This window comes from Achromobacter sp. SD115, assembly GCF_017355315.1.
Taxonomy (GTDB): Bacteria; Pseudomonadota; Gammaproteobacteria; order Burkholderiales; family Burkholderiaceae_B; genus Achromobacter; species Achromobacter xylosoxidans_B.
This window is the reverse complement of sequence record NZ_JADIJM010000012.1, coordinates 110644-199735: the sequence shown is the minus strand read 5'-3', so window position 1 is coordinate 199735 and position 89092 is coordinate 110644. Positions and strand designations below refer to the sequence as shown.

Annotated in this window: 86 protein-coding genes (1 of these 86 cut by a window edge); 46 read left to right on the top strand and 40 right to left on the bottom strand. The window is 65.4% G+C overall.

The window, feature by feature from the left end; translation table 11 throughout:
- The 24 genes from tatB to IPU70_RS18410 form a co-directional block, all read right to left on the bottom strand.
- Positions 1-398 (bottom strand): Sec-independent protein translocase protein TatB (tatB, locus tag IPU70_RS18525; RefSeq protein ID WP_207469217.1); only part of this gene is annotated, 398 nt, incomplete at its 3' end.
- 71 nt (positions 399-469) lie between these two features.
- A complete protein-coding gene (gene tatA / locus IPU70_RS18520) occupies positions 470-697 on the bottom strand; it encodes a Sec-independent protein translocase subunit TatA (RefSeq protein WP_013390942.1) in 228 nt (75 codons plus the stop codon).
- Positions 698-711: 14 nt separating this feature from the next.
- The gene (locus IPU70_RS18515) at positions 712-1080 is read right to left on the bottom strand and encodes a histidine triad nucleotide-binding protein (RefSeq protein ID WP_013390943.1); all 369 of its coding nucleotides are present in this window, start codon (positions 1078-1080) and stop codon (positions 712-714) included.
- 17 nt (positions 1081-1097) lie between these two features.
- Positions 1098-1448 (bottom strand): phosphoribosyl-ATP diphosphatase, encoded by a 351-nt coding sequence (locus IPU70_RS18510; protein ID WP_013390944.1) that lies wholly within the window; start codon positions 1446-1448, stop codon positions 1098-1100.
- Positions 1445-1849: a phosphoribosyl-AMP cyclohydrolase gene (gene hisI, locus IPU70_RS18505; protein ID WP_041652068.1), complete on the bottom strand. Its 405-nt coding sequence runs from the start codon at positions 1847-1849 to the stop codon at positions 1445-1447. The genes IPU70_RS18510 and hisI overlap by 4 nt, the downstream gene beginning before the upstream one ends.
- A 134-nt stretch (positions 1850-1983) precedes the next feature.
- Positions 1984-2802 carry an imidazole glycerol phosphate synthase subunit HisF gene (gene hisF, locus IPU70_RS18500; RefSeq protein ID WP_207469216.1) on the bottom strand — a complete coding sequence of 273 codons (819 nt, stop codon included), beginning with the start codon at positions 2800-2802 and terminating at the stop codon, positions 1984-1986.
- On the bottom strand, positions 2799-3539 hold the full coding sequence (gene hisA, locus IPU70_RS18495; RefSeq protein ID WP_006224535.1) for a 1-(5-phosphoribosyl)-5-[(5-phosphoribosylamino)methylideneamino]imidazole-4-carboxamide isomerase: 741 nt from the start codon (positions 3537-3539) through the stop codon (positions 2799-2801). The genes hisF and hisA overlap by 4 nt, the downstream gene beginning before the upstream one ends.
- Positions 3540-3595: 56 nt before the next feature.
- Positions 3596-4291, bottom strand: coding sequence for an imidazole glycerol phosphate synthase subunit HisH (hisH, locus tag IPU70_RS18490; protein WP_207469214.1), 696 nt, complete (start codon positions 4289-4291; stop codon positions 3596-3598).
- A gap of 34 nt (positions 4292-4325) precedes the next feature.
- Positions 4326-4913 carry an imidazoleglycerol-phosphate dehydratase HisB gene (hisB, locus tag IPU70_RS18485; RefSeq protein ID WP_013390948.1) on the bottom strand — a complete coding sequence of 196 codons (588 nt, stop codon included), beginning with the start codon at positions 4911-4913 and terminating at the stop codon, positions 4326-4328.
- A 1-nt stretch (position 4914) separates the two neighbouring features.
- Entirely contained in the window at positions 4915-6054 is a 1140-nt protein-coding gene (gene hisC / locus IPU70_RS18480; protein WP_242702571.1) for a histidinol-phosphate transaminase, read from the bottom strand.
- Positions 6051-7355 (bottom strand): histidinol dehydrogenase, encoded by a 1305-nt coding sequence (gene hisD, locus IPU70_RS18475; protein ID WP_059376795.1) that lies wholly within the window; start codon positions 7353-7355, stop codon positions 6051-6053. The genes hisC and hisD overlap by 4 nt, the downstream gene beginning before the upstream one ends.
- A gap of 53 nt (positions 7356-7408) precedes the next feature.
- Complete coding sequence (hisG, locus tag IPU70_RS18470; RefSeq protein WP_207469212.1) at positions 7409-8089, bottom strand: ATP phosphoribosyltransferase; 681 nt, start codon at positions 8087-8089, stop codon at positions 7409-7411.
- A complete protein-coding gene (gene murA / locus IPU70_RS18465) occupies positions 8086-9354 on the bottom strand; it encodes a UDP-N-acetylglucosamine 1-carboxyvinyltransferase (RefSeq protein WP_207469211.1) in 1269 nt (422 codons plus the stop codon). The genes hisG and murA overlap by 4 nt, the downstream gene beginning before the upstream one ends.
- Positions 9354-9599, bottom strand: a complete 246-nt coding sequence (locus IPU70_RS18460; RefSeq protein WP_013390953.1) for a BolA family protein — start codon at positions 9597-9599, stop codon at positions 9354-9356. Before IPU70_RS18460 ends, murA begins: the two co-directional genes overlap by 1 nt.
- A 5-nt stretch (positions 9600-9604) precedes the next feature.
- On the bottom strand, positions 9605-10417 hold the full coding sequence (locus tag IPU70_RS18455) for an ABC transporter permease (protein ID WP_013390954.1): 813 nt from the start codon (positions 10415-10417) through the stop codon (positions 9605-9607).
- Complete coding sequence (locus IPU70_RS18450) at positions 10414-11226, bottom strand: ABC transporter ATP-binding protein (protein WP_013390955.1); 813 nt, start codon at positions 11224-11226, stop codon at positions 10414-10416. The genes IPU70_RS18455 and IPU70_RS18450 overlap by 4 nt, the downstream gene beginning before the upstream one ends.
- A 169-nt stretch (positions 11227-11395) precedes the next feature.
- On the bottom strand, positions 11396-12025 hold the full coding sequence (locus IPU70_RS18445) for a phospholipid-binding protein MlaC (RefSeq protein WP_207469210.1): 630 nt from the start codon (positions 12023-12025) through the stop codon (positions 11396-11398).
- Positions 12026-12064: 39 nt separating this feature from the next.
- Positions 12065-12883, bottom strand: a complete 819-nt coding sequence (locus IPU70_RS18440) for a VacJ family lipoprotein (protein WP_207469209.1) — start codon at positions 12881-12883, stop codon at positions 12065-12067.
- Between the two features lie 81 nt (positions 12884-12964).
- Entirely contained in the window at positions 12965-13462 is a 498-nt protein-coding gene (gene mlaD / locus IPU70_RS18435; RefSeq protein ID WP_013390958.1) for an outer membrane lipid asymmetry maintenance protein MlaD, read from the bottom strand.
- Positions 13463-13474: 12 nt separating this feature from the next.
- Positions 13475-14263, bottom strand: coding sequence for a lipid asymmetry maintenance ABC transporter permease subunit MlaE (gene mlaE, locus IPU70_RS18430; RefSeq protein ID WP_054455483.1), 789 nt, complete (start codon positions 14261-14263; stop codon positions 13475-13477).
- Positions 14260-15096 (bottom strand): ABC transporter ATP-binding protein, encoded by an 837-nt coding sequence (locus tag IPU70_RS18425; RefSeq protein ID WP_207469208.1) that lies wholly within the window; start codon positions 15094-15096, stop codon positions 14260-14262. Before IPU70_RS18425 ends, mlaE begins: the two co-directional genes overlap by 4 nt.
- Before the next feature lie 242 nt (positions 15097-15338).
- Positions 15339-16400, bottom strand: coding sequence for a nitronate monooxygenase family protein (locus IPU70_RS18420; RefSeq protein ID WP_207469207.1), 1062 nt, complete (start codon positions 16398-16400; stop codon positions 15339-15341).
- A 17-nt stretch (positions 16401-16417) separates the two neighbouring features.
- Positions 16418-17395, bottom strand: coding sequence for a tripartite tricarboxylate transporter substrate binding protein (locus IPU70_RS18415; protein ID WP_207469206.1), 978 nt, complete (start codon positions 17393-17395; stop codon positions 16418-16420).
- A gap of 25 nt (positions 17396-17420) precedes the next feature.
- Complete coding sequence (locus IPU70_RS18410; RefSeq protein ID WP_207469205.1) at positions 17421-18647, bottom strand: YbfB/YjiJ family MFS transporter; 1227 nt, start codon at positions 18645-18647, stop codon at positions 17421-17423.
- Between the two features lie 65 nt (positions 18648-18712).
- Here IPU70_RS18410 and IPU70_RS18405 point away from each other — a divergent pair, with 65 nt between their 5' ends.
- Entirely contained in the window at positions 18713-19585 is an 873-nt protein-coding gene (locus IPU70_RS18405) for a LysR family transcriptional regulator (protein WP_207469204.1), read from the top strand.
- A 21-nt stretch (positions 19586-19606) separates the two neighbouring features.
- On the opposite strand, the gene IPU70_RS18400 is transcribed toward IPU70_RS18405, so the two are convergent.
- The 4 genes from IPU70_RS18400 to IPU70_RS18385 form a co-directional block, all read right to left on the bottom strand.
- Positions 19607-20245, bottom strand: a complete 639-nt coding sequence (locus tag IPU70_RS18400; RefSeq protein ID WP_013390965.1) for an OmpW family protein — start codon at positions 20243-20245, stop codon at positions 19607-19609.
- 194 nt (positions 20246-20439) lie between these two features.
- A complete protein-coding gene (locus tag IPU70_RS18395) occupies positions 20440-21906 on the bottom strand; it encodes a glutamate synthase subunit beta (protein WP_013390966.1) in 1467 nt (488 codons plus the stop codon).
- A gap of 8 nt (positions 21907-21914) precedes the next feature.
- Positions 21915-26654, bottom strand: coding sequence for a glutamate synthase-related protein (locus IPU70_RS18390; protein ID WP_207469202.1), 4740 nt, complete (start codon positions 26652-26654; stop codon positions 21915-21917).
- Between the two features lie 368 nt (positions 26655-27022).
- The gene (locus IPU70_RS18385) at positions 27023-27784 is read right to left on the bottom strand and encodes a hypothetical protein (RefSeq protein ID WP_013390968.1); all 762 of its coding nucleotides are present in this window, start codon (positions 27782-27784) and stop codon (positions 27023-27025) included.
- A 233-nt stretch (positions 27785-28017) separates the two neighbouring features.
- Here IPU70_RS18385 and fghA point away from each other — a divergent pair, with 233 nt between their 5' ends.
- The 3 genes from fghA to rpoH all read left to right on the top strand — a co-directional run bounded on the left by fghA (position 28018) and on the right by rpoH (position 30785).
- On the top strand, positions 28018-28884 hold the full coding sequence (fghA, locus tag IPU70_RS18380; protein WP_207469201.1) for an S-formylglutathione hydrolase: 867 nt from the start codon (positions 28018-28020) through the stop codon (positions 28882-28884).
- Between the two features lie 93 nt (positions 28885-28977).
- Entirely contained in the window at positions 28978-29667 is a 690-nt protein-coding gene (locus IPU70_RS18375) for a hypothetical protein (protein WP_207469200.1), read from the top strand.
- 233 nt (positions 29668-29900) lie between these two features.
- Entirely contained in the window at positions 29901-30785 is an 885-nt protein-coding gene (gene rpoH / locus IPU70_RS18370) for an RNA polymerase sigma factor RpoH (protein WP_173144569.1), read from the top strand.
- Positions 30786-31116: 331 nt separating this feature from the next.
- Here the strand turns inward: rpoH and cpdA are convergent, their stop codons facing one another.
- Positions 31117-31956, bottom strand: a complete 840-nt coding sequence (cpdA, locus tag IPU70_RS18365) for a 3',5'-cyclic-AMP phosphodiesterase (RefSeq protein WP_207469199.1) — start codon at positions 31954-31956, stop codon at positions 31117-31119.
- A gap of 186 nt (positions 31957-32142) precedes the next feature.
- Between cpdA and IPU70_RS18360 the strand changes: the two genes are divergently transcribed.
- Positions 32143-34881 (top strand): cation:proton antiporter, encoded by a 2739-nt coding sequence (locus tag IPU70_RS18360; protein ID WP_207469198.1) that lies wholly within the window; start codon positions 32143-32145, stop codon positions 34879-34881.
- Between the two features lie 42 nt (positions 34882-34923).
- Here the strand turns inward: IPU70_RS18360 and IPU70_RS18355 are convergent, their stop codons facing one another.
- A complete protein-coding gene (locus IPU70_RS18355; RefSeq protein WP_207469197.1) occupies positions 34924-35736 on the bottom strand; it encodes an NUDIX hydrolase family protein in 813 nt (270 codons plus the stop codon).
- A gap of 289 nt (positions 35737-36025) precedes the next feature.
- Here IPU70_RS18355 and coxB point away from each other — a divergent pair, with 289 nt between their 5' ends.
- From coxB to IPU70_RS18335, 5 genes are all read left to right on the top strand, one after another.
- On the top strand, positions 36026-37183 hold the full coding sequence (coxB, locus tag IPU70_RS18350) for a cytochrome c oxidase subunit II (RefSeq protein WP_041652075.1): 1158 nt from the start codon (positions 36026-36028) through the stop codon (positions 37181-37183).
- Between the two features lie 104 nt (positions 37184-37287).
- Positions 37288-38895, top strand: coding sequence for a cytochrome c oxidase subunit I (ctaD, locus tag IPU70_RS18345; protein WP_173144564.1), 1608 nt, complete (start codon positions 37288-37290; stop codon positions 38893-38895).
- Between the two features lie 31 nt (positions 38896-38926).
- Positions 38927-39052: a cytochrome oxidase small assembly protein gene (locus tag IPU70_RS32825; protein ID WP_013390977.1), complete on the top strand. Its 126-nt coding sequence runs from the start codon at positions 38927-38929 to the stop codon at positions 39050-39052.
- Between the two features lie 9 nt (positions 39053-39061).
- Entirely contained in the window at positions 39062-39286 is a 225-nt protein-coding gene (locus IPU70_RS18340) for a DUF2970 domain-containing protein (RefSeq protein WP_013390978.1), read from the top strand.
- Between the two features lie 38 nt (positions 39287-39324).
- Complete coding sequence (locus IPU70_RS18335) at positions 39325-40200, top strand: cytochrome c oxidase subunit 3 (RefSeq protein WP_013390979.1); 876 nt, start codon at positions 39325-39327, stop codon at positions 40198-40200.
- 104 nt (positions 40201-40304) lie between these two features.
- On the opposite strand, the gene IPU70_RS18330 is transcribed toward IPU70_RS18335, so the two are convergent.
- Complete coding sequence (locus tag IPU70_RS18330; RefSeq protein WP_006224570.1) at positions 40305-40505, bottom strand: twin transmembrane helix small protein; 201 nt, start codon at positions 40503-40505, stop codon at positions 40305-40307.
- Positions 40506-40544: 39 nt separating this feature from the next.
- Between IPU70_RS18330 and IPU70_RS18325 the strand changes: the two genes are divergently transcribed.
- From IPU70_RS18325 to IPU70_RS18305, 5 genes are all read left to right on the top strand, one after another.
- Entirely contained in the window at positions 40545-41351 is an 807-nt protein-coding gene (locus IPU70_RS18325; RefSeq protein WP_207469196.1) for an SURF1 family protein, read from the top strand.
- A gap of 93 nt (positions 41352-41444) precedes the next feature.
- On the top strand, positions 41445-42026 hold the full coding sequence (locus tag IPU70_RS18320) for a hypothetical protein (protein ID WP_242702580.1): 582 nt from the start codon (positions 41445-41447) through the stop codon (positions 42024-42026).
- 169 nt (positions 42027-42195) lie between these two features.
- Positions 42196-43230: a COX15/CtaA family protein gene (locus IPU70_RS18315; RefSeq protein ID WP_207469236.1), complete on the top strand. Its 1035-nt coding sequence runs from the start codon at positions 42196-42198 to the stop codon at positions 43228-43230.
- 13 nt (positions 43231-43243) lie between these two features.
- Positions 43244-44137 carry a heme o synthase gene (gene cyoE / locus IPU70_RS18310; protein ID WP_207469193.1) on the top strand — a complete coding sequence of 298 codons (894 nt, stop codon included), beginning with the start codon at positions 43244-43246 and terminating at the stop codon, positions 44135-44137.
- A gap of 17 nt (positions 44138-44154) precedes the next feature.
- The gene (locus IPU70_RS18305; RefSeq protein ID WP_207469192.1) at positions 44155-44760 is read left to right on the top strand and encodes an SCO family protein; all 606 of its coding nucleotides are present in this window, start codon (positions 44155-44157) and stop codon (positions 44758-44760) included.
- Positions 44761-44795: 35 nt separating this feature from the next.
- Here IPU70_RS18305 and IPU70_RS18300 read toward each other — a convergent pair whose 3' ends face one another.
- The gene (locus IPU70_RS18300; protein WP_207469191.1) at positions 44796-45014 is read right to left on the bottom strand and encodes a DUF3717 domain-containing protein; all 219 of its coding nucleotides are present in this window, start codon (positions 45012-45014) and stop codon (positions 44796-44798) included.
- 131 nt (positions 45015-45145) lie between these two features.
- Between IPU70_RS18300 and IPU70_RS18295 the strand changes: the two genes are divergently transcribed.
- The 6 genes from IPU70_RS18295 (at position 45146) to IPU70_RS18270 (ending at position 51971) form a co-directional block, all read left to right on the top strand.
- Entirely contained in the window at positions 45146-45811 is a 666-nt protein-coding gene (locus IPU70_RS18295) for a glycine zipper 2TM domain-containing protein (protein ID WP_207469190.1), read from the top strand.
- 44 nt (positions 45812-45855) lie between these two features.
- Positions 45856-46623 carry a PhaM family polyhydroxyalkanoate granule multifunctional regulatory protein gene (locus IPU70_RS18290; RefSeq protein WP_207469189.1) on the top strand — a complete coding sequence of 256 codons (768 nt, stop codon included), beginning with the start codon at positions 45856-45858 and terminating at the stop codon, positions 46621-46623.
- Between the two features lie 75 nt (positions 46624-46698).
- Positions 46699-48072 (top strand): bifunctional UDP-N-acetylglucosamine diphosphorylase/glucosamine-1-phosphate N-acetyltransferase GlmU, encoded by a 1374-nt coding sequence (gene glmU, locus IPU70_RS18285; RefSeq protein ID WP_207469187.1) that lies wholly within the window; start codon positions 46699-46701, stop codon positions 48070-48072.
- A complete protein-coding gene (locus IPU70_RS18280; RefSeq protein ID WP_207469185.1) occupies positions 48045-49457 on the top strand; it encodes an MFS transporter in 1413 nt (470 codons plus the stop codon). The genes glmU and IPU70_RS18280 overlap by 28 nt, the downstream gene beginning before the upstream one ends.
- A 136-nt stretch (positions 49458-49593) precedes the next feature.
- Positions 49594-50916 (top strand): UDP-glucose/GDP-mannose dehydrogenase family protein, encoded by a 1323-nt coding sequence (locus tag IPU70_RS18275; RefSeq protein WP_207469183.1) that lies wholly within the window; start codon positions 49594-49596, stop codon positions 50914-50916.
- Entirely contained in the window at positions 50913-51971 is a 1059-nt protein-coding gene (locus tag IPU70_RS18270) for a glycosyltransferase family 4 protein (RefSeq protein WP_207469181.1), read from the top strand. The genes IPU70_RS18275 and IPU70_RS18270 overlap by 4 nt, the downstream gene beginning before the upstream one ends.
- A 12-nt stretch (positions 51972-51983) precedes the next feature.
- Here IPU70_RS18270 and IPU70_RS18265 read toward each other — a convergent pair whose 3' ends face one another.
- Positions 51984-52472: an Lrp/AsnC family transcriptional regulator gene (locus IPU70_RS18265; protein WP_207469179.1), complete on the bottom strand. Its 489-nt coding sequence runs from the start codon at positions 52470-52472 to the stop codon at positions 51984-51986.
- Positions 52473-52624: 152 nt separating this feature from the next.
- Between IPU70_RS18265 and glmS the strand changes: the two genes are divergently transcribed.
- The 13 genes from glmS (at position 52625) to IPU70_RS18200 (ending at position 71804) form a co-directional block, all read left to right on the top strand.
- Positions 52625-54457 (top strand): glutamine--fructose-6-phosphate transaminase (isomerizing), encoded by a 1833-nt coding sequence (gene glmS, locus IPU70_RS18260; protein WP_013390993.1) that lies wholly within the window; start codon positions 52625-52627, stop codon positions 54455-54457.
- A gap of 579 nt (positions 54458-55036) precedes the next feature.
- Positions 55037-56296, top strand: a complete 1260-nt coding sequence (locus IPU70_RS18255; RefSeq protein ID WP_207469177.1) for a nucleotide sugar dehydrogenase — start codon at positions 55037-55039, stop codon at positions 56294-56296.
- Between the two features lie 39 nt (positions 56297-56335).
- The gene (locus tag IPU70_RS18250) at positions 56336-58816 is read left to right on the top strand and encodes a hypothetical protein (protein ID WP_207469175.1); all 2481 of its coding nucleotides are present in this window, start codon (positions 56336-56338) and stop codon (positions 58814-58816) included.
- A complete protein-coding gene (locus IPU70_RS18245; protein WP_207469172.1) occupies positions 58813-60867 on the top strand; it encodes a glycosyltransferase in 2055 nt (684 codons plus the stop codon). The genes IPU70_RS18250 and IPU70_RS18245 overlap by 4 nt, the downstream gene beginning before the upstream one ends.
- A gap of 41 nt (positions 60868-60908) precedes the next feature.
- Positions 60909-62063, top strand: a complete 1155-nt coding sequence (locus IPU70_RS18240) for a polysaccharide biosynthesis/export family protein (RefSeq protein ID WP_207469170.1) — start codon at positions 60909-60911, stop codon at positions 62061-62063.
- Positions 62064-62070: 7 nt separating this feature from the next.
- Positions 62071-63411, top strand: coding sequence for an ABC transporter permease (locus IPU70_RS18235; RefSeq protein ID WP_207469168.1), 1341 nt, complete (start codon positions 62071-62073; stop codon positions 63409-63411).
- 9 nt (positions 63412-63420) lie between these two features.
- The gene (locus tag IPU70_RS18230; protein WP_207469166.1) at positions 63421-64137 is read left to right on the top strand and encodes an ATPase; all 717 of its coding nucleotides are present in this window, start codon (positions 63421-63423) and stop codon (positions 64135-64137) included.
- A complete protein-coding gene (locus tag IPU70_RS18225) occupies positions 64115-65290 on the top strand; it encodes a sugar ABC transporter (RefSeq protein ID WP_207469164.1) in 1176 nt (391 codons plus the stop codon). Before IPU70_RS18230 ends, IPU70_RS18225 begins: the two co-directional genes overlap by 23 nt.
- Complete coding sequence (locus IPU70_RS18220) at positions 65283-67187, top strand: tetratricopeptide repeat protein (protein WP_207469163.1); 1905 nt, start codon at positions 65283-65285, stop codon at positions 67185-67187. The genes IPU70_RS18225 and IPU70_RS18220 overlap by 8 nt, the downstream gene beginning before the upstream one ends.
- Before the next feature lie 12 nt (positions 67188-67199).
- Positions 67200-68411, top strand: a complete 1212-nt coding sequence (locus IPU70_RS18215) for a polysaccharide lyase family 1 protein (RefSeq protein WP_207469162.1) — start codon at positions 67200-67202, stop codon at positions 68409-68411.
- Positions 68395-68634 carry a helix-turn-helix domain-containing protein gene (locus IPU70_RS32820; RefSeq protein WP_371818993.1) on the top strand — a complete coding sequence of 80 codons (240 nt, stop codon included), beginning with the start codon at positions 68395-68397 and terminating at the stop codon, positions 68632-68634. The genes IPU70_RS18215 and IPU70_RS32820 overlap by 17 nt, the downstream gene beginning before the upstream one ends.
- A gap of 4 nt (positions 68635-68638) precedes the next feature.
- On the top strand, positions 68639-69991 hold the full coding sequence (locus IPU70_RS18205; RefSeq protein WP_207469160.1) for a type II toxin-antitoxin system HipA family toxin: 1353 nt from the start codon (positions 68639-68641) through the stop codon (positions 69989-69991).
- Between the two features lie 655 nt (positions 69992-70646).
- The gene (locus IPU70_RS18200) at positions 70647-71804 is read left to right on the top strand and encodes a porin (protein ID WP_207469159.1); all 1158 of its coding nucleotides are present in this window, start codon (positions 70647-70649) and stop codon (positions 71802-71804) included.
- Positions 71805-71904: 100 nt separating this feature from the next.
- Here the strand turns inward: IPU70_RS18200 and IPU70_RS18195 are convergent, their stop codons facing one another.
- The gene (locus tag IPU70_RS18195; protein ID WP_207469158.1) at positions 71905-72597 is read right to left on the bottom strand and encodes a heavy metal response regulator transcription factor; all 693 of its coding nucleotides are present in this window, start codon (positions 72595-72597) and stop codon (positions 71905-71907) included.
- A 20-nt stretch (positions 72598-72617) separates the two neighbouring features.
- Here IPU70_RS18195 and IPU70_RS32995 point away from each other — a divergent pair, with 20 nt between their 5' ends.
- A complete protein-coding gene (locus IPU70_RS32995; RefSeq protein WP_256439245.1) occupies positions 72618-72752 on the top strand; it encodes a hypothetical protein in 135 nt (44 codons plus the stop codon).
- 76 nt (positions 72753-72828) lie between these two features.
- Here IPU70_RS32995 and IPU70_RS18190 read toward each other — a convergent pair whose 3' ends face one another.
- Entirely contained in the window at positions 72829-73710 is an 882-nt protein-coding gene (locus IPU70_RS18190) for a LysR family transcriptional regulator (protein ID WP_242702570.1), read from the bottom strand.
- A 175-nt stretch (positions 73711-73885) separates the two neighbouring features.
- Between IPU70_RS18190 and IPU70_RS18185 the strand changes: the two genes are divergently transcribed.
- From IPU70_RS18185 to IPU70_RS18165, 5 genes are read left to right on the top strand one after another with little or no spacing between them, the layout of a single operon-like run.
- On the top strand, positions 73886-74902 hold the full coding sequence (locus tag IPU70_RS18185) for a tripartite tricarboxylate transporter substrate binding protein (protein WP_242702569.1): 1017 nt from the start codon (positions 73886-73888) through the stop codon (positions 74900-74902).
- On the top strand, positions 74902-76356 hold the full coding sequence (locus IPU70_RS18180) for a sulfatase-like hydrolase/transferase (protein WP_207469233.1): 1455 nt from the start codon (positions 74902-74904) through the stop codon (positions 76354-76356). The genes IPU70_RS18185 and IPU70_RS18180 overlap by 1 nt, the downstream gene beginning before the upstream one ends.
- A gap of 9 nt (positions 76357-76365) precedes the next feature.
- Complete coding sequence (locus tag IPU70_RS18175) at positions 76366-77154, top strand: cytochrome b561 domain-containing protein (RefSeq protein WP_242702568.1); 789 nt, start codon at positions 76366-76368, stop codon at positions 77152-77154.
- Positions 77151-78080 carry an SMP-30/gluconolactonase/LRE family protein gene (locus IPU70_RS18170; RefSeq protein WP_207469156.1) on the top strand — a complete coding sequence of 310 codons (930 nt, stop codon included), beginning with the start codon at positions 77151-77153 and terminating at the stop codon, positions 78078-78080. Before IPU70_RS18175 ends, IPU70_RS18170 begins: the two co-directional genes overlap by 4 nt.
- Positions 78077-79012: a YncE family protein gene (locus IPU70_RS18165; RefSeq protein ID WP_207469154.1), complete on the top strand. Its 936-nt coding sequence runs from the start codon at positions 78077-78079 to the stop codon at positions 79010-79012. Before IPU70_RS18170 ends, IPU70_RS18165 begins: the two co-directional genes overlap by 4 nt.
- Positions 79013-79032: 20 nt before the next feature.
- Here the strand turns inward: IPU70_RS18165 and IPU70_RS18160 are convergent, their stop codons facing one another.
- Together IPU70_RS18160 and IPU70_RS18155 are read right to left on the bottom strand one after the other, a co-directional pair.
- Positions 79033-79527 carry an Ohr family peroxiredoxin gene (locus IPU70_RS18160; protein WP_242702567.1) on the bottom strand — a complete coding sequence of 165 codons (495 nt, stop codon included), beginning with the start codon at positions 79525-79527 and terminating at the stop codon, positions 79033-79035.
- Positions 79528-79659: 132 nt separating this feature from the next.
- Positions 79660-80409: a Crp/Fnr family transcriptional regulator gene (locus IPU70_RS18155; RefSeq protein ID WP_242702566.1), complete on the bottom strand. Its 750-nt coding sequence runs from the start codon at positions 80407-80409 to the stop codon at positions 79660-79662.
- 141 nt (positions 80410-80550) lie between these two features.
- Here IPU70_RS18155 and IPU70_RS18150 point away from each other — a divergent pair, with 141 nt between their 5' ends.
- The 6 genes from IPU70_RS18150 (at position 80551) to IPU70_RS18125 (ending at position 85928) form a co-directional block, all read left to right on the top strand.
- Complete coding sequence (locus tag IPU70_RS18150) at positions 80551-81774, top strand: ABC transporter substrate-binding protein (RefSeq protein WP_371818985.1); 1224 nt, start codon at positions 80551-80553, stop codon at positions 81772-81774.
- 5 nt (positions 81775-81779) lie between these two features.
- Positions 81780-82694 (top strand): 3-keto-5-aminohexanoate cleavage protein, encoded by a 915-nt coding sequence (locus tag IPU70_RS18145; RefSeq protein ID WP_207469152.1) that lies wholly within the window; start codon positions 81780-81782, stop codon positions 82692-82694.
- A 12-nt stretch (positions 82695-82706) separates the two neighbouring features.
- Entirely contained in the window at positions 82707-83483 is a 777-nt protein-coding gene (locus tag IPU70_RS18140) for an SDR family oxidoreductase (RefSeq protein WP_207469150.1), read from the top strand.
- A 169-nt stretch (positions 83484-83652) separates the two neighbouring features.
- Positions 83653-84636, top strand: a complete 984-nt coding sequence (locus IPU70_RS18135) for a TerC family protein (protein WP_207469148.1) — start codon at positions 83653-83655, stop codon at positions 84634-84636.
- Positions 84637-84659: 23 nt separating this feature from the next.
- On the top strand, positions 84660-85079 hold the full coding sequence (locus IPU70_RS18130; RefSeq protein ID WP_207469146.1) for a universal stress protein: 420 nt from the start codon (positions 84660-84662) through the stop codon (positions 85077-85079).
- A gap of 69 nt (positions 85080-85148) precedes the next feature.
- Positions 85149-85928: a fused MFS/spermidine synthase gene (locus IPU70_RS18125; RefSeq protein ID WP_242702565.1), complete on the top strand. Its 780-nt coding sequence runs from the start codon at positions 85149-85151 to the stop codon at positions 85926-85928.
- Positions 85929-85932: 4 nt separating this feature from the next.
- Here IPU70_RS18125 and IPU70_RS18120 read toward each other — a convergent pair whose 3' ends face one another.
- The 3 genes in view from IPU70_RS18120 to IPU70_RS18110 are tightly spaced (at most 7 nt apart) and all read right to left on the bottom strand, a layout consistent with a single transcriptional unit that may run on beyond the window.
- Positions 85933-87714, bottom strand: coding sequence for an acyl-CoA dehydrogenase (locus IPU70_RS18120; protein ID WP_207469144.1), 1782 nt, complete (start codon positions 87712-87714; stop codon positions 85933-85935).
- Between the two features lie 7 nt (positions 87715-87721).
- Complete coding sequence (locus IPU70_RS18115; protein WP_207469142.1) at positions 87722-88348, bottom strand: flavin reductase family protein; 627 nt, start codon at positions 88346-88348, stop codon at positions 87722-87724.
- Positions 88349-89092, bottom strand: partial view of a CaiB/BaiF CoA-transferase family protein gene (locus IPU70_RS18110; RefSeq protein ID WP_207469140.1) — the 3' portion only. The gene runs 318 nt beyond the window's last position; the window shows 744 of its 1062 coding nt (coding positions 319-1062); its start codon lies beyond the right edge, outside the window; it ends in the stop codon at positions 88349-88351.

The following is an 89092-nucleotide window of genomic DNA, read 5'->3' as shown; positions in this document are numbered from 1 at the left end:
TCCAGGCTGTGGTTCTGGCCGGGGGGCGGCGCGATGCTGCGCTCGGGCTCGGCAGGCGTGTCGCCGGCGGCGGCCGGTTCGGCCTTGATGCTGGCTTCGCGCGCGACCTCGTCGAGTTCGGCGCGGAACTGCTGCACGGGTTCCTGCAGCGAGGCCTGGGTTTCGTTCAGCGACTGTTGCACGCCCTGGGCGGCATCTTCCATTTCGCTCTTGAACTTGCGCAGTTCGTCGAGCTCGATTTCGCGCTGGATATCGGATTTCACGTCATTGACGTAACGCTGCGCGCGCCCGAGCAGGTGGCCGACGGTGCGGGCAACCTTGGGCAGGCGTTCGGGGCCGATGACGATCAGGGCGATGACGCCGATCACCATCAGTTCAGTGAAGCTGACATCAAACATTCGACGGCCGCTCGGGAGTGGATGCAATAAGGGCCGGCCTTTTCAGGACGGCCCGGGAGCCGAGCAGGCGCTCAGGAGTTGGATTTTTCCTTGGCCTGCACGTCGATGGTGTCGCCGGAGACGCGCTGCTGCGCGATCGGTTCGGCCGGCTTGTCGCCGTTGGCGTCCTTCATGCCTTCCTTGAAGCCCTTGACCGCGCCGCCCAGGTCCGAGCCGATGTTGCGCAGCTTCTTGGTGCCGAAAATCAGCGCCACGATGACCAGGACGACCAACCAATGCCAGATGCTGAAACTACCCATGATGTTTCTCCGAATTACGCGTTGGGGGCCACGCGCCCTTTCCAGGGTCGCGAACCGCCGATGATGTGGAAATGCAGATGCGGGACTTCCTGGCCGCCTTCGACGCCAGAATTGATCATGATGCGAAACCCGCCATCAGGGCCCGGACGGCAACCGTTTTCAGCGGCTAACCGCGGCGCTAATGACATCATTCTACCCAACCATTCTGCGTCCTCCCCCTTAATATCCTGCATGGATGTGACATGACGTCGAGGGATCAGCAATAAATGTACCGGCGCGGCCGGATTGATGTCGTGGAACGCAACAAAGTCCTCGTCTTCGTAGACTTTCTTGGACGGGATGTCGCCAGCGGCGATCTTGCAGAAGAGACAGTTGTCGCTCATTTTTCCGGGTTCCGTGGTCAGTCTTGCGGGCGGCTCGCCTTTTCCGCCAGGCCGGACAGGCCTTCGCGGCGGGCCAGTTCGGCCAGTACGTCTTCGGGCCGTAGCTTGAAATGCGTCAGGGCCACCAGGCAATGGAACCACAGGTCGGCGGTTTCGCTGACGATGCGGTCGGGCACGCCGTCCTTGGCGGCCATGACCAGTTCGGTGGCTTCCTCGCCGATCTTCTTGAGAAAGGCGTCGGGGCCCTTGGCCAGCAGCTTGGCGGAGTAGGAGGCTTGGGGATCGCCGCCGTTCTCGGGGCGGCGGGTTTCCAGGGTATCGGCGATGCGCGCCAGGATTTCTGCGGCGCTTGCGGCTTGAGCGGTCATTTGTAGATCAGTTCGGGGTCTTTCAGGACGGGGTCCACCGTGGTCCAGGAGGCCTGGTCGGACTGGCCTTCCAGGCGGCGGTAGAAGCAGCTGGCGCGCCCGGTGTGGCAGGCGATGCCGCCCTGCTGGTGGATCTTGAGCAGGATCACGTCGCCGTCGCAGTCCAGGCGCAGTTCGTGCACTTCCTGGGCGTGGCCGGATTCCTCGCCCTTGCGCCACAGGCGCTGGCGGGAACGCGACCAGTAGACGGCGCGCCCGGTGGCGGCCGTTTCGGCGAGCGATTCGCGGTTCATCCAGGCCACCATCATGATCTGGCCGTTTTCGGCGTCTTGCGCGATGGCGGGTATCAGGCCGTTTTCGTCGAAGACGACATCGGCCATCCAGGCGGGTTCGTTGCTCATCTCATTCATCCATTGTCCTCGCGCGGCAGCTTGCGGACCGCCACAGTCGCGTGGGGACTCATAATCTTACGGCAATACCTTGTTGCACGCCTGAGAGGGGCATCCCGGAGTGCCGCAGGCGCTCCGGGGGCGCGTCACACCCTTACAGGGATGCCGAGGCTCGCCATGAAGCGCTTGCACTCGCCCACGGTGTGCTGGCCGAAGTGGAAGATGCTGGCGGCCAGGACCGCGCTGGCGCGGCCGGTGGTGACGCCGTCGGCCAGATGCTGCAGGTTGCCCACGCCGCCCGAGGCGATGACGGGCACCGGCACGGCGTCCGAGACGGCGCGCGTGAGTTCCAGGTCGAAGCCGGACTTGGTGCCGTCGCGGTCCATGCTGGTCAGCAGGATTTCGCCGGCGCCGTAGGCGGCCATGCGGCGCGCCCAGGCCACGGCGTCCAGCCCGGTGGCCTTGCGGCCGCCGTGGGTGAAGACTTCCCAGCGGGCGGGTTCGCCGGCGGCCGACACGCGGCGCGCGTCGATCGCCACCACCACGCATTGCGAGCCGTGGTAGTCCGAGGCTGCGCGCACCAGTTCCGGATTGGCCACGGCGGCGCTGTTGATGCTGATCTTGTCGGCGCCGGCATTCAGCAGGCGCTGGATGTCGGAGACCTGGCGCACGCCGCCGCCCACCGTCAGCGGAATGAAGACCTGCGAGGCCACCTGCTCGATGATGGGCAGGATCAGGTCGCGGCCGTCGCTGGTGGCGGTGATGTCGAGGAAGGTGAGTTCGTCGGCGCCCTGCTCGTTGTAGCGGCGGGCGATCTCGACGGGGTCGCCTGCGTCGAGCAGGTTGACGAAGTTCACGCCCTTGACGACGCGGCCCGCGGTGACGTCAAGGCAGGGGATGATGCGGCGGGTCAGCGCGCTCTGTGCGGGCGCGCCGGCCCCGGGGGTGCTGCTGGAGGTGGTCATTTTGCCAGTTCGTCGGCGCGCGCCTGCGCTGCCTGGAAGTCGAGCGTGCCTTCGTAGATGCTGCGGCCCAGGATGGCGCCTTCGACACCCTCTTCCTCGACGGCGCACAGGGCTTCGATGTCCTGGATGCCGGCGATGCCGCCCGATGCGTAGACCGGGATGCGCACGTGCTGGGCCAGGCGGACCGTGGCTTCGACGTTGACGCCGGACAGCATGCCGTCGCGGCCGATGTCGGTGTAGATGATGGCTTCGCAGCCGTAGTCCTCGAACTTCTTGGCCAGGTCGAGCACGTCGTGGCGGGTCAGCTTGCTCCAGCCGTCGGTGGCGATCTTGCCGTCGCGGGCATCCAGGCCGACGATGATCTGGCCTGGGAAGGCGCCGCAGGCGTCCTGCAGGAAGCCGGGGTTCTTGACCGCGGCGGTGCCGATGATCACGTAGGAGATGCCGGCGTCAAGGTAGCGCTCGATGGTGTCGAGGTCGCGGATGCCGCCGCCGATCTGCACGGGGATGTCGTCGCCGACAGCGTCCAGGATCGCCTTGATGGGGGCTTCGTTCTTGGGTTTGCCGGCGACGGCGCCGTTCAGGTCGACCAGATGCAGGCGGCGCGCGCCTTGGTCGAGCCAACGTGTGGCCATGGCGGCGGGGTCTTCAGAGAACACCGTTGCATCGTCCAGGTCACCCTGGCGCAGGCGCACGCAGCGCCCGTCTTTGAGATCGATGGCGGGGATCAGCAGCATGGTGGGCAGCGAATAAATATAGGGGTTGAAAGGGCTGGCGGGCGTGGGCTTGGAGCCTACGGCTGCCAGTCTACAAAATTGCGATACAGGCGCAAACCGTGCTCGGCGCTCTTTTCGGGGTGAAACTGCACCGCGAAAATGTTAGCCGCCGCCACCGCGCAGGTAAAGGCGAGGCCATACTCGGTTTCACCAACAGTCAGGTCCGGATCTTCCGGATCGGCGTAGTAGCTATGGACGAAATAGAAGTGTGTGTCGTCCGGAATGCCGGCCCAGATAGGATGAGAGCGCGTCTGGCGCACTTTGTTCCATCCCATGTGCGGAACCTTGAGGCGTTCGGGGCGGGTGTCGGCCAGGCCGGCGGCGCCGGTGTCGGCCAGGCAGGCGTCGTCATCGCTGACGGGGGCCGCAAAGCCGGGACCCGAGAAGCGGCGCACCACGCCGGGGAACAGTCCCAGGCAGGCGGTGCCGCCTTCCTCGCTGGAATCGAACAGCATCTGTTCGCCTACGCACACGCCCAGCAGGGGCTTCTCGCGCGCGGCGCGCACGACGGCCTCGCGCAGGCCGGATTCGTTCAGGGTACGCATGCAGTCGGCCATGGCGCCCTGGCCGGGAAACACGACGCGGTCGGCCGCGGCGATCTCCTGGGGCTGGCTGCAGATGCGGATGTCGGCATCGGGGGCGGCGTATTTCAGGGCGCGGGCGACGGAATGGAAATTGCCCATTCCGTAGTCGACGATGGCGATAGTGGTCACTTCTTTCTGCCTGCTGCGGGGTGGAGGGCGGACGTTACAGCACGCCCTTGGTGGAGGGCACGACGTCGCCCATGCGGGGATCGACTTCCATGGCCATGCGCAGGGCGCGGCCACAGGCCTTGAAGACCGTTTCCGCCTGGTGGTGGGCATTGACGCCGCGCAGGTTGTCGATGTGCAGCGTGATCAGGGCATGGTTGACCAGGCCCTGGAAGAATTCGCGGGTCAGGTCCACGTCGAAGTCGCCGATGCGGGCGCGCGTGAAGGGAATGTGATATTCCAGGCCGGGACGGCCCGAGAAATCCACCACCACGCGCGACAGCGCTTCATCCAGCGGCACGTAGGCGTGGCCGTAGCGGCGCAGGCCGGCCTTGGTGCCGACCGCCTTGGCGATGGCCATGCCCAGGGTGATGCCCACGTCTTCGACGGTGTGGTGCGCGTCGATATGCAGGTCGCCTTCCGCCTTGATGTCGAGGTCGATCAGGCCGTGGCGCGCGATCTGGTCCAGCATGTGGTCCAGGAACGGCACGCCGGTGTCGATCGTCTGCTTGCCGGTGCCGTCGATATTGACGGCCACGCGGATGCGGGTTTCGTTGGTGTTGCGGGTGATCTCAGCGGTACGCATGTTAAGCACTCAAAATCTCTTGCAGGGCGGATAGCAAGGCGGCGTTTTCAGCCGGGGCGCCCACCGAGATGCGCAGGCAGTTGGCCAGTAGCGGATGGGCGTTGGAGAAGTTGCGAATCAATATTTTGCGCGTTTTCAGGGCAAGATGCACGGCGTTGCCGTCCAGCTTGCCGGAAAAGCGGGCAAGAACGAAGTTTCCGGCGGAAGGGAATACCCGCACCCCGGGCAACTGGGCCAGCGCGGCGGCCAGCGGCTCGCGGTCCGCGCGCAGGCGGGCGGCCTGTTCGTCCAGCACCGGCTTGTGGCGCAGCACGGCCGACAGCGTGGCCTGGGTCAGCACGTCCAGGTTGTAGGGCGGGCGGACCTTGTTCAGTTCCGCGATCCAGGCGGGGTGTCCGGCCAGGTAGCCGAAGCGCAGGCCGGCCAGGCCGATCTTGGACACCGTGCGCATGACGACCACGTTGGGCGCGTCCAGCACCTGTGGCATCCAGGTGCGGTCGGCGAAGGGCTGGTAGGCCTCGTCCAGCACGACCAGGCCGGGGGCGGCGGCGATGATGGCCGCTACGTCCTCGTCGGACCAGAGGCCGCCGGTGGGATTGTTGGGCACGGCCAGGAACACCACCTTGGGCTGGTGTTCGCGGATGGCGGCCAGCATGGCCGGCAAATCCAGGGTCAGGTCGGCCGTCAGCGGCACGCCGACGAAGCGGGCGTGGTCGAAGCGCGCGGCCATGTCGAAGTAGACGAACGACGGCCAGGGCGACAGCACCGCGTCGCCGGGGTTGCAGCAGGCCTGCACCACGATGTGGATGAGTTCGTCCGAGCCGTTGCCGAACAGCACGTCCGCGGCGTCCGGCACGCCGAAGGCCGTTTTCACGGCCTCTTGCAGCGCAGACAGGTCGGCTGCGGGATAGCGGTTCAGTGGCGTGTCGCGCACGGCGCGGGCGATGTCTTCGCGCGCCGCCTCGGGCAGCTCGTAGGGGCATTCCATGGCGTCGAGCTTGATGCAGCCCTCCGCGTTGGCCACGGGATAGGCGGCCAGTTCGCGGATGTCCGCCCGGACCGTGCCGGCAATGCGGCCGGCAACGCTTGCCGCGGGAGCCGCGCTTGCGGGGTTGCCTTCGGAGCGGTCCGGCAGGCTCATGGCTGGTCGATCCGGTACTGGGCGCTGGCGGCGTGCGCCTGCAGGCCCTCGCCCAGCGCCAGTTCGGCGGCGATGCGGCCCAGCTTCTGGGCGCCCTGATGCGAAACCTGGATCAGGCTGGAACGTTTCTGGAAGTCATAGACGCCCAGCGGCGACGAAAAACGGGCCGTGCGCGAGGTCGGCAGCACGTGGTTGGGGCCGGCGCAGTAGTCGCCCAGGGATTCGGAGCTGAAGCGGCCCATGAAGATGGCGCCGGCGTGGCGGATCTGCGCGGTCCATTTCTCGGGCTGTTCGGTGGAGATCTCGAGGTGCTCGGGTGCGATGTCGTTGGCGATGCGGCAGGCTTCTTCGAGGTCCTGGACCAGGATCAGCGCGCCGCGGTTGGCCAGGCTGACGCGCAGGATGTCGGCGCGCGGCATGGTGGGCAGCAGGCGTTCGATCGAGGCCTGCACTTCTTCGATGAAGGCGGCGTCCGGACACAGCAGGATGGATTGCGCGAGTTCGTCGTGTTCGGCCTGCGAGAACAGGTCCATGGCGATCCAGTCGGCCGGCGTCTTGCCGTCGCAGATCACCAGGATTTCGCTGGGGCCGGCGATCATGTCGATGCCGACCACGCCGAACACGCGGCGCTTGGCGGCGGCGACGTAGGCGTTGCCCGGGCCGACGATCTTGTCGACGGCCGGCACGGTGGCGGTGCCGTAGGCCAGCGCGCCCACGGCTTGTGCGCCGCCGATGGCGAAGACGCGGTCCACGCCGGCGATGGCCGCGGCGGCCAGCACGATGGGGTTGCGCACGCCGTCGGGCGTGGGCGTGACCATGACCAGCTCCTGCACGCCCGCGACCTTGGCCGGGATGGCGTTCATCAGCACCGAGGACGGATAGGCGGCCTTGCCGCCTGGCACATACAGGCCCACGCGGTCCAGCGGGGTGACCTGCTGGCCCAGCATGGTGCCGTCGGCGTCGGTGTAGGTCCAGGTCTCGGCGCGCTGGCGCTCGTGGTAGCTGCGCACGCGGTCGGCGGCGGCTTCCAGCGCGTTGCGTTGGGCGGCCGGCAGTGCGGCCAGGGCCGCATGCCAGTCCGCCTTGGGGATCTCCAGCGTCTGGGCCGATGCGCCGGGCATGCGGTCAAAACGCTGCGTGTATTCCACCAGCGCGGCATCGCCGCGGGCGCGCACGTCGGCCAGGATGCCGGCTGCGGCGCGGTCGATGGATTCATCCTCGGTGGCCTCGAAGGCCAGCAGCGTGGACAGGGCGGATTTGAATCCGGGATCGCGGGAGTCGAGACGATTGATCAGGGCCATGGCGTCATGCAGCAAGCAGGTAACGGCCGCCGCGGCGTCGCGGCGGGCGAGGGTCAGGCGTTACGGGAGGCGGCTCTCTCGAAGGCGTCCAGCAGCGGTTGCAGGCGGGCGCCGCGGGTCTTCAGCGCGGCCTGGTTGACGATCAGGCGCGAGGAAATCGGCATGATGTCTTCCACCGCGACCAGGTCGTTGGCGCGCAAGGTGCCGCCGGTGGACACCAGGTCCACGATGCAGTCGGCCAGGCCCACCAGCGGCGCCAGTTCCATCGAACCATACAGCTTGATGATGTCCACGTACACACCCTTGGCCGCGAAGTGTTCACGGGCTGACTGCACGTACTTGGTGGCCACGCGCAAGCGCGCGCCCTGGTGGACGGCGCCTTCGTAGTCGAAGCCCTTGCGCACGGCCACGGCCAGGCGGCACTTGGCGATGTTCAGGTCGATGGGTTGATACAGGCCGCCGGGCTGTTCCTTGGCATGCTCGATGAGCACGTCCTTGCCCGCGATGCCGAGGTCGGCCGCGCCGTATTGCACGTAGGTGGGCACGTCCGAGGCGCGCACGATGATCAGGCGCAGGCCGGGATCGCTGGTGGGCAGGATCAGCTTGCGCGAGCTTTCGGGGTTCTCGGGGACTTCAATGCCGGCCTCGGCCAGCAGGGGCATGGTTTCTTCGAAGATGCGCCCTTTGGACAGGGCCAGGGTCAGGGGGGTGACGGTGGTGGGGGCATCGTTCATGCCTGTTCCTTGCCGGTAACGCGTTGGATGTTCGCGCCCAGGGCGCGCAATTTGACTTCCATCTGGTCGTAGCCGCGGTCCAGGTGGTAGATGCGGTCGACCAGGGTTTCGCCTTCAGCCGCGAGGCCGGCGATGACCAGGCTGGCCGAGGCGCGCAGGTCGGTGGCCATGACGGTGGCGCCCGACAGCTTCGGCACGCCGCGCACGATGGCGGTGTGGCCGTCGATGTCGACGTCCGCGCCCATGCGGCGCAATTCCTGCACGTGCATGTAGCGGTTTTCGAAGATGGTCTCGACGATGACCGAGGTGCCTTCGGCCACGGTGTTCAGCGCCATGACCTGGGCCTGCATGTCGGTGGCGAAGCCGGGGTACTCCAGCGTGCGGAAGCCCACGGCGCGGGGGCGCGAGGACATGGCGCAGCGGATCCAGTCGGGGCCGGTCTCGATGGTGAGGCCGGCCTCGGCCAGTTTGCCCAGGGTGGCGCCGAGGATGTCCGCGTCCGTGTTGCGCAGGACGATGTCGCCGCCCGCCGCGCCGACCGCGCACAGGAAGGTGCCGGCTTCGATGCGGTCGGAGATGACGCGGTGTTCGGCGCCGTGCAGGCGGTCCACGCCGTCGATCACGATGCGGCTGGTGCCGTGGCCCTGGATGCGCGCGCCCATCTTGATGAGCAGTTCTGCCAGGTCCACCACTTCGGGTTCGCAGGCGGCGTTTTCCAGCACGGTCCGGCCTTCGGCCAGCACCGCGGCCATCAGCAGGTTCTCGGTGCCGGTGACGGTGACCATGTCGGTGCGCACCGAGGCGCCCTTCAGGCGCTTGGCGCGCGCCACCACGAAGCCGTGTTCGATGCTGATTTCCGCGCCCAGGGCGGCCAGGCCCTTGATGTGCTGGTCCACCGGACGCTGGCCGATGCTGCAGCCGCCAGGCAGGCTGACGCGGGCTTCGCCGAAGCGCGCCAGCAGCGGACCCAGCACCAGGATGGAGGCCCGCATGGTCTTGACCAGTTCGTAGGGGGCTTCCAGCTTGTCGACCTGGTTGGCCTGCAGCGTGACCGTTCCGTCCGCGTCACGCTCGGCGCGCATGCCCATGCGGCCCAGCAGGCGCAGCATGGTGGCCGTGTCGTTCAGGTGCGGCACGTTGCTGAGGGTCAGCGCGTCGGCGGTCAGCAGGCCGGCGCACAGGATGGGCAGGGCCGAGTTCTTGGCGCCGGAGATGGAGATTTCGCCGTGCAGGCGCGAACCTCCGGTGATGCGTAGCTTGTCCATTACTTGCCTGCTTGCTGGTATTCGGCGGGCGTCAGGGTGCGCATGGACAGCGCATGGATCTCGGCCTTCATGCGGTCGCCGAGCGCGGCATAGACCAGTTGATGGCGTTGGATCAGGCGCTTGCCTTCGAAGGCGGTGCTGACGATGACGGCGTCGAAATGCGAGCCGTCGCCTTGCACGTCGAGGTGTTCACAGGGCAGGCCGTCCGCGATGTATTGGCGGACTTGCGCGGGAGTGGGAAGCATGGACGTCAGTTCCTGAGTTTGTAGCCGCTGGCCAGTAGCCGCAGCGCATAGAGCGATAGCGCGAGGAACACCCCCGTCACCACGGCCAGGCTGCGCCAGGGGGAGACGTCCGACACCGAGAAGAATCCGTAACGGAAGCCGTCGATGGTGTAGAAGATGGGGTTCCAGTGGGACACGCTCTGCCAGAAGGCGGGGAGCGTATGGATGGAATAGAACACGCCGGACAGGAAGGTGGCCGGCATGATGAGGAAATTCTGGAAGGCCGCGAGCTGGTCGAATTTTTCGGACCAGAGGCCGGCAATCAGGCCCAGCACGCCCATGATGCCGCAGGCCAGCACGGCGAAGACGGCCAGCCACAGCGGGTGCGCCGGGATCAGCGACACGAAGAACAGCGCCACCACCCATACGCACAGCCCGACCGCCAGGCCGCGCACGATCGCCGCCAGCACATAGGCCGCGAAGATGTCGCGGTGCGACAGCGGCGGCAGCAGCATGAAGACCAGGTTGCCCGTGATGCGGCTCTGGATGAGCGATGACGAGGGGTTGGCGAAGGCGTTTTGCAGCATGCTCATCATCATGAGCCCGGGAATCAGGAACGCCGTGTAGGGCACGCTGCCGTACACCATGACGCGCCCTTCCAGCACATGGGCGAAGACCAGCAGGTACAGCAGCGCGGTGATGACCGGGGCGGCGATGGTCTGGAAGCTGACCTTCCAGAAGCGCAGCAATTCCTTGCGCAGCAAGGTCGGGAAGCCGGAGCCCGCATCCAGGCGGGGCTGCACCAGCGGCTGGCTGGCGGTCGCGGCGGGCTGGGTCATGACGAGATCTCTTCGGGTTGCAGGGCGGGCGCGGGTTGCTCGTCGCCGGCGTGCATGATGCGCACGAAGGCGTCTTCCAGGTCGACGCCGCCGACGCGGGCCATCAGGGCCTGGGTGGTGTCCAGCGCCACGATGCGGCCGCGCTTGAGCATGGCGATGCGGCCGCACAGGGCTTCCGCTTCTTCCAGGTAGTGGGTGGTCAACATGATGGTGTGGCCGGCCTTGTTCAGGCGCGAGATGAATTCCCACAACGTGCGCCGCAGGTCCACGTCCACGCCGGCAGTGGGTTCATCCAGCACGATCACCGGCGGGCGGTGCACCAGCGCCTGGGCCACCAGCACGCGGCGCTTCATGCCGCCGGACAGCGCCCGCATATTGGAGTTGGCCTTGTCGGCCAGCCCCAGGTTGAACAGGATTTCGTCGATCCAGTCGTCGTTCTTGCGCAGGCCGAAATAGCCGGACTGGATGCGCAGGGTCTCGCGCACCGTGAAGAACGGGTCATAGACCAGCTCTTGGGGCACGACGCCCAGGGCGCGCCGTGCCGACTTGTAGTCGGCCACGACGTCGTATCCACAGACCGTGGCGCGGCCCGAACTGGCGTGCGCCAGGCCGGCCAGGATCGAAATCAGTGTGGTCTTGCCGGCGCCATTGGGGCCGAGCAGGCCGAAGAACTCGCCGTGTTCAATATTCAGGCTGACATTATCCAGCGCCTGGAAGCCGGCGGCGGGCGCGCGCCCGAGCAGCTTCTGCCAGCCGCGCTGGCGCGGGGAGTAGACCTTGGAGACGTTTTCTAGACTGACGGCGGACATGACGGGGAGAAATGGCCCGGAAAGAGCGAATTGATCATTATATAAGCGCGTCGCTGCGGGCCGGGTCGGTACCCCTGGCATCTCGCCGGGTATCCGATTGGTCTGTCCCTAAAACAATCGGCCCGGCGGGCCACAAGGGCGCGCCGGGCCGCGATAGCCGCAAGGCCGGTCATTGATTGCGCTGGTTCAGCGCCTGGATCAGTCCGTCGATGCCGTCGCGATTGATCTGCTGCGCGAACTGGTTGCGGTAGTTCTCGATCAGCCAGATGCCTTCGACGTTCATGTCGTAGATCTTCCAGCCCTGGGGCGTCTTTTCCAGGCGGTAGTCGACGCCGGTGGGCTGGCCGTTGGCCTGGCTGATCAGCGTGCGCACGACCACGTCGTCGGCCTTGGGATCGCCGCGGAATGGCAGCGCGGTGACGTTGGTGCTGGAGGTGACGCGGGTCAGCGCGCCGCTGTAGGTGCGCACCAGGGTGCCGCGGAAGGCTTCGGCCAGGGCTTTCTTCTGCGCATCGGTGGCTTGGCGCCAGTAGCGGCCGGCGGCCAGCCGGGTCGTCTTCTGGAAGTTGACGTACGGCAGGATGTGCTCGTTGACGACCTGGTTGATGCGGGCGGTGTTGCCCGCCTTGACGGTGCCGTCGGCCTTCAGCACGTCCAGGGCCTCATTGGCCGTGGCCAGCACGAACTGGTCGGGAGAACCGTTGGGGTCGGGTTTGGCCTGCGCGCCAGCGGTCAGGCCCAGGGCCAGGAGGCCCGTGAACGCCAGACGCTGCAGCAGGGAAACAAAAGAAACTCGCATCAAAACTCCTTACTTGTACTGAGGGCGCAACGCGGCGGCTTACTTGGCCGCAGGTTGTGCCGCGGGTTGCGTCGTGGGCTGTGCCGCCGGCTGCGCGACGGGGGCGGCATCGTCCTCGTCGTCTTCGTAGTTGGGCAGCGTGGACTCGTCGTCCACCTTCTGGCCCAGCACCATGGCTGCGCGGCGTTGCAGGTAGGCGTCACGCACGAAGCTGTAGGGATCGAGCGCGACGCGGTCGATGGTGTCGGTGGCGCTCAGCAGGCTGGCGCGCGTATCGACCACGCGCAGGCCCCACAGCGAGTTGCGCAGGCGGACGTTGTCGATGGCGTCCACACCCATGTAGCCGTAGGTCGTGCCAGCGTAGTCGCCGATCAGGCCGGCGCCGTCGCGCACCGACGACGAGCCGAAGAACGGCAGCACCAGGTACGGGCCCTGGCTGAAGCCCCACACGCCCAGCGTCGTGCCGAAGTCGTTCGGGATGCGGCGCGCGCCGTTGGCCGAGGCGACGTCGAAGCAGCCGCCCACGCCCATGGTGGTGTTGAACAGGAAGCGGCCCAGCGTGTTGACGAAGTCGTGGCCGCGGCCTTGCAGGAAGCTGTTGGTGCCGGACCAGAGGTCGCCGACGTTGCTGAAGATGTTGTGCACGCAGCTGCGCACCGGCTGCGGCGTGACGAAGGTATAGGCCTGCGCCACCGGCTTGAAGACGGCGCGGTCGACCGTGTCGTTGAACTTGTAGACGCCCCGGTTGAAGCCTTCCCAGGGGTCGCGCGGATCCGGGTTCTGCGGCGCTGCGCAGCCTGCCATGAGCGCGCCCGCGGCGGCGACGGTGGCAATCCTGCTAATAGCTTTCTTGTTCATGATCAGGACATCCCTATCAACGATTCTTATGATATTGCGTACTGTGGACGCGCTGCTGTTACCGCGTCTGTCGCATTGTCTTTAATTTGGCGTTTTCGCGGCGGGTTCCGGCGCGTTCGAGCCTTGCTTCTCCGCCGACCCGTACAGGAACTGGCTGATCAGTTGTTCAAGCACCACGGCGCTTTGCGTGTAGCGGATCTTGCCGCCGTCGGCAAAGTTTTCCTCTTCGCTGCCCGCGCTCAGGCCCAGGTATTGTTCGCCCAGCAGACCCGACGTCAGGATGGACGCCGAAGTGTCCTTGGGGAACTGGTAGGCCGTTTCCAGGTTGACCGAGACGACCGCCTGGAACGTCTTGTCATCGAACGAGATGCCGGCAACCCGGCCCACGACGACCCCCGCGCTCTTGACGGGCGCGCGCACCTTGAGGCCGCCTACGTTATCGAAGTTGGCCGTCAGCGTATAGGTCGGGGCGAAAGAAAAGGTGCTCAAGTTGCCGGCGCGCAACGCCAGGAACGCCAGCGCGACCGCGCCCAGCAATACAAACAGGCCTACCCAGAAGTCGGTTTTTTCGCGAGACATGATCGATCCGTATCAATTTCCAAACATCAAGGCGGTGAGCAGGAAGTCCAGCCCAAGTACCGCCAGGGAGCCCACCACCACGGTGCGCGTGGTCGCGCGGGCAACGCCTTCAGGGGTGGGCTTGGCCTGCCAGCCCTCGTAGAGCGCGACCAGCGTCACCGTGACGCCGAAGACCAGGCTCTTGATGACGCCGTTGGCCACGTCTTTCCAGACGTCGACGCCGTTCTGCATTTGCGACCAGAACGCGCCGGCGTCCACGCCGATCAGCAGCACGCCCACGACCCAGCCGCCCAGGATGCCCACCATGGAGAACACCGCCGCCAGAATGGGCATGGCGATGATGCCGCCCCACAGGCGCGGCACCAGCACGCGGCGTATGGGGTCGACCGCCATGACTTCCATGGCCGCCAGTTGTTCGCCGGCTTTCATCAGGCCGATTTCGGCGGTGAGCGAAGTGCCCGCGCGGCCCGCGAACAGCAGCGCCGTGACCACGGGCCCCAGTTCCCGCACCAGCGACAGGGCCACCAGCAGGCCCAGCGCTTCTTCTGAGCCGTAGCGGTTCAGCGTGTAATAGCCCTGCAGCCCCAGCACGAAGCCCACGAACATGCCGGACACGGCGATGATCAGCAGCGAGTAATTGCCGATGAAGTGGACCTGCTGCGACACCAGCCGCGGGCGCGACAGCGCAATGCCGCTGCGCGCCAGCATGGCGCCGAAGAACCGGGTGAAGTAGCCGATGCCGGAAACGCGGTTGCGCACCCAGCCGCCCAGTGCGCCGATGGCGTTGTTGGATCCGCTCATGCGCGGCGCCCCTCTTGTTGCGAAAGCCACTTCTTGAAAGCGGGCGTCTCGGGGTATTGGAACGCGACCGGGCCGTCGGGCTCCCCTTTGAGGAACTGCTGCACGTAGGGGTCCTGCGACGCCGACAGCATTTCAGGGGTGCCGGCGGCGGCAAGCTTGCCCTGCCCGACCAGGTACACCTGGTCGGCGATGGCAAACGATTCGTGGACGTCGTGCGTGATCAGCACCGAGGCGCAGCCGAGGCGGTCGGCCAGGCTGCGGATCAGGCGGGCGGTAATGCCCAGCGAGATCGGGTCCAGCCCGGCAAACGGTTCGTCGTACAGAATGAGTTCGGGTTCCAGCACCACGGCGCGGGCCAGCGCCACGCGCCGGGCCATGCCGCCGGAGATCTCGGCCACCTTCAGGTGCGCGGCCGCGCGCAGGCCGACGGCGTCGAGCTTGTCCAGCACGCGCCCGGTGACTTCCGGCTCCGCCAGCTTGGTGTGTTCGCGCAGCGGGAAAGCCACGTTCTCGAACACGTTCAGGTCAGTGAAAAGCGCGCCCTGCTGAAATAGCACGCCCATGCGCGTGCGCAGCGATTGCCGTTCGGCGCGGCTGACGTGGGCCATGTCCTGGCCGAAGGCCAGCACCCGGCCGCGCTGCGCGGTGAGTTGGCCGGTGGCCGCGCGCAACAGCGTGGTCTTGCCCGAACCCGAGCCGCCCATGATGGCGACCACCTGGCCGGCGCGTACGTCCATGGAGATATCGCGCAAGACGGTGAAATCACCATAGCCTAGCGCCACGTCTTCCAGGCGCAGGGCGAATTCCGTGGTCTTGCTTGTTTGAGCGGACATGGGCAACGAAAGGGTGTTTCGGCGGCGGAGCTTGCCCTGCTGTCCGGTAGGCGCATCCGGCAATACTTGGAGCCGGCGCGGCTAAGACAGGCGGCGTCGGGAAGCGCCCTGTTACTCATATGCCGGGGCGAGGCAGGGCCTGGGCTCCCGGCGGCGAGGCGCCATTGTAGCCCGACGCTTTGTAATCACAACGCGGGAGCCCGCTAGTGGAACAGTGTTTTCGTTTCAGGGAACAATACGGGTCAGCGCCGCGCCTGCGCCGCCGCAGTCTCCCGAGCCAGCCGCGCGACTAGGTCGGCGGTGGTCTCGCGCCGAGCGAGCGGCGCGCCCTGGCCGGCCCACAGGGACAGCACGTCGGTGTCGCCGGCCTTGCCGCCCGCCGTGCGCATGGGGCGCGTCAGCGCGTTCTGCAGGGGATACGGCAGGATGTCGGCCGCGATGGCGTCGGCCTCGCGCATGAAGGCATTTTCGATGCCGCGGGCGGGCCGTCCGGAAAACGCCCGGGTCACCCGGGATTGTTCTGCCCGGGAGGCGGGCAGGAGCGCCTTGTAGGCCTCATTGATGCCGGACTCCTGGGTGGTCAGGAAGGCCGTCCCCATTTGGGCCAGGTCGGCGCCCAGCGCGATCGCGGCGGCAATGCCGCGGCCGTCCATGATGCCGCCAGACGCAATAACAGGGACCGATACTGCATCGGCCACCTGGGGCACCAGCGCCATGGTGCCGATCAGCGACTCCTCGAAACCGTCCAGGAAGGTGCCGCGGTGACCGCCCGCTTCGGCGCCCTGTGCCACGATGGCGTCCACGCCATCCTGTTCCAGCGCGACCGCTTCGCGCACGGTGGTCGCGGTGCCCACGGTCAGGATGCCCAGCTCTCGGCAGCGCGCGATGGCCGCGGCCGGCATGCGGCCGAAGGTGAAGCTGAAGACGGCCGGACGCGCGCGCAGGATGGCCTCGATCTGTTGCGGCAGCGGATCGACCTGCGGGCCAGGGGCGGCGGGCGCCGGGAGGCCCAACTGCTGGTGATAGCGCGCCATCAGGGCCAGCATGCGGTTGGCGTCGCCGCGCATGGGCTCTTCCGGTACGGAGGCGAACAGATTGATGGCGAACGGCAGCAGCGTGCGTGCGCGGATGTCGCGCGCCGCCGCCTCGATCTGCTCGGGACTCATATAGGCCGCCCCGAGCGAACCCAGGACTCCCGCCTTCGATGATTCGGATACCAGCTCCACCGTCGTGGCGCCGCCGGCCATGGGGGCCTGGACGATGGGATGGTGCAGCTTGAGCAGATCAATCAGACGGGCAGCCATGGAAGTCTCCTGGAAGGTTACTGAAGCTGGATGTTCCCAGCCTTGATGACGTGGGCCCACTTCTCGGTTTCGCTCTTGATGAAGGCGCCGAATTCCTCGGGCGTGCCGCCGCCGGCCTGGCTGCCGGTGTCGGCAATGGCCTTCTGCACGTCCGGTTCCTTCAGGATGCGGTTGAACTCGGCGTTGAGCTTGGCGATGATGGGCGCGGGCGTGCCGGCGGGGGCGACGATGCCCTGCCAGTTGTAGGACTCGAAGCCGGGCAGGCCCGATTCGGCCATGGTGGGCACGTCGGGCAGCACGGCCAGCCGCTTGGCGGACGTGACGGCGATGGGGTGGATCTTGGCGCCCTGGATCGCGGGCAGCGCGGAATAGCCCATTTCGAACATCATCGAGATATGGCCGCCCATCAGGTCGGTCGCGGCCAGGCTGCCGCCCTTGTAGGGCACGTGGACGATGTCGATCTTGGCCTGTTCGCGGAACATTTCGCCGGACAGGTGGTGAGCGCCGCCCACGCCGGACGAGCCGAAGGACAGCTTGCCGGGCTGCTTCTTGGCCAGCGCGATCAGGTCCGCCAGGGTCTTCACCGGCAGCTCGTTGTTCACGCTCAATACCAGCGGGCTGTTTTCGATCAGGATGATCGGGGCCAGATCTTTCTGCGGGTTGTACGGCATGTCCTTCATCAGCGTCGGGTTGACCGCCATGGGCGCCAGGTTGCCCGTGCCGATGGTGTAGCCGTCCGGCGCGGCGCGCGCGATCAGGTTGGTGCCGACCACGCCGCCCGCGCCCGCCTTGTTCTCGACCACGATGGGCTGGCCCAGCGAATCGCCCAGCTTGCGCGCCAGGAGGCGCACCCGGGTGTCGGCGAAGCCGCCCGGCGCATAGGGCACGATCATGGTGATGGGCTTGGCCGGCCAGTCGGCGGTCTGGGCCTGGGCGGCGCCGCTGAAGGCGGCGGTGACGGCCAGGGCGGCAATAAGGGGACGCAATGCTTTCATACAGATGACTCCTGGTTTTGTTTTTTTAATGTGAACGGGCCCGCGGGCCGATCGCATTATGCCCAGCGCCAGCGTCATCTGTCGTGATCTTTCCCAAACGCCATGCGGATAGCGCTAGCAGCGCCGCGCTGGCCGCGAGTACTTGCGGCAGGCCGGCGCCCCAGTGCGCCGCCCAGGACGCTAGCAGCGGTCCCAGGATCTGGCCCGCGGCGAACGCCGCGGTCATGAGAGCCGCCGCGCGCGGCGCCGAGGCGCCGGCCGAACGCCTGGCGGCCATCATGCCCGCCTGCGTGATCACCATGAAGGTGCCGCCCACCAGCAGCGCAGCCTGGATCACGGCGGCAATGTGATGCCACAACGCCACGGCCACCATGCCCAGCGCCATCAAGGCCTGGGCGGCGCGCCAGACCTGCACGCTGTCGCGGCCCCGGGCCAGGCGTGGAACCAGCAGGCAGGACACGGCCGCCGCCAAGCCGAACAGGGGCCAGGCCCAGCCGAAAATGGCCGGGTCGGGAATGATCTCCTTGGCCATCGCCGGCAGAAAGGTGGCCGGAATGATGTAGCCCACGCCGAAGACGCCGTAGTGCAGCGCCAGCCGCGGAATGTCGCGCGGCAGCCGGACGGCGGACGCCGCGCTCGCCGTCGATGTAGCGGCCGCTACTGAAGGGCGGCGCAAGCCCGGCCAGGCGATGGCGGACAGCGTCAGCGCCAGGCCGCCCAGGGCCATCCAGACCGTGTCGGCGCGCGCGTTCCAGGCCGCCAATGCCAGGCAAGCTAATCCCGTCAGTGCGATGCCCGCGCCTACGCCGGCAAAGGTCACGGCGGAGGCGTCCGCTTCGCGCGGGTCGCCCGCGGGCACCGCCCGCCACGCCGCCACGCAGATGAAGGCGCTGGCGCTGGCGTAGCCGGCGGCCAGGCGCAGCGCGCACCAGACCGCCATGCCGTGCCAGAGCGGCATGGCCAGGGTCAGCAGCGCCACCGCCAGCAGGCTGGCCGCCAGCGTGCCGCGCAGCCGGCGGATAGGCCAGACCACGGCGGCCAGCGCGCCCAGCAGGTAGCCCGCGTAGTTGGCCGAGGCCAGCCAGCCGCCCTGCGCCAGCGACAGGCCGTCCTCCTGCGCCATCAGGGGCCAGACCGGCGTGAAGGCGAACCGGCCTATCCCCATGGCGGCGGCCAGGGCCAGCGCCGCCGGCCAAGCCAGGGAAGCGGCGCTGCGTGACGCGGAGACGGAAGGGTAAATGGGCGTTGACATAGCCCCTACTCTACGGCTGTACTAATATCTTTAGTAGTGAATAATTAAGATAGCGAGTTCTCAAAATGAGAAACTTGGATTTGGATGCGCTGCAGATCTTCAAGGCGGTCGCCGACCAGGGCGGCGTGGCGCGCGCCGCCGCACACCTGAATCGTGTGCAATCCAATGTGTCGACGCGCCTGAAGCAGTTGGAGGCCTCGCTGCAGGCGCCGCTGTTCCGGCGGCAGAACCGCCGGCTGGTGCTGTCGGACCAGGGCCGCGTGCTGCTGTCCTACGCCGACCGCCTGCTGCGCCTGGCGGATGAAGCCCAGGCGGCGGTTCGTGACGGTTCCCCGCAAGGCGTGCTGCGCATCGGCACCATGGAAAGCACCGCGGCCGCGCGCCTGCCGCCCATCCTGGCGGCCTATCACGCGGCCTGGCCGCAGGTGCGGATCGAACTGGTGACCGGCACCTCGGCGGCGCTGGCGAACAAGGTGCGCAACTACGAGATCGAGGCCGCGTTCGTAGCCCAGCCCTTTCCGGCGGAGGGCCTGGCGGCGCTGGATGCGTTCAAGGAAGAGCTGGCGCTGATTTCGCCGCTAGCCTGGGATCCGATCGACAGTCCCAGGGATCTGGGCGACCGCAGCGTCATTGCCTTCGCGTCGGGATGCTCGTACCGGCGCATCCTGGAATCATGGTTGAACCAGGAAGGCGTAGCGCCTGGCAAGGTGATGGAGTTCGCTTCGTACCACGCCATCGTCGCCTGCGTGGCCGCAGGCTCGGGCGTGGCCATCGTGCCGCGCTCGGTGCTGGCGGTGCTGGGAGCGGAGCACACGGTGCGCGTCGGCGCCCTGTCCGGCTCGCATGGCCGGGCCCTGACCCAGCTGGTTTGGCGCGCCGACGACGATACGCCGGCGTTGCAGGCCCTGCGGCACAAGCTGGAGGCGCCGCAAGGCTGAGGCAGGTCGCGCTCTGCCTGTTTAGAAGCGGTAGCCGACGCCGATGGTCGCGACCCACGGGTCGATGCGCGCGGTGCCGATGTGCTGGCCGTCCAGCTTCACCTTGGAGCGGATGTCGATGTAGCGGATATCCGCATTCATGAACCAGCGCTCGTTGATCTTGAAGTCCGCGCCCAGTTGCGCCGCCACGCCCCAGGAGTCGCCCAGCTTCAGGTTCGAGCCCTTCAGCGCGCCTTCCGCCTTGGTGTCGAAGAAGTGGGTGTAGTTGATGCCCACGCCGATGTAGGGCTGGATCATGCTGTCGGGCAGGATGTGCCATTGCAGGCTCAGCGTCGGCGGCAATTGCTTGGTCGAGCCGATCTTGCCCAGGCCGCTGCCGCTGACGTCATGCTGGAATGGCCAAGCGCCCAGCAATTCGATGCCGATGTTGCGCGTGGCCATGTAGGTCAGCGTGAAGCTCGGGCGCACGTTGTTGTTCACGTCCAGCCCGACGCTGCCATTGAGCACGGTGCCGTTGTTGGACGAGGGGCGGACCTGCGTGACGCCGACCTTGAACAGCACGTCGCCCGCTTCGTGGGCGTGCGCGGGGGCGGCGAGCGTGCCAGCGGCGATCAGGCCGGCGATGGCGGTGGCGCGGATACGGCCGTTCAGCGAAAACATTCTCTTCTCCGATCTTTCCATTGGGTGAGACAACAGGTTCTCAAACCTGGCGTCCGGCCCGCTTGATGTGTGTCAAATCGTGAAAAGACCGCAATCGAAAAGTGGTTATGTTGCAACACGCCGGCGTGCAGACAAAAAAATCGCCGCCGGCGCAAAGCGCTCGGCGGCGATCTGGTCAAGCCTGATCGTGGCGATCAGCGCGGCAGTTCGCTGCTGCCCATGAGGTAGGCGTCCACCGAGCGCGCGCACTGGCGCCCTTCGCGGATGGCCCAGACCACCAGGGACTGGCCGCGACGCATGTCGCCGGCGGTGAAGACCTTTTCGACGTTGGTGCGGTAGTCGTCGGTATTGGCGCGCACGTTGCCGCGCGCATCGCGGTCAACGCCAAAGGCGTCCAGCACCGTCTGCACGGGCGACACGAAGCCCATGGCCAGCAGCACCAGGTCGGCCTTGATCTCGAACTCTGAGCCCTCGACCTCGCGCATCTTCATCTGGCCGGTGGCTTCGTCCTTGAACCATTCGACGCGCGCGCCGACCAGCTTCTCGACCTTGCCGTTGCTGCCCTGGAGCAGCTTGGTGGTCACGGACCAGTCGCGCTCGCAGCCTTCCTCGTGCGAGGAGGAGGTGCGCATCTTGAGCGGCCAGTAAGGCCAGGTCATGGTCTTGTTTTCGCTTTCCGGCGGCTGGGGCATCAGCTCGAACTGCGTGACCGAGGCCGCGCCGTGGCGGTTGCTGGTGCCGACGCAGTCAGAACCCGTGTCGCCGCCGCCGATCACCACCACGTGCTTGCCCTTGGCCAGCGTCTGGTTGGTGAGGCGATCGCCTGCGACCGCCTTGTTCTGCTGGCGCAGGAAGTCCATGGCGTAATACACGCCCGACAGCTCGCGACCGGGTACCGGCAGGTCGCGCGGGGTTTCAGATCCGCCGCTCATCACCACCGCGTCGAACTCGGCCAATAGCGAGTCCGGCGTGCGCACCGTCAGGCCGTCGGCCACGGGATCGCTGGGGTTGCCGATGTAGGTCGACGGCGCGAACTCCACGCCTTCGGCTTCCATCTGCGAGATGCGGCGGTCGATCTGGTGCTTTTCCAGCTTGAAGTCGGGGATGCCGTAGCGCAGCAGGCCGCCGATGCGGTCGCTCTTTTCGAACAGCGTCACCGAGTGGCCGGCGCGCGCCAGTTGCTGCGCGCAGGCCATGCCGGCGGGGCCGGAGCCCACCACGGCGACCTTCTTGCCGGTCTTGCGCGCCGGCACCTGCGGCGACACCCAGCCTTCGGCCCAGCCCTTGTCGATGATGGCGTGCTCGATGGACTTGATGCCGACAGCGTCGCTGTTGATGTTCAAGGTACAGGCGGCTTCACACGGCGCCGGGCAGATGCGGCCGGTGAACTCGGGGAAGTTGTTGGTGGAGTGCAGCACGTCCAGTGCGCGCTTCCAGTCCTGGCGGTACACCAGGTCATTCCAGTCCGGGATGATGTTGTTGACCGGGCAGCCGTTGTTGCAGAACGGGATGCCGCAGTCCATGCAGCGCGCCGCCTGCTGCTTGGCCTGGTCGTCGCTCAGGTGCAGCACGAATTCGCGCCAGTTCTTCAGCCGCTTCTGCGGGGCCTCGGAGGCCTCCTGCAGACGCTGAAATTCCATAAAGCCGGTTATCTTTCCCATGGTATCCCTCACGCAGCCAGTTGTTGCGGGTTGGCTGCACGCCACATTTCACCCAATGCGCGGCGGTAGTCCGTCGGCATGATTTTCACGAATTTGCCGCGCGAGGCTTCCCAGTCGCCCAGGATTTCGCGGGCGCGGAAGCTGCCGGTGTAGCGGAAGTGGTCTTCCACCAGGCGGCGCAGAATGGTTTCGTCCGTTTCGCGTTCGCCGCCGCGCTGCGCGCTGTGCCAGACGTCGATGTTGTTCTGGGCGAGCTGTTCCGCGTGCGGCACGATGCTTTCCAGTTCGACCATGGACAGGTTGGCGCGCTGCTTGAGCGTGCGTTCCGGATCCCACACATAAGCCACGCCGCCCGACATGCCGGCCGCGAAGTTGCGGCCGGTGGCGCCCAGCACCACGACGGTGCCGCCGGTCATGTATTCGCAGCCATGGTCGCCGGTGCCTTCGACGACGGTGGCCGCGCCCGAGTTGCGCACCGCGAAGCGTTCGCCGGCCACGCCGTTGAAGAACGCCTCGCCCGCCAGCGCGCCGTACAGCACGGTATTGCCGGCGATGATGTGGTCGGGGCCGAAGCCGCGGAAGTCGTTGGGCGAGCGCACGATGATGCGGCCGCCGGACAGGCCCTTGCCGACGTAGTCGTTGCCTTCGCCCACCAGGTCCATCGTGATGCCGTGCGCCAGGAAGGCGCCGAAGCTCTGGCCGGCGGTGCCGTTGCACTGGATGTGGATGGTGTCGTCCGGCAGGCCCTCATGGCCGTAGCGCGAAGCCACCGCGCCCGACAGCATGGCGCCGATGGTGCGGTTGCGGTTGCGCACCGGGACGATGAACGAAACCTTTTCGCCGCGTTCCAGCGCGGGCTTGCTGCGCTCGATCAGCTGGTGGTCCAGCGCGCCGGCCAGGCCGTGGTCCTGCTCTTCGGTCTGGCGCACGTCGGCGTCGGACTGGGTTTGATGGAATACGCGGGCGAAGTCCAGGCCCTGGGCCTTCCAGTGCTCCACTCCCGAGCGCATGTCCAGCAGGTCGGCGCGGCCGATCAGGTCGTCGAACTTGCGGATGCCCAATTGGGCCATGATTTCGCGGACTTCTTCGGCGATGAAGAAGAAGAAGTTCACGACGTGCTCGGGCTTGCCCTGGAATTTCTTGCGCAGGACCGGGTCTTGCGTGGCCACGCCCACCGGGCAGGTGTTCAGGTGGCACTTGCGCATCATGATGCAGCCTTCCACGACCAGCGGCGCGGTCGCGAAGCCGAATTCGTCGGCGCCCAACAGCGCGCCGATGACGACGTCGCGGCCAGTCTTCATCTGGCCGTCGGCCTGCACGCGGATGCGGCTGCGCAGGCGGTTGAGCACCAGCGTCTGCTGCGTTTCGGCCAGGCCCAGTTCCCAGGGCGTGCCGACGTGCTTGATGGACGACACCGGGGACGCGCCCGTGCCGCCGTCATGGCCGGCGATCACGACGTGGTCGGCCTTGGCCTTGGCCACGCCCGCGGCCACCGTGCCCACGCCCACTTCGGACACCAGCTTGACCGACACCGAGGCCTTGGAATTGACGTTCTTCAGGTCGTGGATCAGCTGGGCCAGGTCTTCGATCGAGTAAATGTCGTGGTGCGGCGGGGGCGAGATCAGGCCCACGCCCGGCACCGAGTAGCGCAGCTTGGCGATGTATTCGGACACCTTGTGGCCGGGCAGCTGGCCGCCTTCGCCGGGCTTGGCGCCCTGCGCCATCTTGATCTGGATCTGGTCGGCCGACGACAGGTATTCGGCGGTCACGCCGAAACGGCCCGAGGCCACTTGCTTGATCTTCGAGCGCAGCGAGTCGCCCTTTTTCAGTTCGACGTCGGCTTCGATGCGGTCCGTGCCCAGCACTGAGGCCAGCGTGTCGCCGTCCTTGATGGTGCTCTTGCCTTCGCGCATTTCGGCGCGGTAGCGCAGTTCGTCCTCGCCGCCTTCGCCGGTGTTGGACTTGCCGCCGATGCGGTTCATGGCCACGGCCAGCACCGAGTGCGCCTCGGTGGAGATCGAGCCCAGCGACATGGCGCCGGTGGCGAAGCGCTTGACGATGTCCTTGGCGGATTCGACGTCGTCCAGCGGAATGGCCCGCGACGGATCGAAGCGGAACTCGAACAGGCCGCGCAGGGTCATGTGGCGACGGCTCTGGTCGTTGATGATCTGCGCGTACTCCTTGTACGTGCGGTAGTTGTTGGCGCGCGAAGCATGCTGCAGCTTGGCGATGGAGTCCGGCGTCCACATGTGCTCTTCGCCGCGCACGCGGTAGGCATACTCGCCACCCGCGTCCAGGTCGTTGGCCAGGACCGGATCGGTGCTGAAGGCGGCGCGGTGCTGGCGCAGCGCTTCCTCGGCCACCTGGAAGATGCCGATGCCTTCGATGTTGGAGGCGGTGCCGGTGAAGTACTTGTTCACCAGGGCGGTCTGCAGGCCCACGGCTTCGAAGATCTGCGCGCCGGTGTAGGACATGTAGGTGGAAATGCCCATCTTGGACATGACCTTGTTCAGGCCCTTGCCAATGGCCTTGATGAAGTTCTTGACCGCCTTTTCGGGGTCGTTCATCTTGCCCAGCGATTCCAGCGCCAGGTAGGGATGGATGGCTTCGGCGCCGTAGCCGCCCAGCAGCGCGAAGTGGTGCACTTCGCGCGCCGAGCCGGTTTCCACCACCAGGCCGGTGTTGGTGCGCAGGCCGGCGCGGATCAGGTGCTGGTGGACCGCGGAGGTCGCCAGCAGCGCGGGGATGGCCACGCGCTCGCTGTCGACCAGGCGGTCGGACACGATCAGGATGTTGTAGCCGCTGCGTACTGCGTCCACGGCGCGCGCGCACAGCGCAGCCACGCGGGCTTCGATGCCCTCGGGGCCCCAAGCGGCGGGATAGGTGATGTCCAGCTCAAAGCTGCGGAACTTCTTGCCCGTGACCTGCTCGATGTCGCGGATCTGCGCCATGGCGGCGAAGTCCAGCACCGGCTGGGACACTTCCAGGCGCAGCGGCGGATTGACGTTGTTGATGTCCAGCAGGTTCGGCTTGGGGCCGATGAAGGACACCAGCGACATCACCAGCTGTTCGCGGATGGGGTCGATCGGCGGATTGGTGACCTGCGCGAACAATTGGCGGAAGTAGTTGTAGAACGGCTTGGCGCGGTCGGACAGCACGGCCAGCGGGGCGTCGTTGCCCATCGAGCCGATGACTTCCTCGCCCGACGAGGCCATGGGTTCGAGGATGAACTTGTAGTCTTCCTGGGTCCAGCCGAAGGCTTGCTGGCGGTCCAGCAGCGACACCGACGACTGCGTGGCGACGGCGGCCTGGCGCGGCGCCGGCAGCGATTCCAGCTTGATCTGCAGGCGTTCGATCCACTGGCGGTAGGGCCGGTTGTTGGCCAGCTGCAGCTTGATCTCGGCGTCGTCGATGATGCGGCCCTGTTCCAGGTCGATCAGGAACATCTTGCCCGGCTGCAGGCGCCACTTCTTGACGATGCGGTTTTCGGGGATGGACAGCGTGCCGGCTTCGGACGCCAGGATGACCATGTCGTCATCGGTGACCAGGTAGCGGGCCGGACGCAGGCCGTTGCGGTCCAAGGTGGCGCCGATCTGGCGGCCGTCGGTGAACGCGACTGCGGCGGGGCCGTCCCACGGCTCCATCATGGCGGCGTGGTACTCGTAGAAAGCGCGGCGGCTTTCGTCCATCTGCGTGTGCTGCTCCCAGGCTTCCGGGATCATCATCATCATGGCGTGGGCCAGCGAGTAGCCCGAATTCACCAGCAGTTCCAGGCAGTTGTCGAACGTGGCGGTGTCGGACTGGCCTTCGTAGACGATGGGGTACAGCTTCTTCAGGTCGTCGCCCAGCACGGCCGACTGCATCATGCCTTCGCGGGCGCGCAGCCAGTTGAAGTTGCCCTTGACCGTGTTGATTTCGCCGTTGTGGGCGATCATGCGGTACGGGTGGGCCAGCGGCCAGGCCGGGAAGGTGTTGGTCGAGAAGCGCTGGTGTACCAGCGCCAGGGCGGACACCGTGCGGGTATCGGCCAGGTCGCGGTAGTAGCGGCCGACCTGGTCGGCCAGCAGCAGGCCCTTGTAGACCACGGTGCGCACCGAGGCCGAAGGCACGAAGTATTCCTTGCCGTGCGCCAGATGCATGTTCTGGATGGCGTGGCTGGCGGTCTTGCGGATCACGTACAGCTTGCGCTCCAGCGCGTCCGGCACCATTACGTCGGCGCCGCGGCCGATGAACAGCTGGCGGATCACGGGTTCGCAGGCGCGCACGGTGGGCGACATGGGCATGTCCACGTCCACCGGCACGTCGCGCCAGCCCAGGACGACCTGGCCCTCGGCGCGCACGGAGCGTTCCAGTTCCTGTTCGCAGGCCAGGCGCGAGGCGGTTTCCTTGGGCAGGAACACCATGGCCACGCCATACTCGCCGGGAGGCGGCAGCGTGATGCCTTGATGGCCGAGTTCGTCGCGGTAGAGCGTGTCGGGGATCTGGATCAGGATGCCGGCGCCGTCGCCCATCAGCTTGTCTGCGCCGACCGCGCCGCGGTGGTCCAGGTTTTCCAGGATCTTCAGGCCCTGCTGGATGATGGCGTGGCTTTTCTTGCCCTTGATGTGGGCCACGAAACCGACGCCGCAGGCGTCATGTTCGTTCTTGGGGTTGTACAGACCCTGGGCGGCAGGCAGCCCGATGCGGCTGGCATCGATGGGGGTCGCCTTGGGCGGGGGACAGGAGTCGATCGGGGTAATTTGGGGCATGGCGCGCTCCGCAGTGGGCCTGCGTCGTAATGTTGCAGTGCAGGAGACGGACAATACCCCCGCTATGAGTAGGGTGCAATAGGAATAAATAGGGTATGTCCCCATTTATATATAAGGCTTGTCATTCGCGGTTAATTAGGTGACGCATCAAGAGCCGCGCCATGCGGGGCTTGCCAGAGGGGTGTGCACCAGGAGGGTGCCTCCCCATCTGGCAAATAGCCATTTTTCGGTTTATGTGTCCCCAATTTAATGGGAAATTTTGCAGGTATGAAGCGATGCTTGGCGTTGCGGAAATGCAAATGCATCCGCCGGCCTGCGCTGCCGCGGCCGGAAAAAATGAAGAACCCGCCATTCAGGCGGGTCCGCAATCAGGAAGAGGTCGACGTAGGCGTCGTGGTGGGAGGCGCGGAACTCGACTCGGCGTCGGACGATGCGGCGGCTGGTTTCTTGCGCGGACGTCCGCGCTGCCCCGGGGCGACCCGGCGGCTGGCCGTATGAGCCAGGCTGGCGATGAAAGCGGGACCGCCCAGCGCCCATTGTCCGGAGACCGCCTGGTCGATACGCTGCGTTTCCTCGCGCGACAGGCCGTCCTGCAAGCGCTTGCGGTAATTGGCCTGGCGGTCGAACGGGGTATTGCCACAGGCCCAATAGTCCGCGTGATCCGACTGCCACTGCGCTGGAGCCGCGGTGGTGTTGCCGGTATGGCTGGCGGCGGAGGACCAGGGCCAGGAATCCGGATCCTGCGATGCGCCGCTGCGCACCGGATAGGTTTCCAGCCAGACCAGGGATGGCAGCACCCAGGCGCCCGGCTCCAGCAAGGCCGAGCGGTAGCGGCCCGCGAAGACCCGGCCGCCGCGCAGACGCGCCGCCAGGTTGCGGCCCAGCGTTTGCATGAGGCGTGGCAGGCCTTCCTCGTCCGCGGGCGTGGCCAGCAGCAGGATGCGGTCGTTGGCCAGCAGCCAGCCGTGAACCGAGACGCGGTGGCGTTGGGCGGACTCGCCCAGCCACGTGGCCAGTTGGTTCAGGATGTCGGCCGGCGCGGGTTGCGACGGCGCCGCCAGCGGCTGGATGAAGTTGGCCTGCACCAGTTGGGGCAGCCCAGGGGCGTACAGACGGGGCAGACGGGCCATAGTGTCAGGACTTGCGTATCTGGAAGAACGGGTTGTCTTCGCTCACGGTATATAAATAGTGCCACGGTGGGCGCTGGTCAAGTCCCGTGATCATGTCGGGGCAGGAAATCGCTTTTTTTTCTGTCGTTCGTACCCCATAAAGCCCAGGTTAACATTCGGCGACGGAACGTCGCACCGTGGGTATCCCCTAATCCGCGGGCGTTTTTTCCGACCCCTACGACCGGAGGAAAGCAATGGCAGTCGCCCTGGAACTCATTTCGCAGCATCGCTGCTTCGGCGGCTGGCAGCGCTATTACCGCCACGAGTCCGCGGAGATCGGCCTGCCCATGCGCTTCTCCGTCTACGTGCCGCCGCAGGCAGAGCAAGGTCCAGTGCCGGTGCTGTTCTACCTGGCCGGCCTGACCTGCACGGAAGAAACCTTCATGATCAAGGCAGGCGCGCAGCGCCTGGCCGCGGAGCTGGGCGTCATGCTGGTCGCTCCGGACACCAGCCCGCGCGGCGCCAACGTGCCTGGCGAGGAAGAAAGCTGGGACCTGGGTACCGGCGCGGGCTTCTACGTGGATGCCACCACGCCCGCCTGGCGCGGCCACTACCGCATGTACAGCTACGTGACGCAGGAACTGCACGGCATCGTCACGGGCGAGGCGCTGCCCGGCGACGCCTCGCGCACCGGCATCTTCGGCCATTCCATGGGCGGCCATGGCGCACTGGTGCTGGCGCTGCGCAACCCCGGCAAGTTCCGTTCGGTGTCGGCGTTCGCGCCTATCGCCGCGCCCAGCCAGTGTCCCTGGGGCAAGAAGGCGTTCGGCGCCTACCTGGGCGACAAGTCCGAGGACTGGGCCGCCTACGACGCGTCCGCGTTGATGCGCGGCGCGGCCAACCCGTTCCCCGCCGGCATCCTGATCGATCAGGGCGAGTCGGATCAGTTCCTGGCCGAACAGTTGTATCCCGAGGTATTCGAGGCGGCTTGCGCCGCCGCTGGACAGCCGCTGGACCTGCGGCGCCACCCGGGCTACGACCACGGCTACTACTTCATCTCGACCTTCATCGAGGATCACATCCGGTTTCACGTCGAGCGGCTTGGAAAACCGGCGCCCTGAGGGGGCGCTTCTATACTGGCGAGCCTGCCGCCGCAGGCTTATATCGCGCCCCGGGGCGCCGCCTGCGGTCTGTGCTCAATAGGAACGCCTGATTTGATCAACGGAATCGCTCCCTTCGTCTGGATACTGCTGGGCGCCGTCGTCGTCCTGCTGCCGGGCATCGTCATGCTGCTGGGCCGCGGCGGCCCGCGCGACGAGCGTGGCCGCAAGGTGTTCCAGTTCCGGCCGGTGCGGCGCTTGTTCGGTCTGATGCTGGTGCTGCTGGGCTGCGTGTCCGGCCTGCTGGCGCTGTCGCTGGTGCAGTTCTTCCGCCTGACGGCCGACGAGCCGGTGGCGCGCATCGAAGTCCGCCAGGTGGCCGACGGCCAGTTCCAGGTCAACGCCAGCGCGCCCGGCACCGGGAGCAAGCAGTACGTGCTCTACGGCGACCAGTGGCAGATCGACGCGCGGGTGGTGCGCTGGCGCCTGCCGGCGCTGATGGCCGGCGTGCCGCCGCTATACCGGCTGGAACGCTTGTCCGGCCGCTATAGCGACGCGGCGCGGGAGGCCTCGGCCACGCGCTCGGTGCACGCGCTGGACGACTGGCCGGCGCCTGATCTGGCGTCGCTGAAGAAGAATTTCCCGAACTGGTTCCCGTTCGTCGATGTCCAATTCGGTAGCGGCGCGTATATGCCGATGTTCGACGGCGCGCGTTACCAAGTGCTGATGGATCCGCGCGGGGCGCTGTTCGTGCGGCCCGACGGCGAGGCCACGGCCGAAGGCCTGAAGCGCCTGGGCTGGTAGCGGTGCTTCCGCACCGCGTCCGCTGAGCGGGCTGGCTGCTCCCCTGGAAGGCGTGTCGCCCTTGGCGTGTCACGGCAGGGTGGCGGTGGCCCCCGCTCCATAAAAAATAAACGGGGACATATTTAGACCAAGGAAACTTTGACGCGCCGCAATAGTCGAATTAGCACTCCCAATACTAGAGTGCTAACATCGAATCCATGTCGTTACCCCTTCGCCATCCGGAGACCCCCGCTATGAAGCAACCCAGTACCTCGTTGGCCGCTTCCGGCAACGCCCTGGCGTTGGCCATTGCCAATCCGGGCGCACTTGGCACGATCGACGCTTATATCTCCTCGGTCAACCGCCTGCCGGTCCTGTCCGCGGAACGTGAAACCGAGCTTGGCCGCCGCCTGCGCGACCAGGAAGACCTGGGCGCCGCGCGCGAACTGATTCTGTCGCACCTGCGCCTGGTGGTGTCGGTGGCCCGTCAGTACCTGGGCTATGGCCTGCCGCATGCCGATCTCATCCAGGAAGGCAACGTCGGCCTGATGAAGGCCGTCAAGCGTTTCGACCCCGAGCGCGGCGTGCGCCTGGTGTCGTTCGCCGTGCACTGGATCAAGGCCGAAATCCACGAATACATCATCCGCAACTGGCGCCTGGTGAAGGTTGCAACCACCAAGGCCCAGCGCAAGCTGTTCTTCAATCTGCGCAGCATGCGTCCCGACGGCCAGACGCTGGATCCGGATCAGGTCGACCACATCGCGCGCGAACTGAACGTGCGCCGCGAAGACGTCAGCGAAATGGAAGTGCGCCTGTCCGGCCGCGATATGTCGCTGGAAAACCAGGACGACGACGATGACAGCTACGCGCCCATCGCCTACCTGTCCGACGAAGGCCGCCAGGAACCCACCCGGGTGCTGGAACGTGCCGCGCGCGACCAGCTGCAAAGCGCCGGCCTGACCGACGCGCTGCAGGCGCTGGACCCGCGTTCGCGCCGCATCGTCGAGGCCCGCTGGCTGCAGGATGACGGCGGCGCCACGCTGCACGAACTGGCGCAGGAGTTCGGCGTGTCGGCCGAGCGCATCCGTCAGATCGAAGCGGCTGCGCTGAAAAAGATGCGCGGCAATCTCGCGTCCTGAGCCTGCTTGAGCCACACAAAGGGCCGCTGACCGCGGCCCTTTTGCTTTTCCGGCGGACCTGCAACCGCGCATGAATAAATTGATACAAATTCGGGCGGAAATTTTGCGCGGCGCAAGAAACTTAATGAGGATCGCCCCGCCTAACTTCATGTAGACCGCGAACTTCGGTTAGCAGTCTTGTCATCCGTCTCGGCTTCTCCTCTTTCCCCTCCCCTATGAGACGGATGCTTGCGGGGCACCATGCATAGCTGGTGCCCCGTTTTTTATGCGCGTCCGGTATGGGGCCGCAGGCCGAGGCCGTGGCGGACACGGTGTGTCGCCGGAAGAATGCCTAGGCCGCCTGGGCGTTGTCGGCAGCCATCTTGGCCCCGTGCCACAGCGCGTCCTGCACGCGCCGCACGCCTGTGGCCATCGAACCGTCCTGGTATAGCTTGATCCAGCGGTAGCCGGGCGCCATGTTGTCCACCACGTGCTTGCCGTCGCGGATGCTGAACTGAAAGCAGGTCGACGGCGTGGCCAGCATGCGCAGGTTGTGGCGGCGGCGGTCGAACTCGTGATGCACATGGCCCCACAGCAGCACGCGGACCTGCGGCCAGCGCGTCAGCAGCTTGAAGAGCGCCTGCGGGTTGTCGATCATCATCGAATCGTGCCAGTGGCTGTCGATCTGCATGGGATTGTGATGCATGGCGATCAGCGTGTGGCGGCCCGGCGTCTCGGCCAGCGCGGCTTCCAGCAGGTCGAGCTGGCTCGCGGGCAGATGGCCGGCGTTGGAGCCGGGCACGGTAGTGTCCAGCGCGACCACGCGCCAGGCGCCCACGTCGGTCACCGGAACCGACCATTGCGGCAATTCCTGGCGCATCACGGCCGGCAGGTCATGGTTGCCCGGCAGGCAGCGGATGCTGGCCTGCGCCAGGGCGGGCGCCTCGGACAGGACGCGCGCCAGCCGGCGATAGGCCGCGGCCTCGCCGTCCTGGGACATGTCGCCGGTGGCCAGCAGCAGATCGGGATGCTTGCCGTCCGCTTCGATCTGACGCAGTACCGCGCGCAGGCTGGCGTCCGTGTTGACGCCCAGCATCGAGGTTTCGGGCTCGCCGAACAGATGGCTGTCGGTCAGCTGGACCAGCATGGCGGGCGCATCGTCGCGCCGGGTCAGGGAATGGATCCGGGCCAAGTGCCGCTCCTGCAAAGTTCTTGTGCGATTCCACATTACCCAAAAAACACGGCGCGACGCGTATCGCTTGTCCGCATTGGGGTAACGAAACGTGCATTCTCCACGATTCCAGACAGTTTCCGGCCCGGTCGCGGGGGAAAAAGCCGCTATTCTTGTGGAACTTCACATAAGCTCCACCCAAAGAACATGGATGTAGGTTTTCTCGTATTCGGCCTGGCAGGCTTGCTGACGCTGGTCTGTTTCATGCCGCCTTTGGCGGGCCGACTCAAGCTGCCCTACTCGGTGCTGCTGGCCATCGTCGGCTGTCTGCTCGGCATCATCGTGCACGTGCACGGCTGGGCGCCCAGCTGGATCGGCGACTTCCTGGACTCGCTGGAACGCTTCGAGATTTCGTCCGAAACCTTCCTGATGGTGTTCCTGCCGGTGCTCCTGTTCGAGACCGCGCTGTCCATGAACGTGCGGCGCCTGATGGACGACATCGGCCCCATCCTCATGATGGCCATCGTGGCCGTGGTGGTCTGCACCGTGGTGGTCGGGGTGACGCTGGACGCCATTTCGCCCTATGGCCTGGTGGTCTGCCTGTTGCTGGGCGCCATCGTCGCCACCACCGATCCCGTGGCGGTGGTGGGCATCTTCCGCGAAGTGGGCGCGCCCAAGCGCCTGACTACCCTGGTCGAAGGCGAAAGCCTGTTCAACGACGCGGCCTCGATCGCCTTGTACTCGGTGCTGCTGGCCGTCCTGGGCGGCCACGGCGAACTCACCGCCAGCGGCATCTTCAACGACTTCATCGTGCACTTCATCGGCGGCGGCGTGGCCGGCTTCGCCATGGGCCGGCTGGCCTGCTTCCTGTTCGCCTGGCTGCGCGGCTTTCCCACCGCGGAAATCACGCTGACGCTGACGCTGGCCTATCTGTCCTTCTTCATTTCCGAGCACTACCTGAACGTGTCGGGCGTGGTCGCCACCGTGATCGCCGGCCTGGTGGTCGGGTCCACCGGCCGCACGCGCATGTCGCCCACCACCTTCGAGTATCTGTCCAGCGCCTGGGAACAGTTCGGGTTCTGGGCCAACTCGCTGATTTTCCTGTTCGCGGCCATGCTGATTCCCAAGCTGATGGCGGCCGCCGACTGGCAGGAACTGGCGCTGGTGGCGGTGGTGTTCGTGGCCACGCTGGTGGCGCGCGCCATCGTCGTCTTCGGCCTGCTGCCCCTGCTGGGGCTGACCCGGCTGGGAACCAAGGTCAGCAACCCCTACAAGGTGGTCATGCTGTGGGGCGGCCTGCGCGGCGCCGTGTCGCTGGCGCTGGCGCTGGCCGTGACCGAGCAGACCGGCGTGGCCGAAGAGGCGCGCCAGTTTATCGCGGTGGCCACCACCAGCTACGTGCTGCTGACCTTGTTCATCAACGGCATCAGCCTGCGTCCGCTGATCCGCATGCTGGGCCTGAACCAGCTGTCGCCGGTGGAGCGCACCATCCGCAACCAGGCCCTGGCGGTGGCGTTGGAAGACCTGCAGGGCAAGACCGAAGAGGTCGCCAAGACCGAGCACATCGGCACCGAGGTCCGCGACCGCATCCGTGCCGTGTTCGATGCCAGCCTGACCAGCGTGCACGACGGCCAGGTCAGCCAGATGACCGACGACCAGCGCGTGTCGGTAGGCCTGGCCATCGTGGCCCAGCGCGAAGAGGAAATGTTCTTCGACATCCTGAAGGCGCAGATCGTGGACTGGCGCATGGCCGAAACCCTGCTGGCGCGGGCGGAACGGCTGGAGGACGCGATCCGGCTGGGCGGCATCCCCGGCTTCGAGCGCGCCATTGTTGCCGACGTGCGCTATTCCACCGGTTTCCGCCTGGCCCTGCGCCTGCACTACCTGTTCGGCTTCCAGGGCTGGCTGGCGCGCGAACTGGGCCAGCGCTTCGCCAACCTGATGAGCAAGCGGTCGGTGGCGCAACGCCTGATCGCCTTCGCGCGCGAACAGATCACGCCGCTGCTGGGCGAGGAAGCCACCCAGCGCATCGTGTCCCTGCACCAGCGCCGCCTGGACCTGATCGAAAACGCCATGCAGGCCCTGAACCTGCAATACCCGTCCTATGCGCAGTGGCTGCAGGAAAGCTACCTGGGCCGCGTGGCCCGCGAAATGGAACGCATCCGCTACCGCGACATGCTGGAGCAGTTCCTGATCAGCGGCGAGGTGTACGCGGACCTGATGGCGCAGTTGAAGAGCCGCTGGGCCCACATCGACAAGCATCCGCCGTTGGACATCGAAATGAGCGCGGCAGAATTGATCAAGCGCGTGCCGCTGTTCGAAGGCCTGTCCGCGGATTCCTTGCGGGCCATCAGCAAGCTGCTCAAGCCGCGCCTGGCGCTGCCGGACCAGCGCGTGCTGACCAAGGGCCGTCACGGCGAAGAGATGTGTTTCGTGGCATCGGGTGCCGTGGCCGTGCATCTGCCCGACAACACCATGATCGAACTGGGCAGCGGCGAATTCTTCGGCGAACTCGGCCTGCTGGGCGAACAGCAACTGATGCCGGAGGTGACCTCGCTGGGCTACAGCAAGCTGTTGATGCTGTCCTCGCGCGATTTTCACGCCCTGCTGGCGCGTGACGAGCATCTGCGCGAACGCATCCAGGTCGTGGCCAAGCAGCGCCTGCGCGCGATCGAAGTGTGGAAGCAGTTTTCGCAAGCCAATGCGGCGCCCGCGCCGGTCCCTGCGCCGGTGTCGGCGCCGACGCCAGCGCAGGCCGCCGAGGCCGCGGAAGCGGCGGGCGCTGCGTCGGGTTCCGAGGTGCTTGCGGCCCGCGAGGCCCGGGAAGCGGACGCGCCGGCCGCAAGCGATGTCCGGGACAACCCTGCGGATAGTCCCGCAGACAACCCGGTGGACAAGCCCGCGAACACCCCGCCTTTGGGCGAGCCGGGCATCGTTCCGCGTTAGCGCTGGACCCCGTGGATGCCGGCGCATCCGCAGGATGGGGGGCTAGGCCGGGATATCGCCTGCCGCGCGGCGCTGCATGATGTCTTCGATGATCACCAGCGCCGCTTCCAGCGTGAATTCGCCTTCCGCGACCTGATGCACGGCCGTAGCCGCGTCGATGGTGGCGATTTCCATGACTTCGCCGTCCCGGTTGGCCGGGCGGACATCCGCCGCGAGCACGCAGGTGCTGGTCAGGACATCCTCCACCTGATAGCCCTCGGGCAGGCGGCGATGGATGCGCAGGATCGTGCGCAGGGGCGAGCGCCGCGTCAAGTCGGGCTCGTCCAGTCCCGCTTCTTCGCCGCATTCGCGCACCAGCGCCAGCTCCAGGTCTTCGCGGCTGCCGGCCAGTCCGCCGACCAAGGTGTCCCACATACCGGGATCGGTGGACTTGCTGAGCGCGCGGCGCGCGACCCACAGGCGGCCATCCGGCGTCCACGCGTTCAGGTGCACAGCCTTGGTAAGCAGGCCCAGCGGCCGTACCGCCGCGCGTTCGATTACGCCCAGCGGTTCGTCGCCATCCAGAACGTCCAGCAATTCGTCGCGCCAGCCGCGCAGGCAGTTGGCTTGGCGCAACAGTTGCGCGGCCTGTTCGAGCACGCTGTTCAGGTCTGCGCCGGGTTGCAGGTCCGTCCCGATGCGCAAGGTTTCACCGTCCGCCGCGATGCCGGGTGCGCCACGCAACGCGTCGCATGCCGCATGCGTGGCCCAGCCGCAGCGACGCCCCGCTATATATAAAGCGCGCGCGCCTTCAGGGGCGGGCTCTTGCGCGCGGGCGCGCAGGTCGGCGTACAAGTCGGACAACTGCTTGGGCATCGTGGGACCGTGTTGATGATGTTGCCGACGATTTTATGCCACCCTGTTTTACGGCGTGCGGTCAAGGGGCGCGGCCAGATGGGGGCGGGGCCGATGAATTCAAGGGCGCTAACTTACATCTGTTTGCGCGTCCGCTATAATCCGCCAGTTTCTTTGTGATTTCGAGTGGGAACGACAGGGGCCGCTCTATCTCCCTGCCACGCCCTACCATCTAATAATTGCGCGTTGCCCGGTTCCGGCGACTTCCGCCACTAGCGAACGGACCTTCGCGCCGTGTTTCGAGGTAAGCATGAAGAAGTGGAGAGGGATACTGGGGGCTTGTGCGATGCTGATTGGCAGCGTGGCAGGTGCTCAGGTGCAAGACATGCCCGGCGGCCCGAAGGTCAATCAGCTCAACCTGCATGAAGGTGTCACGGCGATCTCGCGCGACATCATGTGGTTGCATTGGATGTTGCTCACGATCTGTATCGTGATCTTCATCGGCGTCTTCGGAGTGATGTTCTACTCCATCTGGGCGCACCGCAAATCCAGGGGCCACAAGGCCGCGACCTTCCATGAGCATCTGGGCGTGGAAGTTGCCTGGACCGTCATCCCGTTCATCATCGTCATCGCCATGGCGTTGCCCGCCACCAAGACGGTGGTCGCGATGAAAGACACCTCCAGCGCCGACCTCACCGTGAAGGTCACCGGCTATCAATGGAAGTGGGGCTACGAATACCTCGATGGCTCGGCCACCGGTATCAAGTTCCTCTCCACGCTGTCCACGCCGCGCGCGCAGATCGAGAACCGCGAGCCCAAGGGCGAGTTCTACCTGATGGAAGTGGACAACCACCTGGTCGTCCCCGCGAACAAGAAAGTTCGTATCGTGCTGACCGCGGCCGACGTCATCCACTCCTGGATGATTCCCGACTTCGGCGTGAAGCAAGACGCCATTCCGGGCTTCCTGCGGGACACCTGGTTCAATGCCGACAAGCCCGGTATCTACCGCGGCCAGTGCGCGGAACTGTGCGGCAAGGATCACGCGTTCATGCCCATCGTCGTGGAAGTCATGGCGCAAGCCGACTACGATAAGTGGGTTGAAGACCAAAAGAAGAAGATGGCGGCAAACGCCGACGATCCCAATAAAGAGTGGACGGAAGCCGAACTGGTTGCCCGCGGCGAAAAGGTTTTCGCGGCAAATTGCGTGGCCTGTCACCAGGCCAACGGCAAGGGCATCCCGGGCAGTTTCCCTCCGCTCGACGGAGACAAGGTTGTTCTGGGCCCGAAGGCGGAACAGATCAACACCGTGCTGAAGGGCAAGCCCGGCACCGCGATGGCGGCATTCGGCGGGCAGCTCAACGATGTCGAGATCGCAGCGGTCATCAGCTATACGCGCCATGCCTGGAGCAATGCAGGCAAGGGGCAGGACCCGACGGTTCTACCGAAGGACGTGGCGGCTGCGCGCTGATTGCGCGCGCCGGGTCACACCCTCGCAGAACCGGTTCCGTTTAGTTAGAGATACCCTGCCGGCCCCGTGAATCGGGCCCGGCACTCAGCAGGAAGGAGTCCATCATGAGCAGCGTCACTGTAGACCACGTGTCGCCGGGCCACGGCCACGGTCACGATGACCACCACCACGCCATCCCCACCGGTTGGCGCCGCTGGCTTTTCGCCACGAACCACAAAGACATCGGGACGATGTATCTCATCTTCTCGTTCGTCATGCTGCTGGAAGGCGGGACGCTGGCACTGCTGCTGCGCACCGAGCTCTTCGAGCCGGGCCTGCAGTTCTTCCGCCCCGAACTCTTCAACCAGTTCACCACCATGCACGGCCTCGTCATGGTGTTCGGCGCAGTCATGCCGGCCTTCGTGGGCTTCGCCAACTGGATGATCCCGATGCAGATCGGCGCCTCCGACATGGCGTTCGCCCGCATGAACAACTTCAGCTTCTGGCTGCTGCCGGTGGCCGCGATCATGCTGACGGCGTCGTTCTTCGTGCCTGGCGGCGCCACCGCGGCCGGCTGGACGCTGTACGCGCCCCTGTCGCTGCAGATGGGCCCGGGCATGGACTTGGCGATCTTCGCGCTGCACATCATGGGCGCCTCGTCCATCATGGGCGCGATCAACATCATCGTCACCATCCTGAACATGCGCGCGCCTGGCCTCACGCTGATGAAGATGCCGCTGTTCTGCTGGACCTGGCTGATCACCGCCTTTCTGCTGCTGGCCGTGATGCCGGTGCTGGCCGCCGCCATCACCATGGTGCTGACCGACCGCCATTTCGGCACGGGCTTCTTCAACGCAGCCGCTGGCGGCGACCCGGTCCTGTACCAGCACGTGTTCTGGTTCTTCGGGCACCCCGAGGTCTACATCATGATCTTGCCGGCGTTCGGCATCGTGTCGGCCATCGTACCCGCGTTCGCCCGCAAGAAGCTGTTCGGCTACGCCTCGATGGTCTACGCCACCGCATCCATCGCCGTGCTGTCCTTCATCGTGTGGGCGCACCACATGTTCACCACCGGCATGCCGGTGACGGGCCAGCTCTACTTCATGTACGCCACCATGCTCATCTCCATCCCGACCGGGGTGAAGGTGTTCAACTGGGTCGCCACGATGTGGCGCGGCTCCATGACGTTCGAGACGCCCATGCTGTTCTCGATCGGCTTCATCTTCGTGTTCACCATGGGCGGCTTCACCGGGCTGATCCTGTCGGTGGCCCCGATCGACATCCAGGTCCACGATACCTATTACGTGGTCGCGCACTTCCACTACGTGCTGGTGGCGGGTTCGCTGTTCGCCCTGTTCGCCGGCGCTTACTACTGGGTGCCCAAGTGGACGGGCCGCATGTACAGCGAAAAGCTGGGCAAGCTGCACTTCTGGTCGACGCTGATCTCGTTCAACGTCACCTTCTTCCCGATGCACTTCCTGGGCCTGGCAGGCATGCCGCGCCGCTATGCCGACTACGCCGGCCAGTTCACGACCTTCCACCAGATGGCCACCATTGGCGCGTTCTGGTTCGGCCTGTCGCAGCTGATCTTCCTGTGGGCGATGGTGCGTTGCTACCGTGGCAAGGGCGACGTCGCCTCGGCCAAGCCGTGGGAAGGCGCCGAAGGCCTGGAATGGACCGTGCCCTCGCCCGCTCCGTTCCACACCTTCGAAACCCCGCCCGAAGTGAAGTGAATCGGCCTTTCATGTTTCAGGTAGCACAGCAATGACACCCGAGCAGCGCCGCCGCAACAAGATCGCAGGTCTGGTCCTGCTGGCTTTCGTCATCGCCGTGTTTGCCTGGACCGTGTTGCGCGGCTCGGCGCTGTTGTCCGGCGTCGCTGTCAGCTAGGCGCAGGCCATGAGCGACGACCTGCGCGAAACCTCCCAGCGCAAGCTGAGTTTCCTTCAGACCATGAAGGCGGTGGCGTGGGGGTTTTTCGGGGTGCGCAAGGGTGCGGGCCACCGGGAAGACGTCGCCAAGCTCAACCCGGTCCATGTGATCGTGGCGGGGCTGCTGGCAGCGGCCATCTTCGTTACTGTGCTGGTATTAATTGTGCGTTGGGCCGTTTCCAGCCTGACTTGAATCACTTAATTCTATAAATCTGTACCAGGGAGAAAGCCATGAGTGCAAGCCACTCGGTTCAAGGTAAAGAGGCACCGTACTACTTCGTGCCCGCCGATTCGGGTCATCCCGTGCGTACGGCTGTGGCGCTGCTGTTCATGGGCCTGAGCGCCGCGGCCTGGATCAACGGCGTCAGCTGGGCCAAATGGACCCTGCTGGGGGGCTTCATCGGCCTGATCGTGGTGCTGTACTACTGGTTTGGCGACGCCATCCACGAATCCGAGATCGGCCTGAACAGCAAGCGCATCGACGGTTCCTACCGTTGGGGCATGAGCTGGTTCATTTTCTCGGAAGTCATGTTCTTCGCGGCGTTCTTCGGCGCCCTCTGGTACACGCGCACCATCACCACGCCCTGGCTGGGCGACATGGATCACCGCCTGATGCTGTGGCCCGACTTCCAGGCCGTGTGGCCGAACTTCGGTCCTGCCGGCGTGGTCGAGCACTTCCAGACCGTCGGCCCCTTCTGGCTGCCCACCATCAACACCGCGCTGTTGCTGAGCTCCGGCGTCACGCTGACCATCGCCCACCACGCGCTGCGCGAGAACCATCGTGGCAAGACCATCTTCTGGCTGCTGGCCACGGTCGTGCTGGGCTTCCTCTTCGTGACCTGTCAGGCTTACGAATACCACCATGCCTACACCGAGCTGAACCTGAAGTTCAATTCGGGCGCCTACGGTTCGCTGTTCTACATGCTGACGGGCTTCCACGGCTTCCACGTGCTGCTGGGCGCCACCATGTTGACGGTCATTCTGGTTCGCCTGATCCGCGGCCATTTCACGGCCGATCATCACTTCGGTTTCGAAGGCGCCGCCTGGTATTGGCACTTCGTGGACGTGGTGTGGCTGGGCCTGTACCTGTTCGTGTACTGGTTCTGACCGCCACGCGGAACAAATGAAACGCGCCAGTTCTTGTGTGAGAACTGGCGCGTTTTACTCATCTGCGATCGTCATGCATATCCGGGAACCCGCGTCCCGGATGCCTATCTAAGGCCTGTGCTCTCGATCCAGCCCATGTGGTGGGCGAACAGCACGAACAGGAACAGGGCCACCGATAAGCCGATGCGCACCGTCAGCGCGTTGACCGTGCGGCTGGTGGTTCCCTTGTCCCGCATCAGGTAGACCAGGGCCGATGCCAGGCTGGCCAGAATCCCGATGAAGGCCAGGACGACGAAAACGCGCATGGTGGTCTCCGGACGAATCAGAGTAGTTAGTGTAGATATATGGCCCGACCGCATTCAACCCGATACACGGTAGCCGCCTTGCTGTTGCTGGGCGTCGCCGTGATCATCCTGGCATCGCTGGGGCAATGGCAATTGCGCCGCGGCGATGAGCGACGCGCCATTCTGGCCGCTATCGAAGCAGGCCGCAAGCAAGCGCCGCTGCCCTTGACCCCGGCTACCGACCCCGCCCAGATGACCGCCTGGCGCTCGGCACAGGCCTCCGGGGTCTGGCTGCCGCAATTCAGTGTACTGCTGGACAACCGCAACCACGACGGCAAGCCTGGCTACTGGCTGGCCACGCCGCTGCTGCTGGACGCCGATGCGCGCCGCGCCGTGCTGGTGTTGCGCGGCTGGATTCCGCGCGTCATGGGGACCCAGGGGCAAGGCCCCGCGCAGCCGCCGCTGCCGGCCACGCCTTCGGGGCCGCAGACGGTGACGGGCGAGCTTTCGCCGCGCGTGCCGCGCCTGTTCGAGATCTGGACGCTGGGCGGGGCGGAACAGTCCGCCTTGCCGGCGTCGCTGCCGGCGGCGGATGGCGTCTTGCCCCAGGTGCAGAACCTGCCGTTGGACGCATACGCCAAATCCACCGGCCTGGCCCTGCTGCCCACGGTGCTGTCGCAATCCGCCGGCAATGCGGACGATGGCCTGGTGCGGGACTGGCCGCAGCCGTCCGTGGACTTCCAGCAGAACACGTCCTATGCCGTACAGTGGTTTGCTTTTGCCTCGATTGCCGCCGTTGCATGGTTGGTGGTGCTGGGGGGCGCCGTCCGGCGCATGCGGCGCGCGCAGAACGCGCCCGGGGCCTGACCGGGGCGCCAACTCTTAACCCGCAAGACGACGACAGGATACATAGTGGCTCGCGATCTTTCCTCTACCAAGCCCGCACGCAAGCGCTCCTTGATGCCGATGCTGCTGGTGTTCCTGTGCTCGCTGGCGCCTATCGTCGCGGCGATCGTGGTGTACATGAATCCGCAGTGGTGGCCCGATGAGTCCAGCAACTACGGCACGCTGCTCAGCCCGCAGCGGCCCATGCCCGTGGCCGAGGAATTGCGCCTGACGACGCTGGACGGCAAACCCTTCGATCTGCAGAGCCTGAAGGGCAAGTGGCTGCTGGTGGCCGCCGATGGCGGCGCCTGCCCCGAAAGCTGCGCCCGCAAGCTCTTCATTGCACGCAACAGCCACGCCAGCCAGGGCAAGAACGTCGACCGGCTGGCGCGCGTCTGGTTCATCACTGACGATGCTCCGGTGCCGGACAAGGTGCTGGAAGCCTACAAGGGCACGGTCATGGTGCGCGCCAATCCCGACCAATTGGCGCGGTTCCTGCTGGCGCGCGATACTGCCGCCGGCCAGCCCGGGCTGGAGGCGCCGATCTGGGTGATCGATCCGCTGGGCAATCTGATGATGCAGTACCCTGCCGAGGCCGATGGCGTGAAGGTGCGCAAGGACATCAGCAAGCTGGTATACAGCTCAAGAATAGGTTGATGGGCCCACCCCCGAAGCGCTTGCGGCGCTTCGCCTTCAAAGGGGGGCCCACCGAGGGGGGCCGCGCATGGACCGGCAAAGCCGGATCCCTGGCGGCCCGGATCGGGGCGCATAGTTTTATTGCGTCGTGCGCATTGCGCGCGGCGCCGCAGAGTGGATGTTTATGGAAATCGAACGCATCAAAGCGCGTTATCGCAAGCTGGTCTTCTTTACCTGGTTCCTGACGCTGGACCTGATCATGTTCGGCGCCTTCGTGCGGCTGACGGACTCGGGACTGGGCTGTCCCGACTGGCCTGGCTGCTACGGCAGCGTGACCCCGCTGGGCGCGATGGGCGACATCCACGAAGCATCGCAGGCCATGCCGTTCGGCCCGGTCACGCTATCCAAGGCCTGGATCGAAATGATCCACCGCTATGTCGGCACCATCCTGGGCATGCTGATCATCGGCATCGTCTACATGGCGTGGCGCTACCGGAGCCAATTGGGCCGTTCGCCCAAGCTGGCCGTCGTGACCCTGATTGCGGTTTGCGTGCAGGGCGCGTTCGGCGCCTGGACCGTGACGCACAAGCTGATGCCCGTGGTCGTGACCGCGCACCTGGTGTTCGGCCTGTCGGTGCTGGCGCTGATGACCTGGCTGTCCGCGCGCGAGCGCCCGCATCTGGCCATATCCGCGGCGGCCACGCGCTGGAAGCCCTGGGTGACCGGAGGCTTCGTCCTGCTGCTGGTGCAGGTGACGCTGGGCGGCTGGGTCAGCACCAATTACGCCGCGCTGGCCTGCATGGACTTTCCCATGTGCCACGGGGCCTGGGTGCCGGAAATGGACTTCCATGGCGGCTATTCGATCATCCGGGCGCTGGGCGAACTACCGTCGGGCGAGATGATTTCCCAGCCGGCGCTGACCGCGATCCACTGGGTCCACCGCAACTTCGCCTTCGTGGTATTCCTGTACCTGGGCATGCTGGCCTGGCGCTTGCGCGCCGAGCCCGGCCTGCGCGGCCCGGCCACGCTGATGCTGGCGCTGCTGGGCGCGCAGCTGCTGACCGGCCTGACCACGATCTTTTTCCAGTGGCCGCTGTTGATCGCGGTGCTGCACAATGGAGGCGCCGCCGGCCTGACCCTGGCCGCGGTGGTTTTGATGGTGCGTTTGTCCACAGCTGGACGCGTGCCCGCCTGGGGCTACGGCCCCAATTCGGTGCGCGTTTAAAATAGGGCCCACTATGACCAGTATTGCCGCTCCTCAGCCCGGATTGTTCCGCCAGTATTTCGTCCTCACCAAGCCGCGCGTGACGCAGCTGGCGGTGTTTTGCGCCGTGATCGGCATGTTCCTGGCGGCGCCGGGCATTCCGGATATGCGCCGGGTGCTGTTCGGCACCCTGGGCATCTGGCTGCTGGCCGCGGCCGCCTTCGCCATCAATTGCCTGATCGAACAGGAAATCGATGCGCGCATGTTGCGCACCGCGCGCCGCGGCACGGCGCGCGGCACGATTTCGTCGTTCCAGGTGCTGAGCATGTCCGGCCTGCTGGGCGGCGCCGGCATGCTCGTGCTGTATCACATGGTCAACCCGCTGACCATGTGGCTGACCTTCGCCACCTTCGTGGGCTACGCGGTCATCTACACCGTCATCCTCAAGCCGCGCACGCCGCAGAACATTGTCATCGGCGGCCTGTCGGGCGCCATGCCCCCCGCCCTGGGCTGGGCCACCGTGGCGGACTCGGTGCCGGCCGAGGCCTGGATCCTGGTGCTGATCATCTTCATCTGGACGCCGCCGCACTTCTGGGCGCTGGCGCTCTACCGCAACCACGACTACGCCAAGTCCGGCCTGCCCATGCTGCCGGTCACGCACGGCAACCAGTTCACGCGCCTGCACATCCTGTTGTATAGCGTGGCGCTGGTCGCCACCACGCTGCTGCCCTACGCCATCCGCATGAGCGGCGAACTTTACCTGGTGTCGGCGCTGGCGCTGGGCGGCATGTTCGTTTCCTACGCCTGGCGGCTGTACCGCGCCTACAGCGACGAGCTGGCGCGCAGCATGTTCCGTTTTTCCATACTCTACCTGGCGCTGCTGTTCGGCGCCCTGCTGGTGGACCACTGGGTCGGCCTGCTGCGCTGACCCCCTGGAGATTGTTGATGTCCATGTTTTCCGCCAGCCGCCGGCTGGTCCTGCGCGTGAGCGCCGCCGCCGCTTTCACCATCGCCCTGGCCGCTTGCGGCGACAACGCGCCCGTGTTCAAGGGCAGCGACATCAGCGGCACCCAGTTGGGCCGCGGCATGGAGCTGGTCGATTACAACGGCAAGACGCGCCAGTTGAGCGATTTCGCCGGCAAGGTGGTGGTCGTGTTCTTCGGCTTCACGCAGTGTCCGGACGTGTGCCCGACCTCGCTCGCCGAATTGACCGAAGTCATGAAGAAGCTGGGCCCGGACGCCGATCGCGTGCAGGTGCTGCTGATCACGGTGGACCCCGAGCGCGACACGCCTGACGTCCTTAAGCAGTACGTCACCGCCTTCGATCCGCGCTTTCTCGGGCTGACCGGCACGCCGGACCAGGTCAAGAAGGCCGCCGCGTCCTTCAAGGCCTATTACGCCAAGGCGCCCACCAAGGACGGCAGCTACACCATGGACCACACGGCCGCGTTCTACCTGCTGGACGGCAAGGGCGAATCGCGCGTGCTGGCCAACAACAATATCGGGGTGGAAGCCCTGACGCAGGACATCAAGGCCCTGATCAAGGGTTGATCAGGCAGGGGCCGCTCAGGCGGCAGCGGCCAGGCTTACCTGCCGGCCGCGGCCCAGCCTGCCAGCGCGGCACGGGCTTTGTCGCTCAGTTCGGCGGCGGGGATCTCGCGCTGGTGCGCCATGATCATCAGCGCGTAAGGCGTGGCCAGCGCGGCAGCCTCGGGGCACAGGCGGGATTCTTCGCCCACTGACGGCGAAATATTGCGCCAGTAGTTGATGGCCTGTTCGAGCTGGGGCAGGGTGATGGGATCCATCCGGCTATTGTCCACGAATGGGCAACGCTGTCCACCAGCGCAGATCCTGCAAAGAAGCGTCACCATCGCAACACGCCGAAACCGCGCCAGGGTGCTATACCACTGCCGGTTAGTAACGATGGAGCATCGTCATGAATACTTCCGCCAAAATCGAAAATGCGCGCCGCGCCATCCATCCCCTGGTTGCCGCGGCCGCGATCGCCATCATCGTCATGTGTACGGTGGGCGTGGCTGCCGTGATGGGCTGGCTGCCCTCGCCTTCGGCCAATCCGCATGCGGACGAGCCGGTGGCCGAGGCCGGCCCGGAAGGCGCCAACCTGGCGCCCGCACCGCAGGCCGCCGTGCCGCCCGCGCCGACCCAGCAAGGGGCCCAGGCGTCCGCCGCGCCGCGTTCCCAGGCTCAGACCCAGGCGCCTGCACCAGCCCAGCGCCCCGCGCCGCAAGCCTGCGCGACTTGCGGCGTGGTGGAGTCGGTCCGACAGGTGCAGGTACCCGTCAAGGACAATAGCGACCACCTCATCGGCACCATCGGCGGTGGCGTGGTCGGCGGCGTCGTGGGCAACCAGTTCGGCGGCGGCAGCGGCAAGACGGCCCTGACCGTGCTGGGCGCCGTGGGCGGCGCTTTGGCAGGCCGTGAAGTTGAGCGTAATATCAGACAGCAACAAACGGTGACGCACTATGAACTCACGGTGCGCATGAACGACGGCAGCACGCGCCAGTTCCGCAGCGCGCAGCCGTTCGCCTTTGCGTCAGGCGATCATGTGCGCGTGGAGAACAATCAGCTGCTGCGCGGATGATCCCGCCTGCCGGCGACCATCATCTGTCTTAGGGGAGACCAGGAATGAGCGACCAACACACCAACCCGTTCGTTCTGCCCGGCATGGGCCAGCATTCCGACCTGTCGGGCAACCCGCTGCTGGCCAGCATGGAAATGATGCGCCAGGCCTGGGCGGGCCTGACCGGACCTGGAGGCCTGGCCAGCAGCCTGCCCATGGCTCCCCCGATGAACCTGGAAGACCTGGATCGCCGGATCGCGGAATTGCGTTCCGTGGAAAACTGGCTGCGCATGAACCTGTCCATGCTGTCCAGCACGATCCAGGGCATGGAAGTCCAGCGCTCCACCATCAGCACGCTGCGCGCCTTCGTGGACAGTGCCGCCAACCTGGACATGGGCGCCTTCAAGGACAGCGGCGCGGCTTCGCCGCTGGAAGTGGTGCTGGGCCTGAAGCCCGGGCCTAAATCCGCGGCCAAGGCGACGGCAGCAGGCCCTGCCGCCGAAGGCGGCAAGGCCAAGGGCGAAGAGGCCGCAGGACAGCAGCAAACCGCCGCGCCGGGCATGAGCGAGCAGATGGGCGCTGCGGCGCAATCGGCTTCCAAGGCCTGGTGGGATCTGCTGCAGCAGCAGTTCAACCAGATCGCCGCCGCCACCGCGGCCTCCATGCCGGCGGCGCCAGCCGCTTCCGGCGTCGATGCCGCGGCCAAGGCCGAGCCCAAGGCTGGCGAGTCCAAGGCCGCGGCCGCGCCCGCAGCCAAGGCGTCCAAACCCGCGGCCCGCAAGTCTGCGGCGCCTCGCAAGGCCGCCAAGAAAACCGGACCGGACGCCAGCTAGCGGCGGTCCTCTCTTTAAATCGTCGGGCGAGACGGCCGCAAGGCCTCCCGGTCGCCACTCAACATACTGGAACCTATGCTTAACGTAGTAATTCTTGCCGCCGGACTGGGTAAACGCATGCAGTCCGATCTCCCCAAAGTGCTGCACACGCTGGCTGGCAAACCGATGCTGGGCCACGTGCTGGACAGCGCGCGCCAACTCAAGCCGGCGCGCATCATCGTGGTGGTCGGCCATGGCGCGGACCGCGTCAAGCAGGCTTACGCAGGCCAGGACGACCTGCACTTCGTGCTGCAGCAGCCGCAGCAAGGCACCGGCCATGCCGTGCAGCAAGCGGTGCCGCTGCTGCTCGAAGGCGATGGCAAGGATGACGTGACCCTGGTGCTGTACGGCGATGTGCCGCTGGTGCAGCCTGAAACCCTGCAGCGTCTGCTGGAAGCGCGCGGCGCTGGCGCAGCCGTGCTGACCGAGGTGCTGGCGGATTCCACCGGCTACGGCCGCATCGTGCGCGACGCCAGCGGCAACGTGTGCCGCATCGTCGAACACAAGGACGCCTCGGACGCCGAACGCGAGATCCGGGAAGTGAACACCGGCATCCTCACGGCGCCGACCGCGAAGCTCAAGGACTGGCTGTCCCGCATCGACAACAACAACGCCCAGGGCGAGTACTACCTGACCGACGTGGTCGGCCTGGCGGTGGTCGACGGCGTGCCGGTGGGCGCGGCCCAGCCGGGCGCGTCCTGGGAAACGCTGGGCGTGAACAGCCGTGTGCAGCAAGCCGAACTGGAGCGCCGCTGGCAGGCCGAGCAGGCCCGCCGCCAGCTGGAAGCCGGCGTCACGCTGGCCGACCCGGCGCGCTTTGACGTGCGCGGCTCGCTCACCTGCGGACGCGACGTGTTCATTGACGTGGGCTGCGTGTTCGAAGGCCAGGTATCGCTGGCCGACGGCGTGCGGGTGGGCCCGCATTGCGTGCTGCGCGACGTCAGCGTCGGTGCCGGCACGCATATCGAGGCCTACAGCCATCTGCAACAGGCGCAGGTTGGCAGCGACGCGCGCGTCGGTCCCTACGCGCGCCTGCGTCCTGGCGCCGAACTCGGCGACCGCAGCCATGTCGGCAACTTCGTCGAGATCAAGAAGAGCGTGCTGGGCGCGGACAGCAAGGCCAACCACCTGGCCTACATCGGCGACGCCGACATTGGCGCCCGCGTGAACGTGGGCGCGGGCACCATCACCTGCAACTATGACGGCGTGAACAAGCATCGCACCGTCATCGAGGACGACGCCTTCATCGGCTCCGACACGCAGCTGGTGGCGCCGGTACGCGTCGGCCGCGGCGCCACGCTGGGCGCGGGCACCACCCTGACCCGCGATGCGCCGGCCGAGAAACTGACGGTGTCGCGCGCCAAGCAGGTCACCGTCGACGGATGGCAGCGCCCGGTCAAGAAGTCGTGACGGGGCAGAGCGAGCAGGCGCCCGCAAGCGGCGCCAAGCCCGCCCCGCCCGACGGTCTGCCTACGCCGCGCCGCTATTGGGCAGCGGCAACAGTGATGACAGGCATCAGCCTGTCAGTCCTGGACACCACCATCGCCAACGTGGCGTTGCCCACGATCGCCGTCGACCTCAACGCGTCGCCGGCCCAGGCGGTCTGGATCGTGAACGCCTACAACCTGGCGGTGGTGATGTTGCTGCTGCCCTTGTCGGCGCTGGCCGAGCGCATCGGCTTTCGCCGCATGTTCACCTTCGGCCTGATGCTGTTCACCCTGGCCTCGCTGGGCTGCGCCCTGGCCGGCACGCTCTGGCAGCTGACGGCGGCGCGCGTGTTCCAGGGCATAGGCGCGGCTTCGCTCATGTGCATGTTCGGCGGGCTGGTGCGCAACATCTATCCGCTCAAGCTGCTGGGACGCGGGATCAGCATCAACGCCACCACGGTGGCCATCATGTCGGTGCTGGGGCCGACCATAGGCTCCGCCATCCTGTCGGTGGCGCCCTGGCCCTGGATCTTCGCCGTCAACCTGCCGATCTGCGCGCTGGCGATGCTGGGTCTGCGCCATCTGCCGGAAGTGCCGCGCAACGACGTGAAGCTGGACTGGTTCAGCGCCTTGCTGTGCATGCTGACCCTGGGGGTCTTCATTTCGGGCGTGGACATGATGGGCATGGACCTGCTGCGCGGCATCGGCCTGGTGGCGATCGCCACGGTCATCGGCTTCGTGCTGGTGCGCCGCGTCGGCAAGCAGCCTGCGCCGCTGGTGCCCGTGGACCTGCTGCGCATCCGCCCGCTGGCCTTCGCGGTGGGCGCCTCGGCCTGCACCTTTGCGGCGCAGATGGCGTCCTATGTGTCCCTGCCGTTCTATTTCCAGCAGGTGCTGGGCCGGCCCTATCTGGAAGTAGGCATGCTGATGGGCGCCTGGCCCGTGGGCACCGCCATCATCGCCCCGCTGGCGGGCCGGCTGTCCGACCGCTATTCGGCCGCCACGCTCAGCGGCATAGGCGCGGCCGCCATGGTGGTCGGCATGCTGTGGCTGGCGGCGCTGCCGGCCACGGTCTCGAACTGGCCCATCGTGGCCGGCATGTTCGTGGCGGGAATGGGCTTCGGCTTCTTCCAGACGCCCAACAACCGCGCCTTGCTGTCGGCCGCGCCCCGCTCGCGCAGCGGCGCGGCGGGCGGCCTGCAAGCCACCACCCGGGTGTTCGGCCAGAGTTTCGGCACGGCGCTGGTTGCCATCGCGTTCAGCATCAGCCTGGCCCATGGCCCCGGCCTGGCCCTGGTGCTGGGCACCATCTGCGCCGCGCTGGCGGTAGTGGTCAATACGGTCCGCTTCAGCAAGCTGCGGGCCTGACGGCCACGTTCCGTGGCCCGTGCGGCGTCCCTTGCTGGCGCCGGCGGGCCCGGTCCTTCGGCCGCTTCTATAATGGCGGCCGGCGCTGGATGTCTTCATCCGGCGCAACGATTACCTATTTTGAAGGCGTTCAGGCATGAAGATCACGGTCGTGGGTACCGGTTACGTGGGGTTGGTGTCGGGGGCGTGCCTGGCCGACATGGGCAACGACGTCATGTGTCTGGACGTGGACGCGGCGAAGATCGCCCTGCTGCGCCAGGGCGGCATCCCCATCTACGAACCCGGTCTTGAAGACCTGGTGCGCCGCAACGTGCAGGCGGGCCGGCTGCATTTCACCGATGACGTCGCGCAAAGCGTGGCCTTCGGCGACGTGCAGTTCATCGCCGTGGGCACCCCGCCCGGCGAAGACGGCTCCGCCGACCTGAAGTACGTGCTGGCCGCCGCCCAGAACATCGCGCGCCACATGACGGCGCGCAAGCTGATCGTGGACAAGTCCACCGTTCCCGTCGGCACGGCCGACAAGGTGCGGGACGTGGTGACGCGCGAATTGGCTGCGCGCGGCGTGGATATCCCCTTCAGCGTGGCGTCCAATCCCGAATTCCTGAAGGAAGGCGCCGCCATCAACGACTTCATGAGCCCGGACCGGGTCGTGGTCGGCGCGGACGACGACTACACCGTCGGCGTCATGCGCCGCATCTACGAACCCTTCCAGCGCACCCATGACCGCCTGATGGTGATGGACGTGCGCTCGGCCGAGCTGACCAAATACGCCGCCAACGCCATGCTGGCCACGCGCATTTCCTTCATGAACGAAATGGCGAATCTGGCCGAAGCGCTGGGCGCGGACATCGAACAAGTGCGCCGCGGCATCGGCGCCGATCCGCGCATCGGCTACCACTTCCTGTATCCCGGCGCGGGCTACGGCGGTTCCTGCTTCCCCAAGGACGTGCAGGCATTGGTCAACACCGCCGCCGAGAACGCCCTGCCCATGCGCGTCATCGAGGCCGCCGAGGCCGCGAATCACGCGCAGAAGTTCCGCCTGTCCGAAAAAGTGGTCGCACGTTTTGGCGAAGACCTGAAGGGCCGCAAGATTGCGCTGTGGGGCCTGTCTTTCAAGCCCAACACCGACGACATGCGCGAAGCGCCCAGCCTGACCGTCATCGCCGAACTGACGCGCCGTGGCGCCGAAGTGCGCGCGTACGACCCCGTGGCCATGCACGAGGCCGGCCGCGTCCTGGCCGGCAAGCCCGGCATCAGCTTCGCCACCGACATGTACGACGCGCTGGACGGCGCCGACGCGCTTCTGATCGCGACCGAATGGAAGGTCTTCCGCGCGCCCGACTTCGACCGCGTCAAGGCTCTGCTCAAGACGCCGCTCATCATCGACGGCCGCAACCTCTACACGCCCGCCGACGTGCGTGGCCTGGGCTTCGAATATTCGGGTATCGGCCGCGCATGAAGATCCTGCAGCTGAACTTCGAGAAGGGCTGGCGCGGCGGCGAACGGCAGACGCTGTATTGCATGCGCGCGTTCCGCAAGGCCGGCCACGACGTCGAAGTGATGTGCCGCGAAGGCGCGCCCTTGGCCGAGCGCGCGCGCCAGGAGGGCTTCGTGGCCCACACCTGCCGCAACGTGCCTGGGCAGCTGGCTTTCCTGGCCGGCGCCGGCCGCTACGACATCGTCCACGCCCAGACCGCCAACACCATCACCTGGGCGGTGTTGACCAAATGGCTGCACCGCCGTCCGGTGGTCTTTTCCCGCCGCACGTCCTTCGTGGTCAAGCCCGGCGACGAATGGAAGACCGGCTTCAAATGGCGTCACGCGGACCTGTTCGTGGCGATCAGCGAGATGGCCGCCGGCGAGCCGCGCCGCCTGGGGATCGAACCCGTCATCATCCGCAGCGCTGTCGAGCCGCACCAGATCAACGCTGAAAACGTCGCCAATCTGGTGCGCGAATTCGACCTGACCGGCAAGAAGGTCATGGCGACGTCCGCCGCGCTGATCCGCGACAAGGATCCGGTCACTCTGGTGCGCGCCGTGGGCGAACTGGCCAAGACGCGCCGCGACTTCGTATTCCTGCACTTCGGCGCGGGCGGCGACCGCGAGCAGCAGGCCCGGGACGAGGCGCGCAAGCTCGGCATCGAGGACGTCTATCGCTTTGCGGGCTTTCGCAAGGGCGTGGAGGATTTCTACAGCATCCTCGACGTATTCGTCATGAGCTCCGAGGAAGAGGCCCTGGGCAGCAGCGTGCTGGACGCCTTCCTGCAACGCGTGCCGGTGGTGTCCACCGATGCCGGCGGCCTGAAGGAAAGCCTGGCCGACGGGCGCGGCGTGCTGTGCGCCGTGGGCGATTTTCAGGCCATGGCCCAAGGCATGGCCCGCTGCCTGGACGACGCGGCCTTCCGCCAGGAAGTCACCGAACGTGCCTACGAATACGTGCGCAACGAGCACGACGTGCAGAAAATGGGCAACCGCTACCTGGCGCAGTTCGAGCGCCTGATCGCCCGCCGCTGACCCTCGCGCGCGTCAGGCGCGCACGTCGATCCGGGTCTCGAACTTGGCGCGATGCACCGAGAAGAACGTGCGCACATTGCGCACGTTGGCCTGCGCGGTGAAGGCCCGGTGCACCAGCGCGTGATAGGCCGGCATGTCCTTCACCTGCGCGATCACCACGAAATCCGGCCCGGGCGACACCCGGTAGCACTGCAGCACGGCGGGTTCGGTCAGCATGCTCTGCTCGAACGCGTCCAGGCTTTCCGCCGCCTGCACGTCCAGCGTGATCTCGACGATGGCAGTCAGCGTGCTGCCCAGCTTTTCCGCCGCCAGGATCGCCACCTGCCTGTCTATCACCCCTTCATCGACCAGCCGTCGCACCCGCCGCAGGCAGGTCGGGGGCGAGGCATGCACCCGCTGCGCCAGGTCCTGGTTGGTCAATGAGCTGTCTTGTTGTAACTGTTCAAGAATGCGCCGGTCCAGATCATCCAGCTCTGGCAGGGGAATCTGTGCGTTTTGCATTGATAATTTCAAAAATATGGCTTGGAAGAAATATTATTTAATCACATTCATGTAAGGGAATTAACTTCCATTTCTTGTTCCATAAAGAAATCAAATTTCTTGCGGGGACGAGCACAATGCGTCGGTACACGAACTTACCGGAGCACTCTCCTATGTGCGGCATTGTTGGCGCCGTCGCCCAGCGCGACATCACCCCGATCCTCGTTGAAGGCCTCAAGCGCCTTGAATACCGCGGCTACGACTCTTGCGGCGTCGCCGTCTACGCCGACGGCCATCTGCGCCGCACGCGCAGCACGCAACGCGTGGCCGAATTGGCCGAGCAGGTCGCGCAGGACAAGGTGCAGGGTTTCACCGGCATCGCCCATACCCGCTGGGCCACCCACGGCGTGCCGGCCACGCACAACGCCCATCCGCACTTCTCGCGCCTGGGCAACGACGAGCCGCGCATCGCCCTGGTCCACAATGGCATCATCGAGAACCACGACGAACTGCGCGCCGAGCTGCAGGCCGTGGGCTACGTCTTCGAAAGCCAGACCGACACCGAAGTGATCGCGCACCTGGTCAACCACCTGTACGCCGGCGACCTGTTCGAAGCCGTGCAGAATGCCGTGCGCCGCCTGCATGGCGCTTACGCCATCGCCGTGTTCTGCCGCGACGAGCCGCACCGCGTGGTCGGCGCGCGCCAAGGCTCGCCGCTGGTCGTGGGCGTGGGCCAGAACGAGAACTTCCTGGCTTCCGACGCGCTGGCCTTGGCCGGCACCACCGACCAGATCATCTACCTGGAAGACGGCGACGTCGTCGACCTGCAACTCTCGCGCGTCTGGATCGTGGACGCCAACGGCAAGAACGTGGACCGCGAAGTCCACACCGTGCACGTGCATACCGGCGCGGCCGAACTCGGCCCCTACCGCCACTACATGCAGAAGGAAATCTTCGAACAGCCGCGCGCTGTCGGCGACACGCTGCAAGACATCGAATCCATTACGCCCGAACTGTTCGGCGACCAGGCCTACAAGATCTTCAAGGACATCGACTCCCTGCTGATCCTGGCCTGCGGCACCAGCTACTACGCCGGCCTGACCGCCAAGTACTGGATCGAATCCGTCGCCAAGATCCCCGTGGCGGTGGAAATCGCCAGCGAATACCGCTACCGCGACAGCGTGCCCAACCCGCGCTCGCTGGTGGTCACCATCTCGCAGTCCGGCGAAACCGCCGACACCCTGGCCGCGCTCAAGCACGCCCGTTCGCTGGGCATGGAAAACACGCTGACCATCTGCAACGTGTCCACCAGCGCCATGGTGCGCGAGTGCAAGCTGTCGTACATCACGCGCGCCGGCGTCGAGATCGGCGTGGCTTCCACCAAGGCCTTCACCACCCAGCTGACGGCCCTGTTCCTGCTGACGCTGACCTTGGCCCAGGTGCGCGGCCACCTCACCGAAGAGCAGGAAGCCGAGCACCTGAAGGCGCTGCGCCACCTGCCCGTGGCCATCGGTTCGGTGCTGGCCCTGGAGCCGCAGATCATGGCCTGGGCCGATCGCTTCGCCTCCAAGGAAAACGCCCTGTTCCTTGGCCGCGGCATGCACTATCCGATTGCCCTGGAAGGCGCGCTCAAGCTCAAGGAAATCAGCTACATCCACGCCGAAGCCTACCCGGCCGGCGAACTCAAGCACGGCCCGCTGGCCCTGGTGACCGAGCACATGCCCGTCGTCACCATCGCGCCCAAGGACGAGCTGCTGGAAAAGCTGAAGTCCAACATGCAGGAAGTGCGCGCCCGCGGCGGCGAGTTGTACGTCTTCGCCGACGCCGACAGCAAGATCCAGAGCGCCGAGGGCATGCACGTGATCCGCATGCCCGAGAACTACGGCAAGCTCTCGCCCATCCTGCACACCATCCCGCTGCAACTGCTGTCGTATCACACGGCATGCGCGCGGGGCACGGACGTGGACAAGCCGCGTAATCTGGCCAAGAGCGTGACGGTGGAGTAAAGCCGCCTGCAATTGAGCAAAAAGCCCACCGCGTGCGGTGGGCTTTTTTCATTTGCGGGGCCGCGTGTGCGAATACTTACTATGGCGGTAGCGGGAGTCAGGCTTTGTTATGTCTGAATAATGACTGTATCCAGGCTGTTTTGGAATATGACATGCCCCTGGGTCATTAATAAATAACTCCTTGTGGCTATTATGTTTTTTCATTTTGGTTAAACCGGACCAAGAAAAACTCTTTTATATATTTGCTAACAATCTCAAGATCGGCCTATGTTGCGGTCCATGTAATGAATGTAATTGTTTGAGGGATTTCCCTGGGTTTATTGCGGCGAATCTGATTTATTTCAACAGCGATAAAAATATTTAGAAAGAAATTCGCTGTCTACGCCCCGTACGATTCGTTGGCTCGTCGTTTGGCACGTCTAAACACGTATCGAGCTGTAAACATTCTTAAGCAATACGCCCGCCCGAACCGGGGCAAACATATTCGATTCCGCATCGATTTCCTGTCCCCCGGGCGTCAATTTCTAGTGTCCACGACACGACGAAACAGTGAGGTCCCCCGTGGTAAAGAGAATCGCAGTGTGTGGCCTTGGATATGTCGGCCTGCCCGTAGCCGTCGCATTTTCCAAGCGCTTTGATGTCATTGGCTTTGATGTGGACAAGCGCAGAATCGCACGGCTGAAAGAGGGTGATGACTGGACCGGCGAGATCGAACGCGACGTGTTGCTAGCCTCTCCCATGCAGTTCACCGATCAGGTATCGGAGCTGGAAAACTGCGATTTCTTCGTAGTGGCCGTTCCGACCCCCGTGGACGAAAAGAACAACCCGGATTTTTCGCTGCTGGTGCGTGCCTGCCGTTCGATCGGCCCCGTGCTGCGTCCCGGTTGCATTGTCGTTTTCGAATCCACCGTCCATCCCGGCGCCACCGAGGAAATCTGCGGACCGGAACTGGAGAAAATCTCCGGCCTGCGCTGCGGCGTCGATTTCAAGCTGGGCTACAGCCCCGAGCGGATCAATCCGGGCGACCGTGAGCATCCGCTGGAGAAGATCGTCAAGATCGTGTCCGGCCAGGACGAGGAATCGCTGGAAATCATTGCCGGCGTCTACGAGAAGATCATCGACGCGGGCGTGCACCGCGCCTCCTCCATCAAGGTCGCCGAGGCGGCCAAGGTGCTGGAGAACACGCAGCGCGACATCAACATCGCGCTGATGAACGAAATGTCGAAGATCTGCGACCTGGTCGGCATCCGCACCTCGGAAGTACTGGCGGCCGCGGGCACCAAGTGGAACTTCCTCAAGTTCTCGCCCGGCCTGGTGGGCGGCCACTGCATCGGCGTCGATCCGTACTACCTGACCTCCAAGGCGCAAGAACTGGGCTACCACCCCGAGGTCATCCTGTCGGGCCGCCGCATCAATGACGGCATGGCCAGCCACGTCGCCTCGCGCGTGGTCCAGACGCTGGCCCGCAATGGCCGTCTCAATGCCACGACCCGCGTCGGCATCCTGGGCATGACGTTCAAGGAAAACGTGCCCGACATCCGCAACTCCAAGGTGGTCGATCTTTACAACGCCCTGGGCGCCTACGGCATCACCCCGGTTGCGTGCGACCCGATGGTCGATCCGGAGCAGATGGAGCACGAGTACGGCATCAAGCTCGTGGAACGCGACCAGTTTCGTGACATGGACGTGCTGATCCTGGCGGTGCCGCATCGCGAAACCATGGACTCCATCTGGGACGACATGCCGGCTCTGGTCAAGAGCGGCGGCATGGTGTGCGACCTGAAGTCCGTGCTGGACAGCAAACGGCTTCAGTCCGACCTCCTGTACTGGACTCTTTAAGTTCAGGCTCACTATCGATCACTAGAGGAGAGCCTTCGAATGGCTGCTTTTACCACCGCTCCGATTGGAACCTGCCGCATCCATACGCCGCTGCGCGATGCCGTGGGCCGCTACCCGATCAAGCTGCAACTCGGGCGCAACTACGGTTTCGTGCACACCAGCGCCGAGGCGCTGCAGCAGGCGCGATTCATGTTCGGCCAGGGGGACATCCCTGCCGACGTCCAGCGCGTGATCTTCCGGCCTTCGAATGGCGAACAGGCGCGCAAAGGCGCCCACAAGCCGGCTGACCTCTACGTGGTCGAACTGTCCTCGCGCAAGCTGCTGGCCATAGACGGCTACCCCATCCAGTCCAACTACCTGGTGCGCTACTTCAGCGAGTTCTTCGCCGACCGCACGCGCACCCGGATGTTCTGGTCCATGGCCCACGCCGACCGCCTGGCCGAGCGGCGCGCGCTGCTGGATCAAGACCCGGTCTTCAAGGGGCTCACGCCGGATGACCGCGACCTGCTCGCCCGCATCGTCAAGCGCGATCAGACGGACGAGGAAATCGAGCAGGAAATGAACCAACTGGTCGAGTTGCTGGGCCGCGACAAGGTGGTGTTCGTCACCCACGTCAATGCCCTGACGCCGGACAATGCGCCCATCGAACAGCGCCAGCAGCTGATCGCCGCGGTGACGGCCAGCGCGCAGCGCATCGGCGTGCCTTGCTACGACCCGACGCCGCTGATGAACAAGATCGGCCAGGGCGACGCGATGGAAAATGGCGGACTCGACTTGACTCATTACACGCCGGCCTTTGCCGAACGCCTGTGCGCCGAGTGGTTCAAGACTTACATGCGTCCGCGCATGGATGCTTCGACGACGCAGCCTTCCGCGCCCAAGCTTGCCGCCGACGAAAGCGCGGACCGCATCGAAAAGCTCTGGGACTCGGGACAACTGCGCGAAGCCTCGCGCCGTGTGCGCGAAGTGCTGCGCCGCCACCCCGGTTTGCCCGAACACACGCTGCTGTTTGCGCGCATCCAGGAAGAACTGGGCGACTACGAAGGCTCGCTGGCGCTGCTGGGCAGTGCCGACGGCGCGGTCGCTTCCGGCAGCAAGGCCGAGCAGATCCTGATGCGCAACCAGTTCAAGCTGGGGCGCCATGAGGTGGCGTACTCGCTCGCCGCCGGCCTGTTGGGCGATGAGATCGAAACCCCGGAAATCGTGCGCATCGCGGCATTTTCCGCTGGACACCTGGGCTATGTGGACGAGGCCCTGGGCAACTGGAAGCAGTTGTTCCGCATTTCTTCCCCGCAAGACGCGGTAGCGGTGGAAGCCGCCGACACGGTGCTCGCGCTGCTGCAGGCCAGTGGCGACATGGAAGCCGCCATACGCTGGGTCACCGAGGTCCGCGCGGCCATGCCCACTTACGGCCGCGGCTTTGCGATGCTGTGGCGCGACCGCCTGCTGGCTGGCGACCGCGTCGGACTGCGCAACCTGGCGTCCGAATCGCCCGCACTCAATGACATCCAGGTTCTGGAACTCGTCAAGGAAGCGTCTTGGCGCGGCTGCATCATGGCAGCGGCCACGCTCGCGGTCTCGTGCAAGCTGGCAAACAGCGAGCAGGAGGATATCGTTTCCTGGCTGAAGTCGCAGTCGCAGGCATGGGCCGGCGAAGGCGATCGTGCCCTGGAGGAAGGGCGTCTGCGCGACGCGGCGGAGCGCATCTGCGCCCACCGCCTGCTCACGCCGGATGCGCTGGCCGGCGTGCGCGCACAGCGTGCATTCGAACGCGCAATGCGGCTGGGCGTGCGCGCCGCGCTGGTGGCGGGCAATCACAAGGAGGTCATCGATCTGACGGATATCGCGCTGGACACCCAGATCGATTTCCCCGAACTGCACGCCATGCGCGGCCGCGCGGCTGACGCATTGGGAGACAAGCAGACCGCTATGCGGCACCTCGAGCAGGCCGCGGCAGGCGATGCCGCCCCGTTCAGCACGAAGCTGCATTTTGCGCGCGTGGCCTTCAATGGCGGCTGGTACGGCGAAGCCATCGACGCCTACAAGACGGTGCTGGGCCACGAGGGCGCCGACCAGGGCGCCCGGGACGAGGCCGAGCGTCAGCTTGGCAGGCTCGGACCGCGCGCCATCCGGGGCGCCCGCGAGATCCTGTCCGCCGGCGATCACCAGGCTGCCTGGAACCTGCTGGACCGCGTGGCGCAGTCGTGGCCCGCAATGACGGAAGTCGATCATGAGAAGCGGCGCATCCTCGCCGTGCTGTACGCGGAATCGCGCGCGCTGGATCCGGCGAGCACGACCGAGCGTCTGGCCCTGGGCGAGCGCATCGTGAAGCTGGTGCCCGATGATCCCATCGGCCTGCGCCTGGCCGCGGTGGGCGCCATGCGCCTGCACCGCTTCGAACAGGCTTTGCCCTACTGGCGCAAGCTGCAGGAACGCTCTGAAAATCCGGCGCAGTTCGATCACTACATTCAGCGCTGCCAGGTTTGGATCGAGAAAATCAACCGGAGGAAGGCCGCATGAATCCGCCATTGACTAGCGAGCTAGCGGAGGCTGCGTCCGACCTTAAGTCGGTGCAAGCCCAATTGGAAGAGATCGTCACGGCGTCGGTGCGGGTTCAAGTGGCCCAGGAAAACCTGGCCCGCGCTCAGGCGCTGGCGGGCGACCACGTGGCAGACCCCAAAGTCCGTTTCCTGCTGCTCAGGCTGAAGGAGTCGGCGGGCCTGAATGAAGGCATGGCCCAGCAGTGGGCCACGCTGCTGGAAGAGTGCCCGGACGACTTCCTGATTGTCCGCTACTGCGCGACCCGGCTGGTGAAGGAACGGAAGATCGATGAGGCGTTGTCCCTGGTCGATCGCCATCTGCCGCCGTCGACGCAGAACCCGGACCGCTTGTTCTCGCGTGCCAAGCTGCTTAGCGACATCCGCGCGCATGAGCAGTCCGACGCGCTGTTCCGCCGCTTGATATTGGAGAACACCGATCGCAACATGCGCGTCGAGTTCGCCAAGCGCCTGCGCAAGCGCGGCCTGCTGGCCGACGCGTTCGACGCCATCGCGCCCGTCATGAAGCACCTGACGCCCGGCAGCAAGGCGGCGGAACTGGCCAACGAGCTGGCCAGTGACTACGCCTTCTATCAGCACTTCGAGTCCGAAGAGGGACTGATCGGCAAGGACGTCAGGATCGTGTCGATGAAGCATGCGATCCTGCACTTCCGTGACCGCCAGATCGTCGAGCAGTCGGCGGAGAAGCCGGTGTCGGTGGCGCTCGTGACGGGCAGCCTCGGGCCCGGCGGCGCCGAGCGCCAGCTGACGCGGCTTGCGGGCGAACTGACCCGCCTGGCGGAGTCTCCCGAGCGCCGGCCGGCCGATGTCGTCATGATGCCGAAGAAAGTCGAAGTCATGGTGAAGCAGCACACCGAACCCGCGGGCTCCACCAAGAAACAGGGATTGGACTTTTTCCTGCCCGTGCTGGTGAAGGCGCAGATCCAGGTCACGGAAATCAACAAGCTGCCGGCGGTCTCGGTCGCGCATCAAGCCGTTCCCGAGGGCAGCCTGAGCCGTCTGCTGGAACAATTGCCACCTCCGGTGCACTACGGCGTCACGCGGCTTGCGCCGGTGCTGCGGGCCAACCCGTTCGATGTGGTGAGCTTGTGGCAAGACGGCACCTGCCTGTTCGGCGCGCTGGCTGCGCTGCTGGCTGGCGCGCCGACCATACACCTGGTCTTCCGCGGGCTGCCGCCCAACATCCGCAAGGACCGCTTCCGCGAAGAATATCCCGAGCTGTACCAGGCCCTGGCCCAGGTCCCCGGCGTGGTATTCGTGAGCAATAGCTGCAAGGCCGCGGAAGCCTACGCGGAATGGCTGGGTATCCCGATCACGCGTTTCCACATTCTGTACAACGGCGTGCCGGATCTGGCGACCGACGCGTCGGCGACGGACGAGGAAAAGTGGAAGGCTTTCCACGAAAGCACCACCGATGCCACGGAGACCATCGGCGGCGTGTTCCGCCTGGAGCCCGACAAGCGGCCGCAGCTGTGGATCAAGTTGGCGGCGATGTACCTGAAGGACAGGCCGCAGGCGCGCTTCGTCATCGTGGGCGACGGACGTCTGCGCGAGAACATCGAGGCGCTGGCCGAAGAGCTGAACGTGACGGACAGGCTATTGCTGGTCGGCCTTTCCAACCACGTGGGCTATTGGTATTCGCAAATGGACGCCAGCGTCCTGCTGTCGCGCTACGAAGGCCTGCCCAACGTGCTGATCGAAGCCCAGCTGGTGGGCGTGCCCGTGATCTCGACGCCCGCGGGCGGCGCCGGCGAGTGCTTTGTGGAGAACGAGACCGGCCACCTGCTCAGCTGCGTCGATCACCCGGATCTGCACGAGGCATGCGAGAAGGTCGCCTCCATGGTGGACCAGGTGCGCGACAACGAGCAATTGAGGGAGCACAGCCGCCACCGGGCGCAGAAGCTGTTCTCGCTCGATGCCATGCTGACCAAGTTCATGGGCTTGTGCATGCCCGTGGTGTCCGAGAACGACGAACGCATGGATATCGAGCCCATGCGCCTGATGCAAGCCTGATTGGTCTTCATCCAATCAAGCTGCTGAAACGAAAGGATCTTATGCATATGTACGTCCCGGGTTCAGGGCTGCGACGCAAAGCAGCCCTGACCATGGTGGTTCTTGCCACGCTGACTCTCGCGGGGTGCCAGCTGCCCCGTTCCGGCCCCATGTTGAGCGAGATGACGGGCGCGCACGACGACAAGGACGTCATCGTGATGCCCGTGTCGCGCGAACTGGTGCAGGCCAGCCGGGTGCCCGACGTGGCCGACTTCCCGGTGCGCTACCGTGACCTCACGCAGGCCGGATTCGACCGCCTGGTTCCCGGCGACGGCATCAACGTAAAGGTATGGGAGCGCGGCGGACTGGGCGTGTTCGCGGCGGATCCTTCCGGCGTGAGCGACCTGGGCAACCAGGAGATAAATTCGGCGGGGAACGTGACTTTCCCCATCCTCGGAAAATTCCATGCCGACGGCATGACCCTGGCGCAGCTGCATGACGCCGTCGTGGCACGCCTGGCCAGGCTCGTCGTGGGCGCGGACGTCAGCGTGACGCGCGCCGCGGATGCGCGCGGGCAGATGGTGACCGTGCAGGGCAACCTGACCAAGCCCGGCATGTATGCCATCACCCAGACCTCCCAGCGCCTGAGCAGCGCGCTGGCGCAGGCCGCGCCGGTGCAGACGAATCCCGAGCAGTTGGTCATCAGCCTGCGCCGCGACAACCAGGTGGCGTCGGTGCGACTGTCGGATATCTACCGCAACCAGAACAATGACATCCTGCTGCGGGCCGGCGACGTCATCACCGCTTATGACTCGAAGGAGTATCTGACCGTGCTGGGCGCGGCTGGCAACCAGGGGCGGGTGGCCATCAGCAAGCGCAACTACAGCGTGCTGGACGCGCTGGCGGATTCCAAGGGCCTGGACGACAAGCTGGCGGATCCGCGTTCCGTATTCCTGTTCACGCCCGCCAAGGCCGGCGCCGAGGGCAAGCCGGATTTGCTGCCGGTGGTCTACCAGTTCGACCTGACGCGGCCGGAGCAGGTGGCGCTGGCGCGGGAATTCACCGTGCATGAAGGCCAGGCCATCTACATCTCCGACGCGCCGTTCACGCAGGTGCAGAAGGTCTTGTCGGCGTTCCGCGTCACGATGAGTGCCGGCTTCAGCGCCACGCGTGCCATCGACAGCGATTCGGGCGGCTCGTCCGGCATAAGCCAATAGCGTGTCGATGAGCAACGAGGACAGGATCAAGGGCTGGCGTTCGCGCCGGAAGGACAGCAGTTACGCAGTGGGATCCGGCGTCGCGGCCTGGCGCCTGGATCCGGCGGCATTGTTTGAAGCAAAGGCCACGCCGGCCGTCCTGCTCAAGCCGCTGGTCGCGCGCCTGGAGGGCGAGCCGCACGATTCCGTGGCGGCCCGGCGGGCGGTGTACGAGGCGGTGCAGGCGGAGCTGGATGCGGAAATCGTGCGCGGCGATGTCGACGAGACGCTGGCCGATTTTTCGCGGCGGCGTTTGCGCGTCATCGTGCGCCTGCTTGAAATGGACATCCGCGACGGCGTCGACGTGTTCGCGCCGGGCTACATGCCGGCCAAGCTGGTGGCGGAAGACGAACGCCTGGCCGCGGCGCATGCGCGGCGCGTGGAGCGCAGGAAGCAGGACGAGGCGCGTGAAGCGCGCCGCCACGCCTCGCGCAACGACATCGCGCTGGAAGTCGAGGTGCCGCAGGACGAGGCCGGCGATCTCGCGATATTGCGGGAGCGCCTGCAAGGCCTGCATGAGGGGCATGATCCGAGCCACTCGGTGAAGTTCCGGCCGGTCGGGCGCACGCTGCTGGCGATGTTCATCTACCAGCTGCGCGTGATGCACGGCGAGAGCCGGATCGCGCTGGTTTGGGCGCTGGTAGGCCCGGTCGTGCTGCTGACGCTGATCTCGTCGCTGTACATCCTGATGGGCACGCACTACATCATGGGCATGGATGTGCAGACGTTCTCGCTGCTGGGGGCGACGACCTGGATCATGTTCCGGCAAATCGTCTTCAGGAGCAGCACTGCCTATGTATCGGCTCGCGGCCTGCTGAATTTCCAGGGCGTAACGCCATTGATGTGCGCACTGGTGCAGGCGTTCATTTACGTGTCGGTGTATCTGGTGGTGTTCCTGGTGCTGATCAGCGCAGGCCATGCCTTGGAGCTCATCACGCTGCCCAAGAGCTGGTCGGGGTTCCTGCTTTACGTGGTGCTGATGGGGTGTTTCGGGGTTGCGCTGGGCGTGCTGTTCGGATCGATCGCGACGTTCTGGCATTTCTTTCTCAGGCTGGCGCCGATCATTGAACGCTTTCTGCAGATTTTCGCAGCCGTGTTCTTTGTCTCGGAGCAGTTGCCGGAGAATCTGCGTCCCTGGATGCTGTGGCTGCCGTTGGCGCACGGCATGCAGCTGTTGCGCTCGGCCTACTTCGAGGCCTACACCTCGCACGATGCGAGCTTGAGGTATTTCCTGACCTCTTTGGTTTTCTTGATGGTGCTTGCATTGGCGGCCGAGCGTCTGGCCCGTCCCAATGTTCAGCCGATGTGAGGCAAGTAGATGATCCATTTCAATGGCGTCACTGACGAGCCCTATGCATTCGGAAGCAGGCAAGCGCTGCTTTCCAATGTCGATCTCGCGATCCCGGTCGGGCGCTATGCCTTGCTGTCGCACGCGCCCGAACTGCATCGCCAGATCGTCGACGTGTTGTGCGGTCTGCGGCCCCCGCGCCAGGGCTTCGTCAAGCACGATGGCAACGTGTCGTGGGCGATAGGCCGGCAGGGCTTCATCCGGGGCAAGGCCAACGGCCTGAGCATGATCGACTTCGTCAGCGAGATGTACGAGATCGACGCGGATGCCACGCATGAACTGGTCGCCGACCTGGTCAGCGATCCCAGGACCCTGGCCAAACCCATGGAGCATTGGCCGCTCTATGCGCGACAGGAGTTCTCCTTTGCGCTGGCGCTGGCGCCAGCGTTCGACGTCTATGTGATCGAAGGGGCCATCCCCTTCGAGCCTTGCCGTTTCACCCGCCTCTGGCTGGCTCTTTTCGAGGAGCGGCTGGTTGGCCGGACACTCATTCTTTCCAGTTATCGCCAGAATCAGTTGGCGGACTATTGCTTCAAGGGTTTGATTTATGAACGAAGCGCGCTCAGCATCGAAGACGACCTCGACCAGTGCATCCGCAAGTATCCTCCGCGACGATCAAGGAGCGAATCCGGCACAGGCGACGACGTCTTCGGAGGCGGCTTCGATGAGGGCGGAATCGGCCTCTGAGGGCAGGTCCGAAATCGAACGCCGCCGCCGCGAACGCCAATCGGCGCTGCGCGAGCGACGCCGCCACCGCTGGATCAACACGCTCATGGTGCTGGCGCCGGTAGTGTGCGCCTTGATCTATGTTTCTCTGTTTGCCACGCCCCGCTACGAGGCCGAGTCGCGCTTCTTTGTACAGTCGGCCTCCGGCCAGCAAGGCGGTGGCGGCGCGGCGGCCAGCCTCCTGACCACGGGCAACGCGGGCGGCATGCTGGGCGGCTTCGTGGACGGATGGGCGGTTGCCGATTTTCTGAAGTCGCGCGACGCCATGCAGCAGCTCGACAAGAAGGTCGGCCTGCGCCAGTACTTGATCCGGGCGGGCATGGACCCGATAAACCATCTGGCCGAGGACTCCAGCGAGGATGATCTCTTCCGCGCCTATCAGGCTTCGGTCAAGGTTTCCTTCAACGCGCTGGAGCAGATCGACGTGCTGCGCGTGAGCGCGTTTTCGTCGGAGGACGCCGCGATGCTGTCCAGGGCGCTCATCGAGCTGGCCGAGAACTTTGTCAGCTCCATGAACGAGAAGGGCGTCGCCGACAAATTGAAGGTGAGCGAGGAGGCAGTGAAGCTCGCGGAGCAGAAGGCGCTTGCCGCCAGAGAGACGCTGACCGCGTGGCGCACCACCCACGGCAACATCGACCCCACCGCCACGGTGACGATGCTGCTGAACCTTTCCAGCCAGCTGGAAGGAGAGCTCAACACCGCACAGATCAATCTCGACAAGATCCGCGCGCTGGGCAACAAGGACCATTTCATGCTGCGGCCCGCCGAGATGCAGGTGACGTCCCTGAAGAAGCGGATTGCGGCGGTGCGCCAGCGCCTGAGCGGCGGCGGCAACACGGAAGCCAAGCAGCTCAAATCCTACGAAGCGCTGAGGAATGCCCAGGTGTTCGCGGATTCGAACCTGACCCTGGCGCAGCAAACCTACCAGCAGGCCATGACCGACACGCTGCGCCTGCAGCGCTACCTGTCCATCATTGCCCAGCCGGTGCCCACGGACCGCCCGAGCAGTCCGCGCACGGGGATCCTGCTGCTGCAGGCGCTGGCGTTGGGCTTTGTGTTGATGTTCATCGCGCGCGTGGCGATGGCTTTGTTGAGGGGGTTGCGTCATGGTTGATACGGCAATTGCGGATCGTCCGGTCGGAGTCGACGCCACGGCGCGCTTGCGCGATCTGATCAAGCGGATTCATTCGTCGGCCGAGCCGCTGAATGAAATGCCCGCGCTGGAGCCGGCGCTGCGGCAGGCGGCCGACGGCTGGCGCGACGCGCGCCGCCTGCTGGTTTCCCCCCTGGTGCGGGAGGGCAGACTGGCCCCGGCCATAGCCGCGCTGGAGATCATGGTCGCGGTCTATCCCGCGCGCGCCGACGAGCGACGCCTGCTCGCCAGCCTCTTCGGCCGCACCGAGCAATGGGATCGCGCCATCGCCGAGGCGGACGCCGCCGCCGGCATCGAGCCCGGCGCCGCGGCCCTGCATGCCGCGCGCATCCAGTTGCGCGTGCAGGCCGGCCGGACGGCCGAGGCCGCCGAGGTCGCCCGCGCGACCAGGAGCATGGCGGAAAGCGAGCCCGGCGAAGCCCATGCCTGGCTGATGGCCTTCGTGCGCAATGGCGACGCGGCAGAGGCGGCGGACATGGCGGCGGCGCTGGACCCGCGCGAACTGCCCAACGAGCGCGTGGCGACGATGGCCGTGCGCGCCCTGCTTGAGGATGGCAGGGTGGAGGCGGCGATCCGGTTCGGCGATGCGGCCTTGGGCGCGGGCCACGACTGCGCTGTCTTGCGCTCGTCCCTGGGGTTGGCGCATTTGCGGCGCGGCAACGAGGACGACCGCAAGGTGCACGCCCTGGCGCATTTCGAGGCCGGCCTGAGCGCGGCGCCCGCGGACGTCAGGCTCTTGACGCTGCATGGCGAGACCCTGCTGCGCGCTGGACGCTACAAGGAGGCCCTGGCGCCGCTGAAGCAGGCCGTCGACCTGGCGCCGGATCTGGAACAGACGCGGGCCTTCTATGCGCGCGCCTTGCGCTATACGCTGCAGTACGATGCCGCGGCCGACCAGATGATGCAGCTGCTGGAGAAATCGCCCGAGAAGCCGCTCTGGCAGCGCGCGGCCATCAGCGCACTGTCGCAGGCCGGGCGCAAGCAGGAGGCCGAGACGCTGTTCGGGAAATATGTCGCGCAACGCGGCCAGCGGCTGCCGGCGACTTTCCAGGAGGCCATGGCGCAGCTGGAGGAGCGGCTGCCTGCCGCTCCTATTCCGCAGGCGCGCCTGGACTGGGCCTGGTCGATGCGCGGCGACACCAGTATCGACCGCGCGCAATGGGAGCGTCGCGCGCGCTGGGGTCATCTGGTGGACCACCTGCTGTTCGACTGGCTTGAATGCCGCGAAGAGAGCGTCGAAGAGGCGATGCAGGTGCTGGGAGAACTCGACACCGGCGAGCGCTTCTTTGCGCCGTTGCTGGCCGCCGGCAAGGGCGTGGTGGTCGCCACGGCGCACGTCGGCCCCATGTATGCCGGGCTGATGGCGCTGGAACTGGTGGGCATCCCGTCGCGTTGGCTGGCGACCGCGCCCAGCATTGCGCAGAGCAGTTATTCCGCCGCCCTGATCTCCACGGCGGACCAGACCGAGGCACAGGTCGCCAAGGCCTGCATGCGCGCATTGACGTCGGGTTATGTGCTGTGCCTGGCCATAGACGGCGCGGCCAATCCGGCGGCGCCGCGCACCACCTTCGAAGGGCAGGAAGTAACGTATTCCAGCTTCGCGTCGCACCTGGCGCATCGCATGGGCGTGTCCTCGGTGTTCTACGCGCCGCGCTGGGAGAACGGCCACGTTGCCTATACCCTGGAGATGCTGCCCGCACCCCAGCCCGGCGAGGACGCCGATGCGTACTCCCTGCGCTGGCAGCAGGCCTATTTTGAACGGCTGAGGGAGCATCTGGCCGGCCCCCCGGAAAATCTGCGCCTGAGCGGAGGCATCTGGCGCCACGTCACCGCCGCGGACCGGTCCGCGCAGCAATAGGAGCGAATGCCGATGAAGGTTGCAACGAAAGCCGCGCGTTGGCTGCTCGCCCTGGCCGCGCTTTACGGCGGCGCGGCGGCAGCTGACGTAGCGTGCAAAAGTCCGGACGAGCACTGTCCGTCCATCGCGGCGCTGCTGCAGCAGCGCGAGGGCTACGGCGCGCAGGCCACGGGCGGCTTGGGCGGGAAATTCATCGACGTCACCTCCGACCAGGACTCGGGTCCTGGAACGCTGCGCGCCGCGCTGGCGCAGGCGAAGAAGGGTCCGACCTGGATCCGCTTCGCGTCCGACATGACCATCGTCCTGAATACGCAGCTGCGCGTGCCGTCGAACACGACCATAGACGGGCGCGGCAAGCGTGTCACCCTGATCGACGACGGGCTGGGCGTGTATGGCAGCAAGAACGTCATCCTTACGCACCTGACGATCGACGGGCGCCTGTCGCGGTTGACGCAGGCCGTGAACGTGGCCAACAACAGCCGCGACGTGTGGGTCGACCACATGGACCTTTCGCGCATGTCGGACCGGCTGCTGAACGTGAAGAACGGTTCGACAGATGTCACGATCTCATGGACCAAGTTCCATAACTCGAACAAGGTCATGCTGCTCAACAACATAACCTCGAAGAATCTCTACGCCAACTACGACCGCGATTCGATCGCGCGCGTGACGCTGCATCACAATTACTTTCTCAACACCGTGCAGCGCAATCCCCGCGGACAGTTCGGCACTTTCCACCTCTTCAACAATCTGCTGGAAGACTGGGATTTCTACGGCATGAGTTTCAGCCTGGAGGCCCGCGCGCTGGTCGAAGGCAATATCTTCAAGAACTCCACGCAACGCAAATGCGTGGAGCCCGAGTTCTTTCCCACGGTGGAAGGCATCAACGTGAACTACTGCCACTACATTCCCATCGCCGCCAAGCGCAGCGCGCTGGAAAACGGCGAATCCGATCGTGGCGCCTACGAGAAACTGAAGTCCCAGCATGGCTACACGCGCGACTACAAGGCCTTCCTGCGGTTGAAAGATAATCTGTACCTGGGCGATGCGAAGCCCGTGCTGCAGGATTACCGCCCCGAGGCCGCGCCGACGCCGCCGTATTGCTACGGTTATGAAAAGCCGACGCCGGAGTTGGCGGAGAAGATCCGCAAGTTCGCGGGGAATACGGGCGGAGATACGCCGTTGCCGGCGTCCAGGGTCGGGGTCGATTGCGTGGGATCATGAGACCGGTAGTCGCGGCTCGCAGAAACCGGCCGGCCTGACCCAGGCGGCCACCGCCTTGCGCCTGGGGATTACACAGCAGACCTTGTCCGCCCTGGAGCGCAATGCCGACAGGGTTAGCGCCGACCGGCTGCTGCAGTTGCTCAGCATCCTGGGGGTCGAACTGGTCCTGCGTCAGCGAGGCGCGCAGCCGGCATCCGAAACAACATCCGAACCTAGCTGGTAAAGCCATGGGGCGACGTTCACACGCCCAGGTCCTGGGCCTATGGATGAATGGCACCTATGTGGGAGAGTGGAGCAGTCGGCCCCACGCCGGTGAAGTCCTGCAGTACGACAAGGACTGGATCGCCTCCGGACCGGGCAGGCCATTGTCACTCTCCCTGCCCTTCACGCCGGGCAATGGCCCGCATCGCGGCGACGCGGTCCGCGCATACTTCGAAAACCTGTTGCCCGACAGCAAGGAAATCCGCGAGCGGGTTGTGCGCCGGTTCCGGGCAGGCTCGACCGACGCGTTCGCCCTGCTTGCCGAAATCGGCCGCGATTGCGCGGGCGCCTTGCAGATCCTGCCTGCCGGCACAACGCCGGCAGACGTGACGTCGGTGCAAGCGACGCCATTGAGCGATGCCCAGGTGGCGCAGCTGTTGCGCAGCGTTCTGGCGCCGGCACCCCTCGGCGGCTTGACCATCGATGAGGATGATTTCCGTATTTCCATCGCCGGCGCACAAGAGAAGACCGCCTTGCTGCGGATGGATGGACGCTGGTGCCTGCCGCAAGGCGCTACGCCAACGACTCACATCCTCAAGCTGCCATTGGGACTGGTCGGCAACATGAAGTTCGACCTGAGCGAGTCGGTGGAAAACGAATGGCTGTGCTCGGAGATCCTGGCTGCCTACGGCATGCCTGTGGCGCGCACGGAAGTTCTGAGCTTCGAAGACATGAAGGTGCTCGCGGTCGAACGTTTTGACCGCCGCTGGCGGGACGGCGAAAATGGCAAGCGTAGTCTCATCCGCCTGCCGCAGGAAGACATGTGCCAGGCGACCGGCACCCCGCCGCACCTGAAGTACGAGGCGGATGGCGGCCCCGGCATTGACCGCATCATGCATCTGCTCGAAACCTCGCGCGACACCGAGCATGACAGGCGGACGTTTTTCCAGGCTCAGGTCCTGTTCTGGATGCTGTGCGCAACGGACGGCCACGCGAAGAACTTCAGCCTGTTCTTGCGGCCCGGCGGGGCCTACGAACTTACCCCGCTATACGACGTGTTGTCCGCCTATCCGATCCTGGGCGAGGGGCCAGGCAAGCTGGCGCCCATCCGCGCGAAGATGGCGATGGCCGTGCGCTCGAAGAACCCGCATTGGTGCATGCGCGACATCCAGCGCCGCCACTGGCTGACGGTGGGCGCGCGCCATGGCGTCGTGACGCAGGACGGTCGTGGAACCTCATTCGTGCTGGACGATCTGGTCGCCCGTACCCCGGATGCCGTGCGCGCGGTCCGCGCCAGGCTGCCACAAGACTTTCCGCCGGCGCTGGCAGACCACGTCCTGGACGGACTGCAGACGGCGGCGGACAAGCTTGCGGGGTAGTCCCGGCCCAGCCAAAAAAGAGGCGCATACCGCACTGGGCGGTATGCGCCTGGAATGACCTCTTCCCTTCGCGTAGAGGAGGTCGCTCGACACGCTCACTACGAGAGTCCGGTTACTGCTTCATAAGGTGCAATGCCTGCCGCGATTCGATGCCATTGCGTGTGCGGACAAATTCGGCCATCTGGGATCGCGGCGCGTTAGCCAGATTGGAAAACAGGCAATGCAGAAATTATAAAAACCCGAGTCCATCAAAACGGCGACCAAAAAATTACTTTCCCGCCGGGAAGATGAAATAAAGAGACCGGCATATTCTTCTTGGCGGCAGACAGGATTTCGTTGCGTCGCATATTGACGACATTTCCTCGAGAGTCCGGGAAATCACTATCCGCCAACCAAGGCTCCGTGCACCCAGGGGGAGGCTCAAATTTTCCAAATAAAACAAGTACTTGAGATTCCGTTCTGGGTAGAGCTCGTCACATTACGCGGCGATGTTGTATTTGTAATTCATCCGTTCGTTTCCTGTCGGCTGCATCTGAACAAACTGGTTTTGGCACTGGCCGACAGAACATCTCATTCGCATATGAAAAGCAGCGGATAAGCACTACGTGCTCTTTTGTCGGCCAGCTCACTTGTCCGACTGCAAAAGGAGCAATACATGAAGAAGACCCTGCTAGTGGCTTTATCCGCAGCCACACTTTCCTCGGTAGCTTATGCCCAGACCTCCGTCACGCTTTATGGAATCATCGACACGGGCATCGGCTACGCGAAGGTCGATGGTTCATACATCAATCGGGAAACGGGCATGAAGACCGACATGGCGGGAAGCCGCGTAGGCATGACCACGGGTCAGACTGCCGGCTCGCGGTGGGGATTGCGTGGCAAGGAAGACCTGGGTGGCGGACTGTACGCCACATTCCGCCTGGAGTCCGGCTACGATTCCGCCAATGGCAGCTCCAGCCAGAACAGCCGTCTGTTCGGTCGTGAGGCAACCGTTGGCCTTGGCAGCGCTGACTGGGGCGAATTTCGTCTGGGCCGTCAGTACAACGTCGCCACGCGCCTGATGTATGCGATGTTCGGTCCGGACTTCGGCGGCGGCTTCACGCAATTGAATACCGGCGGCGGGCTGGGATTCAGCAGTTCGAACTGGGTGCGCTACGACAACCTGGCCTTGTATGAAAGTCCGTCGATGGGGGGCTTCCGCTTTTCCGCCGGCTATGCGTTCAACGCCGACGACCGCAACGCAGCGCAGACGGGCTTCAGAACCGCCGATAACACACGCGCCATTACCAGCGGAATCAGCTACGCGAATGGTCCGCTCATGGGGTTCTTCGCCTACGAGCAGTTGAATGCCTCAAACAAGCTGTCGTCTGCCCAGACGGCGGCCACTCCCCGTTCGTTCACGGTGGGCGGCTCCTATGATTTTGAAGTCTTCAAGCTGGCTCTGGCCTACGAGCGCGCAACGGATGGCTGGTTCGCCGGCAAGAGCCTCCCCTCCGGTGCGGGCATTGGCAACTTTCGGGGCACGCCATCCAATGTCTTCGTCGACGGCTTCAGCACGAACTCCTATCTGCTGGCGGCATCCGCGCCGCTGGGCGGCGCCAGCAGCATGTTCGGCTCATGGCAGCGCGTGGATCCGAACAACCGCAGTTTGACCGGCGGCGACTCGGTCAGCAGTACCTATTCGCTGGGCTACTCGTACAGCTTGTCCAAGCGCACCACCATGTACGCGGTTGCGTCGTACACCAGGAATTTCGCTTTCCTGTCTGACGCCAAGGCAACGGAGGCAATGATCGGCCTGCGTCACTCATTCTGAGCGGCAGGGCGGATAAGACTGGGCAGGGGCTGCAATTTGCAGCCCCGCCTCGCCTCTTTTTGCCTTGACATGCCTGAAACCGCGTGCCACGGTCGACCGATCATTCCATTTCGCGGTGCTCGATCGTATATCCCATGCCGCGGAAAGTATGCAGCAGCTTGACGTCGAAGGGATCGTCCACTTTTGCCCGAAGCCGGCGTATCGCGACCTCGACAACATTGGTATTGCTGTTGAAGTTCATGTCCCAAACGTGCTCGGCCAATACAAGGCGGGACAGGACTTCGCCCTGGCGACGCATCAGGAACGTCAACAAGCAGAATTCCTTGGCAGTCAGCTCTAGGCGCGCGCCGCCGCGTGTCACGCGCCGTCGCAGCAGATCAAGCTCCAGGTCGGCAACGCGCAGGATGTTCTGGCCGCACATCATATCTCCGAAGCTGATCCCACGCCGCTTCAGCGCTAGGACGCGCGCGAGCAGTTCCGACAGCGAGAATGGCTTGACGAGGTAGTCATCCGCGCCTTGCTCCAGGCCACGCACGCGATCTTCCAGACTGGTCCTGCTCGTCAGCATTATGACGGGCACGCTGTCGTGCAACCGAACTCGGCGCAGCACTTCGAATCCATCCATGCCGGGCAGAACCACGTCCAGGATGATCAAGTCATACTGTTGCTCGTCCGCCAGTTGCAAACCGCTGATACCGTCGAGCGCGATGTCGACCAGATAGTTGTTGTGAGTGAGACTGCGGCGAAGATTCTCGGCGAGCTTTCTCTCGTCTTCGATGACTAGAATTTTCATTTTGGTGTGAGAGCGTCAACATGAAAATCGACAATTTGCAGCTTTATATGCAAAGCCACTGTAGCGGCATGCTCTCGTCAGAAGGCCTACTCGCGGATTACGAATCCGCAAGCAAACTGCGGGGAAAAAGTAATTTCTCAGACATCAACGGCTGAAGTTCATATGCTCTTCAGCCTTCTTGCATGCACCGAGAGAGCCAAGAATCGCGGAGCGGCAGGCCAACGTCGCCTCTCACCAAGATACCGAGTCCTCTTCGTGTATCAAGCGCAAGAAGTGCTCGACCTGCGACGACATAGGTCGGTCCGCCCGGACGATGCTGCCGTAGGACGAAAGCCTATTCTGCATCGTGTACTTCACCAGTCCGATCATCTTGTGCGTCTGGAAGCCTTTCGCCACCGGCTGAGGTAAGGCGGCAATCATGTTGGTGCTGATGACCAGATGCACAGTGATAAGCGTGGACGACGTCTCTATCAGCCCTGGCGGCAGGGCGGTGTGGTGATTCATGAATTCTTGCGTGATGACTTCGCGCATGGGGCTGCCCTCCGGCTGCAATACCCATGGAAACCCGCTGATCCGATCGAAGGCGGGGGCGCGCATCCGGGCCAGCGGATGGCCGGGTGCGCAAATGACCGAGATTGTTTCTTCGTCCAGGGCGCGGAAGCGGTAGGAACCTGAAGCGCCTGGCACACGCCCGATCACCACGTCGAGTTCGCCACGGTCCAGCTGCTCCATCAGCCTGTCGCTGGTGCCCACCTCGATATCCACCGACAGCAGCGGATACTGCTTCTTGAGCTTGGCCAGCGAACGCGTCAGAAACATGGGCGAGGCGGCCATGATGCTGCCGATGGAGAGCCGGCCCGCCCGGCCGAGCCGCAGTTCGTTGAGTTCGCGCTGCAGTTGTTCAAGCGTGCCCGTCATGCCCCTGAAGCTCAGCAGCGCCAGCCGGCCGGCGGCGTTGAGCCTGAGCACGCGGCCCACGCGGTCGAAGAGCTCCTGTCCCAGCGTCTCTTCCAGCTCGTGCAGCATCTTGGTCGCAGCGGGCTGGGTCATGCCAATGGCGCGCGCTGCGGCGCCTAGCGTGCCGTCTTCGTCGATGGCGAGCAGCAGCGCCATCTGACGCATTCTCAGGCGATTTAGCAGATGGGAGACGGACGCGGATGTCATGTTTACAAATAACCAGTGGCTATCGATTCATCAACACTTTTCATTTTACGGGAATGCATTGCGCGCGAATGATTGCGGTACGGAAGCGCCGTCGGGCCATCCCCAAAAAAGAGTGAGACAAAGCATGAGATCAATCGCAAGCAATCGGGCCGCCAGCGCGATCGCAACGCGCGGGGCCGCGCGGGCGGCCTGGCTGTTTGCCGCCGCTTGCTGTGCGCTGACCGCCACGGCGGCGGCAGACGACAAGTATCCGTCGCATCCGATCAAGATCGTGGTGGGGTCCGAGGCCGGCAGCGCGCCCGATGCCTTGGCGCGGGTGCTCGCCAATGAAATGGGTCCGTTGCTGGGCCAGTCCATCATCGTCGAGAACAAGGCCGGTGCGGCGGGGGTGATAGGCGCGAAGAGCGTGGCCATGTCGCCCAAGGACGGATACACGCTGTTGATGGGCACGGTCTCGAACATGGTGCTCTCGCCTTCGTTCTATCCCGTCGACTACGACCCCGCCAAGAGCTTCACGCCGATAGGCATGGTGGCGTCGGTGCCGCTGGTGCTGGTGGCCTCGCCTGCGCTGGCCGTGAACGACTATGCGCAGCTTCAGACCAAGGCCAAGGGGGCTGCGGTGGAGATGAGCTACGCCTCGCCTGGCATAGGCGGACCGCAGCATCTGGCGGGCGTGCTGTTGCAGCGGCAGCTCGGCGGGAAGCTGCTGCACATTCCGTACAAGAGCGGCAACGCGGCCATGACGGCCGTGGCGGCAGGCCAGGTGGACCTGACCTTCGCCGGCATTCCCGCCGCGACGGCATTGGCGCAGGGCAAGCGCGTGGTGCCCCTTTTCGTGACTGCGGCCAGGCGGTCCGGCGCCTTGCCGGACGTGGCCTCGGCGGCGGAGGCAGGCCTGCCGGGCTTCGCGATCGACAACTGGCATGCCCTATTCGGTCCGGCGCAGTTGCCCCCGGCTGTGCGCGCCGCGCTGGAAGGCGCCTTGCAGAAGGCGCTGGCGTCGCCTGCCGTGAAGGATCAGTTCGAGAAGGCGGGCGCTGACCCGGTTCCAGGCAGTGGCAAGCAGCTGGAGGCGTTCGTGGCGGCGGAGTCCGTCCGCTGGCAGCAGGTCATCCAAGAGAACAAGCTGAAGGCGGAATGATGCAGGCGCAGAATCTACTCATCATCATGGACGACGAGCACAACAAGAAGGTGCTCGGGTACAACGGCCATCCCGTGGTCAAGACACCCAATCTGGACCGACTGGCGGCGGGCGGCACCATCTACGACAACGCGTATTCCAGCTCTCCCATCTGCGTGCCCGCGCGCGCTGCCTTCGCCACGGGACGCCATGTGCACCAGAACCGCTGCTGGGACAACGCCATCGCCTATGACGGCCGCATGCCCAGCTGGGCGCACGTGCTGCGGGACGCCGGCCATCGCGTCACCTCCATAGGCAAGTTGCATTACAGCGGGGACGATATCGACGGCGGCTTTTCCGAACAGATCATTCCGATGCACATCGAGGCGGGCGTGGGCGATCTCTACGGGCTGATCCGCGATCCGCTGCCCACGCGGCACCAATCCGCCGACCTGGCGCGCAGCATCGGACCGGGCGAGAGCAGCTACACCCGCTACGACCGCGATATCACGTCCAGGACGGTGGCATGGCTGCGCGAAGCCAGCCGCGTTCCGCACGACAAACCCTGGGTGCTGTACACGTCTTTCATCTCGCCGCACTCGCCCCTGATCGCTCCGCCGGAGTACTACGCGATGTACGCGGGCCGCGACATCGAACTGCCAGGCAAACGCGCGCCCTATCACCCGTGGATACAGGCGTGGAACGACTGCTATGGATTCGACTCGTACTTTGAAAGCGACGAGCAGCGGCGAATCGCCATCGCCTCCTATTACGGTCTATGCTCGTTCCTGGACGCGAACGTCGGACGGATCCTGCATGCGCTGGAGGAGACCGGCCTGGCGCGGACGACGCGGGTGGTCTTCATTTCGGACCACGGCGACAATCTCGGCGCGCGCGCGCTGTGGGGAAAATCGACCATGTACGAAGAGTCCGCCGGCGTCCCCATGCTGGCCAGCGGCCCCGGCATCGCCGCCAGCCGGCGCGTGGCCACGCCGGTGTCGCATGTGGACTTCTTCCCTTCGATCCTGCAGGCGGTGGGTGCGGACGCGCCAATGCCGGCGGGGATGCCCGGCCGTTCGTTCTTCGATATCGCGGACTCGCCGTATGACTCCAGCCGCGCGGTATTCAGCGAGTATCACGCGGCAGGCGGCGTCAGCGCGGCCTACATGCTGCGCCAGGGGCGGTACAAGTACATCCACTACACAGGTTTCGAGCCCGAGCTGTTCGACCTGGAACTGGACCCCGAGGAGGTCCACGATATCGCGCAGGATCCCGCCATGGGCGAGATCGTGCGCGGCTTTCGCGGGCAGCTGGAAGCCATCTGCGACCCGGCGCTGACCGATCAGGAAGCCAAGCGCGATCAGGGCGCGCTGATCGAGGCCCATGGCGGCGCGCAGAAAATTCTGGCCCGCGGCGGCAGCAGCTATACCCCGATCCCGGGGGAAGCCGTGAAGCTCCTCGGGACCGGTCACTGAACCGTTGCCATGTTGCAAGATCTCTACGCATGGCTCGCCACGCCCATCAGCGGCTCGACCGGGCATTTCATTACGTCGGCGGTGTCTTGGCACGGGCGGATCATGACGCTCGCATGGGGCGTCCTGGTGCCGCTTGCGGTAATGCTGGCCAGGTTTTTCAAAGTCATGCCCAGGCAGCCCTGGCCTGCGGCGCTGGACAACAAGGCCTGGTGGCATGGCCACCGGTTGTGCAACTACTGCGCGGTAGCCCTGGCCGTGATCGGGATCTGTCTGGTGTGGCGGCAAGATGGCTACCGCGGCCCGGTCCGGGATGCGCACGCGTTCCTGGGATGGTCCTTATTCGCGCTGGGCCTGCTGCAAGTTCTGGGCGGGCATCTGCGGGGCACCAAGGGCGGTCCCACCGCGCCGCGCAGGGATGCCCAAGGCGCGGTCATCGATCTGCATGGTGATCACTACGACATGACGCCGCGCCGCATCCGGTTCGAACGCGTGCACAAGTCGCTGGGATACTTTGCCTTGCTACTGGCCGTGGCAGCTATCGCGATGGGCTTGTGGACCGCCGATGCGCCGCGCTGGATGTGGCTGGCCATAGTCTGCTGGTGGGCAGGTCTGTTCAGCCTTGCGGCGCGCCTGCAGCGCCAGGGGCGTTGCATCGATACGTACCAGGCCATCTGGGGCCTGGATCCGTCTCTACCCGGCGCGGCGCTCGAGCCCGTGGGCTGGGGCGTGCGCAAGCTCGGGCACGGAATGGCGTCCGGCAAGCCAGAACTGAATCAGGCGAGAGGGCCGTTGTCATGAGGGATGGGATAACGATACTGGATGCCCGGCTGGAGCCGGTGGTGCGTGGCGCCAACCTGGAGCGGCTGTGCAGCGGCGCGGTATGGAGCGAGGGGCCGGTCTGGGTCAGCGAAGACGACTCGGTGCTCTGGAGCGACATTCCCAAAAACCGTATCTTGCGCTGGTCGGCGCGCGATGGCATGACCGTCTGGCGCGAGGCGGCCGGGTTCACCAATGGCCATGCGCGCGATCTCAACGGCGACCTGTTGCACTGTTCGCACGGCCTGCGCGCGATCGTGCGGACCCGCTTGGACGCCAAGGGCTTGGATGCCAGCCGCCGCGGCGAGGTCGTGGTGGACCGGTATGAAGGCAGACGGCTGAATTCGCCCAACGACCTGGTGGTCCGCAGCGACGGCGCCATATGGTTCACCGATCCGCCGTATGGAATTCTGAGCGACCGGGAGGGGCAGAAGGCGCCCAGCGAACAGGATGCGAACCACGTGTTCTGCTACGACCCGAAGACCGGGCGGCTGCATGCGGCGAGCGCCCAGGTCGAGGAGCCGAACGGATTGGCGTTCTCGCCGGACGAGTCCGTGCTGTACGTTAGCGACACGTCGGCCGCGCTGCGTACCGACGGCGGCGGCAACCACCGGATCGTGGCATTCGACGTGAACGGCGCATCGCTTTCCAACTTCCGCGTGGTCGCGGACGTGAGTCCTGGCCTGCCCGACGGCTTTCGCGTGGATCGTCGCGGCTGGCTGTACACCAGCAGCGCAGACTCGGTCCAGGTGCTGTTGCCGGACGGAACCTGCCTGGGCCGCATCGCGGTGCCAGAGAAAGTGGGAAATCTCACCTTTGGTGGAAAGCGGCGAAATCAGCTCTATATCGCGGCGTCCACGTCGCTCTACCGAATCATCCTGAATACCGAAGGAGTACAGCGCCCATGAGCCAGGAAATCCTGCTGTTGGTGGAGAAGTGCAGCCACTGTTTCAGCTTCTACGACGTCGCTACCGGCGCACGCCTGCACAGCATTCCATTGGAGGAGTATCCGCACGAGTTCGTGGTGGATACGGCCAGGCGTTTTGCCTACGTCGGCCACTACGGTGTCGAGACCTCCGGCCATTTGGGCGCGGGCGGCACGAAGATCTTCCAGATCGACATCCGTGAGCGCCGGCTGGTCCGCACCATAGACGTTGCGCCCTTCAATCGCCTGCACGGCATGCAGATGGACCGCGAGGGAAGGTTGTTCGTGCTCAGCGAAGATCGCGCGCAGTTGCTGGTGCTCGATCGTCCCGCAAGCGACACGGCGCCGCGCCGTGCCGTGCCGACGGGCGGCATCAAGAGCCATCTGTTCGCGCTGAGTCGTGATGGACAGACGGCGTACTCGATGAACCTGCTGTCGCACACCGTGACGAAGATCCGGCCGTTCGACGCGACTGTTGCGCCAGTGCCGTGCGCGCCGGGCGAGAAGCCAGAGGGCTATGCCCTTAGTGCCGACGAACAGACGCTCTACGTCACCTGCCGCTGGAGCAACACCCTGTGCGCGATCGATACCGCGACCATGAGGGTGCTGCGGTCCGCGCCTTCCCGCGACGACGCGACGCGCCTATACCAGTATCGCGACGGCAGGCTGGTGGTCACGAACTACGGCGAACGCAGCCTGTCCATCGTCGATCCGGCCGATCTTAGGGAACTGGGGCATGTCCCCTTGGAGGCTCGTGCCATCGCGCTGAGCTATCATCCGGCCCGGCCGCTGGCCTACGTCAGCCAGGACAATGACAAGCTGGGTATTTTCAACATGGAGACGCTGAAGTTTGAACGGTTCATCTCCACGCAGCGGGAGCCGGACGTGTCCTGCCTGGTTCTGTTGGACGATTGAGGCGGAATGCCTGCGGCCGTTCAGCTGAGATGCACCGACGACGCGATGCCCTGATCCGCCATCTTGGAATACGGGCAGATCGACTCGGTCTCGTGGACCAGCGCCAATGCCATGTCCTTGGCCAGTCCCGGCAGGGAAATTTCCAGTCTGGCCTTGATGGAGAACAGGCCGTCAAACGCATCGCGCGCGAAGGTGGTGGTGCAGTGCACGGCGAAATCGGCCGGCAGCGCAATGCGGTTCTTCGTCGCGACCAGCTTCATGGCGCCATGGAAGCACGCGGCAAATCCCGCCGCGAACAATTGCTCGGGATTGGTGCCGCCGCCATTGCCGCCCAGCTCCTTGGGCAGCCTGAGCTCGAGCTCCAGTTCGCCGTCATTGGAGACGGCCTTGCCGGACGAGCGGCCATGTCCGGACGCGCCGCCGGTCACGGAGACGGTAGTCGTGTACAGAGGTAGATCGTCTGTGCCGACATAGGGATCCAGGAGCGAAACGGGGGGCGCGGACGGGGTTTTCATGGCGGACTCCTCAGGTGCGGAAAGCTGGCTTGTTGTTTTAGCCGCGGCAACTATAGAGTCGTCCCCATCGCGCGAAAAGACAGAATTTCTGTTCTGTGCGGCATCTTTTCTTATACCGCTGGGTCCGGTTTGTTAAGTGCTCTGCTTGATGTCGGCCAGCCTGTGCAACTCGTCCACGTCGAGGATGGCCAGCCCGCCATAGTAGGTTTCCAACACGCCCGCTCGGGCGAGCCTGGCAAGCGCCGCATTGCAGCGTTGCCGCGAAATGCCGCACAGGCCTGCGATTTCTTCTTGGGAAACCTTGAGGCGCCCATTCGTGCCGGAATGCCTTTCCGCGTTGAATTGCGCGGCGACGGCGCGCGCAACCGTCGTGTCGACGTCCAGCAGCACATTGGAAGTGAAGCTGCGCATCAGCCAGTCCACCCGCTGCGCCAGGTGCGTCATGAGCGCCTTGGTGAATTCGATGTTGTGGTTCCACAGGCGTTCACAGGTTTCGCGCGGCAGTATCACGATCTGGCTGGGCCTGAGGGCGACCACCTCGTATTCAAACCGCTCGCGGCGGATCATGGTGGCTTCGCCGAACCAGCTGCCGGTGCTGAATCCGGCCAGGGACAGCGTCTTGCCGTCGGCGCCGGGCGAGGACCACTTCACCAAGCCCTGTACCACGCCATACCATCCCGGCGAACGGCTGCCCGCCCGGAACAGGAATTCGCCGGCCGCCAGCGATACGACTCGCAGTTCCGCGCGGATCATGGTGCGTTCGAGTTCCGGCAAGCCCTTGTACCAAGGAACCACGTCGAGCATCTTGTCCACGGCGCCCTGCGCGCGCCGCCGCGTCGCGCTCAAGCGTTCGTTGCCGGCATCGGCTGGCGGTTCGCGCATCGTCTTCCTCCTTCGTCGCTCTTGTGTTGCCGCTCAGGTAAACCCTAGGCCGCTTTGTCACCATGATGACTGTCCGCCGCCGGGGCCCAGCACCAGAATAGCCGAGGTTCCCGACGCCAAAACCCACAAGAGGAGACAAGCATGTTGCCCATGCAAGGCATGATGTGCCGCAGCGCCCTGGCCTGCGGTCTGGCCGTGTCGCTGCTGCACGCCCCTGCGGCCCAGGCGCAGATTTCTGACGATGTTATTCGAATCGGCTTCATCACCGACATGTCCGGCGTGTACTCGGGGCCGGATGGCCCTGGTGGCGCCGAGGCCATCAAGATGGCGATCCAGGAGATGGGCGGCGAGATCAACGGCAAGAAGATCGAGCTGCTGACGGCCGATCACCAGAACAAGGCGGACATCGCCTCGGCCAAGGCGCGCGAATGGTTTGACCAGGCGGGCCTGGACATGCTGATCGGCGGCACCAATTCCAGCACGGCGCTGGCCATGTCCAAAGTGGCGGCCGACAAGAAGCGGCCCATCATCGTGGTGGGCGCGGGCGCGCCGGCGCTGACCAATGAGCAGTGCACGCCCTATACCTTGAACTACGCCTACGACACCGTGGCCCAGGCGCGCGGCACCGGCGCGGCGGTGGTCAAGGCAGGCGGCAAGAAATGGTACTTCCTGACCGCGGATTACGCGTTCGGCAATGCCTTGCAGGCGGACACGACGAAGGTGGTCGAGGCCGGCGGCGGCACCGTCGTCGGATCGGTCAGGCACCCACTGGCGGCCAGCGACTTTTCGTCCTTCCTGTTGCAGGCGCAAAGCAGCAAGGCGGATATCCTCGCCTTGGCCAACGCCGGCGCGGACGCCACGAACTCGATCAAGGCCGCCAATGAATTCGGCATCACCAAGACCATGCGCCTGGCGGGGCTGATCATGTTCATCAACGACGTCCATGCCATGGGGCTGCCGGCTTCGCAAGGCATGTACCTGACGGACAGCTGGTACTGGAATACGTCGGACGAAACCCGCGCCTGGGGCCGCGCTTTCTTCGAGCGGCGTAAGGCCATGCCTTCCTCGCTACAGGCGGCCGATTACTCTGCGGCGCTGCAATACCTGCGGGCGGTCAAGGCCACGGGCACTGACGACGCCGACCGCGTGCTGGCCTATCTGCGCGAAAACAAGCTGAACGACGTCTACATCAAGAACGGCGTGGTGCGGCCGGACGGGCGGGTCGTGCACGACATGTACCTGCTGCAAGTCAAGACGCCGGAACAGTCCAAGGAGCCCTGGGACTATTTCAATGTCGTGCAGACCATTGACGGCAACCAGGCCTTCACCACCAAGGAAGAGAGCCGCTGCGCGCTCTGGAAGTGAACCTCATGAGCAAACGTAAAGTCATCGTCACGATTGCCCCGACCGGGGGCATGGCATTCAAGAGCCAGAACCCGCACCTGCCCACCCAGCCGCTGGAGATCGCGGAGGACGTATACCGCTGCTATAACGCCGGCGCCAGCGTGGTGGCGCTGCACGCGCGCCGTCCCGACGACCAGGCGACCTGCGACGCCTCGGTGTACCGGGAAATGAACCGGCTCATCCGTGACCGCTGCGATATCGTGCTGAACAACTCCACCGGCGGCGGGGTGCATGGCGACATGGTCAAGGAGACCACGCCGGGCACATGGGAGATCCTGTGGGAAGAGCGGCTCAAGGGCATGGACGCTGGCGCCGAGATGTGCACGCTGGACGCCACGACCTTGAACCTCGCGTTCGGCGACCGCGAATACCTGATGAACACGCCGCTTAGCAAGGCCCGCGAACTGGCCGCCGGCATGCAGGCGCGCGGCATTAAGCCAGAATGGGAGGTCTTCAGCCCCACGCACATCCTGCAAGATGCCACGACGCTGATCGAAGAGGGGTTGGACGAAGGCCCCCATTTCATCAACCTGGTCATGAATGTGCATCGCAATTTCCAGAACGCCATGCCGTTTTCGGTACGGCACCTGCAGATGATGGTGGACCTGCTGCCCAAAAACAGCATCTTCTGCGTCAGCGGCATCGGGCCGGCGCAGCTGGAGGCCAATATCGCCGCCCTGTTGCTGGGCGGCCATGCGCGGGTCGGCCTGGAGGACAACCTGTACTACCGCCACGGAGAGCTGGCCACCAACGTCCAGCTGACCGAGCGGGTTGTGCGCATCATCCGCGAAATGGACATGGAGCCTGCCACGCCCGCGGAAGCGCGCGAGATCCTGGGCCTGCCGCTCAAAAGCGGAATCCGGCCCGAATTCGCGCTCTGACAAGGAAACGCCATGAGCAATTCACTGCAAGGTAAACGCGTCCTCATCACCGCGGGCGCGCAAGGGATAGGTTTGGTGATCGCGCGCAGGTTTCTGGAGGCGGGCGCCGAGGTGCATGTCTGCGACGTGGATGAGGCCGCATGCAAGGCCGCCGCTGCCGAGCATCCCCGTCTGGGCGTCAGCCTGACGGACGTGTCCAGCGAAGCGCAAGTCCAGGCCATGTTCGGCGAGCTGACGGAGAAATGGGGCAAGCTCGACGCCCTCGTCAACAATGCGGGGGTGTCCGGTCCGACCAACCGGCTGGAGGAAACCACGCTGGACGCGTGGCAACGCACGCTGGACGTCAATCTGACCGGAACCTTCCTGTGCGCGCGCAGCGCGGTGCCGCTGCTGCGCGCGGCTGGGGGTGGCGCCATCGTCAATATCTCGTCTGTCGCGGGGCGCCTGGGCTTTTCGCTGCGCACGCCCTACAGCGCCAGCAAATTCGGCCTGGCTGGCCTGACGCAGACCTGGGCCATGGAACTGGGGCCGTCGAACATCCGCGTCAATTCCGTGCTGCCGGGCGTCGTCTCGGGCGACCGGGTCGAACGGATCATCGCCGCCCGCGCCGCCGCCAGCGGCGTGAGCAACGATGCGATGCGCGAGCAGCTGGTGGACAAGGTGTCGTTGCGCCGCATGACCAGTCCGCAGGACATCGCCAATCAGGTGGCCTACCTTTGTTCCGACGAGGGCGCCATCATCAGCGGCCAGAGCATCTCCGTCTGCGGCAATGTGGAGTATCTGGGCTGAGGCGCCAACGCCCCTGGCGAACCGTCGGCGATGGTTCCAAAAAACCTGAGCGTCGGTTCGATCCAGGCGAATTGTTCGCCGTGTCCGGAAGTTCTAGACTGGACTCGTACATGCATTGTGTACCGCTGGCCGTCGCATAGCGGTCTTGCAGCGACGGCGGGAGGTCCTGATGACTCAGGTCGAGACCTTTGCCACCCTGCCGATGTGGGTAGGGTTCGTCGGGTTTGTGCTGGTCGTGCTGGCACTGGATCTTTACGTGCTGGGCGGGCGGCATGCGCATCGCGTGCGGCCCCGCGAAGCCCTGTTCTGGGTGGGCGTATGGATGGCGCTGGCCGCCTTGTTCGGCGCCTTGATGTGGTGGTATCTGGATACCACCCTGGGGCGGGCCGTTGCGCACCGCAAGACGCTGGAGTTCTACACCGGCTATCTGATCGAACTGTCCCTGTCCGTGGACAATATGTTCGTCTTTTCGCTGATCTTCGGCTACTTCGTGGTGCCGCTGGAATTGCAGCGCCGGGTGCTGCTGTATGGCGTGCTGGGCGCCATCGTGATGCGGGTCTGCATGATACTCGCCGGCGTATGGCTGCTGTCGCGCTTCGACTGGCTGTTTTACGTGTTCGGCTTGCTGCTGGTGGTAACCGGCGCCAGGATGCTGGCCCGGGCGGATCATCAGCCTGATATCGCCCGCAATCCGCTGGTGCGCATGCTGCGGTCTTCCATGCGCATTACCAAGGACTACCACGGCGAGTCATTCTTCGTGCGCATTGGCGGCCTGCGGCATGCCACGCCCATGTTTGTCGTGCTGCTGATGATAGAGGCGAGCGACGTTGTGTTCGCGGTCGACAGCATCCCCGCCATCTTCGCCGTCACCACCGACCCGTTCCTGGTCTTTACCTCCAATATCTTTGCCATCATGGGCCTGCGGGCGCTGTATTTCCTGCTGGCCGACATGCGGGAGCGTTTCCGCTACCTCAAGCACGGACTTGCCGCGGTGCTCATCATCATCGGCGGCAAGATGCTGGCCGCGCCATGGTTCCATGTGCCGGTGCAGTGGTCGCTAGTAGCGGTAGGCCTGATCCTGCTGGCATCCGTGGGCGCCAGCATGTTCCTGCCCAGACGGGCCGCGGCCAAGGCCGCGGGTCCCAAGGGCTGAGTCCCACGAACCGGAGATCTGTCATGAACACGATCATTCTTGCCACCGATGGGTCCAGCCACAGCGACGCCGCGGCGCGCTATCTGGTCGAAGGGCCGTTGCTGAACCGGGATTTCACGGTGCATGTATTGCATTGCGAGGCCGACGTGACTGGCGATGTCAAAGCCTTCATCGGTCAGGCCGACATCGACGCCTGGCATCACGAAGAGAGCGACAAGGCAATGAAGTCCGTGGTCGACATTCTGCGCGCGGGGAATGTCAGCTTCGAATGCCATGAGCTCACGGGACACACGCCGGACAAGATCGTGGCGCATGCGATCAAGGTCGGCGCCACGGCCATCGTGATGGGCTCGCACCATCGGGCGCCGTTTCTGGACGCCCTGCTGGGGTCGGTGTGCGCGCGGGTCATCGCCCATGCGCCCTGCCCGGTGCTGCTGGTCTGAGGGGCGGCGGGCGTCGCCGGGCCGGGCAGTGGTATCTTCTGCGTGTTTCTCCGCAATACGCAGTGTTTCATGCCCGACGACGTTCACAATCCTTCCGATACCCAGCCTGCCGGCGCGCCGGCGGCGCACCTGCGCCCCTTTGTCCAGAATTCCGGCACCCGGCGCACCCTGCATTTCACGCAGCAGGAAATCCAGAGCAGCATGTCCACGCTCAATCCCGACGCGCTGGAGCTGGAGTACACGCGGATGATGATGGGCTTCGTGCTCTTCAATCCGGATCCAGACCGTATCTTGATGGTGGGGCTGGGCGGCGGCTCGCTGCCCAAGTTCTGCCATCGCTATCTGTCGGGCAGCGCTGTCGAAGTGGTCGAGATCGACCCCGCCGTGATCGCCCTGCGTGACGCGTTCATGGTGCCGCGCGACGGGGAACGGTTCCGCGTGATCCAGGCCGACGCGGCCGAACACATGCGCGGACTGTCGGACCATGCCGACGTGATATTCCTGGACGGGTTCGGCGTAGGCGGGATTCCCGGCCCGCTATGTTCGGCTGAGTTCTACGCCGACTGTTTCAGGGCCTTGCGCGAGGACGGCATCCTGGTGATCAACTTCCATGTGAACCACCCGGACCATCACGAATACATGGACCGGGTGCGTGCATCGTTCGGCGCATCCATGTTCGAAGTGGTGGACGACGACATGACCAACAGCATCGTCTTCGCCTGCAAGGGCGATCTGCTGGACGATCCCGCCGCGGCGCAGCTGCGGCGGCCGGCGTCCATGCCCAAGGACGCCTGGCGCCAACTGATGCCGACGATGAAGGTGATCGGCGCGACGCTGGTGCAGAGATAGCACTCTAAGTGGACCAGCAGGCGTCGGGAAAGGCGTCAATGCTGGAGCCGCCTGTGCTGATGGCCTGCCGCAAGGCGCCGGACTGGACCAGTAGATTGCCTGCATAGAACTGGGCGCTGGCCTGGATTGCCTGCAGCGCGGCGCCGTCGGCCCCGCCGTCCAGCGCTGCGCGCAGGCGCAGCCCTTGCATCCAGGCGCCCGCCACCAGGCCCCAGAGCTCAAGATAGGACACGGCGCCCGCATGGGTGGCGCGCGGATCGGCGGCATGGCGTTCCAGCAGCCACGCGATGGCTTCGCGCAAATGCGCGCAGCCCTGCCGCAGACTGCGGCCGAACTCGCGGGCCGGCGCCGCGCCCGCCAGCATCGCCTCGGCCAGGTGGGACATCTCATCGAGTAGCAGCGTGGCTTGCGCGCCGCCGTCCCGGATCGTCTTGCGGCCCAGCAGGTCGTTGGCCTGGATCGCGGTGGTGCCTTCGTAGATGGTCAGGATGCGCGCATCCCGGTAGTACTGGGCCGCGCCGGTTTCCTCGATGAAGCCCATGCCGCCGAAGACCTGGACCGCGTCATACGTGATCCGTTGGGCGGTCTCGGTGAACCAGCCTTTCATGACGGGTATCAGCAGATCGACGCGGGCCTGGGCGCGGCTGCGGACTTCGAGGTCCGCGCCGGCATGGGCCAGATCCCTCTGCATCGATAGGTACATGCCCAGCGCGCGCATCGATTCAATTCGGGTCTTCATGGAAAGCAGCAGGCGGCGTACGTCCGGGTGGCGCAAGATGGGAAGCGCCGCGCCCTCTTCGCCGACGACCTTGCCCTGGCTGCGTTCCCGCGCATACCAGACCGCATGCTGGAAAGCGCGTTCGGCAACGGCCAGGCCCTGGTTGCCGACGGCGCAGCGGGCTTCGTTCATCATGACGAACATGTGCATCAGGCCCTGGTTCAGCTCGCCGACCAGGTAGCCGGTGGCGCCCTGCCCGGCGCCGAACTGCATGACCGCGGTGGGGCTGGCATGGATGCCCAGTTTGTGCTCCAGGGCCGTGCAGTGCACATCGTTGCGCGCGCCCGGCGAGCCGCCGTCCTGGATCAGGTATTTGGGCACGGCGAACAGCGACAGGCCTTTTGCGCCGGAAGGCGCATCGGGCGTGCGGGCCAGCACCAGATGGATGATGTTGGACGCGAGGTCATGGTCGCCGTAGGTGATGAAGATCTTCTGGCCGGATATCGCATAGGATCCGTCCTCCAGCGGGATTGCCCGGGTGCGCACGGCCCCAAGGTCCGAGCCTGCCGCAGGTTCCGTCAAATTCATGGTGCCGGTCCATTCACCGCTGATCAGCCGGGGCAGCAACTGGTCCTTCAAGGCCGGGGACGCCGCATGCAGGAGGGTTTCGATGGCGCCGCCGGTCAGCATGGCGCAGAGGGCGAAGCTGGGGTTGCAGGCGTGCCAGATCTCTTCGGTCAGGGTGGACAGCACGCAGGAAAGCCCCTGGCCGCCGTATTGTTCGGGTTGGCGCAAGCCATTCCATCCGCCTTCGCAGAAGGCGCGGTAGGCCTGCTGGAACCCGACGGGCGTGGAAACGCCGCCTTCATGCAGGCGGCAGCCCTGCTGATCGCCGATGCGATTGAGGGGATCCAGCAAGCCTTGCGCGAATTTCCCGGCTTCGAGCACGACGGAGCGCGCCAGCCCGGCGTCCAGCGCGGAGCCGCAGCGCTGTAGATGCGGGTCCAGGGGAAACACCGCGGTCGTGAGGAAGTCGATGTCATGCAATGGCGCTTGATACTGGCTCATGGAGTGCCTATTCAGAAGTGGAGAGTGACTGCGCCGGGCCGGCAGAGATTCTGGGGCCCAGGCCCGCATACCAGGGGCCGCCAAGGCGGCAGGCAGGGTCGAGCAGCGAACCATCGATGCGGCCATCGCTCATGCAGTGCTCGGCGATGCTGAAATGGATGACCTCGCCCACCAGCAGGCGTGCGGACTGGATGCCGAAGGTGAGCGCCTGCGCCAGCTTGCATTCGAGCCGGATGGGGCTGCGCGCGACGCCACGCGGTCTGACCCGCGTGCTTGCGACCATGTCCACGCCCAGCAGCGCGGCCTCGTCGACATCCGCCGGGTAGCGGCCCGAGGACGCGTGCATGGGGGCAAGCTGTTCCAGCGTGACGAAGTTGACGACGAAGTCTCCCGTTTCCAGGATGTTGGCCGAAGTGTCCTTATCCTGGCCCTGGTGCTGGCTGATGCTCAGGGCGATCAGCGGCGGTTCCGTCGACACCATGGTGTAGAAGCTGAAGGGGGCCAGATTGCCCCGGCCCATCGCGTCCATGCTGGATACCCAGGCGATGGGCCGGGGTACGAGACAGGAGGTCAGCAGCCGGTAGGTCTCGCGCGCGCTCAGCTTTGCCGCGTCCAGGCCGATGTGCGCGGCCATTCAACCCTCGTTCATGTGGGCCAGCCGTACCGGGTAGCGGACGTACCGCGCCTCGGCATGGCCGTCGAAGAGACCGCGGGCGCGCGCATGGGGTGTGTCGCGCAGCGCCAGGGGCTCTTCCACCAGCGATACCGGCACGTCCGCGGCCTCCAGGCGGGCGATGATGTCCGGCGCATCCAGGCCGGCCACGTGTCCGGCGATCGCGTGGTTGAGGTCCGTGGCCAGCGTTACGCGCTGGTGATAGGACGAGGTTTCCGCAATGCTCAGGTCCAAGGCAAAGGCTTGCACCAGGCGCAGCCAGAAGTGGTCCTCCAGCGCCGCAATCGCGACGCAGGCGCCATCGCGCGTGCGGAACACGCCATAGGCGGGCTTGTTCAACACGTCCTGGCGCTGCGCGGCCAGGCTGGCGAGTCCGGCCGAGGAGAACTGGCCCAGGCGCGGATTCATCCAGTGGGCCACGCAGTCCGTCAGCGACACGTCCAGATGTTGCCCGCGGCCCGTATGCTGGCGCTGCATCAACGCCGCCAAGATGCTGGACAAGGCATACATGGCGCCGCAAAGGTCGGCGACGGGCAGGCCGGCTCCTGGCGCAGGCATGGCGGGATCGCTGCCCGCCAGCGCCAATGCGCCCGCCGTGGCGAGATAGTTGATGTCATGGCCTGGCCGCTGCGCATTGGGGCCGTGCTGGCCGTAGCCGCTCAACGACACGTAGACCAGCCCGGGATTGATGGCGGCGGCCTCGTC

Excerpts from the sequence above, each read along its gene's own strand:
- tatA (WP_013390942.1), bottom strand. The coding sequence starts at position 697 with ATGGGTAGTTTCAGCATCTGGCATTGGTTGGTCGTCCTGGTCATCGTG.
- IPU70_RS18515 (WP_013390943.1), bottom strand. The coding sequence starts at position 1,080 with ATGAGCGACAACTGTCTCTTCTGCAAGATCGCCGCTGGCGACATCCCG.
- IPU70_RS18510 (WP_013390944.1), bottom strand. The coding sequence starts at position 1,448 with ATGACCGCTCAAGCCGCAAGCGCCGCAGAAATCCTGGCGCGCATCGCC.
- hisI (WP_041652068.1), bottom strand. The coding sequence starts at position 1,849 with ATGAGCAACGAACCCGCCTGGATGGCCGATGTCGTCTTCGACGAAAAC.
- hisF (WP_207469216.1), bottom strand. The coding sequence starts at position 2,802 with ATGACCACCTCCAGCAGCACCCCCGGGGCCGGCGCGCCCGCACAGAGC.
- hisA (WP_006224535.1), bottom strand. The coding sequence starts at position 3,539 with ATGCTGCTGATCCCCGCCATCGATCTCAAAGACGGGCGCTGCGTGCGC.
- hisB (WP_013390948.1), bottom strand. The coding sequence starts at position 4,913 with ATGCGTACCGCTGAGATCACCCGCAACACCAACGAAACCCGCATCCGC.
- hisC (WP_242702571.1), bottom strand. The coding sequence starts at position 6,054 with ATGAGCCTGCCGGACCGCTCCGAAGGCAACCCCGCAAGCGCGGCTCCC.
- hisD (WP_059376795.1), bottom strand. The coding sequence starts at position 7,355 with ATGGCCCTGATCAATCGTCTCGACTCCCGCGATCCCGGATTCAAATCC.
- hisG (WP_207469212.1), bottom strand. The coding sequence starts at position 8,089 with ATGAACGATGCCCCCACCACCGTCACCCCCCTGACCCTGGCCCTGTCC.
- murA (WP_207469211.1), bottom strand. The coding sequence starts at position 9,354 with ATGGACAAGCTACGCATCACCGGAGGTTCGCGCCTGCACGGCGAAATC.
- IPU70_RS18460 (WP_013390953.1), bottom strand. The coding sequence starts at position 9,599 with ATGCTTCCCACTCCCGCGCAAGTCCGCCAATACATCGCGGACGGCCTG.
- IPU70_RS18455 (WP_013390954.1), bottom strand. The coding sequence starts at position 10,417 with ATGACCCAGCCCGCCGCGACCGCCAGCCAGCCGCTGGTGCAGCCCCGC.
- IPU70_RS18450 (WP_013390955.1), bottom strand. The coding sequence starts at position 11,226 with ATGTCCGCCGTCAGTCTAGAAAACGTCTCCAAGGTCTACTCCCCGCGC.
- IPU70_RS18445 (WP_207469210.1), bottom strand. The coding sequence starts at position 12,025 with ATGCGAGTTTCTTTTGTTTCCCTGCTGCAGCGTCTGGCGTTCACGGGC.
- IPU70_RS18440 (WP_207469209.1), bottom strand. The coding sequence starts at position 12,883 with ATGAACAAGAAAGCTATTAGCAGGATTGCCACCGTCGCCGCCGCGGGC.
- mlaD (WP_013390958.1), bottom strand. The coding sequence starts at position 13,462 with ATGTCTCGCGAAAAAACCGACTTCTGGGTAGGCCTGTTTGTATTGCTG.
- mlaE (WP_054455483.1), bottom strand. The coding sequence starts at position 14,263 with ATGAGCGGATCCAACAACGCCATCGGCGCACTGGGCGGCTGGGTGCGC.
- IPU70_RS18425 (WP_207469208.1), bottom strand. The coding sequence starts at position 15,096 with ATGTCCGCTCAAACAAGCAAGACCACGGAATTCGCCCTGCGCCTGGAA.
- IPU70_RS18420 (WP_207469207.1), bottom strand. The coding sequence starts at position 16,400 with ATGGCTGCCCGTCTGATTGATCTGCTCAAGCTGCACCATCCCATCGTC.
- IPU70_RS18415 (WP_207469206.1), bottom strand. The coding sequence starts at position 17,395 with ATGAAAGCATTGCGTCCCCTTATTGCCGCCCTGGCCGTCACCGCCGCC.
- IPU70_RS18410 (WP_207469205.1), bottom strand. The coding sequence starts at position 18,647 with ATGTCAACGCCCATTTACCCTTCCGTCTCCGCGTCACGCAGCGCCGCT.
- IPU70_RS18405 (WP_207469204.1), top strand. The coding sequence starts at position 18,713 with ATGAGAAACTTGGATTTGGATGCGCTGCAGATCTTCAAGGCGGTCGCC.
- IPU70_RS18400 (WP_013390965.1), bottom strand. The coding sequence starts at position 20,245 with ATGTTTTCGCTGAACGGCCGTATCCGCGCCACCGCCATCGCCGGCCTG.
- IPU70_RS18395 (WP_013390966.1), bottom strand. The coding sequence starts at position 21,906 with ATGGGAAAGATAACCGGCTTTATGGAATTTCAGCGTCTGCAGGAGGCC.
- IPU70_RS18390 (WP_207469202.1), bottom strand. The coding sequence starts at position 26,654 with ATGCCCCAAATTACCCCGATCGACTCCTGTCCCCCGCCCAAGGCGACC.
- IPU70_RS18385 (WP_013390968.1), bottom strand. The coding sequence starts at position 27,784 with ATGGCCCGTCTGCCCCGTCTGTACGCCCCTGGGCTGCCCCAACTGGTG.
- fghA (WP_207469201.1), top strand. The coding sequence starts at position 28,018 with ATGGCAGTCGCCCTGGAACTCATTTCGCAGCATCGCTGCTTCGGCGGC.
- rpoH (WP_173144569.1), top strand. The coding sequence starts at position 29,901 with ATGAAGCAACCCAGTACCTCGTTGGCCGCTTCCGGCAACGCCCTGGCG.
- IPU70_RS18360 (WP_207469198.1), top strand. The coding sequence starts at position 32,143 with ATGGATGTAGGTTTTCTCGTATTCGGCCTGGCAGGCTTGCTGACGCTG.
- IPU70_RS18355 (WP_207469197.1), bottom strand. The coding sequence starts at position 35,736 with ATGCCCAAGCAGTTGTCCGACTTGTACGCCGACCTGCGCGCCCGCGCG.
- coxB (WP_041652075.1), top strand. The coding sequence starts at position 36,026 with ATGAAGAAGTGGAGAGGGATACTGGGGGCTTGTGCGATGCTGATTGGC.
- ctaD (WP_173144564.1), top strand. The coding sequence starts at position 37,288 with ATGAGCAGCGTCACTGTAGACCACGTGTCGCCGGGCCACGGCCACGGT.
- IPU70_RS32825 (WP_013390977.1), top strand. The coding sequence starts at position 38,927 with ATGACACCCGAGCAGCGCCGCCGCAACAAGATCGCAGGTCTGGTCCTG.
- IPU70_RS18340 (WP_013390978.1), top strand. The coding sequence starts at position 39,062 with ATGAGCGACGACCTGCGCGAAACCTCCCAGCGCAAGCTGAGTTTCCTT.
- IPU70_RS18335 (WP_013390979.1), top strand. The coding sequence starts at position 39,325 with ATGAGTGCAAGCCACTCGGTTCAAGGTAAAGAGGCACCGTACTACTTC.
- IPU70_RS18330 (WP_006224570.1), bottom strand. The coding sequence starts at position 40,505 with ATGCGCGTTTTCGTCGTCCTGGCCTTCATCGGGATTCTGGCCAGCCTG.
- IPU70_RS18325 (WP_207469196.1), top strand. The coding sequence starts at position 40,545 with ATGGCCCGACCGCATTCAACCCGATACACGGTAGCCGCCTTGCTGTTG.
- IPU70_RS18320 (WP_242702580.1), top strand. The coding sequence starts at position 41,445 with ATGCCGATGCTGCTGGTGTTCCTGTGCTCGCTGGCGCCTATCGTCGCG.
- cyoE (WP_207469193.1), top strand. The coding sequence starts at position 43,244 with ATGACCAGTATTGCCGCTCCTCAGCCCGGATTGTTCCGCCAGTATTTC.
- IPU70_RS18305 (WP_207469192.1), top strand. The coding sequence starts at position 44,155 with ATGTCCATGTTTTCCGCCAGCCGCCGGCTGGTCCTGCGCGTGAGCGCC.
- IPU70_RS18300 (WP_207469191.1), bottom strand. The coding sequence starts at position 45,014 with ATGGATCCCATCACCCTGCCCCAGCTCGAACAGGCCATCAACTACTGG.
- IPU70_RS18295 (WP_207469190.1), top strand. The coding sequence starts at position 45,146 with ATGAATACTTCCGCCAAAATCGAAAATGCGCGCCGCGCCATCCATCCC.
- IPU70_RS18290 (WP_207469189.1), top strand. The coding sequence starts at position 45,856 with ATGAGCGACCAACACACCAACCCGTTCGTTCTGCCCGGCATGGGCCAG.
- glmU (WP_207469187.1), top strand. The coding sequence starts at position 46,699 with ATGCTTAACGTAGTAATTCTTGCCGCCGGACTGGGTAAACGCATGCAG.
- IPU70_RS18280 (WP_207469185.1), top strand. The coding sequence starts at position 48,045 with ATGGCAGCGCCCGGTCAAGAAGTCGTGACGGGGCAGAGCGAGCAGGCG.
- IPU70_RS18275 (WP_207469183.1), top strand. The coding sequence starts at position 49,594 with ATGAAGATCACGGTCGTGGGTACCGGTTACGTGGGGTTGGTGTCGGGG.
- IPU70_RS18270 (WP_207469181.1), top strand. The coding sequence starts at position 50,913 with ATGAAGATCCTGCAGCTGAACTTCGAGAAGGGCTGGCGCGGCGGCGAA.
- IPU70_RS18265 (WP_207469179.1), bottom strand. The coding sequence starts at position 52,472 with ATGCAAAACGCACAGATTCCCCTGCCAGAGCTGGATGATCTGGACCGG.
- glmS (WP_013390993.1), top strand. The coding sequence starts at position 52,625 with ATGTGCGGCATTGTTGGCGCCGTCGCCCAGCGCGACATCACCCCGATC.
- IPU70_RS18250 (WP_207469175.1), top strand. The coding sequence starts at position 56,336 with ATGGCTGCTTTTACCACCGCTCCGATTGGAACCTGCCGCATCCATACG.
- IPU70_RS18245 (WP_207469172.1), top strand. The coding sequence starts at position 58,813 with ATGAATCCGCCATTGACTAGCGAGCTAGCGGAGGCTGCGTCCGACCTT.
- IPU70_RS18240 (WP_207469170.1), top strand. The coding sequence starts at position 60,909 with ATGCATATGTACGTCCCGGGTTCAGGGCTGCGACGCAAAGCAGCCCTG.
- IPU70_RS18235 (WP_207469168.1), top strand. The coding sequence starts at position 62,071 with ATGAGCAACGAGGACAGGATCAAGGGCTGGCGTTCGCGCCGGAAGGAC.
- IPU70_RS18230 (WP_207469166.1), top strand. The coding sequence starts at position 63,421 with ATGATCCATTTCAATGGCGTCACTGACGAGCCCTATGCATTCGGAAGC.
- IPU70_RS18225 (WP_207469164.1), top strand. The coding sequence starts at position 64,115 with ATGAGGGCGGAATCGGCCTCTGAGGGCAGGTCCGAAATCGAACGCCGC.
- IPU70_RS18220 (WP_207469163.1), top strand. The coding sequence starts at position 65,283 with ATGGTTGATACGGCAATTGCGGATCGTCCGGTCGGAGTCGACGCCACG.
- IPU70_RS18215 (WP_207469162.1), top strand. The coding sequence starts at position 67,200 with ATGAAGGTTGCAACGAAAGCCGCGCGTTGGCTGCTCGCCCTGGCCGCG.
- IPU70_RS18205 (WP_207469160.1), top strand. The coding sequence starts at position 68,639 with ATGGGGCGACGTTCACACGCCCAGGTCCTGGGCCTATGGATGAATGGC.
- IPU70_RS18200 (WP_207469159.1), top strand. The coding sequence starts at position 70,647 with ATGAAGAAGACCCTGCTAGTGGCTTTATCCGCAGCCACACTTTCCTCG.
- IPU70_RS18195 (WP_207469158.1), bottom strand. The coding sequence starts at position 72,597 with ATGAAAATTCTAGTCATCGAAGACGAGAGAAAGCTCGCCGAGAATCTT.
- IPU70_RS32995 (WP_256439245.1), top strand. The coding sequence starts at position 72,618 with ATGAAAATCGACAATTTGCAGCTTTATATGCAAAGCCACTGTAGCGGC.
- IPU70_RS18190 (WP_242702570.1), bottom strand. The coding sequence starts at position 73,710 with ATGGCGCTGCTGCTCGCCATCGACGAAGACGGCACGCTAGGCGCCGCA.
- IPU70_RS18185 (WP_242702569.1), top strand. The coding sequence starts at position 73,886 with ATGAGATCAATCGCAAGCAATCGGGCCGCCAGCGCGATCGCAACGCGC.
- IPU70_RS18180 (WP_207469233.1), top strand. The coding sequence starts at position 74,902 with ATGCAGGCGCAGAATCTACTCATCATCATGGACGACGAGCACAACAAG.
- IPU70_RS18175 (WP_242702568.1), top strand. The coding sequence starts at position 76,366 with ATGTTGCAAGATCTCTACGCATGGCTCGCCACGCCCATCAGCGGCTCG.
- IPU70_RS18170 (WP_207469156.1), top strand. The coding sequence starts at position 77,151 with ATGAGGGATGGGATAACGATACTGGATGCCCGGCTGGAGCCGGTGGTG.
- IPU70_RS18165 (WP_207469154.1), top strand. The coding sequence starts at position 78,077 with ATGAGCCAGGAAATCCTGCTGTTGGTGGAGAAGTGCAGCCACTGTTTC.
- IPU70_RS18160 (WP_242702567.1), bottom strand. The coding sequence starts at position 79,527 with ATGAAAACCCCGTCCGCGCCCCCCGTTTCGCTCCTGGATCCCTATGTC.
- IPU70_RS18155 (WP_242702566.1), bottom strand. The coding sequence starts at position 80,409 with ATGCGCGAACCGCCAGCCGATGCCGGCAACGAACGCTTGAGCGCGACG.
- IPU70_RS18150 (WP_371818985.1), top strand. The coding sequence starts at position 80,551 with ATGTTGCCCATGCAAGGCATGATGTGCCGCAGCGCCCTGGCCTGCGGT.
- IPU70_RS18145 (WP_207469152.1), top strand. The coding sequence starts at position 81,780 with ATGAGCAAACGTAAAGTCATCGTCACGATTGCCCCGACCGGGGGCATG.
- IPU70_RS18140 (WP_207469150.1), top strand. The coding sequence starts at position 82,707 with ATGAGCAATTCACTGCAAGGTAAACGCGTCCTCATCACCGCGGGCGCG.
- IPU70_RS18135 (WP_207469148.1), top strand. The coding sequence starts at position 83,653 with ATGACTCAGGTCGAGACCTTTGCCACCCTGCCGATGTGGGTAGGGTTC.
- IPU70_RS18130 (WP_207469146.1), top strand. The coding sequence starts at position 84,660 with ATGAACACGATCATTCTTGCCACCGATGGGTCCAGCCACAGCGACGCC.
- IPU70_RS18125 (WP_242702565.1), top strand. The coding sequence starts at position 85,149 with ATGCCCGACGACGTTCACAATCCTTCCGATACCCAGCCTGCCGGCGCG.
- IPU70_RS18120 (WP_207469144.1), bottom strand. The coding sequence starts at position 87,714 with ATGAGCCAGTATCAAGCGCCATTGCATGACATCGACTTCCTCACGACC.
- IPU70_RS18115 (WP_207469142.1), bottom strand. The coding sequence starts at position 88,348 with ATGGCCGCGCACATCGGCCTGGACGCGGCAAAGCTGAGCGCGCGCGAG.